Raw genomic sequence first — 99,149 nt, 5'->3', positions numbered from 1 at the left:
TGTTATATGGGTCATTCTATTGAAGAATTTAAAAAATATATTGAAGGCTTATTAGAAGGAAAAATACCTAGCACTAGAGAAGCAGGCTATCAAGTAGCAGAGCAAAGAAGTATCAAGCAAATTGGTTACGAGTTAAAAGAAGTCTACGAAACAGTCTTATCTTAAAAAATTTTGAAGGCAGTTATTGTTAGATGAAATGGAGGTAATGAGAGTGAAAATTGGTTTTTTTACTGATACGTATTTCCCGCAAGTGAGTGGGGTAGCGACTTCTATTAAGACCTTAAAAGATGAATTAGAAAAGCACGGCCATGAAGTGTATATTTTTACGACAACCGATCCTAACGCGACTGATTTTGAAGAAGATGTCATACGAATGCCTAGTGTGCCATTCGTATCTTTTAAAGATCGCCGAGTAGTGGTTCGCGGCATGTGGTACGCCTATTTAATTGCCAAAGAATTGGAATTAGATTTAATTCATACACATACTGAATTTGGTGCGGGTATTTTAGGGAAAATGGTTGGGAAAAAAATGAAAATCCCTGTCATCCATACGTATCATACAATGTATGAAGATTACTTACATTATATTGCTAAAGGAAAAGTTGTCCGTCCATCACATGTTAAATTCTTTTCAAGAGTGTTTACAAATCATACGACAGGTGTTGTTTGTCCCAGTGAACGTGTAATTGAAAAATTACGGGATTATGGAGTAACCGCACCAATGAGAATTATTCCAACAGGGATCGAAATTGATAAGTTCTTACGTCCCGATATTACTGAAGAAATGATCGCTGGAATGCGTCAACAACTAGGTATTGAAGAGCAACAGATTATGTTGTTATCGTTAAGTCGAATTTCTTATGAAAAAAATATTCAAGCAATTATTCAAGGATTACCACAAATTATTGAAAAATTACCACAAACTCGTTTAGTAATAGTTGGAAATGGTCCCTATCTAGAGGATTTAAAAGAATTAGCAGAAGAACTAGAAGTCAGTGAATACGTTCAATTTACGGGTGAAGTGCCAAATGAAGAAGTCGCTATTTATTATAAAGCTGCTGACTATTTTGTCAGCGCCTCAACGTCAGAAACACAAGGCTTAACTTATACAGAAGCGATGGCTGCTGGCGTTCAATGTGTTGCAGAAGGGAACGCCTATTTAAATAATTTATTTGATCATGAAAGCTTAGGCAAAACTTTTAAGACAGACAGTGATTTTGCCCCAACATTGATTGACTATGTACAAGCAAATATTAAAATGGACCAAACTATTTTAGATGAAAAATTATTTGAAATTTCTTCTACAAACTTTGGCAACAAAATGATTGAATTTTATCAAGACACATTGATTTACTTTGATCAACTTCAAATGGAAAAAGAAAATGCGGACTCAATTAAAAAAATTAAAGTAAAATTTACATCTTTAAGAAAATAAACTGCAAAACTTTCCTCCTTCGTTTATACTGAAGGAGGAAAGTTTTTTATTTTAAGAACGGAGGAAGCTACTATGTCTAAAATCGGCTTTATTGGAACGGGTGTCATGGGGAAATCAATTATTCGTAACATGATGAAAAACAATTTATCTGTCAATGTTTACAATCGAACAAAAAGTAAAACAGATGATTTAGTTGCTGAAGGAGCAGTTTGGTATGATACGCCAAAAGCAATTGCGGAAGCGAGTGATATCATTTTTACAATGGTTGGCTTTCCTTCAGATGTTGAAGGCGTGTATTTTAATGAAACAGGGATTTTTCAAGCAGATCTTACAGGTAAAATAGTAGTAGATTTAACCACAAGTACGCCGACCTTGGCTGAAAAGATTGCCAAAAAAGCAGCAGAAGTGGGTGCTCATGCGTTGGATGCGCCAGTTTCTGGTGGTGACTTAGGTGCTAAAAATGGTACTTTAACAATTATGGTTGGTGGCGATCAAGAAAGTTATGAGACCGTCTTACCAATTTTCAAAACATTTGGCAAAACGTTTATGCTACATGGCTCAGCTGGAAAAGGGCAACACACTAAGATGGCGAATCAGTTAATGATTGCAGGCACAATGACCGGGTTGACTGAAATGCTCGTTTATGCAAATGCGACAGGATTAACTTTAGAAAAAGTTCTGGAAACAGTCGGTGGTGGTAGTGCTGCGAACTGGTCATTAAGTAATTATGGACCGCGTATTTTAAAAGAAGATTATACGCCAGGCTTTTTTGTTAAACATTTTATCAAAGATTTAAAGATTGCGTTAGATGAAGCAAAAAAACTTGACCTTCCATTGCCAGCGACGCAAAAAGCGACAGAATTATATGAAAGCCTTGCAGATAAAGGGTTTGAAAATGATGGCACACAGGCCTTAATTAAGCTTTGGTGGACAGATGGCAAGCAACCAACGAATAAAAATTAAAGAACAACAAAAAAATCAAAAAAAATGACGAAAAATCATGCAAGTTAGGCAATGTTTTGTTACAATGGTACAGAACTAGTTTGCAAAAGGAGGCCCACTGATGAAACATTCACAACTTGTGGCGATTATTAAGAGACTGGAAGCAATGATCGAAGCAGCAGATAATGAAGTACAAGTACGCCGCTTTGAACGTGAAGGCGTAGAGAAATGTATTGTAAGTTTTGATAAATCAACAGAAACATTTGAATTAACAGAATCTGATACGCACCAAAGCTATCAATTCGATAACATCGATATTGTAGCAATGGAAATTTACGACTTAATTCAATAATTAATCGTCCTACATTTTAATAAGGGAGTGGAGTAGAAGCACCAAAGCTTCTGGTTCACTCTCTTCTCGTATTATCCAGTCAAGTTGTAGCAATAGCTTAGTGGGAGTTTAAGAATTATATAACAAAAATCACTGGCACTTCTCAATCAGGGGAGTGCCAGTGATGCTTTTTAGTTGCACTTCTTTCCTTTTTCTGTGAAAATAGTTTGGGTATCAAAGTAATTGATCCTTTTTTTAAAAGCCTCGTCCCTTGAAAATGCGCCTTTTTTGAAATATTTGAAGAATATTTCATTAAAAATATAGAAAATTCTCTTGCATTCTTTGCTTATTTACGATATAGTTTGAACATCAAATGTTTTGATAATCAAAGTATATGGATGGTGCACAGAATGGAACCTAATTTAGAAACAGTCAACGATTACTTAGTCAGTGTCTTTAATGACATCTTAACGATTGAAGAATCTGAATTGAAAAAATCACAATTTAATGATTTATCCATTACGGAGATGCACACAATCGAAGCAATTGGTATGTACAAGAAAAAAACGTCTTCAGAAGTAGCCAAGGAACTGTCAATTACCGTCGGAACACTTACTGTAGCGATTAACAACTTAGTTAAAAAAGGCTATGTTGAACGTTTGCGTAGTGAAGATGATCGACGTGTAGTAAAGCTTGGCTTAACTAAAAAAGGAAAATTACTTTTTAGAGTCCATCAGCATTTTCATCGTGAAATGGTTAAAAACATTTTGAAAGGCATGGAGCAAGAAGAAGAACAAGCGCTGTTAAGAGCACTAAAAAATCTTCATGATTTCTTGCAAGAATACAAATAAAAAGTGAGGATCCCCATGAAGAATTATGCACGAATTAGTTGTACAAGCCGTTATGTTCCAGAGAATTGTGTCACGAATCACCAACTGAGTGAAATGATGGATACCTCTGATGAATGGATACATTCGCGAACAGGCATTAGTGAACGTCGCATCGTTACGCAAGAAAATACGTCTGATTTATGTCATCAAGTCGCAAAACAGTTATTGGAAAAATCTGGAAAGCAAGCAAGTGAGATTGACTTTATTTTAGTTGCAACAGTGACACCAGATTTCAATATGCCTTCTGTTGCTTGCCAAGTGCAAGGCGCAATTGGCGCTACTGAGGCTTTTGCTTTTGACATCAGTGCAGCGTGTTCTGGTTTTGTCTATGCCTTAAGCATGGCAGAAAAACTAGTCTTAAGTGGTCGTTATCAAACAGGTCTAGTAATTGGTGGCGAAACATTTTCCAAAATGTTGGATTGGACCGATCGTTCCACAGCGGTGCTTTTCGGTGATGGGGCTGCCGGCGTCTTGATTGAAGCGGCTGAGACACCGCATTTTCTAAATGAAAAATTACAAGCAGATGGACAACGGTGGGCGGCTTTAACTTCAGGCTACACGATCAACGAAAGTCCTTTTTATCAGGGGCATAAGCAGGCGAGTAAGACGTTACAGATGGAAGGACGTAGTATTTTTGATTTTGCGATTAAAGATGTTTCACAAAATATTTTATCACTCGTGACGGACGAAACCGTGGATTATCTTCTACTACATCAAGCAAATGTGCGCATTATCGATAAAATTGCACGTAAGACGAAGATTTCCCGCGAGAAGTTTTTAACGAATATGGATAAATATGGCAATACCTCAGCTGCTAGCATTCCTATTTTGTTGGATGAAGCAGTTGAAAATGGGACCTTAATTTTAGGTTCCCAACAACGCGTGGTGCTAACAGGATTTGGCGGCGGCTTAACATGGGGCTCACTGCTCCTAACGCTGTAAAAAACTGTTCACATATAAATGAAGAAAATGACTATTTTGGAGGAATATACACATGGTATTTGAAAAAATTCAAGCAATTATCGTAGAAGAATTAGGAAAAGATGCTGAAGAGGTACAATTAACTACAAACATTCAAGAAGAATTAGATGCGGATAGCTTAGATTTATTCCAAATCATTAACGAAATCGAAGATGAATTTGATGTGAAAATCGAAACAGAAGATGGCATCCAAACCGTTCAAGATTTAGTAACATATGTAGAAAAACAACAAGCAAACTAATACATGAAAATAGGGGGCTGGGACATTTAATTGCTAAATGACCCAGTCCCTAAAAAAACAAGTAAATAAGCCGGAAAAATCCTTTTTTACTTGAATGAAGTGTACTTATCTTAGAACTAAAGGACGTATAAAATCAATGAATCAACAGTTATGTGAGTTGCTTGGAATCAATTATCCCATTTTTCAAGGCGGTATGGCTTGGGTAGCCGATGCTTCATTAGCAAGTGCCGTGTCAAACGCTGGTGGATTAGGGATTATTGCTGGCGGCAATGCCCCAAAAGAAGTCGTAAAAAAAGAAATTAAAAAAGTTAAAGAATTAACGGAACAACCCTTTGGTGTCAATATTATGTTACTTTCACCTTTTGTCGATGAAATTGTCGATTTGGTTTGTGAAGAACAGGTTCCTGTCGTAACGACAGGTGCAGGCAATCCAGCCAAATACATGGCTCGTTTTAAAGAACATAACATTAAAGTAATCCCAGTAGTTCCTTCAGTTGCTTTAGCAAAAAGAATGGAAAAAATTGGTGCCGATGCTGTCATTTTTGAAGGAATGGAAGCTGGTGGACATATTGGCAAGTTAACCACTATGAGTGGCTTACCGCAAATCGTTGACGCTATGTCAATTCCTGTGATTGCAGCAGGTGGGATTGGTGATGGTCGTGGTATGGCTGCGGCCTTTATGTTGGGTGCTGAAGCAGTCCAGTTAGGTACACGTTTTTTAATTGCCAAAGAATGCAACGTTCATCCAGATTATAAACAGAAAGTTTTAAAGGCACGTGATTTAGATGCAGTAATTACCTGTCAACATTTTGGCCATCCAGTGCGTACTTTAAAAAATAAATTAACCGCTCAATATAATCAATTAGAAAAGCAAGAACTCCAAAAAGAAGTGCCTGATTTAGAAATGTTTGAAAAAATTGGTCAGGGCGCTTTACGCAAAGCTGTCGTTGACGGGGATATGGATTACGGTTCCGTCATGGCGGGACAAATTGCCGGGTTAATAAAAAAAGAAGAAACAGCCCAAGAAATCATTGATTCACTCATGTCTGAATGCAAAGCGATTGTACATAAGATGAATCAGCGTTGGGGCTAAGTGAATAATTTTAACAAAAAATGAGGTGTCGTATGAAAACAGCGATTTTATTTAGTGGACAAGGAGCCCAGTATCAAGGGATGGGTGAAGAATTATATCACCAAGAAGCGATTGTTCGGGAAACCTTCGATGAAGCAAGTCATATCTTAGGTTATGAGATGGCAGAACTTTGTTTTACTGAAAATGAACGTTTAAATGAAACAGAATATACGCAACCTGCTATTTTGACAGTCAGTGTCGCATTTTACCGTCTTTTGCAACAAAAAGGACTAACGCCTGATGTCGTAGCGGGTTTAAGCTTAGGGGAATATAGCGCATTGGTTGCCAGCGGGGCTTTGTGTTTTTCAGAAGCAGTGGCCTTGGTCCAAAAGCGCGGTCAGTACATGACAGACGCAGCACCACAAGGAACTGGCAAAATGGTTGCTGTCATGAATGCTGAGCGTGAAGTAATTGAAAAAGCCTGTCAAGAAGCCAGTGCTTTCGGAATTGTGGCTCCAGCAAATTATAATACACCACAACAAATCGTGATTGGTGGTGAGGTTACTGCTGTTGATCAAGCGATGACACTTCTCAAAGAAGCTGGTGTAAAGCGAATGATTCCGTTAAATGTGAGTGGCCCTTTCCATACGGCGCTGTTACAACCAGCATCAAAAAAATTGGCTCAGGATTTAGCAAAATTGAACTTTCAAACGATGCAAATTCCTGTCATTAGTAATACGACTGCCGAAATTATGCCCCAAGAGGCAATTCAAGCGTTATTGGAAAAGCAAGTCATGTCTGCGGTACGTTTTGAAGACAGTATCGAAACGATGAAGGCTATGAACGTAGGAACGATGATTGAAGTTGGTCCAGGGAAAACATTAACTGGTTTTGTTAAAAAAATTGACAAAACAATTGAAATGCACCGTGTGGAAGATGTTGCAACATTAACAGAAACGTTAACAGCACTTACTGGGAGGTAAAAAATGGAATTAACAGGAAAAAACGTATTTATTACTGGAAGCACTCGTGGGATTGGCAAAGCAGTTGCGTTGGCTTTTGCGAAAGAGGGCGCCAATATTGTTTTAAACGGTCGGAGTGAGATTACGCCAGAACAACGACAAGAAATTGAAGCCTTTGGGGTAAAATGTATTGGCCTTTCTGGAGATATTTCCGATTTTGATGCAGCAGGTGAGATGATTCAAGCAACTGTTGACCAATTAGGCTCGATTGATATTCTGGTGAATAACGCTGGGATTACGAATGATAAATTATTATTACGAATGACAAAAGAGGATTTTAATGCCTGTTTAGATATTAACTTGGTAGGAACTTTTAACATGACCCAACAAGCGGTTAAACGTATGATGAAACAACGAAGTGGTCGAATTATTAATATGGCTAGCGTTTCTGGTTTAATGGGAAATGTTGGTCAAGCAAACTACGCTGCGAGTAAAGCCGGTGTCGTTGGTTTTACTAAATCGGTGGCACGAGAAGTTGCGCCGCGCGGTATTACCTGCAACGCGATTGCACCAGGGTTTATCCAAACAGAAATGACGGATGTTTTATCGGAAAAAGTTAAAACACAAATGAATGCGCAAATTCCCTTACAAACGTTTGGGCAAGTCGAAGATGTCGCAGCTACAGCGATATTCTTAGCTAAAAGTCCCTATATTACTGGGCAAGTCGTGAATGTTGATGGCGGCTTAGTCATGCACGGATAAACGAAAGGAGTCAAAAGGATGAATCGAGTAGTTATTACCGGTTACGGTGTCACCTCGCCGATTGGCAATGAACCTGAGACTTTTTTAGAAAGTTTGAAAACAGGGAAAAATGGTATCGGACCGATTAGTAAATTTGATGTTAGTGAAACAGGTGTCACCTTAGCAGCTGAAGTGAAAGACTTTCCAATGGAAAAATATTTTGTTAAAAAAGATGGCAAACGCATGGATAAGTTTTCGTTATTTGGCATTTATGCGGCCTTAGAAGCAATGGCTATGAGTGGCTTGGATACCAGTCAACTAGATGTGGATCGGTTTGGCGTCATGGTGGGTTCCGGGATTGGTGGTTTAGAAACAATTCAAAATCAAGTAATTCGGATGCACGACAAAGGACCTGAACGTGTGGCACCGTTATTTATTCCAATGGCGATTGGAAACATGGTGGCGGGAAATATCGCTTTACGTGTTGGTGCCAAAGGAATTTGTACTTCAACAGTGACGGCTTGTGCTAGTGCAACTCATTCAATTGGGGAAGCGTTCCGCAATATCAAACATGGCTACTCCGATGTCATTATTGCTGGTGGAGCAGAAGCGCCTATTACAGAAATCGGTATTTCAGGATTTGCTTCCTTGACCGCTTTAACAAAGGCGACTGACCCAGAAAAAGCCTCAATTCCCTTTGATAAAGAACGTAGTGGATTTGTGATGGGAGAAGGTGCGGGTGTCTTTATTTTAGAATCATTAGATCATGCTCTAGAACGAGGCGCAACTATTTTAGGTGAAGTGGTTGGCTATGGTGCTAATTGCGATGCCTATCATATGACATCACCAACACCAGATGGGAGCGGCGCAGCGAAAGCCATGGTACTAGCAATGGAAGAAGCGGGGATTTCTCCAGAAAAAATTGGCTATATTAACGCCCATGGAACAAGCACACAAGCCAATGACAGTGCAGAATCTAAAGCAATTGAATTGGCTTTAGGTGATGCCGCAAAAACGGCGTATGTAAGTAGTACGAAGAGTATGACGGGACATCTCTTAGGCGCCGCTGGTGGAATTGAAGGAATTGCTACCCTAAATGCTTTACAACATCAATTTATTCCGCCAACCATTAATGTGGAAAATCAAGATGAAGCAATTACGGTGAACGTTGTTTTAAACGAAAGCAAAGAGCATAAATTTGATTATGCTTTAAGTAACTCGCTAGGCTTTGGTGGCCACAATGCAGTTATTTGCTTAAAACGCTGGGAGGATTAACATGCAGTTAGAAGAAGTAAAAGCATTATTAACACAATTTGATCAATCAACTTTAACCGAATTCGATTTACGAGAAGGCTCGTTTGAATTATATATGAATAAAAATACAGTTTCTGGACGAAGTGCCGTAGAACCAGTGGCGCAACCACAAGAAACACCAGTAGCCGCTAGTAGTGTGTCAGTGCCTGTTGAAACAGTTTCTGTCGTTGAAGAAACGCCAACCAATACACCGACAGCCAATGAAAAGACAGAAGAAATTACGTCACCTATTGTAGGAATCGTTTATTTACAACCAGCACCAGATAAAGAGAACTTTGTCAAAGTAGGAGACACTGTTAAAACGGGTGACGTTGTGTGTATCGTTGAAGCGATGAAATTAATGAATGAAATTACGGCGACAGTTGACGGTGTGATTACTGAAATATTAGTCAACAATGAAGATGTGGTTGAATTTGGTCAGCCGCTATTCCGAGTTGCTAAAGGAGAATAAAACATGAAATTAACAATTACAGAAATTCAAGAAATTTTACCACATCGCTATCCCTTTTTATTATTAGATAGTGTTGAAGAAGTCATTCCCGGGGAACGCGTTGTAGCGAAAAAGAATGTAACGGTTAATGAGCAAGTTTTTCAAGGTCATTTTCCTGGGAATCCTGTTTTACCAGGAGTTTTAATTATTGAATCGTTGGCTCAAGCAGGCGCCGTGGCATTACTTTCAATGCCTGAATTCAAAGGGAAAACGGCATACTTTGGTGGATTAGATAAAGCAAAATTTAGACAAAAGGTAACACCAGGCGACACATTAATTTTAGAGGTTGAACTTTTAAAAGTCCGCGCTTCTGCTGGAATGGGTAAAGGTGTAGCAAAAGTTAATGGAAAAAAAGTTGCCGAGGCTGAATTAACCTTTATGATTGGATAGGTGAAAAATGTTTTCGAAAGTATTAATCGCAAACCGCGGAGAAATCGCTGTTCGTATTATTCGTGCCTGTCGCGAATTAGGCGTTCAAACAGTTGCTGTTTACTCTGAAGCGGATCAAGAAGCGTTACACACACAGTTAGCAGATGAAGCCATTTGTATTGGACCGGCGAAAGCAACTGATTCTTATTTAAATGTTCAAGCTGTTTTAAGTGCAGCGATTGTTACCAATGCTGAAGCGATTCATCCAGGGTTTGGTTTCTTATCTGAAAATAGTCAATTTGCTTCAATGTGCGAAGAATGTAACATTACTTTTATCGGTCCTAAAGCAGAAACGATTGATGCAATGGGCAATAAAATAAATGCACGTCAACTGATGCAGAAAGCCAAGGTACCTGTTATTCCTGGGAGTGATGGCGTCATTGATTCTGTCGAAGAAGCGTTGACGATTGCTGAAGAAATTGGTTACCCAGTGATGTTAAAGGCAGCTGCTGGTGGTGGCGGAAAAGGAATCCGAAAAGTTCTTTCAAAAGAAGAGTTACCGAAACACTTTACTTCAGCGCAGCAAGAAGCCAAAGCCGCATTTGGTAATGATGATATGTATTTAGAAAAAATTATTTATCCAGCACGTCATATCGAAGTGCAAATTTTAGGTGATCAATATGGGCATGTGATTCACTTAGGGGAACGTGATTGCTCACTACAAAGAAATAATCAAAAAGTGTTAGAAGAATCACCATCGATTGCTATTTCTGAAGAAAAGCGTCAGATGTTAGGCGAAACGGCCGTTCGAGCGGCACAAGCTGTGCATTATGAAAATGCCGGAACCATTGAATTTTTGATGGATCCAGCTGGCGACTTTTATTTCATGGAAATGAATACCCGCATCCAAGTCGAACATCCAGTTACGGAAATGGTAACAGGGATTGATTTAGTCAAAGCGCAATTAGAAATTGCTTCAGGTGAACCTTTAGGCTATACCCAAGAGGATGTTATTATGACTGGGCATGCGATTGAGTGCCGAATTAACGCTGAAAATCCTGCCTTTAATTTTGCTCCTTCACCAGGTAAAATTCAAAATCTCTTGTTGCCTAGTGGTGGAATGGGCTTGCGTGTAGACAGCGCTATGTATTCAGGGTATTCAATTCCACCTTATTATGATTCAATGATTGCGAAAGTCATCGTACATGGTGAAAATCGTTTTGATGCCTTGATGAAAATGCAAAGGGCTTTAAATGAAATTGTAACAGAAGGTATTATTACGAATGCCGAATTCCAATTAGATTTAATTACACATGACAATGTTTTGACAGGTGACTATGACACAAGCTTTTTACAAGAAACATTTCTACCAAATTGGGAGCCAGAAAGCAATCATTAAAGAAAGAACGCCGCAAGAGCTGTGCTCTTGCCGCTAAAATACGAGGAGTAAGCAAATGGCATTATTTAAAAAGAAAAATTACATTCGCATTAATCCAAATCGTGCTGATGCAAATGATGCATCAAAGAAGCCTTCTGTTCCAGATAATATGTGGGCAAAATGCCCTTCTTGTAAGCGAACACTGTATACAAAAGAAATGGGTGCAGAAAAAATCTGTCCGCATTGTGGCTATAGTTTTCGGATTGGTGCATGGGAACGATTAGCGATAACCGTTGATGAAAAAAGTTTCCACAATTGGGACAGTGAATTAGTGACAAAAGATCCACTAAATTTTCCTGGTTATCTTGAAAAAATTGAAAAAATGCAAGAAAAAACTGGGCTAGATGAAGCTGTCTTAACGGGAGAAGCAACAATTGAAGGACAAGCTGTTGCAATTGGAATCATGGACGCTAATTTTATCATGGGCAGTATGGGAACGATTGTTGGTGAAAAAATCACACGCTTGTTTGAGCGGGCGACAGAAAAGCATTTACCAGTGGTGATTTTTACTGCATCTGGTGGTGCCCGTATGCAAGAAGGAATTTTTTCATTGATGCAAATGGCGAAAATTTCGGCCGCTTTGCAACGGCATAACAAAGCAGGCTTGCTGTATCTTACGGTATTGACTGATCCAACGACTGGCGGTGTTACCGCAAGTTTTGCGATGGATGGCGATATTATTTTGGCAGAGCCTCAGAGTTTAATCGGTTTTGCTGGCCGCCGTGTAATTGAACAAACGATTCGTCAAGAGTTGCCAGATGATTTTCAAAAGGCCGAGTTTCTTTTAGAACATGGTTTTGTAGATCAGATTGTGCCAAGAAATCTTTTGCGTCAACGATTGAGCGACTTGTTACGTTTACATTCTTTGGAAGGGTGGCGTTAACATGGAAAAGAAAACAGCCAATGATGTTGTTACCTTGGCAAGAGCCCAAGATCGTTTGACAACTTTAGAATATATAGAAGCCATTTTTGAGGACTTTTTAGAATTTCATGGGGATCGTTACTTTGCCGATGATTTAGCTGTAGTCGGTGGTGTTGCTACTTTGCAAGGGAAACCAGTTACAGTGATAGGTATCCAAAAAGGCCGAAATCTACCAGAAAATATTGAACGTAATTTTGGTTCACCTAATCCTGAAGGGTATCGCAAAGCGTTACGTTTAATGAAACAAGCGGAAAAATTTAATCGTCCAGTCATTACCTTTGTGAACACTGCTGGTGCTTATTGTGGGATTGGTGCCGAAGAGCGGGGAGAAGGGGAAGCCATTGCGCAAAACCTGTTAGAGATGTCTGATTTGAAAGTGCCAATCATTTCAGTCATCATTGGTGAGGGTGGCAGTGGCGGTGCTTTAGCTTTAGCAGTCGCAGATGAAGTTTGGATGTTGGAACACACGATTTATGCGGTTCTTTCGCCAGAAGGTTTCGCCTCTATTTTGTGGAAAGATGGCAGTCGTGCGAAAGAAGCAGCAGAATTGATGAAAATCACAGCGACAGAGCTGAAGGAATTAGCTATTGTAGATAAAGTAATTCCAGAAGTTATGAACGGTCAGCCTCTGGAACAAGCAAAAATTAATCGCATGTTACAAAAAGCGTTTATTTCAAAATTAACTGAATTAGCTAAATTAGATACGGAAACGTTACTAGAAAAAAGATACCAACGTTTTCGCAAATATTAGAAGTTACTACTCATCAACGAACTTTTCAGGGGTTGATGGGTGGCTTTTTTTATTTTTTCTTTTATTTTACTTGTTCTTTTACAAGGAACGACCGTCCTTTATAGAAATTTTCAGTAAAATGCAGTATAATACAATAGGTAGAGGCTGAAGCATAATTGTTTAGTTATGTTTCAGTCTCTTAAAATCGAAGAAACTACATAGTGTCAGTGAGAGGAGTCACGATGTTTTCAAAATATAAACCGACATGGATGATTGATGCGATTTATAAAATTACCCCCGCACAATTAAAAAAACTGGGGATTAAGGCAGTACTAACTGACTTAGATAATACGTTAATTGCTTGGAATAATCCCGATGGAACAGAAGAATTAAAAACTTGGTTATTAGAAATGAAAAATGCAGGAATTACTGTCCTCGTTGTTTCAAACAACAAAGACAGCCGGATTAAACGCGTTGTTGAAAAGTTTGACTTAGATTATGTAGCACGTGCCTTGAAACCAACCGCACGTGGCTTCAAATTAGCAGAAAAAAAATTAGGCTTGAAGCCATCTGAAATGTTAATGGTCGGCGATCAGATTATGACAGATATTCGGGGAGCTAACGCAGCGGGTATACGCAATGTTTTAGTTCAACCGATTGTCGATACAGATGGCTGGAATACTAGAATCAATCGGTTCTTTGAACGGAAAATTATGAAATACTTATCAAAAAAACATCCAGAAATGACATGGAGAGGCGGATTAGAATGACAGAGGCAATTCATTGTATTGGCTGTGGTGCGATTATCCAAACGGAAAATCCTCATGAATTAGGCTATACACCAAAAACAGCTTTCGAAAAAGGAATGGAAACAGGGGAAGTTTATTGCCAACGTTGTTTTCGCTTAAGACATTATAATGACATTCAAGATGTCCAATTAACAGATGATGACTTTTTACGTTTATTGAATGGTTTAGGAACAGAAGATGCACTGATTGTGAACGTAGTGGATATTTTTGACTTTAATGGCTCTCTTATTCCAGGACTACATCGTTTTATCGGAGATAATCCTGTGTTGTTAGTTGGTAATAAAGTGGATATTTTGCCTAAATCATTAAAAAAACCTAAAATGGTTCAATGGATGAGAGAACGGGCCCATGAAGCAGGATTACGCCCTGTTGATGTTTTACTAACAAGTGGCAAGAAACCACAAGAAATGCAAGAGTTATTAGATACAATCGAAAAATATCGTGAAGGCCGAGACGTTTATGTCGTAGGTGTGACCAATGTTGGAAAATCAACATTAATCAATCAAATCATTCAACAAACAGTGGGTGTTCAAGATGTGATTACGACATCACAATTTCCTGGAACAACGCTAGATAAAATTGAAATTCCATTAGACGATGGCCACTTCTTAATCGATACGCCCGGAATTATTCACCGTCAAATGGCACATTATCTAGGTAAAAAAGACTTGAAAATTATTGCACCGCAAAAAGAAATCAAACCGAAAGTTTACCAATTAAATGCTGAACAAACCTTGTTTTTAGGTGGCTTGGCTCGCTTTGATTATGTCCAAGGTGCTAAAAGTTCCTTCATTGCCTACGTTTCCAATGACTTAAATTTACACCGAACAAAAACAGCAACCGCCGATGCTTTTTATGAAAAACATGTTGGTGGCTTATTGCAGCCCCCACGTGCCGATGAAGTCGCTGAGTTTCCTGAATTAGTGCGCTTTGAATTTTCCGTGAAAGAAAAAACGGATATTGTGTTTGCTGGTCTAGGTTGGATTACTGTCACAGAACCTGGTGTAGTCGCTGGTTGGGCGCCTAAAGGTGTCGATGTTTTACGTAGAAAAGCATTAATTTAAATTTTAGAGAGAAGGCAAACAATTTGAAACTTAGAGGAAAACAAAAACGTTATTTACGTAGTCAGGCACACCATTTACAACCTATTTTTCAAGTAGGCAAAGGTGGTTTGAATGACGCAATGATTACACAAATTGATGAAGCGTTGGAAAAACGTGAATTGATTAAAATTACGTTATTACAAAATACAGATGAAGTAGCAGAAGAGGTTGCAGAGGAACTAACAGCAGCCATTCATTGCGATGTGGTACAAATTATTGGTCGCGTGTTGGTCTTATTCAAGCCATCAAGTAAAGAAAAATATCAAAAAATTTCAGCAGCAGTCAAAGAGATTTAATATTGGAGGGATGAACAATGGGAGAAAAAAGACAAGCGCGTCAAGGAGCGGACGTTCTCTTGCAAGAGGAACCGTTACGTTTTCAAACAAGAAAGCAAGTCGGCTTGTTAGGTGGTAATTTTAATCCCGTTCATTTAGCACATCTTGTCATGGCCGATCAAGTTCAAAATCAACTAGGTTTGGACAAAGTTTACTTAATGCCTACGTACTTACCACCACATGTAGACGAAAAGAAAACAATTAGCAGTGAACATCGGTTAGCGATGTTAGAACTAGCGGTGTCTGATAATCCCTGCTTAGATATTGAGCCAATTGAATTAATTCGCAAAGGCAAAAGTTACACGTATGATACGATGAAAGCTTTAAAAGAAGCCAATCCAGATACTGATTATTATTTTATAATTGGTGGAGATATGGTGGAATACTTGCCCAAATGGCATCGGATTGATGACTTACTCCATTTAGTTCAATTTGTCGGCATTCGGCGTCCTAATTATCCAACGGAATCTACCTATCCAATTATTTGGGTCGATGTTCCGCAGATGGCGATTAGTTCCACTTTGATTAGACAAAAAGTCAAAAGTGGTTGCTCAACACGCTATCTTCTTCCAGAGAATGTGATAAACTATATTCAAGAGAAGGGACTGTATCAAGATGAGCTGGATAACAAATTATGATGCTGCACAACGTGAATTATTAATGCAAAAAGTTCAAATGCAAATGAGTGAACGTCGCTTTCGCCATGTGTTAGGAGTCGAGGAAACAGCTGTGGCCTTGGCAGCGAAATATGGTGCCGATGAAGCCAAAGCAAGTATTGCTGCTTTGACGCATGATTACGCCAAAGAACGTCCAAACGATGAATTCGAGTTGATTATTCGCCGAGATGGTTTTGATTTGGCTTTATTAAACTATGGCAATGAAATTTGGCATGGCTTAGTTGGGGCGGATATTGTTCAACGGGAATTAGCCATTGATGACGAAGAAATCTTGCAGGCAATTCGTGTGCATACAACTGGGGCTGCTAAGATGAGCTTGCTAGATAAAATTATTTATGTCGCAGATTACATTGAACCAGGACGTGATTTTCCAGGTGTGAAAGAAGCCCGTGAAATTGCTCTTGTTGACTTAGATGCAGCGGTTGCTTATGAAACGAAACATACCTTGTTACATTTGATTGAACAAGAACATAAAATTTATCCAAAAACGTTAGAGACCTACAATCAATGGGTCGTTAATCAAAAATAAAAGAAGAAAGAATTACTAGGAGGGAACTATCATAGATAGCCAGAAAATTTTAGAAATTGCTGTCAAAGCAGCAGATTCAAAACGAGCAGAAGAAATTGTCGCATTAGACGTAAGAGAGATTTCATTATTAGCAGATTATTTTTTAATTTGCCAAGCCAATAGTGAACGTCAAATCAATGCGATTGTTGATGAAATTAACGAACAAGAAGCCAAAAATCAAGTAGAAGTCAAGCGTGTGGAAGGTAAAGAAGGCGGAAAATGGATTTTAATCGATTTAGGCGATGTTATTGTCCATGTATTCCAATCTTCAGAACGTGCCTTTTACAACTTAGAAAAATTATGGTCAGATGCCCCAATGGTTGATCTAAGCGCTTGGGTCGACTAAAATGGCCTATGAAACGTTTGCTTTCGTCTATGACGAAGTGATGGACGAAAGCCTATACCAAAAATGGTTGGATTTTTCCAATCGTCATCTCCCACAAGGAACCCAACAAATTCTTGAAATGGCTTGTGGTACAGGCGCTTTAGCAGTTGATTTTGCGAAAAGTGGTTATGATGTGACGGCCTTAGACTTATCAGAAGAAATGTTGATGATTGCTAGTGAACGAGCCTTTGAAGAAGAAGTGCCAGTTCAATTTGTTCAGGGAAATATGCTAGATTTATCTGAAGTGGGACAATACCAAGCCATCACTTGTTTTTCTGATTCACTGTGCTATATGGCTAATCGCCAAGAAGTACAACAAGTGTTCGATGAAGTTTATCAAGCGTTAGAAGAGGAAGGAACGTTCATTTTTGATGTTCATTCTACTTACAAAATTGATTCAGTTTTTCCAGAATATAGCTATCATTATCAAACAGAAGAATTTGCTTTTCTATGGGATAGTTACGCTGGTGAAAAAGAACACAGCATCGAACATTTCTTAACATTTTTTGTGAAAGAACAGGAAACAGATGAGCACTTTGTTCGGTATGATGAATTGCATCAAGAACGAACCTATTCGTTAGATAACTATTTACGAATGTTAGAAAGTGCTGGTTTCATGAACGTCAAAGTTTATGCAGACTTTACAGATGAAGCACCAACTGAAACAAGTGAACGCTGGTTCTTTGTTTGTCAAAGAGATTAATAAGATTTGGCTTATGAGCTTGGGACAGCGCTTAAAAACGTTTGTCTCTTTGCTGATAAGTCCATTTTTTTATAACGGAGGTGGCTAGAGTGAAAGCCTGTGGCATTATCGTGGAATATAATCCCTTTCATAATGGACATCGCTATCATGCCCAACAAGCTCGCCAACAAAGCGGAGCTGAAGTAGTAATTGCTATAATGAGTGGGAATTTTTTACAAAGAGGAGAACCAGCTTTACTAGATAAGTGGGCCAGAGCAGAAGAAGCTTTGCAAAATGGTGTGGATTTAGTCATTGAATTGCCGACAGCTTGGTCGGTACAGTCTGCGGATTACTTTGCCAAAGGCGGTATAAAGTTATTGCAGGCGTTGCAATGTGAGAGCTTATGTTTTGGAACAGATAGTACAAGCGCAATTGATTATGCGGCTTTCGGCCAGTTTGTCCAAGAAAATCAATCCTTAATTGATCAAACGTTCCACGCATTGACAGACAAACAATTGAGTTATCCACAAAAAATGACTACTGTTTTTCGTCAAGTATATCCTGAAAGCAGGTTCGATTTTTCTTCGCCTAATCATATTTTGGGGATGAGTTATGCAAAGGAAAATGCCACGTATCCAACCCCGATGACGCTCTACCCAATTGCTAGAAAACAAGCGGGCTTTCATGATGCAACGATTTCTGGGAAAGTTGCTAGCGCCACGGCGATTAGGCAAAGTGTTTTTCAACAAGAAATAACGCAAGTGCTGCCAACGGTTCCTTCTATAACCGCACAACATTTACAAACACAGACAATGATTTCATGGGAAAACTATTGGCCCTTCCTAAAGTATAAAATTGTTCAATCCTCGTTAGAAGAGTTACAAGCCATTTACCAAATGACGGAAGGACTTGAATATCGACTAAAAGATCAAATCCAAGCAGCAGGTTCTTTTCACGAATTAATGGAACGTATGAAAACGAAGCGTTATACTTGGACAAGGTTGCAACGATTAGCAACCTATATATTGTTAAATATGACCAAAGAAGAAGTTGAAACTGTTTGGCAAAACAGTTATCTCCATGTGCTAGGATTTACGCCAAAGGGACAAGCTTATCTAAAAGAAACCAAAGCACAGATTCAATTGCCGGTAATTTCCAAAGTATCTAAAGAAAACCGCGCAATGCTTTCGTTAGATATTCGCGCCAATCAACTATATCAGATGGGAGATTCTTCTTTAAAAGAACAAAATTTTGGTCGGTTTCCCTTACGATTTTCGCCAGATACCTAAAAAATACTTAACAAAAATCAGTTTCCCCAGTATAATAAACAAGGGATAAGATACTAACAACAAATCAGAGAAAGCGAAGTGAGAATATGGGCCGTAAATGGGCAAATATTAAAGAGAAAAAAGCTGCCAAAGACGCAAACAATAGCCGTGTTTATGCAAAATTCGGGATTGAAATTTACGTAGCAGCGAAGTCAGGAGACCCTGATCCTCATGCAAACCAAAAATTACGGTTTGTAATCGAACGCGCCAAAACATACAATGTACCAAAACATATTATTGATCGCGCTATTGAAAAAGCAAAAGGTTCAGCAGATGAACAATATTCTGAATTACGCTATGAAGGATTTGGGCCAAATGGTTCAATGGTCATTGTTGATGCTTTAACGAACAACGTGAACCGAACAGCAGCAGATGTGCGGGCCGCATTTGGTAAAAACGGCGGAAACATGGGTGTCAGCGGTGCTGTTTCCTACATGTTTGATAATACAGGTATCATTGGCTTTGCTGGTGACGATGCGGATGAAATTTTAGAATACTTAATGGAAAAAGACATTGATGTTCGCGATGTTGTTGAAGAAGACGGTCAAATTATCGTTTACACAGAACCAGAAGATTTCCACCATGCACAAGAAGCGTTAAAAGAAAAAGGCATTGAAGAATTCACGGTTACTGAGTTAGAAATGGTTCCACAAAACGAAGTAACATTAGAAGGCGACGATTTAGCGAACTTTGAAAAAATGTTAGACGTTTTAGAAGATTTAGAAGATGTTCAAAAAGTCCATCATAATGTAGATTTACCTGAATAATCCATTTGTTCGTTTATTTGAAGATTTAGAAAGTGAGCCATCGGTCATTTTGACTGATGGCTCACTTTTTTTCATATAATACATAGAAAAAAGAAAGTTGATTGATAGGTCCATGTGACACAAAGCATTCAATGACAGGTTCAACTTTTGTCTGTTCCATAAATATTTGTCTAAACAGTTGAATTAATAGTACAATAGTCTAGTAAGATAGATCATTGAACGGGGTGAATAGGCGTGAAAAAGGGAATGTTCGCGTTTTTTGTCGGGCTAGCGGTTTTATCATTAACTGCTTGTCGGGAACCAAAAGAAAAGAAAGTAACCGCTTCAACGGAGGCATCCTCTAAAGTTGAAGAGACGAATGAAAAAACCAGTGAAACAATTGATAAGACAAACGAACAAGCGAGCCACAGTGTCGAGTCTAACGAATCAGTGAAAAATGAAGAGCCGACAGCTGATGGAAACAATAGTCAGCTAACTGTAGCTGATTTAGATACTACAGCGATTAATGCTGGCGATTTTACTACTTTAGTTGGAACATGGAAAAATGGTAAAGGAGAGAGTTTGATCATTCATCCTGATGGTAGCACAAATACTGGAGGAATGATTACGAAGGATTCACCTACTGATGAGTCGCGACCAATTACAAGCTTAAGTATTAGGTGGGGGCCTACTGGTGCTGCGTTATTATTATATAAAATTGGTGTTGAAAATCCTAACGGCGACCAATCGGATAAGACGAAACCACGATTGTTAATTACTCAAGATAGTGGAAATTATCCTGCGGAAGAGTATTACTATCGTTCTTCTGAAGAGGAAAATCAAGACCAAAATGAAGAGGCAAAAATCATCGATACACAAGAAAAAGCAGAGATATATATTAGAAAGACACTGACCGATGCAGAAAATAATGATACGAACCTTGGATTTTTGGGTATGAATGGAAATGACTTCTTTTTTAGAGCCCAATCGAAACAGATGGTTGCAAATGGAGGGACAGGAACTGTCGGTTTTTACAGAGTATCACCACAAGGAGCAGTCAGAATAACGGATGCACGAGGCAACTAAAGATAGTCTCGTGGCAATCTATTTAATTCCTATAAAAGTAGCAAAATAAGAATGAAATGATCACAAAATCTTCACATTTAGTTTGTAAGATATAAGCATATCAACAAACAACCTTAACAACACAAAACACTTTTTCATTTTTAACTCCTTTCCCGTCCTTACCCAAAGGGCGGGTCTTTTTTTGTGTAAAACGATTCACTCAAGATACCAAAAAGCCAGCTTGTAGTAAGCTGGCTTTTAACTCTTTACATGTTGGCGCTTGTAGACACGAGATAATAATTAAGGTGTTGGAACAGTTGGTGAATAGTTCGTTTTTCGACCATAAAGTTCTTGTGTCGCCGCCGAGATATACGCAGATGAATCTTTTCCTGGGAGGTTATACATTAGATAAATACCATATTGCTCCGCTTTCGTACGTTTAGCATATTGCGCAGCTAGATTTTGATTGACACCAACTTCAACGGCAGAAGCACCTAAACGAGAAGCAGGCATCCCCGCAATTTGTGGCGGATTCCAGGTACTATAATAAGGGTTCCAAGCATAATCAATTAAAGAACTCATTTGAGGATTAGCAGAAGAGTTCGCAGCCGCTGGTCCAATATTATAAAAAGTAATTAATTTATCATTGCCTAAGCGATTTCTTAAGGCTTGAAGTAACCAAATGAACGAAGAATTATTTGGTTGAGGCGTTCCATTTTTTCCGTATTCAGCATACTCATCATCAAAATCAATACCATCTAAATGATACGTATTAACGACTTGTTCTAATTGAGCTGCAAAGGCATCCGCACTTTCGTAAGTTGGGAAGTTAGCAAAGCCAGCGCCTTCATGGTTGCCTAAAATAGACAATAGGACTTTAGTGCCGCGTGCTTGAACTGGACGAATTTGTGTTTCAGCTTCGTTTAAAGTTTGTTGGACCCGTTCATTTAGATATAAGTAAGGTTTTTTATTGACCGTATCATAATTAATATTGGCTGCAAAAATAATCCCCATATCAAAAGCAGGTTGATTGGTTCCAGCTAAAGTATATTTTCCCACATTGTTAAAATCGTGGTTGTTTACTTCTACATACATGACTGTTTTAGGTGTAACAGTTGATGCTGCTTGTACTTCAAATGCAGGTAGTGCAAACAGTAAACCACCGACTAAAAGTATCAAACTTAAAAAAGTTGAAATAATCCCTGTTTTCTTGTTAAAAAAATGAGTGCTCAATTGATGCCCCATAACTTTCTCCTCCTATAAAATAAATATTATTTGTAAGCGCTAACAAAGATATGTTATCATTTTTATAATTTAAACACAAGAAGAAGAGAACAAAAGTGAGCAAATCCACAGAATATAAAAGCGTCCTTCGCAAAATGGTCTTGCGAAGGACGCTCTTTTACCAATCAAAGAGTAAGGCATAGCCTAAAGAAAGCAGCTCTCGACCAAAATTTTTGATATCTTTTGGAAAAGAAGAAGCCGCAGTGATGCCTGAAACATTTGAGATGCCTGCTCGCTTGGCTAAAAGTTGCGAGCGATACATGTGAAAGTCACTAGTAACAATCACTAGCCGTTTAAAAGAAAGGAGTTTTTGTGAATTGACAATATTTTCTTTGGTGCGTGTGGCACGATTTTCTAAGAGAATCTGTTTTTCTGGAACACCCTTATTTAGCAAGTATTGTTTCATAACCGCGGCTTCCGTAGCCGGCTCATCTGCTCCTTGCCCTCCGCTAACAATAACGGGTGTCTCGGGGTGTTGTTTAATATAGGGGATAGCCACATCTAACCGAGCTTGCAAAACACGGCTGGGCAGTGCGGTTTCTTTAGACGTCCCTAAAACACGGGCCCCTAAAATTAAAATAGCATCTGGTTTATCGGTGGGTTGCGTATTTTTGCCAGTAAAAATAAGTAGACCTAAAATCAAAAGAATACAAAAGCCAAAACTGACAATGGATAAACTTGTTATTTTTAACCAATGCATGAAACATCCCTCCTTGTAATGTTAGTGTATACGAAGTACCATAGAAAAAGCGATAGAAAACAAAAGACTTATAAAAAAATCTATGTTTTAATAGAAACTTTTGAAGAGAGGGAGCGAGTGAATGCGTACAGAAGAAGAAATGTTTCAACTTATTATGGATGTAGCAAAACAAGAAGAACACATTCGAGCCGTGGGAATGGTGGGTTCTCGTACGAATGTGAAAGCGCCAAAAGATAGTTTTCAAGATTTCGACATTGTTTATATTGTAGAACCATGTGCTGAGTTTTTTGAAACAGCAACGTGGACAGCAAAATTTGGTCAACCATTAATTATGCAACGTCCCAAGGAAATGACCTTATTTCCCACAGAACCGAAGACGCGGGAAACATTTTTAATGTTATTTGAAGATGGTCAACGTATCGATTTAACGTTGTGTCCTCTCGCAGAAAAAGACAATTGGCATGAAGGCGATTCTTTAGCAATTATCTTGTTAGACAAAGATGAAAATTTGCCACCTTTACCTGTAGCATCTGATAAAAATTATACAGTAACAGCTCCGGATCAGCAGCAATTTAACGATTGTTGCAATGAATTTTGGTGGGTTAGTACGTATGTAGTTAAGGGGATTTGTCGGAATGAACTATTTTACGCTGTCACACATCTCTATGAATATTGTCAGCAGGAACTGTTGCGCTTGCTTTCTTGGCAAGCGGCTTGGCAGGAACCGGAGCCAATTTCTGTTGGGAAACAATTTAAGTATCTGAAAAATTATGTCACTCCTGACACGATGGATCAATTAGCATCGTTGCTGGATTTTTCTAGTAAAGAAGCTTGTTGGAACAGCTTAATAAAGACACAAGCCTTTTTTGACGTCGTCGCTCAGGATTTTGCTAAAATGGCCCAGTTTACGTATCATTTACAAGAAGCAAAAAAAGTCACAGAGTATACAAATTGTTTAAGATTAAAGGATTTACAAGGAAAATAAGCTGAAAACAACGTAAAAATAGTGTATAATTGAAAAAATTAATCTGCGAGAGAAAGGGAACTTTTTTTGATTGTAGATCACCGCAGTTGTTTGTTGCCTAGACTCTAAGAAATAAACCTAAAATTATTGATATAAAGGATGAACAAATGAAAAAAGAAGAAATGCAAGTGCGTAATACACGTCGTCAAAAATCAGGAAAAAATAATAAAAAGAAAGTAATTATTACTTCTTTGGTTGGACTAGCTCTGGTTGCTGGGGGCAGCTATGTTTATTTTCAAAGTCACTTTTTACCAACCACAAAAGTAAATGGAGTTTCCGTAGGCTGGTTAAATGTAAATGCAGCGGAAGAAAAATTAGCGCAAGTTAATCAAACCGAAGAAGTTGTGGTTCAAACGGGGACAAAAGAAGAAAAAATTCAACTTCCTAAAAAATACCAATTGGATCAAAAATTTTTAAAAGACCATTTACACAGTAGCAAGGTGAAGCTACCGTTAAACGAGGCATTCAAAAAAGAACTAGAAGCCAAATTAGCAACTTTGAGTTTTCCAGAGGGGAAACCAAGCAAAAATGCGAGTATCCGTCGAGGCAATGGCACTTTTGAAATTGTTCCCGAAGAACAAGGCACAGTAGTGGACACACAGCGCTTAAATCAGCAGATTATTGCGGATGTTGAAGCGGGAAAAGGCAACTATCAATACAATGCCAAAGATTTTTATAAAGCCCCTGAAATTACAAAAGAGGATCAAACGTTAAAGGCAACATTGACAACGCTCAATAACAAGTTAAATAAAACAATTACAGTTGATATTAATGGTGAAAAAGTAGCCTTTGATAAAACACAAATTCAAAACGTGCTGAATGATGATGGTACAATCAACAAAGAAAAACTAACTACTTGGGTGACACAATTAGAAACAACATATGGTTCTGCTAATCAACCAGTTTTATTTACAGATGTTCACGGCACGACACGTCGTTTTAAAAACAACGGAAGTTATGGCTGGTCGATTGATGGGGCCAAAACACAAGAACTACTAGTAAACGCGCTGAATAGCCAAGAACAAACGAATGCAATCACTGCTCCGTTGGTTGGCGATACCAAAGAAAATAGTAAAATAGCCAATAATTATATTGAAATTGATTTAAAAGATCAAAAAATGTATTGTTTCATTGATGGCAAAAAAATAGTCACCACAGATGTCATTACTGGCAGATATAACAAAGGAACCGCAACAGTACCAGGATTCCATACAATTTTATATCGGACAACCGATGTGAATTTAGAAGGTCAAATGCTTGATGGTTCTCGATACAGTGTGCCAGTAAAATATTGGATGCCGTTATTAAGTCAAGGGGGCGTTGTCACACAAATTGGGATTCATGACTCCGACCATAAATTGGATAAGTACGGCGATAAAGAAGCCTTTAAAACCGATGCTGGTAGTAATGGCTGTATCAATACGCCAGGAACAGAAGTTTCAAAAATCTTTGACGTATCCTATGACGGAATGCCGGTAATTATTTACGGACATATCTATGATGATGCACCAGGTGAATTTGATAAACCTGTGGATTACGGCGAAGAAGTATAAATGATTATTTACAGCATCAAAAGGGCAAATGAGCAGTCTTTTTGGTGCTGTTTTAGTTGAATAGATAATTTATAAATGGACAAGCAAGGAGCAAAACCATGGCAGAAAGAATTTTATTAGTAGATGATGAACAAGAAATAGCTGATTTGCTGGAAGTATATTTAACGAGTGACGGTTATGAAGTAGAAAAATTTTATCGAGGGAAACCTGCTCTGGAATCAATGGCAAATAATCAGTTCGATTTAGCGGTACTTGATGTAATGTTACCAGATATTGATGGCTTTCAAATGGTTAAAAAAGCACGGGAAAAATATTTTTTCCCTATTATTCTTTTAACCGCTAAAATTGAGGACATTGATAAAATTACTGGGCTAACTTTAGGCGCTGATGATTATATTACAAAGCCGTTTAATCCATTGGAAGTAGTCGCACGTATTAAAACACAACTAAGACGTTTTCGTAAATATAATTCACAGGCGAGTCTACAACAAGAAACAGAAGGAACAGAAATAGATATTCATGGTTTGGTGATAAATAAAATACATCATACAAGTAAACTATACGGGGAGGATATATTTTTAACGCCATTAGAATTTTCAATTCTTTGGTATTTAGCAGAACGTCAGGGAGAAGTAGTCCCAGCAGAGATATTGTTTGAAGAAATCTGGGGTGAAAAATATTTGGAAAACAATGGAAATACCGTGATGGCACATATTGGCCGTTTAAGGGAAAAATTAAAAGAACCACCAAGGAAGCCAAAGTTTATTAAAACTGTTTGGGGAGTGGGGTATAAAATTGACTGAAAAGAAAAAAACAGGAAAACAGCAATTTAAAGAACGAATGATTAAACAACTACTAACAAAGTTTTTGTTTTTTAGTTTGGGAATATTGGCGTTATCAGCAGTCTTGTATTTTTTTAGTAATTTTTTGTTTGGATTACGTAGATGGGGCATGGAAGATCCACTCTACCTTTTAGCCAAAGGAATTGAGGAGAACTACGTTTATTTAATTAGCTTAGTAATTCTAGGTGGTTCAGTAATCATTCTTTTTCGGATATGGTTGCAAAGCATCAATCAATTAACAGAAGTATTGGAGGCAACAGGGAAACTCTATCAGAATTCCGAAGAACCGATAGCCTTGTCAGCAAATTTAATGGAGTTTGACAAAGAGTTGAATCAAATCCGTCAAGAAGTTAACTTACGCCAGCAACAAGCGAAGGAAGCTGAGCAAAGAAAGAATGATTTGATTGTTTATTTAGCACATGATTTAAAAACGCCTTTAACATCAGTCATTGGTTATTTAACACTTCTTCATGATGAACTGGAAATTTCGACGCAATTACGAGAAAAATATTTAGCTATTTCATTAGAAAAAGCAGAGCATTTAGAAGAGTTGATTAATGAATTTTTTGAAATAGCTCGATTTAATCTCTCGAATATTGAATTAGAACCGACGAGTGTTCGCTTGGATCGTATGTTAAATCAAGTAAGTTATGAATTTTTACCTATGTTGAAACAAAAACAGTTAACTATTGAAACAGATTTTACTGAGGCTTTGTCTATTCATCTTGATGTCGATAAAATGCAAAGAGTTTTTGATAACTTAGTTCAAAATGCCATTAACTACAGCTATGCAGGAACAACCATCTCTCTTTCCACTAAAGTTGATAATGAAAATCAACGAGTAAATATTTATTTTACAAATCATGGCCCTACTATTCCACCAGAAAAATTAGCCCGAATTTTTGAACAATTTTTCCGATTAGATACTGCCCGTCAAACAAACCGAGGAGGCGCAGGACTAGGTTTAGCGGTTGCTAAAAAAATTGTGGAGCTGCATGGCGGGGTGCTTTCAGCTGAAAGCGAAAATGAAAAAACTACCTTTATGATTTCTTTATCGATTTTGTAAGAAAATCGTTAGAAATTCTTGCGAAAAAAAAGAAGGCTCCTTTTTACTAGCTTGCTATACTAATTTTGTTAAGTAAGTAAAGAGGAGAGAAATAAAAATGAAATTTAAAGTTACAATTGGTGTCGCTATTTTAGGGCTTTTTATTGTGGGAATGGCTGTTAAACAAGTTGCTGAGAAAAAAATAGTTTCAATAGGAAATGAGCAAGCCCTCAGTTTAGAGGAAGAGGAAAAAATGAGTTCTCCTGAAGAAGGCGATCAATCATGGAAATTATTATTAGTAAATCAAACGCATCAGATTCCTGAAGATTATCAAATCCAATTAAAAAAATTACCTAACAAACAGGCAGTGGATAAACGAATTTATCCAGCTTTGAACAGGATGTTTAAAGATGCCAAAAGACAAGGCTTCTATCTTGAAGTCACTTCTAGTTATCGAACAAATGAAGAGCAAAAAGAAATTATGGCAGAAAAAGTACAGGCTTTTCAAGATCAAGGATTCAGCGAACAAGAAGCGATTGAAACAGCTGAAAGTTGGGTAGCAGTGCCGAGAACTAGTGAACATGAAGTAGGTTTAGCAGTGGATATAAATGCGCAAAGTAAGCGATCTACTGACGAAGAAGTCTACGCTTGGTTGGCAAAGAACGCCTATAAATATGGATTTATTCTTCGTTATCCTTCAGACAAAGTGGAAATTACGGGTGTTAGTTATGAACCTTGGCATTATCGATATGTGGGTAAAAAAGCAGCACTAGAGATTCAAAAAGCGAGTCTAACGTTAGAAGAATACTTAGCAGAAAATAATAATTAATTGTTTATCAATAAAGCTATCTTAGCTTTTACTGAACATAGGCTATTTTTTATTGACAAGCGTCATAACCCGCTCTATGATACAAACAGAACAAGCAATTTAAATTGGGGGAACGAAGATGCCATTTGTACATGTAGAATTAATTGAAGGCCGCACAGAAGAACAGTTAACTAATATGGTCAAAGATATTACAGAAGCTGTGTCAAAAAATGCTGGTGCACTAAAAGAGAATATCCATGTGATTGTCAATGAATTGAAAAAAGACCGCTATGCACAAGGCGGCGAATGGAAAAAATAAGTTTTCAGAGAATTTCTGTTGAATCACTTGCTTTTTCTGAAAATAAGTGGTTAAATAAGTGCATAAATGATTGATGAGAAAGACAACTGAACTTGCCCGCGATCTATTAGAGAGGAAAATCTTGGCTGAAAATTTTCCAGATTGGCACAAGGGATGACCACTTTCGAAACCTTTGTTGAAACAAAGGCGGTCGCACCGTTAACACGCTAGAGGAACACAGATTATTTGTGTTCAAAATTAGGTGGAACCACGATATTTTCGTCCTAGTATTCGTTAGAATACTAGGACTTTTTGTTTTTTAACAAGGGGAACAGGTGGCTGTTTCGTTTCATTGTGAAAAACAGGAACACAATGAAACGCTTCAAATCAAAAAAATTAAAAGGAGAGAATTTTATTATGTCTATTCACATTACTTTTCCAGATGGCGCTGTCAAACCGTTTGATTCTGGGGTTACAACATTTGATGTTGCTAAAAGTATTAGCAACAGTTTAGCCAAAAAAGCTTTAGCTGGTAAATTCAATGGTGTTTTAATCGATTTAGATCGTCCTATCGTAGAAGATGGTTCGCTTGAAATCGTGACGCCTGATCATGAAGATGCTTTAGGAATTTTACGTCATTCGTCAGCTCATTTAATGGCTAATGCCTTACGTCGTCTTTTCCCTAACATTAAATTTGGCGTAGGTCCTGCGATTGATTCTGGGTTCTACTATGATACAGATAATGGGGAATCCCCTGTGACAGCGGAAGATTTACCTGCAATTGAAGCCGAAATGATGAAAATTGTGAAGGAAAATAACCCAATCGTTCGTAAAGAAATCTCACGTGCAGAAGCGTTAGAATTATTTGCTGATGATCCTTACAAAGTTGAATTAATTACAGATTTACCAGAAGATGAAATCATCACTGTCTATGATCAAGGCGATTTTGTTGATTTATGTCGTGGTGTTCACGTCCCTTCAACAGGACGGATTCAAGTCTTTAAATTACTTTCAGTAGCTGGTGCTTATTGGCGCGGAAACTCTGACAATCATATGATGCAACGGATTTACGGCACTGCCTTTTTCGATAAAAAAGATTTAAAAGAATTTATCAAAATGCGCGAGGAAGCCAAAGAACGTGACCACCGTAAATTAGGAAAAGAATTAGATTTATTTATGGTTTCACAAGAAGTTGGTTCAGGGTTACCTTTCTGGTTACCAAAAGGCGCAACCATTCGTCGTACAATTGAACGTTATATTGTGGACAAAGAAATTAGCTTAGGTTACCAACATGTGTATACACCAATTATGGCAGATGTGGAATTATACAAAACATCTGGTCACTGGGATCATTACCATGAAGATATGTTCCCACCAATGGATATGGGCGATGGCGAAATGCTGGTATTACGTCCAATGAACTGTCCACACCATATGATGGTTTATAAAAATGACATTCATAGTTACCGCGAATTACCAATTCGAATCGCTGAATTAGGGATGATGCACCGCTATGAAAAATCTGGCGCATTATCAGGGTTACAACGTGTTCGTGAAATGACTTTAAACGATGGCCATACTTTTGTTCGTCCTGACCAAATTAAAGACGAATTTAAACGTACTTTGGAGTTAATGGTGGCAGTCTATGCTGACTTTAACATTACGGATTATCGTTTCCGCTTAAGCTATCGTGATCCAAATAATACAGACAAATATTTTGATGATGATGCGATGTGGGAAAAAGCGCAAGCGATGTTAAAAGCTGCCATGGATGAATTAGAATTAGATTACTTTGAAGCAGAAGGTGAAGCTGCCTTTTACGGTCCGAAGTTAGATGTTCAAGTAAAAACAGCTTTAGGAATGGAAGAAACATTATCAACCATCCAATTAGACTTCTTATTACCAGAACGTTTTGACTTAACTTATGTTGGCGAAGATGGTGAAAATACACATCGCCCAGTTGTTATCCACCGTGGTATCGTCTCAACAATGGAACGATTTGTGGCTTACTTAACAGAAGTTTACAAAGGCGCTTTCCCTACTTGGTTAGCACCAATTCAAGCAACTATTATCCCAGTTTCTGTAGAAGCGCATTCTGAGTATGCTTATGAAATCAAAGAACGTTTACAAGCACAAGGCTTACGTGTTGAAGTCGATGATCGTAACGAAAAAATGGGCTACAAAATTCGGGCCTCTCAAACACAAAAAGTACCTTATCAATTAGTGGTCGGGGACAAAGAAATGGAAGATGCAACGGTGAACGTCCGTCGTTATGGAAGCAAAGAAACTTCTGTCGAAGATTTATCAATTTTCATTGACAGCATGGCTGCTGAAGTTCACAATTACAGCCGTTAAAAAAAGAGAAAAAGTCAAAAGGACTTCTGAATTCAGAAGTCCTTTTGACTTTTTTCAACAACAAAATAATTAAATATTTCCTTAGAGCTAGGAATAATCCTGATTTTTTGACTAATTTTTGTTACAATGAGAATGCGAAACTTTTTAGTGAAGGGACTAGAGGTATGAAGAAAAACTCATTTATAGATAAAATAAAAAAAACAGATGCCGCAGCAAAGAGTCAACGAGGTAGAAAGCCACATATTCCTTTTCGATTGAACTTATTATTTTTTGTGATATTCACTTTATTTGTTTCATTAATTGTCCGTTTAGGGTATTTACAGATTGTAGAAGGAGAAGAGTTTAACAAAAAAATCACTGCCAATTCTTCACTACAAATCACGACACCATCCCCTCGAGGACAAATTTATGATTCACAAGGAAAAGTCTTGGTTTCTAACAAAGCCAATTTAGCAATCACTTACACACGAGGAAAAAATATTGAAGGAAAAGATATTTTACCGATTGCGAATAAAGTCAACGAACTTATTAACGTTCCAGTTGATCCAAACTTAACGGACCGTGATAAAAAAGATTATTGGTTAGCGAATCCTGAAAATTTAAAAGCAGCCCAAGCCCGTTTAACCGATCAAGATAAAGAAGATGAAAAAGGCAACAAAATTACGGACGAAGGCACATTATATGCCAAAGCCGTTGAAAAAGTCACCCCTGAAGAAATTGCGTTTGATGACCGAACCTTACAAGCAGTGACGATTTTTAAACGAATGAATGCCGCGTCACAAATGAACACGGTCTTCATCAAGAATGAAGGGGTAACAGAAGGTGAAATTGCGACAATTGGTGAACACACAGCGGAAATATCTGGTGTTTCAACAGGGACTGATTGGACGCGTGATTATTCTCAAAGTGGTGCATTACGTAGCCTGTTGGGCACCGTTTCAACTGAAAAACAAGGATTGCCAGCCGAAGAAGTCGATGAATATTTGAAAAAAGGCTATGCACGAAATGACCGTGTTGGGACTAGCTATTTAGAAAAACAATATGAAGACGTTCTACAAGGTAAAAAAGCAAAATCAGAAGTCGTTTTAGACAATAACGGAAAGATTGTTTCACAAACCCCAATTTCCAAAGGGGAAAAAGGTTCCAACTTAAAATTAACGATTGATTCAAATTTCCAAAACAAAGTTGATGAAATTTTACAACGAAACTATTCACAAATAGTCAAAACCATTGGACCATACTCAGAAAATGCATATGTCGTTGCTATGAACCCTCAAACAGGTGCTATTTTAGCGATGTCCGGATTTCATCATGATTTAGCAACTGGGGAAGTCACACCTAATCCTTTAGCACCTATTTTGAATTCTGAAGTTCCTGGATCAGTTGTGAAAGCAGGTACTTTAACAGCTGGTTATGAAACAGGCGTCATTAAAGGCAATGACGTTTTAACAGATGAAGCTATTTTACTAGCAGGTAGTAATCCAAAAGCTTCTTGGTGGAATGCTTCTGGTGGAACAACCATGCAATTAACTGCGGAGCAAGCGTTAGAATATTCTTCGAATGCTTATATGATGAAATTAGTCTTTAAAATGATGGGTGTGAATTATTATCCCAATATGATTTTCCCTTATGAAGTAGGAGATGACACTGTCTTTAAAGAATTAAGAAAAGCTTTTGCAGAATATGGTATGGGAACGAAAACTGGAATTGATATACCAGGAGAAACAACAGGAATTCAAAACAAGGACTTTAAGGATTCGTCTTCTGCGCCACAAGGCGGTAATCTTCTTGACCTATCTTTTGGACAATATGATACCTATAGCGCGTTACAATTAGCACAGTACGTTTCCACTGTCGCAAATAATGGCATCCGCGTGCAACCCCATGTGGTAGAAGGAATCTATGGCAATGATGAAAATGGAGCTTTAGGAAAAATTTTAAAAGAAATTGAACCAAAAGTTTTGAATAAGGTGAATATTTCTGAAGACCAGATAGGAATTCTTCAACAAGGTTTCTATAATGTAGTAAATGGAACTAGTCCTTTTACAACTGCACGTGGTTTAAAATCAGACAAGTTTTCGATTGCTGCTAAAACAGGGACCGCCGAAACGCAAGCAACAGATGCTAATGGAGTAAACCATACAACGGTTAATAGTAACTTGGTGGCTTATGCGCCGTACGAAAATCCTGAAATTGCAATTAGCGTTGTTTTACCACACTTAAATGATGAATCTTCCAAACCAAATCAAACGATTGCCAAAGAAGTTTTAGAAGCGTATATGGAAATGTACAAAAAATAAAATTTGTAAAGTAGTTCTACTTTACAAATTTGCCCAAAAGGGTAGTCAAATGACAAAAAAAATGGTATGATATTCAAGTCTAAGAAATCTCTTGGAAAGATCAATTATTAGTAGGAGGGGAAAACATGCGCGTAAACATCACTTTAGAGTGTACTTCTTGTAAAGAACGTAACTACTTAACAAATAAAAATAAACGTAACAATCCTGATCGTTTAGAAAAACAAAAATATTGCCCACGTGAAAGAAAAGTTACTTTACACCGTGAAACTAAATAATTTAGTTAGATAGAGCCTAGAATCCTTGTTGTGTAAGGGTCTAGGCTTTTTATCTATTGATTCATTACATGTTCATTTGTAGATGGAATGTAGAGGGAGGATTACCCAAGTTTGGCTGAAGGGGACGGTCTCGAAAACCGTTAGGCGAGTAACATCGTGCAAGGGTTCGAATCCCTTATCCTCCGTACCGAGAAGCAGTTGAGTTATTAGTTGCAAATAAAACGACAGAGACGTACACTTAAAGTAGAAAAATACTTAAGAAGAGGTGTCTATTATGTCAAACTATGAAGAAAAAGAAGCGCAAGCATTAGCAAAAATTGCAGACATTTTGAATAAATTGGATGCAAGTTTAGAAGAGTTGGACTCGCTAGATGAGGATACAAAAAAACATAGTATGAAGAAATGGATTGTTGAAAAAAAAGCCATTCATGAGATTAAAAAAATTGCACACGAAGCTGGTAAGTATGATAAGTATGATGAAAAAGAATTAGAAAAAGAAATGGATCTGTTGGAAAAGTTTATGTAAAAAAGTGCTAGCTTTTGTTCAACAGTTATTTAATTTTGAGCCTAGAATTAATCGTTTTGATTTTTTCTAGGCTTATTTTTTATGAAGTAAGCAAATCGTATCGGGAGAGGTATTGAATTAAGAAATAAAGCATGTATTGATTCAGAAAAAAAGTTGTAGTAAAATGTTCGTCACAACTTCTTTTCTTATGATTTCATAGAAGGAAAAGTTGGAATAATGAATTGAGAAGAGTCGATTTTTAGGAGATGATTTTAGGTGACTTTTTATCAATTATTGCAGTTAGATCCATTTATTTTAAAACAAAAAATTCATCAAGCGGACACTAAAAAACAGCGGAGATATTTTTGGCGCGCCTTGTTAATAAGGGATATTTTATTAGTTTCGTTTGCGATTTTATGGGTGTCGACGATTACTTTTTTCTTTGGAAAAGCTGTAGCGCCTTTTTCAATTGTATTATTTTGTTTGCTGTTGAGTATCCGTTTCGTCTCATATGGCTACAGGGAAAAACAGGCCTTGCTTAGTTTAGGAATCGTGTTAACAATTCTAGGTGTTAGTCCACTAATTTCACTGATTTCTGTATCATTTTTACAATGGGGTCTTCATTTTATCTGCTTGCTGGCATTGTTTTTCTTAACTGGTAAAAACCCTAAAATGGGTAATCCGGGCTTGTATACGTTCTCCTACTTATATTTAGTTGGCACGGTTCACTATCAATCGTTTCAGCAATTAGAACAAACTTTCTTTGTATTAGTGTTTGCCTATTTACTTTTAGCTTTTGTTTATCATGTGAAACATAAAAAATTGGATCAAGAGATTACTTTTATACAGATGGTTACAGAAAATGGTTTTTTTAATCAAAGAAATATTTGGTTTGGTTATTACGCTTTAGGCATTAGCTTATTACTTTTTATAGGAACGCACCTTCAGATTGACCGCTTTATGTGGGCAACATTTGCTAGTTCGTCATTATTTTCTGGGTATGATACGTTTAAATTGTCTGAACGAGCCAAAGAACGAATAATAGGGGTCGTTATTGGTTCTCTAGTATCGGCTATCTTGTTATTTTATATACCAACGAACCTACTTGGTATTTTAGGAGGACTTTGTTTGGGCTTATGCACATCTTATAAAAGTAAAACGATTTTTAATTGTGTTGGTGCTATCATGGCAGCTTCTATGATATTTGGGCTAGAAACAAGTCTTTACTTAAGAATTTTGTTAAATATGTTGGGGCTAGCTTACGGTTTGCTTTATCATTTTGTCTTTGTAAAAACTATGTCCTATTGCAATCGCAAAGAGTGGCTGAAATTGTCTGAATAAAAGGAGCCTAACATTCTTTCTTGAAAGAATGTTAGGCTCCTTAGACATTTTTGTTTATATTCCATATTATCAAATTATATGCATGCTGTTAATCAATGCCCAACTGCTATATCAAATGTCGCAATTTTTGCTGAGCTAGTAGGTACAAGGTCTAGTTCCACTTCGTCAAACTGATTGCCATCAACTGGTATCCCAAAGTAAATGGTAGATGGTCCAGTTCTACTTTTATAGACTATTATCTATTAGTATACCTAAATTTCTATTTAATTCGTAATGACTGACCAGGATAAAAAACAGAAGTTTCAATGCCTGGATTTAATGCTAATAATTCTTCTAAGGTTAAACCATTTCTTTCGGCTAACTGTCGCCCGCCTTCACCACTTCGTACCGTGTCGTATATAGGTTGGTCTGATTTAGAATTTTGTATTTGTTCACGAGAATCAGAGTTTTGTGGTGGTTGCTGTTCAGATTGTTCAAAAACTTGTTGAGTTTGATTATTTCTTTCAATTAATTGTTCCAACGTAATATTACCTAGATAAGTGTATATTTGTCCATTAACAGTTAAAGTACCATCATTATTTTTCGTTACTGTTCGGGGCGTATTATTCAAAAGAAACGTCATTGTTTGATTACCATTCTCATCCACAGAAAAACTTACATTTTGAAGAGGAACATTCGATTGAGTTATGCTAGTGAGTGTTCCGTCAGCATTTATAAAAAATAAGTTATCACTTTGAGGAATACCCCAACCGCCTATAAAATCAGCTAAGCTAACTTGTGGTAGCGGTTCTTTAGTAGTAGATGAAGAGGTAGATTGGTTTGTTTCAGATGAGACGTTTTGATAATTAGAGTTGGTTTCTTCCGTTTTATCTTTTTGAGTGGAAGAATCAATACTTTTCTTTGTGTAAGGTTTCAAAACTAGTTTTGTTTGGTTATCAGAATTGTTTGTCTTAGTAGGAGTGAAAAGTAGATTTTGCTTTTCTTTTTTTATCTTGTAAGCTACTTCTTTTCCTTCATTTTCCCAACGAATTTGATTGTTTTTTAGATGGTATTTGACTTTGTATTCTATTTTATTTGCAATTTGTTTACCTAATTCTTCGCCTGCTTTTTCCAAATCATTTTTTGCAGTTGATGTGTGTTCATCTGTATTGATTTTGAAAGTAGCGGTATCTTCGCTGAATGATACAATCATTACTACTTCATCAACGTTGGAGTTTACGGCCCACTCGTTTGCCATTAGCTCTTTTGTGGTCACTTTATTTCTGCAAGAAGTAAGGGTCAGTAAGGATAAAAAAACAATCAACCCCAGTAAACTTTTTTTCATTTTTAACTCAATCCTCTTTTCTATTTTACTGTTTTTTTGTATCTTCGAATCTCTCTCAACCCCAGCCAACCACTCGCTGATAACAAGTACCAAAACGGCATAAACTGGATTAGATAGCGAGAGCGGCCGCCTTCAAAGAGCAATAAATACATAATAGCTCCAATGAAAGCTAATTTTAAAATCGCGTAGTTATTTTTTGAATCTTTTAGAGGGATACTGAACAATAGACCTAGTAATGTGAGTAAATAGAAAAAATGCATATAAATTCGTAGATAGTTACTTTTGGGATTTTGCGGATAATACAGTGACCGCAAGTGTTCTTGCCAACGATTTTTAGAAGGTGTTTCTGGGATTAAATCACCGCCATCCCAACCCCAGTCAAAATCACCATTGGCAGTATTATGACGATTTTTTTGAGCCAGAAAACGGAGATAACCGAAGAATCCTTTATTTTTTAAACGGTCTTGAATCATTTTTATGGTATAAGCTTTTTTGGCTTCTTGTGTAGGCAACTGATTTACTGCTTGTGTATCTGCATCATTGTAACCGCCAGTTCCAGTCAAACCCATCATTACAAAAAGTGTCCAAGGTTTGGCTTGTTCTTTATCGATTTCCGTAATCGTTTGTTTTTCCACAAAAAATTGAAAACTATAATATGCGCTAGCGAAACCAGTCAGTAAAAAGAGAGCAACCACGGTTAATTTTACGATAGACTGTTTGTTCCGATTTACTAAAAGAAGTTGCAGCACTTTGATACAACTAAATGCAATAAAAAAGATAATAGACGAAGGTTTCATTAAAAAACACCAAGCTAGGCCAATCCCAATAAACAGTAATAAACAATATTTTACGAAGGGAGGGGAAACTTGGTCAAAAAGGCTATATGCAAAAAAGACTAGGTTGATGAACAATAAGACGGCCGTATCTGTATAAGGCGTGAGTAACCATGGAGACAATCCGAAAGAAAGAAAAAATAAACTGTAAGCAACGAAGGCCGTTAATGGATTAAAGACACGCTTAGAGGCATGATAAAAGAGAAATAAACTGCTATTAATAAACAAGCAATTAACCACTTGCCAACTAAACCAAGTATTGCTCCAGCTCTCTGTTACATCAATGAAACGCAAAAATTTATTCAGGTAATACATCATGAAAAAGAAAAATTCGTTATTGGGGTTTAAAGAAAGTACGATTTTTGAATAATCCTTATTTTCAGTGGTAATACTATGAAAGTTGTCAAAAACATCCCAGCCAATCGGCACAGTAATCTGCGTCAGGAGTAAAAGTTGTAGTAAAAATAAACTGATCAAACTACCAATAATAACCACACGATCATGGGTTTTTATTAAGTGCCAGAGCGCTTGAATCTTAGTGTAAAGAAATTTTTTGTTTTTATAAATAATCAACAATAGAATAATTAATAGAGGAAGTAAAACAAGCAAGTGCTTAGGCTTTTCCCAAAGAATTTTTACCAGAGAATAGGGAGAGTTAATTGCGCCGTAAAAGACAAATAAAATAAAAAAAGTAAAAATATAATTTTCTAGATTCAGAATCCGTTTAAAAGTAGCCATATTTTCTCCTTCCATTTTTTTAGCTAGACTAGCTCTTATTTTATCATAAAGATTTTAAAATAAGAAAAAAGCCCTTCTTTTAAAAGAAAGGCTTAAAACTTTTCCTTACTTCACTTCTTTGTAACGGAAGAAGAAGCGTAAGACGCTATTTTGGCTAGTTGTTGTTAGTTTATCTGTCGGTAAGACTGTTAGTAAGAAGAAAAACAGACTAATCACAAGAGTGAAAAATAAGAAGACGGGACTGCCACCTGTTATCACAGTATCTGTTTGAACATCATATTTCAGTGTTGACATAACAGAGAAAACTTGTGTATAGCTACAGGCAATAGAAAGTAGATATAAAACAAGCACGCCCCAACCTGTCATCCCAGCATCACGATACCGACGGACACACATTGCCCACGTTGGTAATAATAAAGCTAACCATAAAACAAGTGCAAAAAGCATCAACGGTAATAAGTTCCCAAAATCATAGGTTTCAAAATATTCAGCTGCTAAAATTGCTGACACGGCTTTGCCGACAATGGCAATATAAAAAATAAGTGCTAAAATGCTTAATACCAATGTCATCCACCAATAACCAGCACGTGTGGTCCGACCTTTAAAATCAACATATCCACGAAAATAATCTTTAAAAGCTTGTCCAAATGTTACTTTGCCTTTTTCCTCAATTTTAACCATAAAAACACCCCTTTGTATTTAATAAAATGATTATAACGGAAAGTAATAAAATAGGAAAATGCGAATTCGCATATTTTGTGATTTTTTTGATAAATCATATAAAGAGCAGGTTTTATCAAAAAACGGTAAAATAAGAGAAGATATTTTATAATGGAGGAATCATGAATGAAAATCAGTATTAGACATCGCTACATAGCAAAAATTCCAGCATTAGAAGTGACAACAGAAGAGCAAAAAAACGAAGCATTACCTTTAATTGTTTACTATCATGGTTGGCAATCAGCTAAAGAATTATCTTTAACACAAGCAAGAAAATTAGCACACGAGGGGTTTCGGGTCATTTTACCAGATGCCATGAACCATGGAGAAAGAAAAACAGGACCTATTTCCACGATTCCTTCGATTACATTTTGGAGTAGCATTCAATATAATTTAATTGAATTTCCAGTAATTATCCATCATTTTCATAAATTAGGGTTGATTAAAGAAAATTGGATTGGCGTAGGTGGTGTATCCATGGGCGGTATTACTACTAGCGCTCTTATGACCCAACATCCTGAGATTCAAGCTGCTGCTTGCTTAATGGGAACACCCTATCCGGCGCGCTATATTCAGCGAGTGATTCAACGGGCGAAAGAATTTGCTATTTTTGTACCTAAAGACTTGCCACTGTTGCTAAGTTGGGTACATCAATACGATTTATCACAAACGCCAGAAAGACTACAAGAACGACCGATGCTGTTTTGGCATGGAACGGAAGATGAAAAAATTCCCTATGAAGACATGGCTGATTTTGAACAATTAGTGTCTGGGAAAACGTATGCGAGAAATACGCAATTTATAACGGAAATCGGTGAGCGGCATTTAGTGAAAGGAGAAACAATGGATTTGGTTGCTGACTTTTTTAAAGAAGCGTCAAAAACGTTAGAAAAATAACGGGATTTTTCAAAGAGAAAAGGGGAATCAGCTTGTTTTTTAAGAACACTTTCTATAAACTTAACAGAAAAGGGGTTGAAGGTGTACATGGAGAAAAACAAGTTGAGAAAAGTGGGCTTAACTGCCCTAGAATGGCTAAAACAACATCCAGAAATTAAACAACATAAAGAATCAAGTCTCTATGAACAGTTGTTTGCTAGTCAGCAATGGCAACAAGCACAAACAATCGGAATGATTCGGTCGTTACCGCTAGAATTATCAACACAGCCAATTTTCGAGCGGGCCATGCAAGAGAGCAAGCAAGTGGCGGTGCCGCGAACATTTAAAGGAGGCAAAATGCACTTTTATCAAGTCTTTCCAGAGACGGTTTATGACACCAGTGCATTTGGCGTGGAAGAACCTCCGTTAACAGCGGCAGAAATAACAGCTACAGCGATTGATTTATTGATTGTGCCAGGGATTGTTTTCAATCGTGCTGGCTATCGAATAGGCTTCGGCGGTGGTTTTTATGATCGTTATTTGGAACATTTTTCGGGCCATTCATGTAGTTTAGTTTTTAGTGAACAACTTCATGAGCAATGGCAACCAGAAGCGTTTGATCAGCCAATCGAACAATTATTTATACAATAGGAGGAATGGAATGAATTATCAAACAGAAATGAAATTGAAACGGCTAAAAAATCAGCCGTTCATTACGTATGCCCTTTTAGGTATTTCAATCATTGTTTTCCTTGGATTGGAATTAACTGGAGGATCAGAAAATATTTTAAACTTAGTTAATTGGGGGGCAATGGTTCGTCCACTGGTAGCTCAAAATCATGAATACTGGCGGTTTATCACGCCAATGTTTCTTCACATTGGGTTTATGCATATTATTTTGAATATGGTTACTCTTTATTATATCGGCGCACAGGTTGAGGCAATTTATGGGCATTGGCGCTATTTGGGCATTTATTTATTGAGTGGGATTGCTGGAAATATCGCCAGTTTTGCCTTTGGGACACCCAACAGTGTCTCAGCGGGTGCTAGTACAGCGCTTTTTGGTTTGTTTGGCGCATTTGTTATTTTAGGACGCCATTTTAGAGACAATCCAGCGATTATGTATATGGTGCAACGCTATTCAATGTTTATTGTGATTAATTTGTTATTTAACTTGTTTAGTAGCTCTGTAGATATGATGGGTCATGTTGGCGGTCTAATCGGTGGACTATTAGTAGCGACGGCTTTTGCTGTTCCAAATCGTGAAGAAGCATTTAATAAGCACGAGCGAATTATGGCCACGTTAATTTTTATTTTTCTTGTCGTAATTTGTCTGTTATTGGGTTTTAAAAAATACGGTTTACCTGTATAATAAGGAAGTGTTTTCGTATGGAAACGTTATATGATGTACAACAACTTTTTAAACAGTTTGGGATGTATATTTATGTCGGTGCACGGATTTATGATATTGAGTTAATGATGATTGAATTAAAAAAATTGTATGAAGGTCAATTGGTAGACCGAGATACGTATTTACAGGCCCGGCATATTTTGCAAAGAGAGCATCGAATAGAAGAATCTAGAGGGAAGCAGAAAGGAATCGACTAAATGGATAAGAAGATTATTGGGATTGATTTAGGTGGAACGACCATCAAATTTGCTATTTTAACAACCGATGGCGTTGTTCAACAAAAATGGAGTATTGAAACGAATATTTTAGAAGATGGCAAGCACATTGTGCCATCAATTATTGAAAGTATTCGTCACCGTATAGATCTTTATAATATGAAAAAAGAAGATTTTGTGGGAATTGGTATGGGAACACCAGGAAGTGTCGACATTGAAAAAGGAACTGTTGTAGGTGCCTATAATTTAAACTGGACGACTGTACAGCCTGTCAAAGAACAAATCGAATCTGCTTTAGGAATTCCGTTTGCATTAGATAATGATGCCAATGTTGCCGCTTTAGGTGAGCGTTGGAAGGGCGCGGGGGAAAACAATCCCGACGTGATTTTTATTACTTTAGGAACAGGTGTTGGCGGAGGCATTGTTGCAGCGGGAGAATTGCTCCACGGTGTTGCTGGCTGTGCTGGTGAAGTTGGGCATGTGACGGTTGATCCTAACGGCTTTGACTGTACCTGTGGGAAACGTGGCTGTTTAGAAACTGTTTCTAGTGCCACTGGTGTCGTTCGTGTTGCACGTCATTTATCAGAAGAGTTTGCAGGTGACTCTGAACTGAAACAAGCGATTGATGATGGACAGGATGTTTCAAGTAAAGACGTTTTTGAATTTGCCGAAAAAGGCGATCATTTTGCTTTAATGGTTGTGGATCGTGTTTGTTTCTATTTAGGCTTAGCCACAGGAAACTTAGGTAACACGTTAAATCCAGATAGCGTGGTTATCGGTGGAGGTGTTTCTGCAGCAGGAGAATTTTTACGTAGTCGTGTCGAAAAATATTTCCAAGAATTTACCTTCCCGCAAGTTCGAAATAGTACAAAAATCAAATTAGCAGAGCTAGGTAATGAGGCCGGCGTCATTGGTGCCGCTTCACTAGCATTACAATTTTCAAAAGAGAAATAGAGAGGGCTTTTTAGAATGAGTATTTTATGGGTAATCAATGGCATTTTGCTAGTTATTGTACTAGCGATGGTATTCAATGAATTATATTTGAAAATTATGGTGAAACGTTCAGCAAAAATGCTGACGGAAGAAGAATTTAAAGAAACAATGCGTAAAGCACAAGTGATTGACGTTCGTGAGAAAGATACATTTGATGCTGGGCATATTTTAGGGGCGCGCAGCATGCCATACAGCATGTTAAAAACAACAATTGGTTCTCTTCGTAAGGATCAACCTGTTTATCTTTATGATCAGAAGAAAGCTTTAAGTATCCGAGCAGCTAATTTATTACGCAAAAATGGCTATACTGATATTTATATTTTAAAAGGCGGCTATGATGGCTGGACTGGGAAAGTGAAAAAGAGAAATAGTTAATAACAAAAAGAGTTGGTCTTCATTGAGACCAACTCTTTTTGTATAGGAAAGTTTAATAGAGATGCTGCTTTTTGTCAGTCCTCACTTTTTGAGCTACAATAAAGAGAAGAGGTGAAGGCAGATGATTCAAATCAAGCGAGCATATGAAGCACCGACAGAGCAAGATGGCTACCGTGTTTTAGTTGACCGTATTTGGCCACGAGGAAAATCCAAGGAATCTGAAAAGTTAGATGAATGGCTCAAAGAAGTGGCCCCAAGTACAGAGCTACGGAAATGGTTTAATCATGAAGTAAATAAATATCCCGAGTTTAAACAAAAATACCAAGAAGAATTGAAACATGAGCCAACTGCCACAGCGTTTAAGCAGTTACAGACGATTGTAAAAAATCAGCCAGTAGTCACGCTGGTCTATGGGGCGAAAGATACAGTGCATAATCAAGCGGTTGTCTTAAAAGAATTATTAGAAAAATAGAGTAGGTGATTGGATGAAAATTGCAATTGTAGGTGCTGGACCCAGAGGCTTATCAGCTGCAGAACGAGTCATTGAATGGGCTCGTAAAACGGAAATAAATGTTCAGCTCACATTGTTTGATCCATACGGTCCAGGTGGGAAAATTTGGCGAGCAGAGCAACCTAATTATTTATTAATGAACACGTTGATTAGTCAAGTCACTTTATTTACAGATGAATCTTTTAGTGGCGAAGGACCAATTGTCAAGGGCCCCACTCTCTATGAATGGACCCAAACAGAAGCTGCGCAGTACATTCAACAGCAACAACCCTATAATTATCTTGAGTTGTTGAAAGAATGTCATCGCCTTGGACCGAATGATCACTGCTCGAGGGCTTTTTATGGCATGTATCAAAAATGGTTTTATACGTATTTAGCCACGCGATGTAACGAACAAACATCGCTGACGTTTTTTAAAGAGCCAGTAACTGCTGTGCGGGCAGGAGAGGATAACTATTATGTGTATACTCAATCCATTGAGTTTACGGCAGACAAAGTAATTTTAGCTTTGGGTCACCAAGAAAATGAATTAACGACTGTTGAACAAGAGCTTGCGGACTACGCCAAGGAGCATCGTTTGTTTTATTCTTCTCCTAAAAATGCGGCGGATGCTTTATTGGCACTTGCCAATATACCTGCAAAACAACCCGTTGTGTTAAAAGGCTTAGGTTTGGCATTTTTTGACTATTTATCTGCCTTGACGATTGGCCGCGGGGGTGTTTTTTCTCGTCAAAATGGCCGCTCACGTTATGAACCTTCTGGAAGAGAGCCTATTATTATTGCTGGTTCTGGTCGCGGTTTTCCTTCTCATCCTCGAGGGATTAATCAAAAAGGTTACGGGGAAACCTATCAGCCTGTTTTTTTAACCGAAACCTATTTAGCTGAATGTCGTAAAAAAGGACAGGTTACAGGTGCAGAGTTTTTTGGGTATTTAAAAAAAGAAGTGGAATATGTGTATTACACTTGCTTAATCGAAGAAAAATATCCGCATCTTTCTAAAGAGGCCTTTCAACAGCTGTTTATTCAAACCAAGGGAGCGCCGGAAAGCTTAGCCCACTTTGAAAAACAAGATTGGTTTGATTGGCAAGCGTTAGAACATCCTGAAACAAAGAAAACCACTCATGAAAGTTTTCGTTCGTTTTTACTAGAGTATTTAAAATGGGATATTCAAGAAGCAGAGAAAGGCAATCTTAGCGGTCCTTTGACCACTGCTTTAGACAGTTTAAAAGATTTAAGAGATCAGATTCGCTTTGTCTTGGATGAAGGGTTATTAACGAATGACGAGAGTCAGAAGTGGTTGTGGCACTGGTTTACCCCGTTGAATACCTTTTTGTCAGTGGGACCTTCTGTTGAAAGAACAGAAGAGCTACAGGCGTTAGTTGAACTGGGATTAGTCACGATTCTGGGGCCAGAAATGCGTGTCGAAATGAAAGCGGGTCAATTTATTACTTATGCTAATTTGTTTCCGGAAAATCGGTATAATAGTCACTTTTTAATTGAAGCGCGCATTCCCAAAGTCAATAATGAAAAAAGTTTGAATCCTTTAACGAGGCAGTTGTTAGCCGATAAGCTAGCTACGCTCCATCAACTGGCATTAGCCGATGGTCAAATAGTCAAAACAGGTGCACTCTTGATTGTGCCTGCCACGAATCAAGTCATCACAAAAGATGGACAGGTGGCGACAGGCCTTTTTAGTTGTGGTATTCCAACAGAAGGTATTCATTGGTTAACAGCCGCTGCAGCTCGTCCTGGTGTGGATCCTTGGAATATGCGCGATATGGATCGGATTGCTGCCACTATTTTTAATAGTTAAGAAAAATAGTCAGCTCCTTTGGTAAAAAAGAAAGCATAACAAGTGGTCATCCATCAAAGCGATGGATGACCACTTGTTATGCTTAAGAGAATCAACCGAGCCAGAAGCGCTTCTGTTGATTTCTTGGCGTTAGATTTTTTATCTCAACGTCACAGCTATTTTTTAACGTGCAATACGTTTACGCATCGCTTTTTTACGGTTTTCTTCAATCATATCTTCTTTTTCTTCAATTGGATCAATGACTGTTTTTTTAATAGTTGTAGCCACACCGGCTAAAGCAGCAACTGTGATAGCAGTACCGACTAACATACCTGATACAAATTTTTTCATCGTTCATTCCTTCTTTCAAATTGTATTTGTTTCTATTATGACGGAAAAAAGCAAAAAAATCCAATAGTTACAATGATTTTTCATAAACTCTACGACTAATTTAGAGATTTGTTAAAATTTACCAAGTCTTTTCTGTATTTTTATAGGAAAAATGAATAAGGAGAAATGGCCAAATTAAATCCTGTTTACAAAATGAAATAATTCAGAAGTAGACCTTATTTAATGGTACAATAGAAAAAGAAATTAGAGAGTAAAAGGAGCGTATTTATGTCTATTTTAGTATTAGGTGGCGCAGGCTACATCGGCTCACATGCCGTCGATCAATTAATTTCAAAAGGATATGCCGTTGTGGTTGTTGATAATTTATTAACGGGACATCGTTCAGCAGTTCATGAACAAGCGACTTTCTATGAAGGCGATATTCGTGATAAAGCTTTTTTACGTAGTGTCTTTGAAAAAGAATCAATTGAAGGGGTGTTGCACTTTGCGGCCAATTCTTTAGTAGGAGAATCCGTGGAGCAACCGTTAATGTATTTCAATAACAATGTTCACGGCACTCAAATTGCCTTGGAAGTCATGCAAGAATTCGGAGTGAAACACATTGTTTTTTCTTCCACAGCGGCCACTTATGGCGAACCAAAAGCAATGCCTATTACAGAAGAAACCCCAACGAATCCTAAAAACCCGTATGGGGAAAGTAAATTAATGATGGAAAAAATCATGAAATGGTGCGACAACGCTTATGGAATGAAATATGTTGCTTTGCGTTATTTTAATGTTGCGGGAGCAAAAAAAGATGCCTCAATTGGTGAGGATCACACGCCAGAAACGCATATTGTGCCAATTATTTTACAAGTGGCATTAGGCCAACGAGCAGAGCTAAGTATTTTTGGGGATGATTATGATACACCAGATGGCACGTGCATTCGAGATTATGTTTATATTGAAGACTTGATTGCAGCACATATTTTGGCTTTAGAATATTTGAAAAATGGCGGCGAAAGTGACGTCTTTAACCTGGGAAGCAACAACGGCTATTCTGTTAAAGAAATGTTAGATGCTGCTCGCGAAGTGACAGGCCAAGAAATTCCTGCGACAATCGCGCCACGCCGAGCAGGGGATCCTAGTACGTTAATTGCTTCTAGTGAAAAAGCCAAACGAGTTTTAGGCTGGCAACCAGAAGTAACTGAGGTCAAGGACATTATCGCCACCGCTTGGCAATGGCACCAAGCTCATCCACATGGATATCAAGAAAAGTAATAGGAGGAATGAAGCGATGACCACGAGTCAAATGATTGCCGATTTTACCACACTTGCTATTCAAGCAGGTGGTTGGATGGAATTGGATCGCTTATATCTTCAGAATCGTTTATTATCAATGATTGGTGAACAAGAATTAGGCGAAGTAGACATACGGCCTGTGGCAACACCCGCCGCTGATTTGGCGGAACAATTGTGTCAAATTGCGAGTGCCAATCAACTTGTAAAAACAGAGCAACAAAAAGAACAGTTCATGGTGCAATTGATGGATTTGTTGACACCGCCACCTTCTGTGGTTAATGCTTTTTTTGCGCAACATTATGCCAAAGAGCCACAAGAGGCTACCGAGTATTTTTACCAACTTTGTCAAAAAAACGGTACGGTCATTGAACAGGAAGAACCTGTTGTTTTTTCAACAGTCTATGGTGATTTTTTAGCAAATAAGGTCCACGGTGAGGCGTCAAAAGCAACGCTCTCTGCACAAAGCTATCCCCGCTGTGAATGGTGCATGGCAACAGAAGGCTACCAGGGAAGTCAGCAATTTCCTGCGACTACGAACCATCGAGTGATTCGAATGAACTTAGATGGCGAAAGCTGGGGGTTTTCCTTTGTAAAACAGGCACAATATCAGCAACAAGGTGTGATTGCGTTTGAAAAACATCAGGCAGCGAAACGTTCAATTAAGACTTTTCAGCAATTGTTGAAAATTGTTGAGGTCTTTCCTCATTATTTTGCTGGGATTGATGCTGACTTTGAACAAGATGAGCATGTCTATTATCAAACGGGTTTGCAACAATTTCCATTAGCCGAAGCGAGCATTTCAGAATATGTTGAGTTAGCTAACTATCCTTTAATCAACGCAGGAATGGTGAATTGGCCAGTTGCGACATTTCGCCTAGAGGGACCGAATGCGTCAGAAGTTGCCCAAGCCGCAAATGATATTTTTGAGCAATGGCAAATGCTAAAACTGCCAACGGATGAGATACAAATCGTTGCCCGACGAAAAGAACTTTTATATGTCATGGACTTAATTTTTAGTCGACCTCAAGCAAAGCCTTCGTTAACGTTAGCAGAAGTCCAAGGTTTAACGACTTGGAACAACCAGAAAACGCAGGCACTTGAAACTGTCGCTTCAGCGTATCAACAGCGATTAAAAGAAGCCAGTGCGTTTGCAGAAACAAGTGAAGGAAAAGCGGCTTTTTTAGCAATGGTTGCGCCAGTGACTCATTAAAAGAAAAAAGATGCCGAATGACTAAAAATCACGTATAATAGATAAGAATGAAAAATAAGGGAGGGTAAAAAATGGCTTATCAAGCACTTTATCGGGTCTGGCGTTCACAACGTTTCGATGACGTAGTAGGACAAAAAGCAATTACTCAGACACTGAAAAATGCGATAGTGCAAAAGAAAACATCTCATGCCTATTTATTTACTGGCCCTCGTGGTACAGGTAAAACCAGTGCCGCAAAAATTTTCGCTAAAGCGATTAACTGTAAACATAGTCAAGATGGTGAACCTTGTAATGTTTGTGAAACCTGTGTAGCCATTACGGAAGGTCGTTTAAATGATGTCATTGAAATTGATGCGGCGAGTAATAATGGCGTGGAAGAAATCCGTGATATTCGTGATAAAGCAAAGTATGCACCGACACAAGCCGAGTACAAAGTTTATATTATTGATGAAGTTCATATGCTATCAACAGGCGCGTTCAATGCACTTTTAAAAACCTTGGAAGAACCGCCACAAAATGTTATTTTTATCTTAGCAACGACTGAACCACACAAGATTCCGTTAACGATTATCTCACGGACGCAACGCTTTGATTTTAAGCGAATTAGTACGCAAGATATCGTCGATCATATGGCCCATATCATGCAGGAAATGGCTCTCGATTATGAGGAACAAGCCCTTTATGTGATTGGACGTGCTGCGGAAGGTGGGATGCGAGATGCCTTGAGTATCTTGGATCAAACGATTTCATTTAGTGATGAAAAAGTAACACTGGAAGATGCAATGCAAGTGACAGGCAGCCTAACCTATGAAATGATGGATCATTATATTCAGTGTTGTGTCGCCGGTGATGTTGAACGAGCATTAGAAGGCTTGGAAAGTATTTTAGGCGAAGGCAAAGAAGCGCGTCGTTTCTTAGAAGATTTGTTATTATATTGTCGAGATTTGCTGATGTATCAGCAAGCACCGAAGTTATTAGCAGAAAAAGCAGGAACTTTGACAGAAGCATTTAAGGAACTAGCTACACAAACACCTGCTGAAAAAATCTACCAACTAATCCAAATTTTAAGTGACACACAAAATGAGATCCGCTTTACCAACAATGCGAATATCTATCTGGAAGTAGCCACTGTCAAATTAGCTAAAACGGTGCAACCCAATAAACACAACACGCCAGAAACAGCTAATCAAGATGGTAGTGCAGAGGGAAATCCAGAATTAGCAGATTTACAAAATCAAATCGGGCAACTGAAGAAAGAACTGGCTGAATTAAAGAAACACGGTGTAGCTGTCAAAGAAGCAGATGCGCCACGTCAACAAGCACGACCACAAGCGCCAAAAAGTTCGTTCCGCGTACCCACAGAACGGGTATATCAAGTCCTAAACGAAGCGACTAGAACACATTTAATGAATGTGAAAAATGTCTGGGAAGACTTACTGCAAACATTATCTGTGACTCAACGAGCGATGCTCAAAGCTAGTGAACCTGTCGCAGCGAGTCCTAAGGGCATCGTGGTGGCATTTGACTATGAGATTGTTTGTGCTCGTGCAACAGACGATGAAGAGATGCAGTTAGCTTTCAATAATAATTTAAGCCGTTTGATGGACTATACACCAGAGATGGTCTGCATTACTAGAGAAAGCTGGCCAAAACTAAGACAAAGTTTTATTAACCAAAATCAGGGCAGTTTGAATCATTCTGAACCTGAAAATGAAATGGCTCGTCTAGCGGACGAACCGCCTGTAACAAATGAACATTCACAAGAAAATCCAGTAGTAGATGAAGCAATCGCTATGTTTGGTGAAGAGCTTGTCGAAGTACTAGATGATTAATATGAAGGAGTCGAGGAATTATGATGCGAGGAATGGGCAACATGCAAGGCATGATGAAACAAGTACAAAAAATGCAAAAAGAAATGGCCAAAGCGCAAGAAGCGCTAAATGAAAAAGAATTTATCGGTGAAGCCACCAATCAACTTGTGACAGCGACATTTACTGGTGATCGCACAATGAAAGATTTGATCATTAAAGAAGACGTGGTTGATCCTGAAGACGTTGATATGCTACAAGATTTAGTCATTATGGCTGTTAACGATGCGTTAGTAAAAATTGAAAAAGAAACCGAAGCAACTTTAGGTAAATACACCAAAGGAATGCCAGGATTCTAAATAATAAGACCAACGAAAGTATGAAAAACGTCATGCCCAAAAAATCGAACTTTTTGGGCATGACGTTTTTTCTATTTTTGAGGGAAAACTCTTTGGCAATTTTAGTAGTCGCTTCCAAAAAACTATGCTATACTAAAGCCAATTGAAGAGAAACATTTGGGGTGCTATTAGCTGAGATTATACCCATGGAACCTGAAACAGTTAGGACTGGCGCAGGGAAATGTCTTGAAATTTTGACCGATTATTGCACCCAACTACGTTTATTTGTGGTTGGGTTTTTCTGTCTTTTTCAGTCGCGCCTCCTTTTGCTTCTCGCAGAAAGGAGTTTTTTTACGTGGAAAAAAATCGAATCCACAGAGTTACGTTACTGGCTTTAATGATTGCGATGGACGTTGTATTATCGCCGTTAATGCGAATTGAGGGAATGGCCCCTATGTCCAGTGTCATGAACATTATTGCCGGAGTTTTATTAGGTCCTCTTTACGGAACGCTCATGGCACTTGTCTGCGGCTTAATCCGTATGACATTCTTAGGTATTCCGCCATTAGCGTTAACAGGTGCCGTTTTTGGCGCGTTTTTTGCTGGTTTATTTTATCAATGGGGACAAAAATTAGGCTGGTCGATGCTAGGGGAAATTTTTGGGACAGGCATCATTGGCTCGTTATTGTCCTATCCTGTAATGGTTTGGTTTACTGGCAGTAAGCAGAATTTTTATTGGTTCATTTATACACCACGATTTATTGGTGCCACACTGATTGGTTCAGTGATTGCTTGGCTTGTCTTAGCAAAACTGAAAGAAACTCGGGTATTTAAACAAACACAGGAATTATTTTTAGGAGGGTACTTTTATGAAAACAAGCGTTAAGTTTGAAACGATTTTTCCACTAACAACGGCACCATTAATTCAGTGCATTACGAATGAAATTACGTGTGAGTCTATGGCGAATGCATTACTTTATATTGATGCTAAACCCATTATGGCAGATGATCCCCGGGAATTTCCGCAGTTGTTTCAGCAAACCAGTGCCTTGGTTTTGAATTTAGGCCATTTATCACAAGAACGAGAGCAAAGCTTGTTAGCAGCTAGTGATTATGCTCGGCAAGTGAATAAACCGACCGTAGTCGATTTAGTCGGTTATGGCGCCAGTGATATTCGAAATGAAGTCGGGGAAAAGCTGGTGCACAATCAGCCAACCGTTGTGAAAGGGAATCTTTCAGAAATGCGAACTTTTTGCCAGTTGGTGAGTCATGGCCGAGGAGTGGATGGCAGCCCTTTGGATCAAAGTGAAGAAGCAATTGAGGAACTGATTCAGGCTTTACGTCAACAAACGCAAAAGTTTCCCCAGACGGTATTTTTAGCAACAGGGATTCAAGATGTCTTGGTTAGCCAAGAGCAAGTGATTGTCTTACAAAATGGCGTTCCTGAGTTGGATTGTTTCACTGGCACGGGCGATTTAGTCGGCGCATTAGTTGCCGCTTTATTAGGTGAAGGCAACGCGCCAATGACTGCGGCAGTAGCCGCAGTGAGCTATTTTAATCTTTGCGGAGAAAAAGCCAAGACTAAGAGCCAAGGGCTGGCCGATTTTCGCCAAAATACGTTAAATCAGTTATCTCTTTTAATGAAGGAGAAGGATTGGTTTGAGGCGGTGAAAGGACGAGTGCTATGAGAGAACAATTGAAAGTTTATTTGGTGACAGGACGGTATGATTTTAGTGATACTGAATTTTTAAAACGAATTGAAACTGCTTGTCGCAGTGGAGTGACATTGGTCCAACTGCGCGAAAAGGAAGTGTCAACACGGCGCTTTTACGAATTAGCAGTGAAAGTTAAAGCGATAACAGATGCGTATCAGATTCCGTTGATTATTAATGATCGTGTCGATATTTGCTTGGCAGTGGATGCGGCAGGTGTGCATATAGGGGATGATGAATTACCGGTTGCTCTTGTGCGAAAACTGGTTGGGTCCACAAAAATCGTAGGTGTTTCAGCCAAAACGGTGGCACGAGGAGTTGAAGCGGAAAACGAGGGCGCCGATTATTTAGGCGTGGGCGCAATTTTCCCCACAACGACTAAGGACAGTCCGTTAACTTCTTTGCAGACACTTTCTGAAATTGCCGCAGCAGTCACGATTCCTGTTGTAGCGATTGGTGGAATCAAAGAAGAGAATATAGAACAACTTATGGGAACGGGAGTGGCTGGTGTTTCACTGGTCAGTGAAATTATGCTGGCTGAACAGATAACCGAGAAAGTTCAAGGGTTGATGCGTGTAACGGAGCGAATGTTGGAGGCGAGAAAATGACCGAATATAATTTGACCCCACAAGTAGTCACGATTGCTGGTTCTGATTCTGGTGGGGGAGCTGGCATGCAAGCAGATTTAAAAACATTTCAAGCGCGGCAGGCATTTGGCTTAAATATTGTCATTGCATTGACGGCACAAAATACGTATGGCGTGCAAGATAGCTTACCGATTCCTAGTTCATTTATTGATGCACAATTTCAATCACTGGCGGCTGATTTTAAAATTGGGGCAGCGAAGACGGGGATGTTAGCAGATAGTGAGCGTGTCGAAGCTGTTGTTCGCAATTTGCAGAAAGTTGATTTTGGTCCGTTGATTGTCGATCCTGTAATGGTGGCTAAAGGTGGACATCATTTGTTAGAAGCCGAGGCAGTTCAAACGATTAAAGAGCAACTGTTGCCATTAGCAACGGTCGTGACACCTAATTTACCAGAAGCGGAAGTTTTACTAGAGACGACCATCAAGACAGAACAAGAAATGCAGACCGCAGCAAAAAAATTACAGCAATTGGGCACAAAAAATATTATTATGAAAGGCGGACATAGCACAAATCAACAAGCGGCTGATTATGTGTTAATGGAAGACGGTTCGAGCTTTTGGCTAAGTGCACCACGAATTGTAACGAAAAATACTCATGGAACAGGAGATACTTTTTCAGCGTGTATCGCAGCCGAATTAGCAAAAGGCACGCCGTTAGAAGCGGCGATTGTGATTGGCAAACAGTTTATACAAGGGGCCATTAGCCAAGCAATCTCTGTTGGACATGGTCACGGACCTACTAATCATTGGGCCCAATTAACGCAAGATATTCAAGTTATTAAAGCATAAGAAGAGCCTGGGGAAAAATCTAAAATGATTTTTCCCCAGGCTTTAAATAGCTTAAAGTTCCCTCTTAATATAGTTTATAAACGTTTTGTTCACTAATCTTCACATTTTAAATAAATTTCTTGGCCTTGTTCTTGCAAATGAGCCACGTGGGATTCTCCCCAATTACATAAGTTATCTAAGACAGCAGAGAGGCTTTGACCATAATCGCTTAAATAATATTCGACTTTTGGTGGAACTTGGTTGTAAACTTTCCGCTCGATAATGTTGTCTTCTTCGAGTTCCCGTAATTGTTGTGTCAGCATTTTTTGACTAATGCCAGTAATGCCGCGTTTTAAATCGCTGGGGCGCATGGCACCGTGCCGTAAATTACACAGAATAATTGGCTTCCATTTGCCACCAATAACATCCATCGTTGCTTCGACACCAATCGCATATGTACGAGTTTCCAAAAAACATTCCTCCTTAATAGATTGATAATAAACAAAAGTTACTAAAAGGTACCTATGATACAAAAAAGTAGGTACTTATCAAAAATTCAATCTTAGTATATAGTAATTTTTGTTGAAATTCAAATGTTTTTTAGGAGGAAGAGAATGGAAAAGAAAATTTCACCAAATTTAACGCTCTTTGCATTAGCTATCAATGCTTTCGCAATCGGTTCAACAGAATTTATAAGTGTGGGTTTATTACCAATGATTGTTAAAAGTTTTCATATTAGTCTTTCCCAAGCAGGTTTGACTGTTTCTTTGTACGCTTTAGGTGTGACGATTGGGGCGCCGTTATTAACAATTTTGACAGGAAAATGGAATCGTCGCTCATTAATGCTGGGGATTATGCTTCTTTTCATTAGTGGGAATTTAATTGCTGCGTTTGCGCCAACGTTTATTATTTTATTGGTAGGGCGGATACTTTCTGCATTGGCGCATGGCATTTTCATGTCTGTTTCGACTGTCATCGCCGCAGATGTTGTGCCGCCATCACGTCGTGCCAGCGCCATTGCTATTATGTTTACGGGCTTAACGGTTGCAACAGTGACTGGTGTACCTTTAGGGACGTTTATTGGGCAACAAACAGCTTGGCATATGTCCTTTCTTTTTATAGCCAGTATTGGCTTGGTGGGACTGATTGCTAGTTATTTTTTAGTTCCCAAAAATTTACCGATACCAGGGAAGGTTGACTTAAAAGGAATCACGCGGATTTTTACGAACAAACCCCTCGTTTTCTCTTTTCTAATTACTGCTTTTGGTTATGGTGGAACGTTTGCTGCATATACGTACTTGTCACCGTTATTGGAAAATTTAGGCTTTTCAGCCAACGCGGTAGTGATTATTTTAGTTATTTATGGCGTAATGGTCGCAATTGGCAATACAGTAGGTGGTCACTGGGCAAATAAAAAACCCTTAGATTCGTTAGTAAAAATGTTTAGCTTATTAATTCTGTCCTTAGTCTTTTTATTTATTACTGTTTTAATGGATAACAGTCTTCTAGGCTTATTAGCAAGTTTGATGTTGGGTCTATTTGCCTTTATGAATGTACCTGGTTTACAACTATATGTTGTAGAATTAGCGGAAAAGTATGTTCCAGAAGATATCACTTTGGCCTCAGCTTTTAATATTGCAGCCTTTAATATTGGGATTACCGTTGGCTCAATGACAGGTGGGGTGGTCACAGATCATTTATCAGTAACATATACACCGATTTTTGGTGGTTTTATCGTGCTAATTGCTGTCTTGTTCGTACTTTATATTCGGAAGCAAGAAGCATAAAAAAACAACTATCTTTAGAAAACTAAAAAAAGCAGCTGGTCACTATGGAACTGACCAGCTGCTTTTTTTTAAGCTTTTTTGCGGAAATAATTCCAGCAAGCAATTAAAACAATTACTAATAAGGTTAACAAGAAAATCAGAGAAATGAGGGAGCCCATCGTTGTCCCCTGAGCAAAATTATCTGCGTGGTCTTGAGCGATATTAATAATCGTCGCTACGATGGCCGTCGCAATAGCGCCAGAAAATTGTTGAAGTGTATTAAATAACGTATTGCCGTCGCCAAAATCTTTCTCCTCTAACAAGCTCATACCAGTCGTCATCATATTACTGTATGCAAAACCTAGACCAATCATATAGGTAACATGTCCAGCGACGAATCCTAATAAAACAGGCATCTCTAGTAAAATTGTTAAAGCTAGCCAACCGATTGTCGCCAAACTTAAGCCAAATAATATAGGTTTTTTAGCGCCGTATTGATCCAACACTCGTCCAGAAAGTGGTGCCAAAATGGCCCCGACTGTAGCACCTGGCAGCATGACTAGCCCAGCTACAAACGCATTTTTTCCAAGGACGATTTGAACAAAGTTTGGTAAGACAAAGGAAATACCTAACAATAAGAATTGACAAACTAAAAAGCCACATAAAAATAAAACGAAGGCGGGATTTTTTAAAATTGTCAAACGAACTAGTGGCTGTTCAGCGGTCGTTGCTCGTTTATAAAAAATAACAAAGCCAATAACGGCTGCCAGAAGTGAAAGCCAGCCAAACAATGTGCCAATTTTACTTAAAAACATCAACAAACCACTAAATAACAGGGCAATACCAATTAAACTAACCAAATCAAGAGTGGTGGTTTTTTTAACAGGTATTTCTGGAATAGCCGATAATCCCATAAACAAAGAAAGTAGTAAAATAGGAATTAAGAATAAAAAGATGGCGTGCCAAGACAGGGAAGATGTTAAGATTCCACCATACGTTGGACCAATGGCTGGAGCAATTGAAGTGGTCAATGTGCCTACCCCCATCATCGTTCCCCGTTTTTCCAGCGGGGTAAAGTTCAAAATAATATGAAACATCAGTGGCAAAGCAATCCCAGTGCTAGCCCCTTGGAAGAGTCGGCCTAATAACAAGATACTGAAAGATGGCGAATAGACATCAATCGCTAAACCAATCAAAAAGAAAAGATTCGCAACGATAAATAAGCGTCTTAGCGAATAGGTTTTTAATAAATAATTGGATAAGGGCACCATGATAGAAATAACTAATAAATAAATCGTTGTCACCCACTGCACGGTACCGGTGGAAACACCAAATTCCTTTGTTAATGTCGGAAAGGTTACATTCATTGCTGTTTCAATTAATACGCCAGCAAAAGACATAATTCCTGTCGCTAAAACGGCAGGGAATAATCGTACGTTTTTTTGTTCCATTTAATCACCTCTATAGTTTTCATTTTTTCGTAAAAAAATAGAAGCAGTTTCTATAAGAATAGAAACCGCCTCTCTCTCGACACGCAATTTGCGTGTTATCTGTACGATTTGTTTACATGTTGCATTGTAAACACTTTTTAGGCAATCGTCAAGCAGAAAATAATTAACGTTGCATGAAGAAACTAATAATTGCAAAAATAGCAATGTGAGCTGGATAGAAAATATAAAAGAAATTCCGCATGCCACGGCCTTTTTCACCATTATAAAGAATAATTGGAATCGCTGCTAAAATCATCATCCATTGGTGGTTCGCCCCGAATAGTTCTTGGAAATTATAGCTGGCTGCTGAAATCAACGCAACAACGCCAATCGCTGAAATTTGTAACCACTTTTTGCCATGGAATAAATAAAAAGCCACAGCCAAGAGAACAAATAAAAACCCGCCTTCTGTCATCATTAGTGATGGCACAATCAGATTGAAAAGTTGGAAACCAATTAAGATAGCAGGGTTGCTTAATATGTCTGGAGAACTAAAAACGACGAAAGGTAGAGCACTGATTAATAAAGGCACAATAAACCAAAGAAGCCCTTTACCAATTTGTTTTTGTTTAAAATAGTCCATAGACTGCATGTAGACCGTACCTAAAAATAACGTCCCAAAAATATTATTGATAATTAAGCCACCTGTTGAAAAATACGCATTTAAAATGCCGTTCAGAATCCCCATAATCCAGAAGCCTAACAACAACCGGAACATGTATTTTCGCCGATTGCTTGTGTGAATGAAGCCTTCAGAACTTTCAAATAAGAAAATAGGTGCAGCAATTCGTCCAATCCATCCGAACCAACCAGGCACGCCTAAAAAACTAAAAAATTGCAATAGATGGTCAAAGACCATTGAAATAACCCCAATGACTTTCAAATGAAAGCCAGTTAATGTTTTACCCATAGTATAAACGCCTCTCTTTCATAAAGAACAATATAACAAAGTTCAGAAAAACCAACCATTTATTTGCCTAACAGTTATCTTACAAAATTGTTTGATTTCTTCAGCTTTTGATGAAAGAAAAAAGTGCCAAGACTAGTTTTTATAATTATTCTATGCTATAGTAAAAGTACATTTTAATAAAAAACATTTGGGGTGCTGTTATGGCTGAGATGATACCCATTGAACCTGATGCAGTTAGTACTGTCGCAGGGAAATGCCGATTTACTTTGATTTTTCACGCACTCATTCTGTCCTAGGATGAGTGTGTTTTCTTTTATCAGGGTTTATTTAAGTCACTCCTTTTGCTTTTTGTTAAGAGAAAGGAGTTTTTTTATTGAAAAAATGGTCATTGCAACAAGTCGTCTTACTCGCTTTTTTAGCCTTTTTGTTTGGCGGTGTTTTTATGGGGGCAGGGTTCCTCTATGCGTTATTGAATGCTGCGCTGTTACCATTAGGACTGAGTCCATTTGCCAATGAGCTTTTATTTGGAATGTGGACCATGGTGGCACCAATTGCAGCGATGCTGATTCCACGAGCGGGAAGTGCTGTTTTGGCGGAAGTTTTAGCCGCTTTGGCAGAAATGCTTTATGGTTCGTATTTCGGACCTAGTGTATTAATTTCTGGTGTGATTCAAGGCCTAGGTAGTGAAAGTGGCTTTTTTGTGACACGCTACAAACGGTACGATACACTAACGTTATTTTATAGTGCGATTGGGACGACTATTTTTAGTTATGTGTATGAATACTTTAAGTTTGGTTATGGCAATTACGGTCTGGGGATGAACATTGCTTTAATTAGCGTTCGGTTCGTTTCCATTTGTTTCTTTGGTATTTTCTTAACGAAAGTTATTTTACGAATGTATCAGTCTGCGCAAGGGTTAGCTGTGAAGGCAAAATGAATAGTATCCAATTAAAAGCTGTGTCCTTTTCACGAGAACAACCCTTGTTTGAAAAGACAAATTTAGCAATTCCTCAAGGAACGTTTTCCTTATTAATTGGCGATAGTGGTAGTGGAAAATCAACGCTCTTACGATTGATTGCCGGATTTGCTCCGCTTGATTACCAAGGAGAAATTTTGATTGAAGGAATGGAACGCCGACAATTATCAACTCGTGAAAAGGCGCAAAAAATTGGCATGCTGTTTCAAAATCCCAGTCAACAATTTACAATGAAAACCTTGGAACGAGAACTGATTTTTGCTTTAGAAAATCTAGGAATCCCGCCTGAAGAAATGAATCGAAAAATCCAAACAGCGCTTCAACTTGTTCAGACTCAAACCTTATTCACACGAGAATTAGCGACGTTATCTGGTGGTGAAAAACAAAAAGCGGCGTTGACAGTTCTGCTAGCAATGAACCCAGATATTCTTTTATTAGATGAACCTTTTGCAAGTATTGATCCAACCTCTCGAAAACAATTTATTCAAATTTTAGCAAGACTCCATCAAGCAGGCAAAACGATTTTGGTGTGCGACCACGATTTCAGCGATTACGCTGATGTTGTGGACCAAGTCGTCACGTTGAAAAATGGCCAGTTTGAAAAGCAACCGTTGACGTTTATCAAAACAAAACCGCAGACATTTCAACTCACAAATTCTGCGGTAAAACAACCAATGCTCCAATTGAAAAAAATTCATTTGTCTCAGGGAAAACGAGTACTACTTGAAGAAAAAGAAGCGCTTTTTTTTAAAGGAATTACCACGTTGACGGGGCCAAATGGGGCGGGGAAATCCACCTTATTAAAAGCCATCGTTCAGAGACAAAAATATCAAGGAAAAATGTTCTTGGCAGGCCGCCGCTTGCGGGCTTCAAAAAAATTGTATCAACACATGACATTAGCGGTGCAACAAGCCAATCGTCAGTTTGTCACGTTGACTTTACGAGAAGAGCTTTTGTTTGGTCAGAACATGACAGCAGAAAAAAGAAGAAAACAAGAGGAAGCCTTAACTTTTTTAGGTTTAAAAGAAAAACTAGAGCACAGTGTTTTTCAACTAAGTGAAGGGCAAAAAAAGATGGTGCAATTAATTAGTTTGCTGAGCTTAGATTTGGACTGTTTACTTTTAGATGAACCTTTTGCTGGATTAGATGAGCGAGCATGCAATTATTTTGTTGAATGGATCAAAGAAAAAAGTGCGCAACAAGATTTTCTAATCGTCACGCATCGGCTAGAACCTCTCTCTGGCGTGAGCAATTACCGAATAGAATTGCTGCAGCAACAACTGATTATCTGGCAGGAGGGAACCACATGCAAATAAAGCAAACAAATGCAGCAATTTATGCTTCTTTGATTCTTATTTTGACCTTTGAATTATCTTTTTCTCAGTCAATTTTGGCAAATTTGGCGGTTTTTATGGGTTGTGTCATTTTTTTAATAGGCCAGCGAAAATCCCGCTTACTGCTTTGGTTATTTTTCTTGCCACTTTTACCAGCAATCGGGACGTTTTGGTCTATTTATTTGCATGGTACGAGTAGTCAACAAGCCTGGCTTTTGTTTAGTCGAACGTATGCCTTTGCCGGTTTAGGACTAGCTTTTGCTGTAGGCGTTGATTTTGAAGAATTATTGTTGTTATTGGAACAAAAGGGGCTAGCACCAAACTTTGTTTATGGAATTTTAGTGGTGGTTAACGCCTTACCGGAAGTGAAAAGAGAAATTAATGATTTAAAAGAAGCAAGCCTACTCCGTGGCAAAACGTTTCATTTTTGGTCGCCGATGCTTTATGTTAAAACACTGCTCGTTGCTGTTTCCTGGCGAGATAAATATACGGAAGCAATGTCTGCCCATGGCTATGAAGAAGGAGCCACCAGAAGTTGAAAAGAGCATTTTGTGTCAGCAAAAGTCAGTCTGGGGCTTGCTATTTTGATCATCATTTTTACCAATTTGTTTATTTTTCTAACGTAAAGGAGAAACCTATGACATTTACAGAACAAGCCAAAGAACAAGCGCAAGCTTCTTGGCAAGGAAGTTTACAGCATCCTTTTATCACAGAATTACATGAAGGAACCTTGAGTCCAACGATTTTTCGCTACTATTTAATTCAAGATCATTACTATTTAAAACACTTTAGTCAACTTTATCGCTTGATTGCGGCACAAACGCAACAACCTCGATTGAAAAAATTACTCTTAACAAATGCGGAAAATCTCGCGTTGGGCGAATTAGCTATTCGTGAAACTTTTTTTGAAGAACTAGCGATTACGGAAGAAGAAGTTGCAGAGACACCGATTGCACCAACCGCTTATCACTATGTTTCTCATATGTATCGCCAACTTATTGAAGGAACGCCTAAGACGGCCGCAGCAAGTATGTTGCCTTGTTCTTGGCTCTATCAAGAAATTGGTGCACAGTTAGTCAAACAACACTCACCAGAGCCACTGTACCAACGTTGGATTGAAACCTATGCTGGGGAGGAAGCGTACCAACACGTCCAAGAGGAACGCCAACTGTTAGACCAATTATATGAAGAAAGTTCACCACAAGAACAAGCAGCTATGATCACCGCTTTTGTTATCAGCAGTGAGATGGAATACGCTTTTTGGGAAATGGCCTATACACACGAAACCTGGATTGGTTAATGCAAAAACAAGTCGTTTAGTGCTCGTAACTAACGACTTGTTTTTGCATTAGAACGCAGTAATTGTCAGTTGCTTTTTTGACAGGGCGTGATAAGATATTCAGTGACGCAAAATCTGTTATAACTCGTTTAGTAATAACAGAAACGCCTTGCTAAGAAAGGACTGTAGAAGCCTCATGAATTATCCAGAACCGATTGCAAAATTGATTGAAAGTTATATGAAATTACCAGGAATTGGTCAAAAAACAGCGACACGGCTTGCTTTTTATACAATTGATATGAAAGAAGAAGATGCTAATGCTTTTGCAAAAGCGCTAATTAGTGTCAAGAGAGATCTCCATTTCTGTAGTATTTGCGGAAATATTACTGAAGAAGATCCTTGTGAAATTTGCCAAGATAAAAATCGTGACCGTAGTATTATTTTAGTAGTGGAAGAACCAAAAGACGTTATGGCAATGGAAAAAATGCGTGAATATCAAGGTTTGTATCACGTACTCCACGGGGTGCTTTCACCGATGGAAGGAACAGGACCAGAAGATATTAATATTGCCTCTTTGATCAAACGATTGCACGATGATGAAGTGAAAGAGGTCATTATAGCAACCAACGCTACCACTGAAGGAGAAGCGACGGCGATGTATTTATCACGGCTCATTAAACCAGCTGGAATCACCGTTACTCGTTTGGCACACGGCTTGTCTGTCGGCAGCGATATTGAATATGCAGACGAAATAACCTTGCTAAAAGCAGTCGAAGGACGTCGAGAAATTTAAAAGAAACATCGTTGGAAAAAGAGGTTGAAATCGAAGTAGGTCGTTTCTGTGAGAAAATGTCGCAGTTCAAGCTTTTCCGTACTTCTTTTTCAGTTTCTTTTTTTCAGCGGATGTATCACTTTAAATAGGACATAAGGATTTCAATTAGACTGATAGAGCAAGATGAAGTATAATAGATACAAGTAAAAATTGATTGGAGTTTTCGCACGTGCAGGGTATTTTTATCACATTTGAAGGTCCAGATGGCGCTGGCAAAACCAGTGTTTTGAAGGGAGTTTCTGAAAGATTAGCTAAAGAGTCAAAACGAAAAATTGTCACCACAAGAGAACCAGGCGGCATACCGATTGCCGAAAAGATTCGAACAGTTATTTTAGATCCAAGAAATGACAGAATGGATGAGCGAACAGAAGCTTTACTTTACGCAGCTGCTCGTCGTCAACATTTAGTGGAAAAAATCTTGCCAGCTTTGGAAGCGGGTCATTTAGTCCTATGTGATCGTTTTGTTGACAGCTCATTAGCCTACCAAGGCGCTGGGCGTAGAATTGGGATTGCCCCCATTGCTTCAATTAATGCGTTTGCGACAGAAGGTGTCTCACCAGATTTTACAATTTATTTAGACGTTGACTCAGATACTGGCTTACGGCGGATTCAAGAAAATCGAACACAGCAAATTGATCGCTTAGATTCAGAAGGATTAGAATTTCATCAACGTGTTCGTCATGAATATTTGAAATTAGCAGAAGAAAATCCACAACGGATCAAAAAGATTGATGCACGGATGAGTTTAGAACTTGTAGTAGAAGCAACGTATCAGGCGATTATTGGACGTTATCCAGAAAACTTTTAATTATAGGAAGGTGTAGACCATGAAGATTATTTTAGCCATTGTACAAGACAAAGATAGTAACCGATTAGCCAACGAATTTATTGATGCCAATATTCGTGCTACAAAATTATCCTCAACAGGTGGATTCTTAAAAGCGGGAAACAGCACATTTATTATTGGGATTGATGATGAACGTGTCGACGAAACATTAGCTTTAATTAAAGAAACATGTCAATCAAGAAAACAATATGTTTCAACACCTGTGACTTTAGATATCACAATGGATGGCCAAATTCCTTATCCTGTGGAAGTTGAAGTAGGCGGCGCTACTTGCTTCGTCTTACCAGTTGAAGGATTCCATCAATATTAAGATGAATGAAGCACAACAGCTACAGCAAATGCAACCTTTGCTGTACAAGCAACTCCAAAAAAGTTTTGAGCATGGTCGTCTTGCCCATGCTTATCTTTTTGAAGGAGATACAGGAACTGGAAAACAAGAATTTGGCTTATGGATGGCGAAACATGTCTTTTGTACGAATTTAGTAAATCAACAGCCTTGTAACGAATGCCATAATTGTGTGCGGATTAATGAAAATGAACATCCAGATGTTTTAAGAATTGCGCCAGATGGGCAAACCATCAAAGTGAACCAAATCCGTGAATTAAAAGCGGAGTTTTCTAAAAGTGGGGTCGAGACTGCTAAAAAAGTTTTCTTAATTCAAGAAGCAGATAAAATGAGTACCGGCGCAGCCAATAGTCTCTTAAAATTTTTAGAAGAACCAGAAGGACAAATTTTAGCTATTTTAGAAACCACTTCGCTTTCTCGAATTTTACCAACGATTCAATCACGATGCCAAACCTTACATTTTCAACCATTAGTCAAAAAAACATTAATTGATCGCTTAATCAAACAGGGGATTGGTGAAAAGACTGCAACCCTTTTAGCTGAGCTGACAAATAGTTTTGAGAAAGCAGTTGAAATCTCTCAAGATGAATGGTTTAATGAAGCTAGGGAAATCATTTTGCAATGGTTTAATTATCTAAAAAGTAATGATTTACAGGCATTTATCTACGTTCAGAAGAAAATGGTCAAAGTATTTAAGGAAAAAGAACAACAAGCGCTTAGCTTTGACTTGCTCATGGTTTATTACCGTCAATTATTGGAAGAAAGTGTTGCGACACAGCAAGCCAAAAAAGTAACGGAAGAGCAGGCGGAACGGTTGGCGCTAATTTTGAAAGCACGCCAAAAATGGACTGCCAATGTTAGTTGGCAAAATGTTTGTGAACAATTAGTTATCCAAATGATTCACCCTAAATCATAAAGGAAAAAAGTGCCAAGTGGCATTCAGTTTCATAATATAGTAGGAACTTAGTTGTTTCAGCAAGTTCCTTAACCGATTGAAGCGACGTTCACTTGAACTAGATTAGGAGGAATAAAATGGTAGAAGTAGTAGGAGTTCGCTTCCGTGAAGCCGGTCATATCTATTATTTTGCTCCTGGAAAATCTGAGTATATTTATAATGAGAAAGTACTCGTTGAATCTCAACAGTCAAAACAATTAGCTACTGTTGCTATTCCTAAAAAAACAGTCGATTCAGACGATTTACCAGAGGACCTAAAACCCATTTTAAATAAAGCAACAGCCAATGATTTAGAAAAAGAACAAAAAAATTTGGCTGATGCAGAAGCTGCCAAAAGCATTGCCAATGAAAAAATTCGAGCTCATGACTTAAAAATGAAATTAGTGCGAGTAGAATATACCTTCGATCGTAGCAAAATGATTTTTTACTTTACGGCAGATGGGCGAATTGATTTTCGTGAATTAGTCAAAGACTTAGCGGCTATTTTCCGGACGCGAATTGAGTTACGTCAAATTGGTGTCCGAGATGAAGCGAAAATATTAGGTGGCATTGGCCCTTGTGGCAGACAACTATGTTGCTCAACATTTCTAGGAGATTTTATGCCAGTTTCAATCAAAATGGCTAAAGATCAAGGGTTATCTTTAAATCCTGTCAAAATTTCGGGATTATGTGGCCGCTTAATGTGTTGTTTGAAATATGAAAACGACGAATATGAAGCCGCTAAAAAAGAATTACCAGATTATGGAAAAGAAGTAATAACACCAGATGGCAAAGGCAAAGTCGTCGGGTTGAATCTATTAAGTCGGATTGTCAAAGTTCGTCTGCATGGTCGTGAAATCGCAGCGGATTATGATTACGAAGAAATCAAAGAAGCTACTGCGAAAGTTGCTGCTGAAAAAGGTGATCAAAATGGATAAACGTTCGCTCTATGATGGATTAAATTCGTTGGAAACTGATTTAGACAGTTCAGTGACACAATTAAGAGAAATTAAAGCAGCACTCCATGAGTTGGTAGAAAAAAATACCACGTTGGAAATCGAAAACCAACGCTTACGAGAGCATCTCCAAGAACTGAATAAGTTAGCAGGAAATACAACTGAAACTGAAAAACAAGAGCTATCAAAATCACGTATGAATTTGGAAAAACTTTATGAAGAGGGCTTCCATGTCTGCAATATTTTATATGGTTCAAGACGTGAAAATGATGAAGAATGTGCCTTTTGTCTTGATGTTATTTATGGGGAACGTACGCGTTAAGTCTAGTGGACACTGCAAATAAAAAGGAAAGGTTTGGTTTGACAGTCAATCGATTGTCAAATCAAACCTTTATCTATTTATAGAACGAAAAAGGAAAATGAGGGATGCGCTATGCAAAAACAGAAAAGTTTTGATAAGCAAACAACAAAAGGAAAATTGTATCTTGTCCCAACACCGATCGGCAATTTAGAAGATATGAGTATTCGTTGTTTAAACATATTGAAAGAAGCAACGGTGATTGCTAGTGAGGACACAAGAAACACACAAAAATTGCTAAATCATTTTGAGATTACAACACCACAAATTAGTTTACACGAACATAATTACAAAGAGCGAATTCCTCAACTGATTACACGATTGCTGAGTGGTGAAACGATTGCCCAAGTTAGCGATGCAGGTATGCCTTCAATTAGTGATCCTGGTCATGAATTGGTTACAGCATGTCTTGAAGAAGAACTGGCAGTGATTGCCTTGCCAGGACCTACGGCAGGAATGACCGCCTTGATTGCCTCGGGTCTTTTACCACAGCCATTTACGTTTTATGGTTTTTTACCAAGAAAGAAAAAAGAACAGAAAGACGTGTTATCAGCATTAAAAGAAGAACGGCCGACACAGATTTTTTATGAGTCCCCCTATCGGATTGCTAAAACGGTAGCAACGTTTGCTGAAGTCTATGGTCAAGAACGCCCCGCTGTGATTTGTCGAGAATTAACGAAACTTCATGAAGAGTATTTGCGTGGTACCTTAGGTGAACTAACAGAATATTTAGCAGAAAATACGCTAAAAGGCGAGTGTTGTTTATTAGTTAGCGGATTTACTGGTGAGAAAGAGACAATAGCAGCAATGCCAGCTATTTCCCTCAAGGAACATGTGCAAGTTTTAATGGAGGAAGAGGGACGGAGTTCCAAAGAGGCAATCAAAGAAGTGGCCAAATTGAGAAATGTAAAAAAACAAGAAGTATATAAAGAATATCATTCCATTTAAAAAAGGAGAGAAACATGAGTAATTTATTGCGAGCAGAAGGCGTGTCTTATCAAGTAAATGGTCGTAGCATTCTTTCTGATATTGATTTGTCATTTGAAACAGGCAGCAATACAACAATTGTTGGTCCTTCAGGTAGCGGGAAAAGTACATTTTTAAAAATTTTATCTTCATTATTAAGTCCTACAGAAGGCGAAATTTTTTATCAAGAAGCGCCAATTACTACAATGCCAATCGAAACATACCGCCAAAAGGTTTCTTATTGTTTTCAGCAGCCAACTTTATTTGGTGAAACCGTGTATGATAATTTATTATTTCCATTTACCGTCAGACAAGAAGCGTTTAATCAGGAAAAAGTCGTGGCATTGCTCCAACAAGTGAAATTGCCCGCTGCTTATCTTGAAAAGAAAATAGCTGAACTCTCTGGTGGTGAGCGACAACGGGTTGCTTTGCTACGAAACATTATTTTTGTACCAGATGTTTTATTATTAGACGAAGTTACAACGGGATTAGATGAAGAAAGCAAACAGATTGTCAATCAATTGTTAAACCAATTAAACAAAGAGCAAGGAGTCACGCTGGTTCGTGTCACGCATGATACCGAAGAAATTCAGCAAGCACAGCAAGTGATTCGTATTGTAGCAGGAAAGGTGGCGCCGACAGATGGATTTAGCAGTTAATAATTTATCCTTATTTTTTTCAGCCATGCTAGTGGTGGTCGCATTAATTATTAGTACTAAAGAAAAATTAGGTTTTACCAAAGATATTATTATTAGTGTGATTCGAGCAGTCATTCAATTAGTCGCAGTCGGCTATTTATTAAAATATGTTTTTCAAGTCAATAACCTGATTTTAACGCTCATCATGGTTTTGGTGATTGTTTCCAACGCAGCCTTTAATGCAAAAAAACGCAGCCAGCAATTACAAAAGGGCTTTTTGATTTCTTTCATTGCAATTGGTTGTAGTACAGGAATTACCATTGGTATTTTGATTTTTTCTGGTTCTATTAAATTTATTCCTTCTCAAATCATTCCTATCAGTGGGATGATTGCCAGCAATTCGATGGTGGCAATTGGTTTATGCTATCGCAATTTAGATACTCTTTTTCAAAACCAACGGCAAGCGGTAATGGAGAAACTAGCATTAGGTGCAACTATCAAACTCGCCTCTTTACCAATCATCCAACAAAGTGTGAAAACCGGGATGGCGCCGACGATTGATTCTGCCAAAACTGTCGGAATTGTTAGTTTGCCTGGGATGATGTCAGGCTTGATTTTTGCGGGCGTTGATCCGGTCCATGCGATAAAATATCAGATTATGGTGACTTTTATGTTGCTATCAGCAACAAGTATTGGTTCAGTGATTGCAACTTATCTTGCCTATAAAGGCTACTATAATCAACAAAAACAATTGGTTGTTTAATTAAAAAGCTGGAAATCTGTGTTTATAACTTCACGGATTTTCAGCTTTTTCTGGTTGAAATAAAGAAGTTTCAATTTGAAAAAGAACGGACGTTCGTATATAATGGAGGGAGGAGGCGAATCAAAATGATGAGCGAATTACGTTTTCCCTTAAAAAAAGATACGTCGAGAAAAATTATACATATAGATATGGACGCGTTTTTTGCTTCAGTTGAAGAACGAGATCATCCAGAGTTAGTAGGACATCCGTTAGTTATTGCGCGCCATCCAAGTGATACTGGGGGCAAAGGAGTGGTGACCACAGCGAATTATATTGCTCGACAGTACGGTATTCACTCGGCTATGAGTGCTCAAAAGGCGTATGAACTATGTCCAAGTGCCATTTTTAAGCCAGGTAATTATCAGAAATATAGTGAAATTTCTCAAGAAATCCGTGAAATTTTTCGCCGCTATACAGATGTGATTGAACCAGTATCTATTGACGAAGCGTATTTAGATGTAACTGAAAATAAGGTCAACAGTAAGTCGGCTATTAAAATTGCGAAAATGATCCAATATGATATTTGGCATGAATTGCAGTTAACTTGCTCGGCAGGTGTTAGTTACAATAAGTTTTTAGCCAAGTTAGCATCAGATTTTCAGAAACCAAAGGGCCTGACGGTTGTCTTACCAGAAGAGGCCGAAGATTTTTTGAAAGCATTACCGATTGAAGATTTCCACGGAATCGGCAAAAAAACAGTGCCCAAAATGCATGAACTAGGGATTTTTACTGGAGCAGATTTATACAAGCAAGATGAGATGACGTTGATTCGGTTATTCGGTAAAATGGGTTATTCATTGTATCGTAAAGTCCGCGGTATCCATGATGCGCCAGTTCAAGTGACTAGAGATCGTAAGTCGGTAGGCAAGGAACATACTTACGGCACCCCTTTAACGACGGAAGAGCAGGTTACGGCTCAATTGAGACAATTAGCAGCAGGTGTTGAGCGTGCATTGCAACGAGTGCAAAAACATGGCAAAACAGTAGTCCTGAAAGTTCGTTATACTGACTATACGACGATTACGAAACGTGTGACATTACCTGAATATATTTCTAAAAAAGAAGAACTTTTCTATCAAGCGAATTTAATTTGGGAAGATATTTTAGGTTTAGAACAAGGAATCCGTTTATTAGGCATTACTTTAACGAATTTAGATCCACTAGCGTATGAAAACATTGTTTTACCTTTATGGGAAAAAAGTTAGCCCTTTAGACACATCCTCAAGAGATGGCTAAAGGGCTAACTTTTTTAAATTGATTTTTTGATTTGTTCATAAGACGTTTCGGCGTCATGACATTTTTCCCAAATAACAGCTTTGCCAGCAGCAAGTGATTTGGGTACATCAATAATCCGTTGATTACTACTGCCACGAAATTGTAAATTTAAATTACGTTTTGCCAGTTCAAAGCGCCCATCAACTAAAATGTCAATTGAATGGAGTAGTTCAAGCTTATCAGGCGTTTCTAAAAGTAGTTCTTCAAAGGTATACCCAGACCAAGACCAGATATCTTTGGCTGAGCCAAATGTTTCCCGCACACGTTTGACTACACTAAGACAAACATCTGTATTCAGAAAAGGTTCACCACCCAAAAGAGTCAAACCTTGGACATAGTCATGGGACAAATCTTCAATAATTTGATTCATTAAAGATTCTGTAAACGGCGTACCGTAATTGAAATTTTGGACAGCTTTGTTAAAACAACCTTCACAAGCAAAGAGACAGCCACTCACGTATAAACTATTGCGTACACCTTCGCCATCAACAAAGTTGAACGCTTTGTAATCGGCAATCTTTTTTTGGCTGTAGTCTTCGGTTTTCCATTCTTGTGGTTTCGGATTACGCATCAGCAAAACTTCTTTCTATAGAATAATCGAGTTTAATTTTTTAAATGTTTCACACGAGAGGAAATTTCTTTGTGCCGACCGTGTACCATTGGGCGAGCTTGTGGGTTACCTAAATAACCACAAGTCCGTTTAACGACATCACAAGTCTTAGGATCATGATTGCCACATTCTGGACATTCAAAGCCACGTTCAGTTGGATGGAAGTCCCCTTCAAAACCACAGGCATAACAATGATCAATTGGCGTATTGGTTCCTAAATAGCCAACTTTGTCATAAGCGTAATCCCAGACAGCTTCAAGTGCTTTGGGATTTTGCTGTAACATGGGGTATTCACAGTAGTGGATAAAACCACCAGAACAGTATTTTGGATAATCCTTTTCAAAATCAAGTTTTTCAAAAGGCGTTGGATTTTTGCGTACATCATAATGGAAACTATTTGTGTAATATTCTTTATCTGTAATATTTTCGACGATGCCAAATTTTTCAGTATCTAAACGGCAAAAACGGTCAGTCAAGCTTTCGCTCGGTGTAGAGTAGACACTAAAATGATAGCCGTATTCGTTGCCCCAGTTGTCGGCATTTTTTTTCAGTTCTTTTAAAATATCCAGTGTAAAGTTTTTGGCCTCTTGATTGTCCTCCCAAGCACCGCCGTAAAAGGCAGAAGCCACTTCATACAAGCCAATATAGCCAAGCGAAACCGTGGCACGTTTGTTTTTAAACAGTTCATCTACGGCATCCTGTGTAGCTAAACGTTTTCCAAATGCACCATACATGTATAAAATCGGTGCATTCGCTGGTTTAGCTTCTTTAACACGTTCAACCCGATAAACCAAAGCATCTTTAACGATCGCTAAACGTTCATTTAAAATTTGCCAGAACTTTTCTTGGCTTCCTTGCGCTTCTAAAGCGATTCTTGGTAAGTTCAAGGTCACAACGCCTAAATTCATTCGGCCAACATTTACTTCTTCACCTTGTTCGTCTTTCCAGCCTTGTAAAAAGGAACGACAGCCCATTGGTACCTTAAAACTACCTGTTAGTTCAACGATTTTATCATAGTTTAAAACATCAGGATACATGCGTTTCGTTGCGCATTCCAGTGCCAGTTGTTTAATATCGTAGTTTGGATCAGTAGGTTGCGCATTGACGCCGCGTTTAATTGTGAAAATCAGTTTTGGGAAAATAGCTGTTCGTTTTTCAATCCCTAAACCATTAATTCGGATTTGTAAAATCGCCCGTTGAATTTCTCGCTCAAACCAGTTGGTACCTAAACCAAATCCCAGAGAAGTAAAAGGGGTTTGTCCATTGGAAGTAAATAAAGTATTAATTTCATACTCAAGACTTTGCATGGCATCAAAAATATCTTTTTTCGTTTTCTTCTGAGCGAATGCTTTTTGGCGTTCTTCTCCTTCAATCCATTCTTGCGCATCTGCTAAATGTTTTTCATAATTACGTTCTGCAAAAGGCGCTAATAATTCATCAATCCGATCGGCAGAGCATCCACCATATTGACTGGAAGCTACATTGGCAATAATTTGAGAAATTTGTGCAGTGGCCGTTTGAATTGATTTTGGTGATTCGACATCAGCGTTCCCAATTTTAAAGCCATTGTTTAGCATGCCTTTAAAATCAATTAAACAGCAGTTTGTCATGGGAGTATATGGATGATAATCTAAATCGTGGTAATGAATGTCGCCTTTTTGATGGGCATTAGCCACGTGTGAAGGCAACATCTTTAAACCAATTGATTTTCCAACAATCCCAGCGGTTAGATCACGTTGCGTATTAAAAACGTCACTGTCTTTGTTGGCATTTTCGTTCACGACAGTCTGATCTTTATTAATTAATTTGCCGATAGATACATTAATATCAGTCGCTTTACTACGCTCAAAATCACGTTGGGTTCTGTAATGAATGTATTCTTCGGCTAAGGCATATTCGTTGTTGGATAGCAGAGTATGTTCCACAATATTTTGAATTTCATAAATTTTTACGTTATTGGTAAAACGTTCGGCAATTTCTCGATTGACATCGGCAACAATCGATTGGACTTTTTGATGTGTCAAAGGAGTGACTTGGTCATGTATTTTTTGTTCAGCTTTGATCAAAGCGTCGTATATTTTTTGATCATCGAAAGTCACTAAACGACCATCTCGTTTGACGACTTTAATTGTTGAGAGATTAACATCCTCGGCTTTTTCATCAGTAATCTTCATCATTTTATCCAGCTCCTTATATCTCGTTAGTAACTATCCTAATACAAAGGTCGGCTAAATTCAATCGATATATTGCGTATTTTTAGTAAAATATCACTAGACAAACACTATATATTGTGCTTGTGTTGTTTTGAAAAAATATGAAAACAAATGAAGAAAAGGATTGAGCAAATTTTTTTGCGTGAAAAAAATTCTTTGTCCAAATTAAAAAACAGCAAAGAGTTTTTTGCCAAATTGCTAAAAGCAACACTAAAAAATAACAATTATTAAATAATAATTGTTTGCGGATTTATTCACGAAATGCCAATTATTCTTTGACTACCGAACGATATTGTAAGATAAAACGATGTTCATTCAGATTTTTTCTTGGTAAAATAAGAGTAATAACAAAACGTTGGAGCGAGAAAAATGAAAAAAATTGTAGAAGTAAACCATGTCAGCAAGACATATGGTCGTTTAAATAATAAAACAGAAGTATTAGATAATATTTCGTTTACCGTTGATGAAGGCGAATTTGTGGGGATTATGGGTCCCAGCGGTGCTGGGAAATCAACACTGTTGAATGTCTTATCCTCGATTATTTTGCCAACCGCAGGAATCGTGCGCATCGCCGGACAAGATATTTTAAAAATGCGAGATAATCAATTAAGTGATTTTCGGAGAAACGAAATGGGGTTTATTTTTCAATCGTTTAACCTAATTGATACGTTAAATGTGAAGGACAATATTCTGTTGCCTTTAGCTGTAGAAAAAGTTTCATTAGAAGAAATGGATAAACGTTTGTTACATGTGACTTCGATTTTGGGGATTCAGGAGCTTTTATCTGCTTATCCACCAGAGATATCTGTGGGACAAAAACAACGGGTAGCAGCTGCTCGTGCTTTGATTACGAACCCTAAAATTATTTTTGCAGATGAACCAACTGGCTCGCTGGATTCAAAATCAGCAACAGAATTGTTGAAATATTTAGCTGAAATTAATCTACATGATGATGCCACAATTTTGATGGTGACACATGACCCGTACACGGCCAGTTTTTGCAATCGCATCTTATTCATTAAAGACGGTGCGATTTTCTCAGAAGTTGTTCGTCAAGGATCACGTAAGGAATTTTTTAATCGTGTGATAGATATGCAAGCAACGATTGGTGGAGGCGGGCGCGCAAATGATTTTTAAACTATCATTAAAAAATTTAAAAGCTCATGTACCTAATTATCTGGTTTATTACATTAGTATGACTTTTGCAGCGGTCGTTTATTATTGTTTTCGTGCGATTGCATACAACCAGCCTCTTGTCGCAGGTGCAGGCCGTGATATCGAAATTAAGCGATCTTTAGGACTTGGTAGTACCTTAGTCACGATTATTATTTTGGGCTTTATGTTGGCAGCAAATCGTTTTTTTATAGGAAAACGTAGCCAAGAAATTGGATTGTATCGATTAATTGGCTTGAGAAAGAGCCAAGTTTCACTAATTTTTTTAGTGGAAAATTTAGTTTTAGGCTTTGTTTCACTAATTAATGGGATTATTCTAGGAGTGATTTTTACCAAGTTGTTTTCAATGATTTTAGCCAAAGTTATGTTTTTAGAAGTGCCCAGTTTCTTCTATATTTCTTGGCGTTCCGTTATTGAAACCGGTGTAGCTTTTGCATTTATGATTTTGATTGTCTGCTTAAGAAGTATTTGGATGATTTATCGTTATCCATTGTCGCAGCTTATGCACCAAGAAAAAATTGGTCAAATTAATTATAGTCGTTTAACGAAACGGCGGCAGTTTCTAGGTATTTTAGGTCCTATTTGTTTACTGGCTGGTTATTTTATTGCGTTTGATTTTCGGAATTTAGCGACAGGTATTGTGTATAAACAATTAAATGAATCATTGGATATCTCGATTCCAATGATTATTACGTTGACGCCTTTTATCATTTTGGGTCTATGTGTGGTGGGAACGTATTTATTTTTCCGTTATACCATGTATTTTATCATTCGCTTATTTAATCATAGAAAAAAATGGTATTACCAAGATTTACGAATGATTACTTTAGGCAATGCCAAACGCTACTTATTTAAAAGTAGCAAAACACTCACTGGTTTGACCTTATTAATTGCGACAGCCTTGAGTGGGATCGGCGTGATGGTTTTTGTGTATACGATTAGTATGCACACGGTCAACAGTGATGGTCCCGTGGACTTTTTAGTTTCACAGGAAAGCTATCCTAAATTGAAGAAAGTTCTCGATGAAGCGAAGGACACCAAAATAAAAAATGAAGTGATACTTTCTTATAAAATTACTGGAATTGAACGCAGTTTGCGAATTGGTCAAGCGCAAGAGGAACAAGAAACGATTGAAGCAGTTAATGTTTTATCCTTCTCCAACTACCGCAACTATCAAAAAATTAATCCTTATTTAAACGATTTACATTTAAAAAATGACCAAAGTGTTATCTATATGGATAGCTTTACCAATATTTTAAGTGGTATGTCTCGTTATGAATCGAAACTGCAATTTGTTGAAGGAGAGAAGGCACAACTGCAACAAGTGCTGCCTAACTATCTAGGCAATTTTTTATTGCAATATTCCTTACCAACGATTGTCGTTTCCGATGCCCTTTATCAGAAAGTGACAAAAAATTCCATTCAGTATCAGATTAACGCCGTAAATGTTGACACGAAAAGCCGTGAAAAACTTTATGAAGCCGTAAATAAACAGATTGCCACAGAATGGCAAGCGCCAATTTTGTATAAGTATGAAAAAAATAACCAGCAGTTGAGTGGTTTTGCCAAACAAATGCCTAACGAAGAGGTAAAGAATACGCAAGATGATGTCACAGAAACTTGGCGGCTAAATATGAATGATCGCTACGCCTCTTTACGCTATGAACGAAAAATTAACGGCTTGACTTTATATGTCTCCATGTTTGTGGCAATTTTAGCGTTGTTTATTACGGGCAGTATTTTGATGTTACGACAACTGTTTTCAGCTGTAAGTGAGCGTCAAGATTACGTGACTTTAAAACGGATGGGTGTTTCTAGTAAAGCGATAACTAAGCAAATTTATCGACAGAATAGTTTGATTTTCTTTCCGCCGATGGTCATTGGGATTTTGCATACCACCTTTGCCATTTATTTGTTAAGCCAATTTATTAAGAGTCCAGGATATTTGTTAGTATATCTTTCTTGTGGAATCTTAATAATTGTTTATCTAATTTTTTATATTTTAACGTCTGCCATTTATGCGCGGATGATTCGACACATCCATTTTTAAAAAACTGTAAAAGCCGTTGTGAAGCGGTTTTTACAGTTTCTTTATGCGAAAAAATTATGAGAGTTCCCTTTATGAAAATCATGAAAATTTAAGAAGTGACGAAATTGTTAGTTTTTTTATTAAATTGTAAGAAATTTCAATGGACTTTGCTGAAATATAGCATAAAATAATGGATAGCGATTAACCTTAGGAGGTGAATGATAATGAAAACAACTTTTCAGAAAATTCTCAATAACGAAAGTCTTAAATTCATCGGTAAAACGTTATTTTATTCTTTCATTGTCATTGCATTAATTTATCTTTATCATTACAAGAATATCAATGGAGGAACCTTCATTTATAACGAGTTTTAAGGAGGCGGCTATATATGGAAAAAGTAATTAATATGATTCAAACGATTGATGAATGGGCACGTAAAGAACCCCAACGTCCTGTTTATTTAACCGAAGAAAAAGTCTCTACGTATGGAGAGTTAAAAGAAAAGTCAGACAATCTAGCCGCTTATTTAGCTGAGCTGAAAACGGACAAGTCAGCGATTGTCGTATACGGAGAATTAGATTTTGAAATGATTGTGAGTTTTCTAGGCGCATCGAAAGCTGGTTTTAGCTATATCCCCATTGATGCACATACACCAAAAGAACGCATTGAACTAATTCTAAACGTAGCCAAACCAACCGCAGTGATTGCTGTGCATGAATGGCCTGAATTAGCCACCGAAGTGCCAGTAATTACGGCGGAAGAATTAACAGAAATGATGATGCATGCACCCCGATATGCGCCTGCGTTGACGCCTGTCACAGGAGCAAGTAATTACTATATCATTTTCACTTCAGGGACAACTGGCGTACCAAAGGGTGTGCAAATCAGCCATGATAATTTAGTTAGCTTTACGAATTGGTTGTTGCAAGATTTTGGTTTAGAAGAAGGGGCCCGCTTTTTAGCACAGGCACCTTATTCGTTTGATTTATCGGTGATGTCTATTTATCCCGCATTGGCGTTAGGTGGCTCATTAACTCCGTTACCCAATGAAATCATTAACGATTTTAAACAATTATTTACGCGTTTGCCACAATTAACAATCGACGTCTGGGTTTCAACACCGTCCTTTATTGAATTGTGTCTAATGGAACCAAGCTTTGATGGTGAACATTTACCAGCACTGCGCACGTTTTTATTCTGTGGAGAAGAATTACCAAAACCAACGGCTGAAAAATTAGCCGCTCGTTTCCCAACTGCGCATATTTATAATACGTATGGGCCGACAGAAGCGACTGTAGCGATTAGTGCCATTGAAATCACTCAAGAAGTTTTAAAAAGTGTCCAACGTTTACCAATCGGGTATGTGAAAGAGGATACGCAAATTTATATTATGGAAGGCATGTCAAAATTACCTGCAGGTGAAATTGGTGAAATCGTCATTGCTGGACCAAGTGTTTCCAAAGGCTATCTAAATAATCCTGCGAAAACAGCTGAAGCTTTTTTCCAATTAGATGGCGTACCAGCTTATCGCACAGGCGATGCTGGAAAGTTAGTCGATAACCTATTGCAGTATGAGGGACGCTTAGATTTTCAAATTAAATTGCATGGCTACCGCATTGAGTTAGAAGAAGTGGATCATCACTTAACGAATGTTTCCTACGTGAAACAAGCAGTCGTTGTGCCGAAATATCAAGGAAATAAAGTCCAACAATTAATTGCCTATGTCGTTCCGCAAGCACATGAATTTTCAAGTGATTTTCAATTAACTAAGGCAATTAAACAAGAATTAGCCACGTTGACAATGGACTATATGATTCCGCAAAAATTTGTATATGTTGAACAATTACCTTTGACAAGTAATGGCAAAATTGATCGGAAAGGGTTGATGAATGAGGTGAATGCCACATGATGAATTTTCCTCATATGATTCCCTATAATGCACCGTATTACTTTGTTCTGCTAATTGCGGCCTTGTTGCCGATGATTTTAACTTTAGCCATTAAAGGGACACGTTGGCCTTGGTACCAAACACTCGTGACACTGGTCTTTCTATATATCAGTTTTGGTGGCGAATTTTGGCAACAAGGAGTCGCTCTGATTGTATATGTTATTTATCAAACGTTACTAACGTGGGGCTATGCGGCTTATCGAAAAAATAAAAATGCAGGTTGGGTCTTTTATCTGGCTGTCTTTTTAGCTATATTACCGCTTGTTTGGGTGAAAGTTTCTCCCTTCATGACAGGCAAAACAACCTTACTTGGCTTTTTAGGGATTTCTTATTTAACCTTTAAAGCGGTCCAAGTGGTCATGGATTTACGGGATGGCGTAATGAAAGAATATCATCCGTTTCGTTACATTCAGTTTCTCTTGTTTTTCCCGACTATTTCTTCAGGACCCATCGATCGTTATCGGCGCTTTGAAAAAGATTTGAAAAACCCGCCGAGTGCGGAGAAATATTTAGACTTTTTAGAAAAAGGAATTTTTTATTTATTTCTAGGATTTTTATATAAGTTTATTATCAGTCATTATCTTGGTGGTGTCTTTTTACCACATGTGGAAAAAATGGCCTTGGCACAAGGTGGTTTATCTTGGTGGACAGTCGGCTATATGTATAATTACAGTTTGTATCTATTCTTTGATTTCGCAGGCTATAGTTTACTGGCCGTTGGCACAAGTTATTTAATGGGCTATGATACACCAATGAACTTTAACAAACCGTTCCTAAGTTGGAATATTAAAGAATTCTGGAATCGTTGGCACATGACCTTATCTTTTTGGTTCCGTGATTACATTTACATGCGCTTAATGTTTTTCTTAATGAAAAAGAAAGTCTTTAAAAGTCGGATTGTGACTTCTAATATTGGTTACTTTGCGTTGTTCTTAATCATGGGCATTTGGCATGGATTAACGTGGTTCTACATCGCTTATGGGCTCTACCATGCAACACTAATTTGTGTAACAGATGCTTGGCTACGTTTTAAGAAAAAACATAAAGACAAGATACCATCAAACAAATTTACACATGCATTTGCAGTCTTTTTAACTTTCCAAGCGGTTTGTGTTAGCTTCCTGATTTTCTCAGGATTTTTAGACAAACTATGGTTTAAATAAACAAAAATAAAAATATAAAGGGGCAATTTACAATGAACATTCAAGAAACAGTATTAAACATTTTAGAAGATATTACAGGAACAGACGAAGTTGTGAACAATCAAGACATTCAATTATTTGAAGAAGGATTATTGGACTCTTTAGCAACGGTTCAATTATTAGTAGAAATTGAAGGACAATTAGGAATCCAAGTTCCTGTATCAGACTTTGACCGTGAAGTATGGGGAACACCAAAACAAATCATTCAACAAGTGGAAGCTTTACAATAATGTCTAGAAAAAAACGACTAATCAGAATCTTAGGTCCAGTGCTTTGTTCAGCGGTCTTGGTTGCAGTGTTCTTTTTTGCACCGTTCAGAATCAATTTAACTTCCGAAAAAACGTTGAAGGAAGCATCAACGTCAATGGCACCGAACGTTTTAAAAGGCAATGTGATTAAAAACAAAGCAGTGGCTTCTGGTAAATATGTTCCTTTTTTTGGCTCTTCTGAATTAAGTCGATTTAGTGCTTTCCACCCTAGTGTGCTCTCTGAAAAGTATCAACGGAACTACCGACCGTTTTTACTAGGAGAAGCGGGCACACAGTCATTAACCCAAGCAATGGTCATTCATTCGATGGGCGATGCGATTGCCAATAAGAAAGCGGTCTTTATTTTATCTCCGCAATGGTTTGTCAAAAAGGGTGTACCTAATGATAGTTTTGGTGCACACTATTCACAATTACAAACCTATCAATGGTTAGCTAATTTAACCGAATTAACCAGCGGTGACCAATATCTAGCACAACGTTTGACCAAATTTCCAGTTGTTCAAAAAGACAAAGTCTTAATGGAAACTTTGGCAAATCTGCAGGCAGGGCAACTTCCCCAACGCTCTCAACGAGATTATTTTATAATGAATCTCCGTTTCTTGAATCGTGAAGATGAATTGTTTAGCCAAATTGGCATGGTTAGCAGAGAACCAATTGTTGAAAAAGATATGAAACAATTACCTTCTACGTATAATTTTAATGAATTAGATCAGCTAGCTGGAAAAATTGCGGCAAAAGCCATTAATAATAATAAATTTGAAATTAGTAACGGTTTTTATCGCCAACGGATTAAACCAGTTTTACCGAAATTAGCTCATTCACAAAAGAAATGGGATTACCGTTTTTCTCCAGAATATGGTGATTTCCAAGCTGCGTTAGAACAGTTAGCAGAAAAAAATGTCGATGTTTTATTTGTAATCCCACCTGTTAACAAACGTTGGTCGGACTATACGGGCTTGTCACAAGATATGTTGCAACAAGTAGCACGCAAGCTGAAATATCAACTTCAAGAGCAAGGCTTTACTAACATTGCTGACTTCTCAACATGTAGTAATGAACGCTACTTTATGGCGGACACGATTCATTTAGGTTGGCGTGGTTGGCTCGCTGTTGATCGTCAAGTAGATGAATTTATGAAACAACCTGCGCCTAAAAAGTTAGCGTATCAAATTGATGATCGTTTTTATCAGACAGATTGGCAACAACAAAATCCATTGGTCTTACCTCAATTTTAAGAAGGCAAGATGGATCAAGTACCAATTATCTGAAGCGGACTAGAAACGCTTCGTAACAATGAAAATAGCCTGTACCTGCCGTTGAATAACGAGCGTGCAGGCTGTTTTTTCGTTTATTTTTAGTGGAGAACGTTGCTCAATTTATTTTTTGTAAGTATTTTTTTAGTTCGTGGTATAATGGATAAAATTGGTTTTTGAGGGGAGTTATTTTTATGGATGCAAAAGAAGAAAAAATGTTAATTGATTTAACAAGTGCTAAAGGGATTGCTGGGAATGAAGACGAAGTACGTTCGTTATTTAAAAAGTATGCAGCACCGTATGCGGATAAATTTTTATATGATGGCCTTGGCAGTATTATTGCAAAAAATGTTGGTGATAAAGAAGGACCAAAAGTCTACATTTCTGGGCATATGGATGAAGTCGGTTTCATGGTTACCCAAATCACAGAAAAAGGCTTTTTAAAATTTCAAACCGTTGGCGGTTGGTGGGGGCAAGTGATGTTGGCCCAACAAGTTCAGATTAAAACCACGACTGGTAAGGTTTACCATGGTGTCATTGGGTCTAAACCACCGCATGTGTTAACAGCGGAAGTTCGTAACAAACCCTATGAGATTGCAGATATGTTTATTGATATTGGTGCAAGTAGCGATCAACAAGTTGCAGAATGGGGGATTCATCCAGGGGATATGGTGACACCATATATTGACTATCGTCGCATGAATGATACAAAATTTTTATTGGCAAAAGCGTGGGATAACCGAATTGGTACGGCCGTTTCATTAAAAGTTTTAGAAAATTTAGCGACAGAAGGGCACCCCAATATTTTATTTGCAGGCAGTGATGTGCAAGAAGAAGTCGGGCTACGCGGTGCGCAAACAAGTACACATCTTGTGAATCCAGACATAGCGTTTGCTTTAGACACAGGAACAGCTGGTGACACACCAGGAATGACACCTAAAGAAGCCGACTCTATTTTAGGTGAAGGGCCACAAATTTTGATTTATGATGCATCAATGATTCCGCATAAAAAATTACGTGATTTTGTTATTCAAGTGGCGGAAGAAAATAACATTCCCTTCCAATATACAGTGATTACAGGGGGAGGTACGGATGCTGGCCGCATGCATTTAACGCGCAACGGGATTCCATCATTAGCCATCACGGTGCCTGTTAGATATCTGCATTCACATACCTCAGTTATTCATGAAGATGATTATTTCAACACAGTCAAATTAGTCACAGAAGTGGTGAAACGTCTAGATAAAGAAACAGTCGCTAAATTGACTAGTTATTAGTTTCAGAAAGGATGGAATGAATGAAAAGTTTAGTAACAAATTCGCAACATCGTGCCAATGCTCGCAGAGCTCTTGATGGGCAATGGGGGATCATGGCTTGGTTAACTTTCTTAGGAGTGGTTTTACAGAGCTTCTTAACATCGATTGTGCAAAATTTATTTTCTGGTGAAAATCAAGTTTTTCAAAGTAGTTTTGCCGCAGTATTACTGCAAATTTTTGTTTTATTCGCGTTAAGTTATGCGCTATATTACGCAGCCTTGAAGGTGTTGCGTGGTGAAAAGGTGCGGGTCAATATTTTAATGAGTGTTTTTCAAGGAAAATATTATGGTCCGCTATTTGTGGTCAACCTACTTCAAAAAGTACTTGAACGTGTAATTGGTTTGTTATTTTTGTTACCAATTTTATTTGGGGCAGGGACAACCTTGTATTTCAAATTGATGTTTAATACAGTTACACCAGAGGAAATCCAAGCCTTTTTCTTAAATGATTTTTCCTTTTTCCTAGCATTTGGCGTTGCCACTATCTTGATCTTTTTAATTGGTTTATTTGTGAGTGGCGTTTTTCAATTTGCTGTGTGGCTACGTTTTGATAATCCAGAACTGCCAATTATGATGGCATTGAAACAGGCGTTATATTTAATGAAAAATCGTTTTTGGCAATATTTATGTTTACAATTTTCTTTTATTGGTTGGTATATTGTGGGCTTTTTAGCTATTGGTATCGGTCTACTATGGGTGATTCCTTATAACTATGTAGCGTTAGCTAGTTTTTATCAAACTGCCTTAGAAGAAAAAGGTTTAGCCGAAGAATAAAATAGAAGCTTGAATCCTTTGTTATCTCGACAAAGGATTCAGGTTTTTTCTTTGGTCTTTTTGTGAAAATTTAAGCGTTTTAACCTCGTTTTTCCGTTATTTTATGGTAACATGGAAGTATCGTATTGAAGGAGGTTGTCCACACATGAAATTGACTGTCTTAGGCTGTTTAGGTGCTTATCCATACAAAGGAGAAGGAACGAGTTCCTATTTGTTAGAATCTGAAGGCTTTCATTTGCTTATTGATGCAGGCAGTACGACATTAGTGCGTTTAGAAAACTATCTAGATCCATTGAAATTAGATGCTGTCATTCTGTCGCATTACCATCATGACCATATCGCAGATTTAGGTGTTTTACAATATTATCGTCAGCTTTATCCAACGCTGGAACCGACGCCTATTTTGCCAATATATGGCCATACACAAGATCAAATGCATTTCAAAGAACTAACGCTTCCTAACGTTTCCGAAGGGAAAGAGTATTTTGAAGCAGAAGAGTTGGCAGTAGGACCATTTTTAATTACTTTCATGGAAACGATTCATCCTGTCACTTGTTACGCGATGCGGATTGTTGAAAAAGCGACTGGCAAAGTCTTTGTCTTTACAGGAGACTCTGGTTACTTAGCAAGTTTTGAAGACTTTGCAAAAGACGCCGATTTATTCTTAGCGGATACGTACTTATTTGAAGGTAATGAACGACATCATGCACATTTTACGTCAAGAGAAGCGGGTGAAATTGCCAAAGCAGCACAAGTCAAACAATTGATGTTGACCCATTTACCACAGCATGGGTCATTGGAACAACTACGGGAAGAAGCGCAAAACTATGCTGGAACGGAAATTCCAGTGACATTAGCCCAACCAGATTTAACAGTTGAGATTTAAAAAAGTAACTATACCAAGGGAGAGAACCGATTGTGATTTTTGTACCGAATGAAAATAATGACCCACGAGTGAACTTAGCAATTGAAACATATTTGTTAACAGAAATGCCTTTAGATGAGCCCATTCTTTTATTTTACATTAACGAGCCGTCAATCATTATTGGCCGTAACCAAAATACAATTGAAGAAATTAACAAAGAATATGTAGATGAGCACGGCATTCATGTTGTTCGTCGCTTAAGTGGCGGCGGCGCCGTTTATCATGATCATGGTAATTTGAATTTTAGTTTTATTATGCCAGATGACGGCAACTCTTTCCGTGATTTTGCGAAAGTTACCCAACCAATTATTCAAGCATTGCACGACTTAGGCGTTGAAGGTGCCGAATTAAAAGGGCGCAATGACCTAGTGATTAATGATATGAAGTTTTCAGGAAATGCGATGTACGCTACCAACGGCCGCATGTTTGCACATGGAACCTTAATGTTTGATAGTGATATTGATGAAGTTGTAAATACATTGAAAGTACGGAAAGATAAAATCGAATCTAAAGGTATCAAGTCTGTTCGTTCACGGGTAACAAACATTAAACCATTTTTATCTGAAGATAAACAAGAGATGACAACGGAAGAATTCCGCCAAGAAATTCTTTTGAAAATTTTCGGCGTAGATTCGATCGACCAAGTTAAAACGTATGAATTAACTGATCAAGACTGGGCGGCTATTAACAAAATTTCAGAGCAATACTATCGCAATTGGGATTGGAATTATGGAAAATCACCTGCATTTAACTTAGAACGTCGTCATCGTTTCCCAATTGGTTCAATTGAAATGAAAATGAATGTGGCGGATGGTGCCATTCAAGAAATTAAAATCTTTGGGGACTTCTTTGGGCTTGGTGAAATTAAAGATGTTGAAGATATTTTAACCGGCGTGAAATATGATAAAGCTTCTTTAGAAGAAGCCATTGATCAAATTGACGTTAAAAAATACTTTGGCAATATCGAAAAAGAAGATTTGCTTGGGTTAATTTATTAAAAAAAAAAGACAGCCGTTTCAAACGGTTGTCTTTTTTCTAGCTAAAAATAATTTTTAGCTTTTAGAAAGGTAGTGCTATGTGCAAAATCGTCGAAACGATTTTTATCAGGGAGCTATCAAATAGCTCGCCTGCATATGTACTTGAACCAAGTCAAGTCCGGGAATTTGGTTATGTGCTTCACTATAAATCACTATCTGTAAAGAGTATACAAGATTTCCTTTCTTTTGTGATATCAAATTTTTACAGACAAAGTAGTAAAATTTGACGTTTCTTATTTTGGCAAGGTTATAGGCTTGTTTTGGGGCTTGAAATAGCAAGAATTAATAGTGATTTAAGGGAAAATATTAACATATGTAGAAGTATTTTTATAAGAAATAACGAGAAAAAATCAATAGGTATGTTCTTGAGGGCTACTTTTTGACGTTTTCTGAATAAAACTTAATAAAAAATAGCAGAAACAAAGAAAAAATGTGCTTACAAGAAGTAATCCGCACTTAGCTAGGAAGTTAAGAATGTGCATGTTATTTTCAAACAAATACTAAGAATCCTATTTCAATCCTTTACAGAGGAACAAGGACTTCGTATAATAAAGGGACGAAAAGGAGCGAAAGTGATGAGAAACGAAATGATGCATCGACCAGTCGTTAAACCAGAATTGGTTGAGTATATGCGTACAAAACAAAAGAAACTTCCCGGAGAATTAGGTGCAGTGGAGGCGGAAGCCAATGAAGCAGGGGTGCCGATTATTCCGCACGAAACAGTAGTTTTTCTACAATTTTTGCTAGGACAACTAAAGCCTAAAAATATTTTAGAAATCGGGGCAGCAATTGGTTTTTCTTCAAGCTTGATGGCCCAATTTGTTGGTGAAGATGGTCACGTGACCACGATTGATCGTTTTGACGTAATGATAAAAAAAGCGAAGAAAACCTACCAACGCCTAGACTTAGAAGAAAAGGTCACTCTTTTAGAAGGACAAGCAGCTGAGATTCTACCAACGTTGGAAGGACCTTATGACTTTATTTTTATGGATAGTGCCAAATCAAAATACATTGAATTTTTACCTGAATGTTTACGGTTGCTACCAGTTGGCGGCGTTTTGATGGTGGATGATGTATTTCAAGCTGGGACAATTTTAGACCCTGCTGAGGAAGTACCGAAAAAAAATCGAGCGATTCATCGTAAATTAAACCAATTTTTAGATGTAGTCATGGCGCACCCTGATTTAACTTCTACTTTAGTTCCTCTTGGTGATGGAGTTATTTTAATTACCAAAGAGAAAGAAACGATTATTTTAGATAGTTAAAGAATGTCTTCACAAAAAGAAAGCGAATCATTAAAAAGCAAGTTCTTTTAATGATTCGCTTTCTTTTTTATGTTATTTAAAAAGTTATCTCGCTATTTCTAATTGAGAATGATAATCGTAAAATTCTCAATAGGACAGTATTATGCGTTAATAAAACTTTGTTTGTTTATAATTATTCTATTGACGGAATAATTATAAACTGTTATCCTTAAAGAGTAAAAAAACAGAGGAGGAACGACAATGAATTTAATTAATCAAAAACTTTTTGACTTTGAATGTGATGCCTATCACGATGGTGAATTTACACGAGTATCAACAGAAGATATTTTAGGAAAATGGAGTATTTTCTTCTTTTATCCAGCTGATTTTTCTTTCGTGTGTCCTACGGAATTAGGGGATATGCAAGAGCATTATGCGCATTTACAGGAATTAAATTGTGAGGTTTACTCTGTTTCAGAAGATAGTCATTATGTGCATAAAGCATGGGCTGACGCTACAGAAACGATTGGAAAAATTAAATATCCAATGTTAGCCGATCCTAACGGTCAACTTGCTCGTTTCTTTGGCGTTTTAGATGAAGCTTCTGGAATGGCTTACCGTGCTTCATTTATTGTGAGTCCAGAAGGGGACATCAAATCTTATGAAATCAACGACATGGGTATTGGTCGTAATGCTGAAGAACTTGTTCGTAAATTAGAAGCTTCTCAATTTGTAGCAGAACATGGTGATAAAGTTTGTCCAGCCAATTGGCAACCAGGAGAAGAAACAATTGCACCAAGCTTAGATTTAGTTGGTAAAATTTAAATTCGCTTTGTAAATAGAGGTCAAAGAGTTGGATAAAACAGAGAAAATGTTTTGTTCAGCTCTTTTTCTGAAACACAGAAGAAAGAGGAGAAGCAAGTGACAGAAGAAATCTACGATTTGATTATTATTGGTGGCGGATCAGCTGCTTTATCTGCAGGTATCTATGCAGGTCGCGCAATGATGGATACCTTAATTATTGAAAAAGACAAAATTGGCGGACAGGTAACGACGACTTCTGAAATTGTGAACTATCCAGCGATTCGTCACACAACAGGTCCAGAACTAATGGAAGAAATGCGCATTCAAGCACAAGACTTCGGTGTAGCTTTTACAAACGACGAGATTATTGATGTTGATTTTAGTCAAACGATAAAAACTGTTCAATCAGCGAGTCAAACCTATCAAGCATATGCAGTATTGATTGCGACAGGGGCCTCTGCTCGTAAAATTGGTTTCCCTGGTGAAAGTGAATTTACAGGACGCGGCGTGGCCTATTGTTCTACTTGTGATGGGGAGTTTTTCCAAGGCCTAGATATTTTTGTGATTGGTGGCGGTTATGCAGCAGCGGAAGAGGCCGTTTATTTGACACGTTACGGTAAATCAGTAACGATGATTATCCGAGAACCCGATTTTACATGTGCAAAATTAACTGCGGAGGCGGCCAAAAATCACCCGAAAATTAAGATTGTTTATAACACAGAAGTGAAAGAAATTACGGGAGATGATTTTGTCCGGAAAGCTGTGTTTGTCAATAACCAGACGGGAGAAGAAACGGTTTATGAAGCGCCAAAAGACAGTACATTTGGTCTGTTTGTTTTTGCTGGAAATAAACCAAGTACAGAAATTTTTGAAGGGAAAATTACCTTAGACCGTGGGTATGTGCCAACAACTGAAAATATGGAAACCAATATTCCCGGAGTTTATGCAGCAGGAGATTTACGAATAAAAGAATTACGTCAAATTGTGACGGCGGTTGCAGACGGTGCAATTGCCGCCACTCATGCGCAACGTTACGTGACAGAACAAAAAACACAGGCGGGCCAACCGATTGTAACGAAGCGAATGACTGAACGATTAGCTAATCAATCTGCCCCTGAAACAAACAGTCAGCAACCAAAAGAAAAACAGCCAGCGAAAGTTACTGGTAAGCATCATTGGTTCCCAGAAAGTATGCGCCAACAATTAAGCGGTATTTTCGCTAAACTAACCAAAAAAGTGACATTGCTTCAGTTTTTGGATGCAAGTGATGAAAAATCATTGGAACTTCAGTCATTCTTAACAGAATTTGCAAGTCTGGATCAGAAGATTACTTTAGAAACGATTTTGAAAGATACTGAGCCAGCCAAAGAATTGCTGTATGGGATTGAAAAAATGCCTAGCGTTGTGCTCTTAGATACGGCAGGAAACTATACAGGAATTAAATTTAGTGGTATTCCTAGTGGCCATGAAGTAAACTCGTTGGTTTTGGCGGTTTATAATGTCGGCAGCGAGGGGCAGCCGTTAGAAGCAAGTCTGCAAAAGAACATACTTGCATTGCCAAAAAGAAAAATAGAAATCTTTGTTTCACTAACATGTCATTTCTGTCCCGATGTCGTGGCGGCTTGCCAACATATTGCATCAATTAATCCTCATGTGGAAGCAGAAATGGTGGACATTAGTCTATTTCCAGAGTTGAAAAAAGAAAAGAAAATTATGAGCGTTCCAGCAATGCTAATTGATGGCGAACAAATGATTTTTGGTTCAAAAACAATGACCGAAATTATTGAAGCCTTGGCTTAAAAGAGGCGGAAAAATAAAGACCTAAGTCATTCAAAAAAGTGAGAAATACGTCGAGATGATGTATTTCTCACTTTTTTCGCATAGTTAGTCAAGTACCTTTTTTGATTAGGCGATTGAGTTTCCTAAAAAGAATTAAAAAGACACAACAGCAAATGAACAACAGGCTTCCTGTTAGTGGTAAAAAGACATCTTGCATGTAGCTATCGATATGCATTAAACCAGGTACCTCGCTGAAAAAATCATGGATAAACTGTTGAATGAGCTTATTAGCTAGAAAAGCAGCTAAAGGCAAAACAAAAATCAAATAATAGAGGGGGTGTAAGGCATAGCTAATTAAAATTTGTAATTTTGTCGTACCTAAAAGAGCTAAGATCAGTAAGTCGTTTTTTTGCTCTAAAAAAGTTAGGAAGAAAGTTCGGCAAATATAACTAATCAGGAAGAAAAAGAGTGTTCCAGCGCTGATTCCAGCCAAACCTCTGAAAATTTTCAAGGGAGGAATCACTGCATAATTATCAAGAAGAATCATTTGTGAAAGCCATCGAGAAAACAACAAAGTCAATAATAGAGCAGAAAAAGTCAGAAAACTAATAATAAAGATAAGAATCAACGTACTAAATTGGTTTTTTGAGCGCCACGCATTTTTGAGAGAGTCTGTGAATAAGTAAAGAATCGAATACATCATCGCGTCCTTTCTGAAAAATTTTTGTTTTAGCGGAAAAGTTATGTAAAAGAAAAGACGTTATCTCCTGCCAACTAGCCACTGAAAGAGATAACGCCTTCGCTGGAAACAAGAACTGGATTATTTCACCAATACTAATTTTTTTAAAGGTTCAACCCCAAATCGTTGTTCTTGCTGTAAAAGAATTTCGGCACAAGCTCGGCTATCTTCTAAAGCATCATGATGATTATTTAAAGTGATATTGAGGTTTTCACAAACGGTATTTAATTTATGATTAGGAAATTCAGGAAACAGTTTGCGACTCGTTTTGACTGTACATAAAGAAAGGTAATTAGGTTGTTCTAAGCCATAGTAATCTAAACAGCCAGCCAAAACACTACAATCGAAACTTGCATTGTGAGCGACCACTAACCGATTTGGTTGAAAACAATGCTGAATTTGTTGCCATACTTCAGGGAATTTGGGCGCATTGACAACATCTGATTCATGAATGCCGTGAATTTGCGTATTTCGCCAGAAAAAAGGTGTTTCTGGTTTGATTAACGTGTAAAATTCATCCACAATCCGACTATTTTCTACTTTAACAATTGCAATGGAACAGGCACTATGTTTATCATAACTAGCTGTTTCAAAGTCAAAAGCGTAAAAGTTCATTAAAAAAAACTCCTTTCAACGCGTTGAGTAACACTTAAAAATCAAGTACAACTTCCACTGGACAATGATCACTACCAAGAATATCTGTATGGATTTTAGCACTGACTAAACGTTCATTCAAGGATTCTGACACAACGAAATAGTCAATCCGCCAACCTGCGTTATTTTTTCGTGCGTTAAAGCGATAACTCCACCATGAGTAAATGCCTTCAGCTTCTGGATAAAAATAACGGAATGTATCAGTGAAGCCACTGTCTAACAACTCAGTAAATTTTTGCCGTTCTTCAGACGTGAATCCCGCATTTTTTTGATTGGTTTTCCAATTTTTTAAATCAATCTTTTGATGAGCTACGTTTAAATCACCACAAAGAATTACGGGTTTTTCTTGATTTAATTCGTTTAAATAGGCACGAAACGCATCTTCCCATGTCATTCGATAAGCTAAACGCTTTAGTTCAGCTTGTGAGTTTGGTGTGTAGCAAGTGACCATGAAAAATTCTGGATATTCTAAAGTGATCACGCGGCCTTCTTGATCGTGAGCCTCGATACCTAAGCCATAGCGAACACTTAACGCTTCTTCTTTAGCGAAAATTGCTGTGCCAGAATAGCCTTTTTTTTCGGCGTAATTCCAATACTGATGATAGCCAGGAAGTTCTAAATCAATTTGCCCAGCTTGTAATTTTGTTTCTTGTAAACAGAAAAAATCTGCATCTAATTCATTAAAAACATCCATAAAATTCTTTTTAACAACCGCTCGTAAGCCGTTGACATTCCAAGAAATACATTTCATTGTTGAAACTCCTTTCAAATAAGAAATGCTTTTGCTCGTTTCAGTGCAAACCAGAACCAAAGAAAAGGTCGCTTGGTGCTTTCTTCTATTCTAATACTTTTTAAAGAAGTTTTAAATACTTGAAAAGAAAAAGAGAAAATGACTGATTTTTGGAAAGAAGTAGTCTATGATAAAATAGTAAAAAGAGCAGAAATGAGGACAAACGAATGAAAATTGGAGTCATTGGTTTAGGAAACATTGCACAAAAAGCGTATTTGCCAACTTATAGTGAATGCCGCCACTTGGCAGAGTTTGTATTAGCAACTAGAAACCCAGAAACACGACAAAAAATCGCTGATCAGTATGGCTTTACAGAAACCGTTGGGACCATAGAAGAATTGATTGAAGCAAAGATTGATGCTTGTTTTGTCCATGTAGCCACAAAAGTGCATGGCGCAGTTGTTCGCCAATTATTACAGGCTGGTATTCACGTCTTTGTGGACAAACCTTTAAGTGAAGAGCTTGCTGAAGTCAAAGAATTACAAGCATTAGCAGCAGCCAAAAATCTGCGCCTGATGGTTGGCTTCAATCGTCGTTTTGCCCCTTATACGGAAGTATTGAAAAATATTCCTGAAAAACAAACAATTTTTATTAAAAAGAACCGCATCAATACAACGAGAGAAACAAGTTTTATGATGTATGATTTATTTTTACATGTCGTTGATACCGCCGTTTATTTAGCGGAAGGACCGCTCCACGTGGTGCAATCAAAATTAGTGGAAGAAAACGGTCATTTAAAACGAGCAATTTTACAATTAGAAACCGAACAGACAACGATTGTTTGTTCCATGGATTTACACTCTGGGGCCAATACAGAAACTTTTGAAGTCACCAGCCCCACAGGTACTTATCGCTTGGAAAATTTAACGCATTTGACCATCCAAACAGAAGAAGAATACCAAGTAAAAGAGATGGGGGATTGGACGCCGACATTGGAAAAAAGAGGTTTTTACCAAATGGTTACTGCTTTCATTCAGGCCATTCAAAAACCGCAAGAGCAAGAGTTAAAGCAAGAAAAAGTCTATGAAAGTCATGCGTTATGTGAAGAAATGCTGCGCCAACAACAACGGCATGTTCTTTAAAGAGGACTAGCAACTTTCTTTCTATCATGCTAGAATAAGACAGATATTTTGAAAAGAAAGGACTAACTTTCGTGAACACTAAAGCTATGTTAGAAACATTAAACGAAATTACTTTATTAGTAGATGAACCATTAAAAAACGTAACCTTTACCAAAACAGGCGGCCCAGCTGATGTGTTGGCCTTACCCAAAACAAAAAAAGAAGTCGAAGAGATCGTGGCGTATTGCCGAGAACAAGGACTTTCATGGTTAGTATTAGGCAATGCTAGCAACTTGATTGTTCGTGATGGCGGTATTCGCGATGTCGTGATTATGCTAACAGAAATGAAAGAAATCAAAGTAGCCGGTACCACCATGATTGTGGATGCTGGTGCCAAGCTGATTGATACAACCTACGAAGCCTTAGCAGCTGATTTAACTGGTTTTGAATTTGCTTGTGGCATTCCAGGAAGTGTCGGTGGTGCTGTTTATATGAATGCTGGAGCATACGGCGGGGAAATTAAAGATGTTTTCCAGTCTGCAGAAGTGCTGTTGGCAGATGGAACTATCCAAACAATGACGAAAGAAGACCTGAATTTCCGTTATCGTCATAGTGAAATTCAAGAATTACATTGTATTGTCTTGCAAGCAACGTTTGCTTTAGAAAAAGGAAACCATGCAGAAATTAAAGCCCAAATGGATGAATTAACGGAACTTCGTGAACTGAAGCAACCGCTAGAGTATCCCTCTTGTGGCAGTGTCTTTAAACGCCCTGTTGGTCATTTTACAGGGAAATTAATTCAAGACGCTGGCTTACAAGGCTTAAAATGGGGCGGTGCTCAAATTTCCGAAAAGCATGCGGGATTTATTGTTAACATCGATCATGCAACCGCCACGGATTATGTGGAATTAATTGCACATATCCAAGAAGTGATTAAAGAAAAATTTGATGTTGAATTGCAAACGGAAGTTCGAATTATTGGTGAAGAAGTCTAGAAGTACTTCATTAGTTGCCCAAAGAGGACGGGACAGAAGTGTTTAACTCCAAGAACCAAGTAGGTACGATGATGTCATCTGTTCATGTCTCACAGTTAAACATCACAACTCTTAGAGCTGTAGCTCTTTTGAAGGCTGTACTGTGACGAGACGTATGTCGATTTCAACACCTTAGAAGTTGTTGAAATCGGAGCAACGCATAGTGTTGGTTCTGTTCCCGTCGTTTATCAGGTTTTGAGCCTGGAGCAAAAATCCACAGTGATTTTTGTCCCAGGCTCTTTTGATTTTTAAAAGTGTTCTTGTGAATGGAGATAATTATGGGATTGAAAAGGTAGCAAAAGTCCTAAGTAAATCGCCAATAATAATACCCGCACAATTGGAACGATTTGGATTGTTGCTTCTCGAATGATTTCCAAAGTAAGTTCATCATAAGACGTACCTATTATATGCGATAAACAATTTATTTTGGAGTGAGATGCCAAGAGCTAAGTATGACAAGCTGGTTGACAGATGTTTTTCAGGTCTGTTCCCTACTGCACAGACCATTACTTCTTTTTTAGGTTACTATTAAGTTTTCTAATTCAACAACTTTAAAGTTTTTGCGCTCTAAATATTCGATAGAAAATTATACTTATTAAATAAAGATTATTTGTTTTAAGGGATAAAACAATTGGTTTTTGATTTGATAATAACGAGAAAAAACTTATTTTTTTAAAATGAATGTGATACAATGAACTTATATACTTGTTGTATATATAAGATTGATAGAAGAAGATGTTTATTATGAAAAAATTGATTTGTTTAGCAACCCTGATTTTATTTGGCACGGTAATAGTTCCTAGTGTAACAGTTCTGGCAGAGGATACTTCAAGTGTAAGCAGCGATGGAATTACTGAAGGAGAAACTTTTTCTTCAAATGAATCAGCTCCTGTTTTCGATACTTTTGTTGAAAAGAGTACGGAGGTTATTAATATAAGCTCGTATGAAGATACAGGTTCCGGCGAAGAAGTTAAAACAGTTATTGGGGAAGAAGACGTTGTTCTGGCTACAAAAATTAATGATACCGAAAATAATCAAACTATATCAGTCGTTAATACAGGAGAAAATATTATTGTACAAAAAAGCATTTTATTAGAAGATGGAACGTACCAGGTTGAAACAGAGACGTCACCAATTATTGGTAGTTTTGATAGTGAAAAAGAAAAAATACAAGATTATAATCCTTTGCAAAGAATCTATAATGGTCCGTGGACTTATACACATTTGGCAGTAGGTAGAAATGTTTTTGCAACAATTGTTGATATGGGATTAGGTTCTTGGATAGGTTACTTTGCTTCTCTTTTTAGAATTTCGAGAGCTGCTGCTGATTTCGTTTTCGGATATATGGGTGCTCGTGGAATTTCTGCTGGAGAAAGGTTGGCAAAAGTTTTTGATAGTAATGGAAATGGTTGGGTAGCGCTCTATAAGCGAGGAGTTTATCGTTACAAAGGTGCCCCTTTGATTGGTTATCAGCATCGTACTTTTTAAATTTTTAGGAAAAGAAGTGATTAAATGCAACGATTGTTTTTTTATTGGATTAATTACACATTACTAATTCTATTTATAGTGATGGTTATTCTAGGAGTTGTTCAGTTAGCTGTTAAAAAAGAATCAGAAATCACTTTTTATACAACTTTTTTTGGCATCATTTTTGGTATATCTTTTATGAGTGCGTATTACGCCAATAAAAAGAGTAATAGGATGTTCTTTTGGCTAACAACTTTTCTGTTGATGTATGTTCCTAAAAAAATAGTAGATTATCTAAATGTACCTTTGTTAAAGATTTCGGTAGCAAACTATTTTATAGTGCTGTTCGGCATACTGATACTAATTTTTTCCCAAAAATATATTAAAAAACAAACGTAAAAAGAAATGGAGCAGATTGTGTATTGTCATCTGTTCCATTTCTTTTTATTTGTATCAAGATAAGTGAGTCATCTCTTTTACTCGTCTTCTAAATTTTCCAATTCTACAACTTTAAAGTTTTTCCGCTCTAAATGTTCTACAATGGCTGTACACGTTTCGGCAGTTGTGCCGGCTGGCAAAGTAATAAGTGTGCGACGAACAAATTCTTCACTATCAACATCCAATGTAATACAGCTGGCGATGCTGCTATATTTGGCAATGATTTTTGAAATGGCTGCTAAGTCGCCTTGTTGACCAACTGAAGCAATCGTTAAAACATAGCTCCCTTGTTTTACATTCCAAGATTGCGCTAAAATATTTAATAAGGTGCTGTGTGTTAAAATACCATAAAAATAATTATTTTCATCTAAAACAGCAATGTAAGGTAGTTCTTTAATAGTAAAAAATACCTTGAAAAATGAAGTGTTGACATAAATAAATTTTGTGGCATTTTTTAACAAATAGGTAACAGGTAAACTCATATCGCCACCGTTTGCTTTGTGGCGGTAAATATGCATTTTATAGATATTTCCTCGGAAAATTTTTCCAGATTCGTCTAAAATTGGGACACAACGGTAACCTGAGTCTTCTAAAATAGAAAGAGCTTCTTCTAGAGTACAAGATTCATTGACGGTTGTTAAATTATCTTTTTTAATAACTACAGATTTTAATAACATAAACAGGCCTCCTAAGGGTTCATTTTTAATAAATTTATCATATCATAACTTAGCAGAAAACAATAGCTGAGACCTCAGAATAAAAGCAATTTTGTTAAAATAAATAGAAAATAAAGAAAAATCAGATATTTTATAAAAGAAATCAAGCACGTATTCGCGATAATGGTAAAAAATTACGTAAGAATCGGCACAGCGCTTCTTTAAAAAGTAAATTAAACTTTGACAACTTTTTCGAATAATGGTACTGTTAAGAAGTAAATTTGTGAATAGAGGAGGTCGAAGAACATGGCAACAAAGAAAGCAGCTCTTGCTTGTTCCGTTTGTGGCTCTCGCAACTATTCTAAATCCGTTAGTGAAGGTAAACGTGGCGAACGCTTAGAAATCAATAAATTCTGTAAATATTGTAATCAATACACGTTACATAAAGAAACGAAATAGATTTAGAGGAGGGTATCAACATGAAATTTTTCCGCAGCGTTGCTGATGAGATGAAGCAAGTAACTTGGCCAACAAAAAAACAATTGCGTAAAGATACATTAGTTGTAATTGAAACATCTATTTTATTTGCAGCATTGTTCTTTATCATGGATACTGTTATCCAAACGGCATTTGGCTGGATTTTAAAATAATTAATTCTAGTATTTCCCGACGAGGGGTGCTATAATAGTATTCGAGAAAAAGCTTCGGGAAACTGAGCTTTTTTTATTTGCTCGAAAAAAATAAACTAAAACATTTAAAGGAGCCGAATCAGTAATGGAAACTTTTGAAAGAAATTGGTACGTATTGCACACCTATTCAGGCTATGAAAATAAAGTAAAAGCAAACATTGAATCACGTGCACAAAGCATGGGGATGGGCGATTATATTTTTCGTGTCGTTGTACCAGAAGAAACAGAAAAAGAAGTCAAAAATGGTAAAGAAAAAGAAATCGTTCATAAAACTTTCCCTGGTTATGTGTTAGTGGAAATGATTATGACCGATGATTCTTGGTATATTGTTCGTAACACGCCAGGCGTAACTGGTTTTGTAGGCTCACATGGTGCCGGTAGTAAACCCGCTCCTTTATTACAAGAAGAAATTAACCACATTTTACGTTCAATTGGCATGAGCACCCGTCAATCAGACTTAGAAGTAGCGCTAGGCGATACAGTGAAAATTATCGAAGGTGCCTTTTCTGGTCTTGAAGGTGTTGTGACAGAAATCGATGAAGAAAAACAAAAATTAAAAGTAAACATCGATATGTTTGGTCGTGAAACAAGTACAGAATTAGACTTTGAACAAGTCGATAACATTGATTAATAAACGAGCTGACAAACTATTGTTCAGCTGATTGATACAGATTGTAGGGTCTGGAAAAGCAGTCAACTGACTTCTTTTCCAAGCCCTTTTTTAGTTCATCGCAGAAAGGAATGAAAAAAATGAAACAGGCCAAAAAATATCGTTATTTTTCTTTGCTAATGGGTCTTGTTCTATTATTAAGTGCTTGCCAAATTGGAGCAACCACGAAGAATGACAACCAAGCCCCCACAAAAGAAGCAACCGTTGAGTTAAACCGCACAACAACACCAACGCTCTTTTTTCATGGTTACGCGGGAACTAAAAATTCGTTTGGCTCGTTACTGCATCGCTTGGAGAAACAAGGTGCCACAACTCAAGAATTAGTGCTACTCGTTAAACCTGATGGGACCGTGGTTAAAGAGCGAGGAGCTTTAAGTGGCAAAGCGACGAATCCCAGTGTTCAAGTTCTATTTGAAGATAATAAAAACAATGAATGGAATCAAACAGAATGGATAAAAAACACATTACTCTATTTACAAAAAAATTATCAAGTGAACAAAGCCAATATTGTCGGGCACTCTATGGGTGGTGTTAGTGGTTTACGTTATTTAGGAACCTATGGGCAAGACACATCGTTACCTAAAATTGAAAAATTTGTCAGCATTGGAGCACCTTTCAATGATTTTATTGATACGAGTCAACAGCAAACCATCGAAACGGAACTAGAAAACGGCCCCACAGAAAAAAGTAGCCGCTATTTGGATTATCAAGAGATGATCAATGTTGTTCCAGAAAAACTGCCCATTTTATTAATTGGTGGTCAATTAAGTGCAACAGATTTAAGTGATGGAACGGTACCGTTATCTAGTGCCTTAGCAGTCAACGCCTTGCTAAGACAGCGAGGAACTCAAGTCACTAGCCAGATTATTAAAGGAGAAAATGCACAACATAGCCAATTACATGAAAATCCTGAAGTAGATCAATTGCTAATCGAGTTTCTATGGCCGAGTAAAAAATAGCAAAAAGGCACATGTTCCATAAAAAATGGAACATGTGCCTTTTTCTATACTTTGGCTAGCGAAATAGCTTTTTTCAGCTATAATAAATAAAATTATTTATTTTTAGGAGATATTGGAATGGAATCCTCATGATTTAAATAAGCACAAATCAAGGCTTCAAAGGTGATTAATGTTTGGCCAAAAAACATTTGTGGCTGAGCGACACTTGTTGAAAACGGGCTGTAAGAGTCAGTTGAAAAAACGAGATCTGCCAGTCGACCAAGAGTTGAATTTTTGGCGCCAACAAAAGAAATGATAGGATGTTTTTTCTCTTTCGCAAGCAGAGCTGTTTCTTTTAAGTATTTTTCTTCACCAGAATGTGAAAGGATGATAAAAAGAAAATTCTGATTATTTTGACTATTTATCGAATGAGTATGGGCTGTTGTGATACTGGGGATGCCATGAAAATTGAAAACTTCACTAATGTAAGCCGCCAAATGTCGTGAAAAGTCATGACCTAAAATAACAAATAAATGATTCTTGTGTTTGGCAAGCAGTCGACAAAACTCGTTGGTTGTTTCAAATGAAGGTGCTGTTTCATAAGGGATTGGCTGAGAAAAATGGGCTTCTTTTAATTTGTAAATAAGTTCATTATAACCTGATAAATTTAATTTTTTGGCTAAACGAATGATGGAACTAGGCGAAGAAAAGCAGTGTTTGGCAACTTCTCGAATACTCAAATCGGCCGCGTTCGTACTTTGTTGATCCAAATAATACAAAATCTGACTTTCTGTTTTTGTTAAATGATACGTTTCTTTTAAGTAATCTAAGTTCATGAGCAAACCTCCTTTATCAGATTATAAATAATTTTGTGGGAAAAAGGTATCAAAAAATAAAAAATGAGGTGTTTTTATGAAAAGGGCAACAAAGCAAAGGCTGTCTTTGGCAGCAATCATGGTTCTACTTCTCTCGGGCTGTGGAAGTGTTGGGAAAGAAACCAAAAAGCAAGAACAACAGGTATTACGGGTCGGGATTGATTCGGAATTATCAACGGCAGACGTGTCGTTGGCAATGGATAATACAGCAGCAGATGTAATGAGCCAAGTAGGGGAGGGACTTTTCTCCTTTGACGAAAAAGGAGAAGCTAAACCAGCATTGGCAACTGAAAAAGTACAGCCCTCCAATGATGGTTTAATCTATACTTTTACGATTCGAAAAGATGCAAAATGGAGTAACGGCGAGCCAATCACAGCCAATGATTTTGAATATTCTTGGAAGCGCACAGTGGACCCAAAAACAGCTTCCCCGCAAGCGTATTATTTTGAAGGGCTAAAAAATTATCGTGCTATTGTTGACGGTGGCAAATCTAAAGAAGAGTTAGGGGTAACAGCCATTGATGACCATACCTTGGAAGTAGAGCTAAGCTATCCTATGAGTTATTTTCAACAATTATTGGCGGTGCCAGCTTTTTATCCTTTAAATGAAGCATTTGTCGAAAAAACGGGCAAAAACTATGGTACATCAGCTGAGTCAACACTTTACAATGGCGCCTTCACATTAGAAGGTTGGGATGGCACGAATAATACTTGGTCCTATGTGAAGAATAAAAATTATTGGGATCAAGCGAATGTTTCGCTAGATAAGGTGGATGTCCAAGTAGTTAAAGAAGTCAATACTGGGAAAAATCTTTTCGAAGGGAAAGAATTAGATGTTGTAAAAATTTCTGGAGAAATTGTTGCACAAGAACAAGGCAATGCAGCTTTGAAAATTCGTGAAATTCCTGGAACGTATTATATCCAATTAAATACGCAAAAAGATCTTTTGGCAAATAAGAATGCACGTCGAGCAATAGCATTATCATTAAATTCTGAACGTTTAGCTAAAAATGTTTTAAATGATGGCTCAAAAAAAGCACTTGGCTTCGTGCCAACAGGTTTCACTAATCAAGAAACGCAAAAAGATTTTGCAGAGGAATTAGGAGATTTAAATCCTAGTGAACCAGAAAAAGCGAAAGAGTTATGGCAAACGGCTAAAAAAGAATTAGGAATTGAAAAAGCGGAGCTAACGATTTTAAGTTCGGATACAGAAAATGCTAAAAAAATCAGTGAGTATGTTCAAGGAGCTTTAGCAGATAATTTAGAAAATTTAACAGTCAATGTTTCGCCAGTTCCTTTTAATAATCGTTTAGAAAAAAGTCGCAGCGGAGATTTCGACATTGTGGTTGGTGGCTGGACGCCAGTATATGCTGATCCAATCGATTTCTTAAACCTATTGCAATCAAAAAATTCCAATAATTTTGGTAAATGGTCTAATAAGACCTTCGATCAGTTGCTTCAAGAAGCAAACGTAACTTATGCAAATAAATATGAAGAACGTTGGAAAACATTACAAAAAGCGGATCAATTGGTTGCGGAAGAAGCACCCCTAGTTCCTCTTTATCAATTAACAGAAGCACGCTTAGTGGACGATTCTGTCCAAAATTTAGTCTATGGCCCATTAGGTTCAGGCTATTACAAATCAGTCTCTATCGGTGACAAGTAAAGGTTGGGAAAAAATGAAAAAAAGTCAAGCTGTTCAATTAATTCAGGAACTTTCAAATGCTAATGGTGTTTCAGGCTTTGAAACAGAAGTCGTTAGAATCCTTCAACACGCAACTGCGGATTTTACTATTCAACGGCTAGATGCCATTAAAAATTTATATCTTGAGAAGAAAAATAATCTAAGTGAAGGTCCAGTTGTGCTTTTTGATGCTCATAGTGACGAAGTGGGTTTTATGATTCAAGCAATTAAAGAAAACGGCTTGTTGCGCTTTCTTCCGTTAGGTGGTTGGGTTCCTAATACGATTTCTGCACAAAAAGTTCGGATTCGTAACCGGGAAGGTACCTATCTGCCAGGCGTAGTTACTAGTCGGCCCCCTCATTTTATGACACCAGAGGAACGA

Annotated in this window: 106 protein-coding genes, 1 tRNA gene, 1 pseudogene and 2 riboswitches (2 of these 110 running past the window's edge); of the genes and pseudogenes, 92 read left to right on the top strand and 16 right to left on the bottom strand. The window is 37.7% G+C overall.

Annotated features, from left to right (window positions below):
• The 26 genes from bgsA to IGJ04_RS06525 all read left to right on the top strand — a co-directional run.
• Positions 1-165, top strand: partial view of a cell wall glycolipid biosynthesis glucosyltransferase BgsA gene (bgsA, locus tag IGJ04_RS06650; protein WP_002356269.1) — the 3' end only. Its footprint begins 840 nt before the window's first position; 165 of the gene's 1,005 nt are visible here — the last part of the coding sequence; its start codon lies beyond the left edge, outside the window; its stop codon occupies positions 163-165.
• Positions 166-211: 46 nt separating this feature from the next.
• On the top strand, positions 212-1,435 hold the full coding sequence (gene bgsB, locus IGJ04_RS06645; RefSeq protein WP_438840057.1) for a cell wall glycolipid biosynthesis glucosyltransferase BgsB: 1,224 nt from the start codon (positions 212-214) through the stop codon (positions 1,433-1,435).
• 72 nt (positions 1,436-1,507) lie between these two features.
• Positions 1,508-2,398 carry an NAD(P)-dependent oxidoreductase gene (locus IGJ04_RS06640; RefSeq protein ID WP_002359377.1) on the top strand — a complete coding sequence of 297 codons (891 nt, stop codon included), beginning with the start codon at positions 1,508-1,510 and terminating at the stop codon, positions 2,396-2,398.
• Positions 2,399-2,498: 100 nt separating this feature from the next.
• Positions 2,499-2,729 (top strand): YkuJ family protein, encoded by a 231-nt coding sequence (locus tag IGJ04_RS06635; RefSeq protein ID WP_002379802.1) that lies wholly within the window; start codon positions 2,499-2,501, stop codon positions 2,727-2,729.
• A 389-nt stretch (positions 2,730-3,118) separates the two neighbouring features.
• On the top strand, positions 3,119-3,559 hold the full coding sequence (fabT, locus tag IGJ04_RS06630; protein ID WP_002362455.1) for a fatty acid biosynthesis transcriptional regulator FabT: 441 nt from the start codon (positions 3,119-3,121) through the stop codon (positions 3,557-3,559).
• 15 nt (positions 3,560-3,574) lie between these two features.
• A complete protein-coding gene (locus IGJ04_RS06625; protein ID WP_002365153.1) occupies positions 3,575-4,540 on the top strand; it encodes a beta-ketoacyl-ACP synthase III in 966 nt (321 codons plus the stop codon).
• Positions 4,541-4,592: 52 nt separating this feature from the next.
• Positions 4,593-4,820 (top strand): acyl carrier protein, encoded by a 228-nt coding sequence (locus tag IGJ04_RS06620; RefSeq protein WP_002356278.1) that lies wholly within the window; start codon positions 4,593-4,595, stop codon positions 4,818-4,820.
• Between the two features lie 136 nt (positions 4,821-4,956).
• Positions 4,957-5,913 carry an enoyl-[acyl-carrier-protein] reductase FabK gene (gene fabK, locus IGJ04_RS06615; RefSeq protein WP_025193940.1) on the top strand — a complete coding sequence of 319 codons (957 nt, stop codon included), beginning with the start codon at positions 4,957-4,959 and terminating at the stop codon, positions 5,911-5,913.
• Positions 5,914-5,945: 32 nt separating this feature from the next.
• A complete protein-coding gene (gene fabD, locus IGJ04_RS06610) occupies positions 5,946-6,875 on the top strand; it encodes an ACP S-malonyltransferase (protein WP_438840056.1) in 930 nt (309 codons plus the stop codon).
• Between the two features lie 3 nt (positions 6,876-6,878).
• A complete protein-coding gene (gene fabG / locus IGJ04_RS06605) occupies positions 6,879-7,616 on the top strand; it encodes a 3-oxoacyl-[acyl-carrier-protein] reductase (RefSeq protein ID WP_002356283.1) in 738 nt (245 codons plus the stop codon).
• Between the two features lie 18 nt (positions 7,617-7,634).
• Positions 7,635-8,870: a beta-ketoacyl-ACP synthase II gene (gene fabF / locus IGJ04_RS06600; RefSeq protein ID WP_002356284.1), complete on the top strand. Its 1,236-nt coding sequence runs from the start codon at positions 7,635-7,637 to the stop codon at positions 8,868-8,870.
• A gap of 1 nt (position 8,871) precedes the next feature.
• A complete protein-coding gene (gene accB, locus IGJ04_RS06595) occupies positions 8,872-9,360 on the top strand; it encodes an acetyl-CoA carboxylase biotin carboxyl carrier protein (protein WP_085443051.1) in 489 nt (162 codons plus the stop codon).
• A 3-nt stretch (positions 9,361-9,363) separates the two neighbouring features.
• The gene (gene fabZ, locus IGJ04_RS06590; protein WP_002356286.1) at positions 9,364-9,789 is read left to right on the top strand and encodes a 3-hydroxyacyl-ACP dehydratase FabZ; all 426 of its coding nucleotides are present in this window, start codon (positions 9,364-9,366) and stop codon (positions 9,787-9,789) included.
• A gap of 7 nt (positions 9,790-9,796) precedes the next feature.
• Positions 9,797-11,167, top strand: coding sequence for an acetyl-CoA carboxylase biotin carboxylase subunit (locus tag IGJ04_RS06585; protein ID WP_002359385.1), 1,371 nt, complete (start codon positions 9,797-9,799; stop codon positions 11,165-11,167).
• A 55-nt stretch (positions 11,168-11,222) separates the two neighbouring features.
• Positions 11,223-12,089, top strand: coding sequence for an acetyl-CoA carboxylase, carboxyltransferase subunit beta (gene accD / locus IGJ04_RS06580; RefSeq protein WP_002356293.1), 867 nt, complete (start codon positions 11,223-11,225; stop codon positions 12,087-12,089).
• 1 nt (position 12,090) lies between these two features.
• Complete coding sequence (locus IGJ04_RS06575; protein WP_002367302.1) at positions 12,091-12,879, top strand: acetyl-CoA carboxylase carboxyl transferase subunit alpha; 789 nt, start codon at positions 12,091-12,093, stop codon at positions 12,877-12,879.
• 221 nt (positions 12,880-13,100) lie between these two features.
• On the top strand, positions 13,101-13,628 hold the full coding sequence (locus IGJ04_RS06570) for a YqeG family HAD IIIA-type phosphatase (protein ID WP_002356296.1): 528 nt from the start codon (positions 13,101-13,103) through the stop codon (positions 13,626-13,628).
• Positions 13,625-14,731 (top strand): ribosome biogenesis GTPase YqeH, encoded by a 1,107-nt coding sequence (gene yqeH / locus IGJ04_RS06565; protein ID WP_438840055.1) that lies wholly within the window; start codon positions 13,625-13,627, stop codon positions 14,729-14,731. The genes IGJ04_RS06570 and yqeH overlap by 4 nt, the downstream gene beginning before the upstream one ends.
• A gap of 23 nt (positions 14,732-14,754) precedes the next feature.
• Entirely contained in the window at positions 14,755-15,066 is a 312-nt protein-coding gene (gene yhbY, locus IGJ04_RS06560) for a ribosome assembly RNA-binding protein YhbY (protein ID WP_002356298.1), read from the top strand.
• Positions 15,067-15,083: 17 nt separating this feature from the next.
• Positions 15,084-15,743, top strand: a complete 660-nt coding sequence (locus IGJ04_RS06555) for a nicotinate-nucleotide adenylyltransferase (protein ID WP_002379799.1) — start codon at positions 15,084-15,086, stop codon at positions 15,741-15,743.
• Complete coding sequence (yqeK, locus tag IGJ04_RS06550; protein ID WP_002356300.1) at positions 15,721-16,311, top strand: bis(5'-nucleosyl)-tetraphosphatase (symmetrical) YqeK; 591 nt, start codon at positions 15,721-15,723, stop codon at positions 16,309-16,311. The genes IGJ04_RS06555 and yqeK overlap by 23 nt, the downstream gene beginning before the upstream one ends.
• Positions 16,312-16,357: 46 nt before the next feature.
• Positions 16,358-16,696, top strand: coding sequence for a ribosome silencing factor (gene rsfS, locus IGJ04_RS06545; RefSeq protein ID WP_033072556.1), 339 nt, complete (start codon positions 16,358-16,360; stop codon positions 16,694-16,696).
• A 1-nt stretch (position 16,697) separates the two neighbouring features.
• The gene (locus IGJ04_RS06540) at positions 16,698-17,438 is read left to right on the top strand and encodes a class I SAM-dependent DNA methyltransferase (RefSeq protein ID WP_002356302.1); all 741 of its coding nucleotides are present in this window, start codon (positions 16,698-16,700) and stop codon (positions 17,436-17,438) included.
• Positions 17,439-17,518: 80 nt separating this feature from the next.
• The gene (locus IGJ04_RS06535) at positions 17,519-18,706 is read left to right on the top strand and encodes a nucleotidyltransferase (RefSeq protein WP_002373904.1); all 1,188 of its coding nucleotides are present in this window, start codon (positions 17,519-17,521) and stop codon (positions 18,704-18,706) included.
• Positions 18,707-18,792: 86 nt separating this feature from the next.
• Positions 18,793-19,512 (top strand): YebC/PmpR family DNA-binding transcriptional regulator, encoded by a 720-nt coding sequence (locus IGJ04_RS06530; RefSeq protein ID WP_002356305.1) that lies wholly within the window; start codon positions 18,793-18,795, stop codon positions 19,510-19,512.
• Positions 19,513-19,746: 234 nt separating this feature from the next.
• On the top strand, positions 19,747-20,577 hold the full coding sequence (locus IGJ04_RS06525; RefSeq protein WP_002359390.1) for a DUF6287 domain-containing protein: 831 nt from the start codon (positions 19,747-19,749) through the stop codon (positions 20,575-20,577).
• A 279-nt stretch (positions 20,578-20,856) separates the two neighbouring features.
• Here the strand turns inward: IGJ04_RS06525 and IGJ04_RS06520 are convergent, their stop codons facing one another.
• On the bottom strand, positions 20,857-21,801 hold the full coding sequence (locus tag IGJ04_RS06520; protein WP_002382461.1) for an endo-beta-N-acetylglucosaminidase: 945 nt from the start codon (positions 21,799-21,801) through the stop codon (positions 20,857-20,859).
• A gap of 157 nt (positions 21,802-21,958) precedes the next feature.
• A complete protein-coding gene (locus IGJ04_RS06515; RefSeq protein ID WP_002359392.1) occupies positions 21,959-22,540 on the bottom strand; it encodes a YdcF family protein in 582 nt (193 codons plus the stop codon).
• A 121-nt stretch (positions 22,541-22,661) separates the two neighbouring features.
• Between IGJ04_RS06515 and IGJ04_RS06510 the strand changes: the two genes are divergently transcribed.
• The 12 genes from IGJ04_RS06510 to IGJ04_RS06455 all read left to right on the top strand — a co-directional run bounded on the left by IGJ04_RS06510 (position 22,662) and on the right by IGJ04_RS06455 (position 34,886).
• Positions 22,662-23,525, top strand: coding sequence for an aminoglycoside 6-adenylyltransferase (locus IGJ04_RS06510; protein WP_010707129.1), 864 nt, complete (start codon positions 22,662-22,664; stop codon positions 23,523-23,525).
• A gap of 146 nt (positions 23,526-23,671) precedes the next feature.
• The gene (locus tag IGJ04_RS06505; protein ID WP_010707130.1) at positions 23,672-25,117 is read left to right on the top strand and encodes a L,D-transpeptidase family protein; all 1,446 of its coding nucleotides are present in this window, start codon (positions 23,672-23,674) and stop codon (positions 25,115-25,117) included.
• Positions 25,118-25,215: 98 nt separating this feature from the next.
• On the top strand, positions 25,216-25,920 hold the full coding sequence (gene vanR, locus IGJ04_RS06500) for a VanR-ABDEGLN family response regulator transcription factor (protein ID WP_002356311.1): 705 nt from the start codon (positions 25,216-25,218) through the stop codon (positions 25,918-25,920).
• Positions 25,913-27,025, top strand: coding sequence for a sensor histidine kinase (locus tag IGJ04_RS06495; RefSeq protein WP_010707131.1), 1,113 nt, complete (start codon positions 25,913-25,915; stop codon positions 27,023-27,025). Before vanR ends, IGJ04_RS06495 begins: the two co-directional genes overlap by 8 nt.
• 97 nt (positions 27,026-27,122) lie before the next feature.
• Positions 27,123-27,833 carry a M15 family metallopeptidase gene (locus tag IGJ04_RS06490; protein WP_002356314.1) on the top strand — a complete coding sequence of 237 codons (711 nt, stop codon included), beginning with the start codon at positions 27,123-27,125 and terminating at the stop codon, positions 27,831-27,833.
• A gap of 118 nt (positions 27,834-27,951) precedes the next feature.
• Complete coding sequence (locus IGJ04_RS06485) at positions 27,952-28,131, top strand: 2-hydroxymuconate tautomerase (protein WP_438840054.1); 180 nt, start codon at positions 27,952-27,954, stop codon at positions 28,129-28,131.
• A 396-nt stretch (positions 28,132-28,527) separates the two neighbouring features.
• Positions 28,528-30,465 (top strand): threonine--tRNA ligase, encoded by a 1,938-nt coding sequence (gene thrS, locus IGJ04_RS06480; protein ID WP_002359397.1) that lies wholly within the window; start codon positions 28,528-28,530, stop codon positions 30,463-30,465.
• 164 nt (positions 30,466-30,629) lie between these two features.
• Positions 30,630-32,765, top strand: coding sequence for a peptidoglycan D,D-transpeptidase FtsI family protein (locus IGJ04_RS06475; RefSeq protein ID WP_002359399.1), 2,136 nt, complete (start codon positions 30,630-30,632; stop codon positions 32,763-32,765).
• A 125-nt stretch (positions 32,766-32,890) separates the two neighbouring features.
• The gene (gene rpmG / locus IGJ04_RS06470) at positions 32,891-33,040 is read left to right on the top strand and encodes a 50S ribosomal protein L33 (protein ID WP_002356321.1); all 150 of its coding nucleotides are present in this window, start codon (positions 32,891-32,893) and stop codon (positions 33,038-33,040) included.
• A 95-nt stretch (positions 33,041-33,135) separates the two neighbouring features.
• A tRNA-Ser gene (locus IGJ04_RS06465) sits at positions 33,136-33,225 on the top strand.
• Between the two features lie 89 nt (positions 33,226-33,314).
• Positions 33,315-33,566: a hypothetical protein gene (locus IGJ04_RS06460; protein ID WP_010713122.1), complete on the top strand. Its 252-nt coding sequence runs from the start codon at positions 33,315-33,317 to the stop codon at positions 33,564-33,566.
• Between the two features lie 255 nt (positions 33,567-33,821).
• Entirely contained in the window at positions 33,822-34,886 is a 1,065-nt protein-coding gene (locus IGJ04_RS06455; RefSeq protein WP_002362350.1) for an FUSC family protein, read from the top strand.
• 259 nt (positions 34,887-35,145) lie between these two features.
• On the opposite strand, the gene IGJ04_RS06450 is transcribed toward IGJ04_RS06455, so the two are convergent.
• From IGJ04_RS06450 to IGJ04_RS06440, 3 genes are all read right to left on the bottom strand, one after another.
• Positions 35,146-36,279: a DUF4950 domain-containing protein gene (locus tag IGJ04_RS06450; protein ID WP_438840053.1), complete on the bottom strand. Its 1,134-nt coding sequence runs from the start codon at positions 36,277-36,279 to the stop codon at positions 35,146-35,148.
• On the bottom strand, positions 36,231-37,796 hold the full coding sequence (locus IGJ04_RS06445; protein ID WP_438840052.1) for a hypothetical protein: 1,566 nt from the start codon (positions 37,794-37,796) through the stop codon (positions 36,231-36,233). The genes IGJ04_RS06450 and IGJ04_RS06445 overlap by 49 nt, the downstream gene beginning before the upstream one ends.
• A 90-nt stretch (positions 37,797-37,886) precedes the next feature.
• A complete protein-coding gene (locus tag IGJ04_RS06440; RefSeq protein ID WP_002356327.1) occupies positions 37,887-38,462 on the bottom strand; it encodes a DUF805 domain-containing protein in 576 nt (191 codons plus the stop codon).
• A gap of 165 nt (positions 38,463-38,627) precedes the next feature.
• Between IGJ04_RS06440 and IGJ04_RS06435 the strand changes: the two genes are divergently transcribed.
• The 8 genes from IGJ04_RS06435 (at position 38,628) to IGJ04_RS06400 (ending at position 44,695) form a co-directional block, all read left to right on the top strand.
• Positions 38,628-39,398 (top strand): alpha/beta fold hydrolase, encoded by a 771-nt coding sequence (locus tag IGJ04_RS06435; protein ID WP_010707173.1) that lies wholly within the window; start codon positions 38,628-38,630, stop codon positions 39,396-39,398.
• 87 nt (positions 39,399-39,485) lie between these two features.
• Positions 39,486-40,028 (top strand): 5-formyltetrahydrofolate cyclo-ligase, encoded by a 543-nt coding sequence (locus IGJ04_RS06430; RefSeq protein WP_002384041.1) that lies wholly within the window; start codon positions 39,486-39,488, stop codon positions 40,026-40,028.
• Between the two features lie 10 nt (positions 40,029-40,038).
• A complete protein-coding gene (locus tag IGJ04_RS06425; RefSeq protein ID WP_002362481.1) occupies positions 40,039-40,749 on the top strand; it encodes a rhomboid family intramembrane serine protease in 711 nt (236 codons plus the stop codon).
• A 17-nt stretch (positions 40,750-40,766) separates the two neighbouring features.
• The gene (locus IGJ04_RS06420) at positions 40,767-40,985 is read left to right on the top strand and encodes a YqgQ family protein (protein WP_002356332.1); all 219 of its coding nucleotides are present in this window, start codon (positions 40,767-40,769) and stop codon (positions 40,983-40,985) included.
• Entirely contained in the window at positions 40,986-41,957 is a 972-nt protein-coding gene (locus IGJ04_RS06415) for an ROK family glucokinase (RefSeq protein ID WP_002356333.1), read from the top strand.
• 15 nt (positions 41,958-41,972) lie between these two features.
• Positions 41,973-42,371, top strand: coding sequence for a rhodanese-like domain-containing protein (locus IGJ04_RS06410; protein ID WP_002356334.1), 399 nt, complete (start codon positions 41,973-41,975; stop codon positions 42,369-42,371).
• Positions 42,372-42,492: 121 nt separating this feature from the next.
• Positions 42,493-42,843, top strand: a complete 351-nt coding sequence (locus IGJ04_RS06405; protein WP_002365077.1) for a DUF488 domain-containing protein — start codon at positions 42,493-42,495, stop codon at positions 42,841-42,843.
• 13 nt (positions 42,844-42,856) lie between these two features.
• Positions 42,857-44,695, top strand: coding sequence for an FAD/NAD(P)-binding protein (locus IGJ04_RS06400; protein WP_438840051.1), 1,839 nt, complete (start codon positions 42,857-42,859; stop codon positions 44,693-44,695).
• A 162-nt stretch (positions 44,696-44,857) separates the two neighbouring features.
• On the opposite strand, the gene IGJ04_RS06395 is transcribed toward IGJ04_RS06400, so the two are convergent.
• The gene (locus IGJ04_RS06395) at positions 44,858-45,025 is read right to left on the bottom strand and encodes a DUF3042 family protein (RefSeq protein WP_002356337.1); all 168 of its coding nucleotides are present in this window, start codon (positions 45,023-45,025) and stop codon (positions 44,858-44,860) included.
• A 267-nt stretch (positions 45,026-45,292) separates the two neighbouring features.
• On the opposite strand from IGJ04_RS06395, the gene galE reads away from it, so the two are divergent.
• From galE to thiD, 8 genes are all read left to right on the top strand, one after another.
• On the top strand, positions 45,293-46,285 hold the full coding sequence (galE, locus tag IGJ04_RS06390) for a UDP-glucose 4-epimerase GalE (protein ID WP_002378649.1): 993 nt from the start codon (positions 45,293-45,295) through the stop codon (positions 46,283-46,285).
• Positions 46,266-47,516: a UDP-glucose--hexose-1-phosphate uridylyltransferase gene (locus IGJ04_RS06385; protein WP_161975140.1), complete on the top strand. Its 1,251-nt coding sequence runs from the start codon at positions 46,266-46,268 to the stop codon at positions 47,514-47,516. The genes galE and IGJ04_RS06385 overlap by 20 nt, the downstream gene beginning before the upstream one ends.
• A 71-nt stretch (positions 47,517-47,587) precedes the next feature.
• On the top strand, positions 47,588-49,348 hold the full coding sequence (gene dnaX / locus IGJ04_RS06380) for a DNA polymerase III subunit gamma/tau (RefSeq protein WP_085443139.1): 1,761 nt from the start codon (positions 47,588-47,590) through the stop codon (positions 49,346-49,348).
• Between the two features lie 20 nt (positions 49,349-49,368).
• Positions 49,369-49,683, top strand: a complete 315-nt coding sequence (locus IGJ04_RS06375) for a YbaB/EbfC family nucleoid-associated protein (RefSeq protein ID WP_002384048.1) — start codon at positions 49,369-49,371, stop codon at positions 49,681-49,683.
• Between the two features lie 147 nt (positions 49,684-49,830).
• A riboswitch (TPP riboswitch) is annotated at positions 49,831-49,919 on the top strand.
• Between the two features lie 140 nt (positions 49,920-50,059).
• A complete protein-coding gene (gene thiW / locus IGJ04_RS06370) occupies positions 50,060-50,548 on the top strand; it encodes an energy coupling factor transporter S component ThiW (protein ID WP_025190581.1) in 489 nt (162 codons plus the stop codon).
• The gene (locus IGJ04_RS06365) at positions 50,532-51,350 is read left to right on the top strand and encodes a hydroxyethylthiazole kinase (RefSeq protein WP_002397896.1); all 819 of its coding nucleotides are present in this window, start codon (positions 50,532-50,534) and stop codon (positions 51,348-51,350) included. The genes thiW and IGJ04_RS06365 overlap by 17 nt, the downstream gene beginning before the upstream one ends.
• A complete protein-coding gene (gene thiE, locus IGJ04_RS06360; RefSeq protein ID WP_010707177.1) occupies positions 51,347-51,982 on the top strand; it encodes a thiamine phosphate synthase in 636 nt (211 codons plus the stop codon). Before IGJ04_RS06365 ends, thiE begins: the two co-directional genes overlap by 4 nt.
• Entirely contained in the window at positions 51,979-52,809 is an 831-nt protein-coding gene (gene thiD / locus IGJ04_RS06355) for a bifunctional hydroxymethylpyrimidine kinase/phosphomethylpyrimidine kinase (RefSeq protein ID WP_002362487.1), read from the top strand. Before thiE ends, thiD begins: the two co-directional genes overlap by 4 nt.
• 92 nt (positions 52,810-52,901) lie before the next feature.
• Here the strand turns inward: thiD and IGJ04_RS06350 are convergent, their stop codons facing one another.
• Entirely contained in the window at positions 52,902-53,258 is a 357-nt protein-coding gene (locus tag IGJ04_RS06350) for a winged helix-turn-helix transcriptional regulator (protein ID WP_002356348.1), read from the bottom strand.
• A 144-nt stretch (positions 53,259-53,402) separates the two neighbouring features.
• Between IGJ04_RS06350 and IGJ04_RS06345 the strand changes: the two genes are divergently transcribed.
• Entirely contained in the window at positions 53,403-54,575 is a 1,173-nt protein-coding gene (locus IGJ04_RS06345; protein WP_016618086.1) for an MFS transporter, read from the top strand.
• A 68-nt stretch (positions 54,576-54,643) separates the two neighbouring features.
• Here IGJ04_RS06345 and IGJ04_RS06340 read toward each other — a convergent pair whose 3' ends face one another.
• Both IGJ04_RS06340 and IGJ04_RS06335 read right to left on the bottom strand, forming a co-directional pair.
• Positions 54,644-56,005 carry an MFS transporter gene (locus tag IGJ04_RS06340; RefSeq protein WP_002382490.1) on the bottom strand — a complete coding sequence of 454 codons (1,362 nt, stop codon included), beginning with the start codon at positions 56,003-56,005 and terminating at the stop codon, positions 54,644-54,646.
• A 163-nt stretch (positions 56,006-56,168) separates the two neighbouring features.
• Positions 56,169-56,954, bottom strand: coding sequence for a TraX family protein (locus IGJ04_RS06335; RefSeq protein ID WP_002382491.1), 786 nt, complete (start codon positions 56,952-56,954; stop codon positions 56,169-56,171).
• Between the two features lie 178 nt (positions 56,955-57,132).
• A riboswitch (TPP riboswitch) is annotated at positions 57,133-57,223 on the top strand.
• Between the two features lie 104 nt (positions 57,224-57,327).
• Here IGJ04_RS06335 and IGJ04_RS06330 point away from each other — a divergent pair.
• The 14 genes and pseudogenes from IGJ04_RS06330 to dinB all read left to right on the top strand — a co-directional run bounded on the left by IGJ04_RS06330 (position 57,328) and on the right by dinB (position 68,427).
• Positions 57,328-57,891 carry an ECF transporter S component gene (locus tag IGJ04_RS06330; protein WP_002359429.1) on the top strand — a complete coding sequence of 188 codons (564 nt, stop codon included), beginning with the start codon at positions 57,328-57,330 and terminating at the stop codon, positions 57,889-57,891.
• The gene (locus tag IGJ04_RS06325; protein ID WP_438840050.1) at positions 57,888-59,246 is read left to right on the top strand and encodes an ABC transporter ATP-binding protein; all 1,359 of its coding nucleotides are present in this window, start codon (positions 57,888-57,890) and stop codon (positions 59,244-59,246) included. Before IGJ04_RS06330 ends, IGJ04_RS06325 begins: the two co-directional genes overlap by 4 nt.
• Positions 59,237-59,890 (top strand): annotated as a pseudogene (locus IGJ04_RS06320) (CbiQ family ECF transporter T component). The gene IGJ04_RS06325 and the pseudogene IGJ04_RS06320 overlap by 10 nt, the downstream one beginning before the upstream one ends.
• A gap of 11 nt (positions 59,891-59,901) precedes the next feature.
• Positions 59,902-60,564, top strand: coding sequence for a thiaminase II (gene tenA, locus IGJ04_RS06315; protein WP_438840049.1), 663 nt, complete (start codon positions 59,902-59,904; stop codon positions 60,562-60,564).
• Positions 60,565-60,739: 175 nt separating this feature from the next.
• Entirely contained in the window at positions 60,740-61,336 is a 597-nt protein-coding gene (recR, locus tag IGJ04_RS06310) for a recombination mediator RecR (RefSeq protein ID WP_002356363.1), read from the top strand.
• A 208-nt stretch (positions 61,337-61,544) separates the two neighbouring features.
• A complete protein-coding gene (tmk, locus tag IGJ04_RS06305; RefSeq protein ID WP_438840048.1) occupies positions 61,545-62,183 on the top strand; it encodes a dTMP kinase in 639 nt (212 codons plus the stop codon).
• 19 nt (positions 62,184-62,202) lie between these two features.
• Positions 62,203-62,532, top strand: coding sequence for a cyclic-di-AMP receptor (locus tag IGJ04_RS06300; RefSeq protein ID WP_002356367.1), 330 nt, complete (start codon positions 62,203-62,205; stop codon positions 62,530-62,532).
• Position 62,533: 1 nt separating this feature from the next.
• Positions 62,534-63,484 (top strand): DNA polymerase III subunit delta', encoded by a 951-nt coding sequence (holB, locus tag IGJ04_RS06295; RefSeq protein ID WP_002384059.1) that lies wholly within the window; start codon positions 62,534-62,536, stop codon positions 63,482-63,484.
• A 116-nt stretch (positions 63,485-63,600) separates the two neighbouring features.
• Positions 63,601-64,440 carry a PSP1 domain-containing protein gene (locus IGJ04_RS06290; RefSeq protein WP_002356371.1) on the top strand — a complete coding sequence of 280 codons (840 nt, stop codon included), beginning with the start codon at positions 63,601-63,603 and terminating at the stop codon, positions 64,438-64,440.
• The gene (locus IGJ04_RS06285; protein WP_002356372.1) at positions 64,433-64,780 is read left to right on the top strand and encodes a DNA replication initiation control protein YabA; all 348 of its coding nucleotides are present in this window, start codon (positions 64,433-64,435) and stop codon (positions 64,778-64,780) included. The genes IGJ04_RS06290 and IGJ04_RS06285 overlap by 8 nt, the downstream gene beginning before the upstream one ends.
• Before the next feature lie 111 nt (positions 64,781-64,891).
• Positions 64,892-65,764, top strand: a complete 873-nt coding sequence (rsmI, locus tag IGJ04_RS06280; protein WP_002356373.1) for a 16S rRNA (cytidine(1402)-2'-O)-methyltransferase — start codon at positions 64,892-64,894, stop codon at positions 65,762-65,764.
• Positions 65,765-65,778: 14 nt separating this feature from the next.
• Entirely contained in the window at positions 65,779-66,441 is a 663-nt protein-coding gene (locus tag IGJ04_RS06275) for an ABC transporter ATP-binding protein (protein ID WP_002356375.1), read from the top strand.
• A complete protein-coding gene (locus tag IGJ04_RS06270; RefSeq protein ID WP_002356377.1) occupies positions 66,425-67,183 on the top strand; it encodes an ABC transporter permease in 759 nt (252 codons plus the stop codon). The genes IGJ04_RS06275 and IGJ04_RS06270 overlap by 17 nt, the downstream gene beginning before the upstream one ends.
• Positions 67,184-67,311: 128 nt before the next feature.
• Complete coding sequence (gene dinB / locus IGJ04_RS06265; protein WP_023894966.1) at positions 67,312-68,427, top strand: DNA polymerase IV; 1,116 nt, start codon at positions 67,312-67,314, stop codon at positions 68,425-68,427.
• Positions 68,428-68,471: 44 nt separating this feature from the next.
• Here dinB and nrdG read toward each other — a convergent pair whose 3' ends face one another.
• Positions 68,472-69,068, bottom strand: coding sequence for an anaerobic ribonucleoside-triphosphate reductase activating protein (gene nrdG, locus IGJ04_RS06260; RefSeq protein WP_002356379.1), 597 nt, complete (start codon positions 69,066-69,068; stop codon positions 68,472-68,474).
• Positions 69,069-69,100: 32 nt separating this feature from the next.
• Positions 69,101-71,284 (bottom strand): anaerobic ribonucleoside-triphosphate reductase, encoded by a 2,184-nt coding sequence (gene nrdD / locus IGJ04_RS06255; RefSeq protein WP_002382497.1) that lies wholly within the window; start codon positions 71,282-71,284, stop codon positions 69,101-69,103.
• Positions 71,285-71,689: 405 nt separating this feature from the next.
• On the opposite strand from nrdD, the gene IGJ04_RS06250 reads away from it, so the two are divergent.
• The 14 genes from IGJ04_RS06250 (at position 71,690) to IGJ04_RS06185 (ending at position 87,093) form a co-directional block, all read left to right on the top strand.
• Positions 71,690-72,457 carry an ABC transporter ATP-binding protein gene (locus IGJ04_RS06250; RefSeq protein ID WP_002356382.1) on the top strand — a complete coding sequence of 256 codons (768 nt, stop codon included), beginning with the start codon at positions 71,690-71,692 and terminating at the stop codon, positions 72,455-72,457.
• A complete protein-coding gene (locus IGJ04_RS06245; protein ID WP_438840047.1) occupies positions 72,447-74,543 on the top strand; it encodes an FtsX-like permease family protein in 2,097 nt (698 codons plus the stop codon). The genes IGJ04_RS06250 and IGJ04_RS06245 overlap by 11 nt, the downstream gene beginning before the upstream one ends.
• A gap of 203 nt (positions 74,544-74,746) precedes the next feature.
• Complete coding sequence (locus IGJ04_RS06240; RefSeq protein ID WP_002356384.1) at positions 74,747-74,896, top strand: teichoic acid D-Ala incorporation-associated protein DltX; 150 nt, start codon at positions 74,747-74,749, stop codon at positions 74,894-74,896.
• 14 nt (positions 74,897-74,910) lie between these two features.
• On the top strand, positions 74,911-76,431 hold the full coding sequence (gene dltA / locus IGJ04_RS06235) for a D-alanine--poly(phosphoribitol) ligase subunit DltA (RefSeq protein ID WP_010713131.1): 1,521 nt from the start codon (positions 74,911-74,913) through the stop codon (positions 76,429-76,431).
• Complete coding sequence (dltB, locus tag IGJ04_RS06230) at positions 76,428-77,633, top strand: D-alanyl-lipoteichoic acid biosynthesis protein DltB (RefSeq protein WP_002382500.1); 1,206 nt, start codon at positions 76,428-76,430, stop codon at positions 77,631-77,633. The genes dltA and dltB overlap by 4 nt, the downstream gene beginning before the upstream one ends.
• A 32-nt stretch (positions 77,634-77,665) precedes the next feature.
• On the top strand, positions 77,666-77,902 hold the full coding sequence (gene dltC / locus IGJ04_RS06225; RefSeq protein ID WP_002356389.1) for a D-alanine--poly(phosphoribitol) ligase subunit DltC: 237 nt from the start codon (positions 77,666-77,668) through the stop codon (positions 77,900-77,902).
• Complete coding sequence (dltD, locus tag IGJ04_RS06220; protein ID WP_192189362.1) at positions 77,902-79,176, top strand: D-alanyl-lipoteichoic acid biosynthesis protein DltD; 1,275 nt, start codon at positions 77,902-77,904, stop codon at positions 79,174-79,176. The genes dltC and dltD overlap by 1 nt, the downstream gene beginning before the upstream one ends.
• A gap of 212 nt (positions 79,177-79,388) precedes the next feature.
• Positions 79,389-80,471 (top strand): M42 family metallopeptidase, encoded by a 1,083-nt coding sequence (locus IGJ04_RS06215; protein WP_002372326.1) that lies wholly within the window; start codon positions 79,389-79,391, stop codon positions 80,469-80,471.
• 20 nt (positions 80,472-80,491) lie between these two features.
• Positions 80,492-81,283: a DUF975 family protein gene (locus IGJ04_RS06210; protein ID WP_002365061.1), complete on the top strand. Its 792-nt coding sequence runs from the start codon at positions 80,492-80,494 to the stop codon at positions 81,281-81,283.
• A gap of 145 nt (positions 81,284-81,428) precedes the next feature.
• Complete coding sequence (locus tag IGJ04_RS06205) at positions 81,429-82,169, top strand: MBL fold metallo-hydrolase (protein ID WP_002356393.1); 741 nt, start codon at positions 81,429-81,431, stop codon at positions 82,167-82,169.
• Between the two features lie 32 nt (positions 82,170-82,201).
• Positions 82,202-83,206, top strand: coding sequence for a lipoate--protein ligase (locus tag IGJ04_RS06200; protein WP_002356394.1), 1,005 nt, complete (start codon positions 82,202-82,204; stop codon positions 83,204-83,206).
• A gap of 614 nt (positions 83,207-83,820) precedes the next feature.
• Positions 83,821-84,510, top strand: a complete 690-nt coding sequence (locus IGJ04_RS06195) for an O-methyltransferase (protein WP_002381418.1) — start codon at positions 83,821-83,823, stop codon at positions 84,508-84,510.
• Positions 84,511-84,750: 240 nt separating this feature from the next.
• Entirely contained in the window at positions 84,751-85,314 is a 564-nt protein-coding gene (ahpC, locus tag IGJ04_RS06190; protein ID WP_002367212.1) for an alkyl hydroperoxide reductase subunit C, read from the top strand.
• A gap of 96 nt (positions 85,315-85,410) precedes the next feature.
• Positions 85,411-87,093 (top strand): FAD-dependent oxidoreductase, encoded by a 1,683-nt coding sequence (locus IGJ04_RS06185; protein WP_010707184.1) that lies wholly within the window; start codon positions 85,411-85,413, stop codon positions 87,091-87,093.
• An 88-nt stretch (positions 87,094-87,181) separates the two neighbouring features.
• Here the strand turns inward: IGJ04_RS06185 and IGJ04_RS06180 are convergent, their stop codons facing one another.
• The 3 genes from IGJ04_RS06180 to IGJ04_RS06170 all read right to left on the bottom strand — a co-directional run bounded on the left by IGJ04_RS06180 (position 87,182) and on the right by IGJ04_RS06170 (position 89,216).
• Positions 87,182-87,772 carry a hypothetical protein gene (locus IGJ04_RS06180; protein ID WP_010707185.1) on the bottom strand — a complete coding sequence of 197 codons (591 nt, stop codon included), beginning with the start codon at positions 87,770-87,772 and terminating at the stop codon, positions 87,182-87,184.
• Positions 87,773-87,892: 120 nt separating this feature from the next.
• Positions 87,893-88,426, bottom strand: coding sequence for a 3'-5' exonuclease (locus IGJ04_RS06175; RefSeq protein ID WP_002356400.1), 534 nt, complete (start codon positions 88,424-88,426; stop codon positions 87,893-87,895).
• Positions 88,427-88,460: 34 nt separating this feature from the next.
• On the bottom strand, positions 88,461-89,216 hold the full coding sequence (locus tag IGJ04_RS06170; RefSeq protein ID WP_010824848.1) for an exodeoxyribonuclease III: 756 nt from the start codon (positions 89,214-89,216) through the stop codon (positions 88,461-88,463).
• A 206-nt stretch (positions 89,217-89,422) separates the two neighbouring features.
• Between IGJ04_RS06170 and IGJ04_RS06165 the strand changes: the two genes are divergently transcribed.
• The 3 genes from IGJ04_RS06165 (at position 89,423) to IGJ04_RS06155 (ending at position 92,838) form a co-directional block, all read left to right on the top strand.
• The gene (locus IGJ04_RS06165) at positions 89,423-90,337 is read left to right on the top strand and encodes a Gfo/Idh/MocA family protein (RefSeq protein WP_002359452.1); all 915 of its coding nucleotides are present in this window, start codon (positions 89,423-89,425) and stop codon (positions 90,335-90,337) included.
• A gap of 86 nt (positions 90,338-90,423) precedes the next feature.
• Positions 90,424-91,311 carry a UDP-N-acetylmuramate dehydrogenase gene (gene murB / locus IGJ04_RS06160; protein ID WP_002387193.1) on the top strand — a complete coding sequence of 296 codons (888 nt, stop codon included), beginning with the start codon at positions 90,424-90,426 and terminating at the stop codon, positions 91,309-91,311.
• A 783-nt stretch (positions 91,312-92,094) separates the two neighbouring features.
• Positions 92,095-92,838, top strand: coding sequence for a hypothetical protein (locus IGJ04_RS06155; RefSeq protein ID WP_010707187.1), 744 nt, complete (start codon positions 92,095-92,097; stop codon positions 92,836-92,838).
• A 455-nt stretch (positions 92,839-93,293) separates the two neighbouring features.
• On the opposite strand, the gene cbpA is transcribed toward IGJ04_RS06155, so the two are convergent.
• Entirely contained in the window at positions 93,294-93,932 is a 639-nt protein-coding gene (gene cbpA, locus IGJ04_RS06150) for a cyclic di-AMP binding protein CbpA (RefSeq protein WP_002365057.1), read from the bottom strand.
• A gap of 285 nt (positions 93,933-94,217) precedes the next feature.
• Between cbpA and rpmG (IGJ04_RS06145) the strand changes: the two genes are divergently transcribed.
• From rpmG (IGJ04_RS06145) to IGJ04_RS06130, 4 genes are all read left to right on the top strand, one after another.
• The gene (gene rpmG / locus IGJ04_RS06145) at positions 94,218-94,370 is read left to right on the top strand and encodes a 50S ribosomal protein L33 (protein WP_002356408.1); all 153 of its coding nucleotides are present in this window, start codon (positions 94,218-94,220) and stop codon (positions 94,368-94,370) included.
• Between the two features lie 20 nt (positions 94,371-94,390).
• Complete coding sequence (secE, locus tag IGJ04_RS06140; RefSeq protein WP_002356409.1) at positions 94,391-94,561, top strand: preprotein translocase subunit SecE; 171 nt, start codon at positions 94,391-94,393, stop codon at positions 94,559-94,561.
• A gap of 124 nt (positions 94,562-94,685) precedes the next feature.
• Positions 94,686-95,231, top strand: coding sequence for a transcription termination/antitermination protein NusG (gene nusG, locus IGJ04_RS06135; RefSeq protein WP_002384070.1), 546 nt, complete (start codon positions 94,686-94,688; stop codon positions 95,229-95,231).
• 110 nt (positions 95,232-95,341) lie between these two features.
• Positions 95,342-96,229: an alpha/beta hydrolase gene (locus tag IGJ04_RS06130; protein ID WP_025188790.1), complete on the top strand. Its 888-nt coding sequence runs from the start codon at positions 95,342-95,344 to the stop codon at positions 96,227-96,229.
• Between the two features lie 92 nt (positions 96,230-96,321).
• Here the strand turns inward: IGJ04_RS06130 and IGJ04_RS06125 are convergent, their stop codons facing one another.
• Positions 96,322-97,044, bottom strand: coding sequence for a MurR/RpiR family transcriptional regulator (locus IGJ04_RS06125; protein ID WP_010707190.1), 723 nt, complete (start codon positions 97,042-97,044; stop codon positions 96,322-96,324).
• 76 nt (positions 97,045-97,120) lie between these two features.
• Here IGJ04_RS06125 and IGJ04_RS06120 point away from each other — a divergent pair, with 76 nt between their 5' ends.
• On the top strand, positions 97,121-98,749 hold the full coding sequence (locus IGJ04_RS06120; RefSeq protein ID WP_010707191.1) for a peptide ABC transporter substrate-binding protein: 1,629 nt from the start codon (positions 97,121-97,123) through the stop codon (positions 98,747-98,749).
• Positions 98,750-98,762: 13 nt separating this feature from the next.
• Positions 98,763-99,149, top strand: partial view of a M42 family metallopeptidase gene (locus IGJ04_RS06115; protein WP_002356417.1) — the 5' end (the start) only. The gene runs 717 nt beyond the window's last position; the window shows 387 of its 1,104 coding nt (coding positions 1-387); its start codon is at positions 98,763-98,765; the stop codon falls past the right edge of the window.

It is taken from the genome of Enterococcus sp. AZ050 (genome assembly GCF_051715085.1).
Lineage (GTDB): Bacteria > Bacillota > Bacilli > Lactobacillales > Enterococcaceae > Enterococcus > Enterococcus faecalis.
Note: the sequence above shows the minus strand (reverse complement) of the source record. Positions and strands in the feature narration are given on the sequence as shown.

Coding starts and splice junctions, on each gene's coding strand:
- IGJ04_RS06510 (WP_010707129.1), top strand. CDS start 22,662: ATGCGTACAGAAGAAGAAATGTTTCAACTTATTATGGATGTAGCAAAA.
- nrdG (WP_002356379.1), bottom strand. CDS start 69,068: ATGCGTAATCCGAAACCACAAGAATGGAAAACCGAAGACTACAGCCAA.
- IGJ04_RS06620 (WP_002356278.1), top strand. CDS start 4,593: ATGGTATTTGAAAAAATTCAAGCAATTATCGTAGAAGAATTAGGAAAA.
- IGJ04_RS06165 (WP_002359452.1), top strand. CDS start 89,423: ATGAAAATTGGAGTCATTGGTTTAGGAAACATTGCACAAAAAGCGTAT.
- dinB (WP_023894966.1), top strand. CDS start 67,312: ATGAGCGAATTACGTTTTCCCTTAAAAAAAGATACGTCGAGAAAAATT.
- thiW (WP_025190581.1), top strand. CDS start 50,060: ATGATTGCGATGGACGTTGTATTATCGCCGTTAATGCGAATTGAGGGA.
- fabG (WP_002356283.1), top strand. CDS start 6,879: ATGGAATTAACAGGAAAAAACGTATTTATTACTGGAAGCACTCGTGGG.
- IGJ04_RS06515 (WP_002359392.1), bottom strand. CDS start 22,540: ATGCATTGGTTAAAAATAACAAGTTTATCCATTGTCAGTTTTGGCTTT.
- IGJ04_RS06520 (WP_002382461.1), bottom strand. CDS start 21,801: ATGGGGCATCAATTGAGCACTCATTTTTTTAACAAGAAAACAGGGATT.
- IGJ04_RS06540 (WP_002356302.1), top strand. CDS start 16,698: ATGGCCTATGAAACGTTTGCTTTCGTCTATGACGAAGTGATGGACGAA.
- nusG (WP_002384070.1), top strand. CDS start 94,686: ATGGAAACTTTTGAAAGAAATTGGTACGTATTGCACACCTATTCAGGC.
- IGJ04_RS06640 (WP_002359377.1), top strand. CDS start 1,508: ATGTCTAAAATCGGCTTTATTGGAACGGGTGTCATGGGGAAATCAATT.
- IGJ04_RS06440 (WP_002356327.1), bottom strand. CDS start 38,462: ATGGTTAAAATTGAGGAAAAAGGCAAAGTAACATTTGGACAAGCTTTT.
- IGJ04_RS06205 (WP_002356393.1), top strand. CDS start 81,429: ATGAAATTGACTGTCTTAGGCTGTTTAGGTGCTTATCCATACAAAGGA.
- IGJ04_RS06405 (WP_002365077.1), top strand. CDS start 42,493: ATGATTCAAATCAAGCGAGCATATGAAGCACCGACAGAGCAAGATGGC.
- IGJ04_RS06530 (WP_002356305.1), top strand. CDS start 18,793: ATGGGCCGTAAATGGGCAAATATTAAAGAGAAAAAAGCTGCCAAAGAC.
- rpmG (WP_002356408.1), top strand. CDS start 94,218: ATGGCAACAAAGAAAGCAGCTCTTGCTTGTTCCGTTTGTGGCTCTCGC.
- dltC (WP_002356389.1), top strand. CDS start 77,666: ATGAACATTCAAGAAACAGTATTAAACATTTTAGAAGATATTACAGGA.
- thiE (WP_010707177.1), top strand. CDS start 51,347: ATGAGAGAACAATTGAAAGTTTATTTGGTGACAGGACGGTATGATTTT.
- vanR (WP_002356311.1), top strand. CDS start 25,216: ATGGCAGAAAGAATTTTATTAGTAGATGATGAACAAGAAATAGCTGAT.
- IGJ04_RS06170 (WP_010824848.1), bottom strand. CDS start 89,216: ATGAAATGTATTTCTTGGAATGTCAACGGCTTACGAGCGGTTGTTAAA.
- IGJ04_RS06420 (WP_002356332.1), top strand. CDS start 40,767: ATGGAAACGTTATATGATGTACAACAACTTTTTAAACAGTTTGGGATG.
- IGJ04_RS06410 (WP_002356334.1), top strand. CDS start 41,973: ATGAGTATTTTATGGGTAATCAATGGCATTTTGCTAGTTATTGTACTA.
- IGJ04_RS06125 (WP_010707190.1), bottom strand. CDS start 97,044: ATGAACTTAGATTACTTAAAAGAAACGTATCATTTAACAAAAACAGAA.
- holB (WP_002384059.1), top strand. CDS start 62,534: ATGAATGAAGCACAACAGCTACAGCAAATGCAACCTTTGCTGTACAAG.
- IGJ04_RS06325 (WP_438840050.1), top strand. CDS start 57,888: ATGAATAGTATCCAATTAAAAGCTGTGTCCTTTTCACGAGAACAACCC.
- ahpC (WP_002367212.1), top strand. CDS start 84,751: ATGAATTTAATTAATCAAAAACTTTTTGACTTTGAATGTGATGCCTAT.
- IGJ04_RS06490 (WP_002356314.1), top strand. CDS start 27,123: ATGAAATTTAAAGTTACAATTGGTGTCGCTATTTTAGGGCTTTTTATT.
- IGJ04_RS06415 (WP_002356333.1), top strand. CDS start 40,986: ATGGATAAGAAGATTATTGGGATTGATTTAGGTGGAACGACCATCAAA.
- recR (WP_002356363.1), top strand. CDS start 60,740: ATGAATTATCCAGAACCGATTGCAAAATTGATTGAAAGTTATATGAAA.
- cbpA (WP_002365057.1), bottom strand. CDS start 93,932: ATGTTATTAAAATCTGTAGTTATTAAAAAAGATAATTTAACAACCGTC.
- accD (WP_002356293.1), top strand. CDS start 11,223: ATGGCATTATTTAAAAAGAAAAATTACATTCGCATTAATCCAAATCGT.
- IGJ04_RS06585 (WP_002359385.1), top strand. CDS start 9,797: ATGTTTTCGAAAGTATTAATCGCAAACCGCGGAGAAATCGCTGTTCGT.
- yqeH (WP_438840055.1), top strand. CDS start 13,625: ATGACAGAGGCAATTCATTGTATTGGCTGTGGTGCGATTATCCAAACG.
- IGJ04_RS06345 (WP_016618086.1), top strand. CDS start 53,403: ATGGAAAAGAAAATTTCACCAAATTTAACGCTCTTTGCATTAGCTATC.
- tenA (WP_438840049.1), top strand. CDS start 59,902: ATGACATTTACAGAACAAGCCAAAGAACAAGCGCAAGCTTCTTGGCAA.
- IGJ04_RS06570 (WP_002356296.1), top strand. CDS start 13,101: ATGTTTTCAAAATATAAACCGACATGGATGATTGATGCGATTTATAAA.
- IGJ04_RS06625 (WP_002365153.1), top strand. CDS start 3,575: ATGAAGAATTATGCACGAATTAGTTGTACAAGCCGTTATGTTCCAGAG.
- IGJ04_RS06445 (WP_438840052.1), bottom strand. CDS start 37,796: ATGGAAGGAGAAAATATGGCTACTTTTAAACGGATTCTGAATCTAGAA.
- dnaX (WP_085443139.1), top strand. CDS start 47,588: ATGGCTTATCAAGCACTTTATCGGGTCTGGCGTTCACAACGTTTCGAT.
- IGJ04_RS06120 (WP_010707191.1), top strand. CDS start 97,121: ATGAAAAGGGCAACAAAGCAAAGGCTGTCTTTGGCAGCAATCATGGTT.
- secE (WP_002356409.1), top strand. CDS start 94,391: ATGAAATTTTTCCGCAGCGTTGCTGATGAGATGAAGCAAGTAACTTGG.
- IGJ04_RS06435 (WP_010707173.1), top strand. CDS start 38,628: ATGAAAATCAGTATTAGACATCGCTACATAGCAAAAATTCCAGCATTA.
- IGJ04_RS06475 (WP_002359399.1), top strand. CDS start 30,630: ATGAAGAAAAACTCATTTATAGATAAAATAAAAAAAACAGATGCCGCA.
- IGJ04_RS06400 (WP_438840051.1), top strand. CDS start 42,857: ATGAAAATTGCAATTGTAGGTGCTGGACCCAGAGGCTTATCAGCTGCA.
- IGJ04_RS06505 (WP_010707130.1), top strand. CDS start 23,672: ATGAAAAAAGAAGAAATGCAAGTGCGTAATACACGTCGTCAAAAATCA.
- IGJ04_RS06300 (WP_002356367.1), top strand. CDS start 62,203: ATGAAGATTATTTTAGCCATTGTACAAGACAAAGATAGTAACCGATTA.
- IGJ04_RS06335 (WP_002382491.1), bottom strand. CDS start 56,954: ATGGGTAAAACATTAACTGGCTTTCATTTGAAAGTCATTGGGGTTATT.
- thiD (WP_002362487.1), top strand. CDS start 51,979: ATGACCGAATATAATTTGACCCCACAAGTAGTCACGATTGCTGGTTCT.
- IGJ04_RS06210 (WP_002365061.1), top strand. CDS start 80,492: ATGAAAAGTTTAGTAACAAATTCGCAACATCGTGCCAATGCTCGCAGA.
- IGJ04_RS06215 (WP_002372326.1), top strand. CDS start 79,389: ATGGATGCAAAAGAAGAAAAAATGTTAATTGATTTAACAAGTGCTAAA.
- nrdD (WP_002382497.1), bottom strand. CDS start 71,284: ATGATGAAGATTACTGATGAAAAAGCCGAGGATGTTAATCTCTCAACA.
- IGJ04_RS06555 (WP_002379799.1), top strand. CDS start 15,084: ATGGGAGAAAAAAGACAAGCGCGTCAAGGAGCGGACGTTCTCTTGCAA.
- IGJ04_RS06375 (WP_002384048.1), top strand. CDS start 49,369: ATGATGCGAGGAATGGGCAACATGCAAGGCATGATGAAACAAGTACAA.
- murB (WP_002387193.1), top strand. CDS start 90,424: ATGTTAGAAACATTAAACGAAATTACTTTATTAGTAGATGAACCATTA.
- accB (WP_085443051.1), top strand. CDS start 8,872: ATGCAGTTAGAAGAAGTAAAAGCATTATTAACACAATTTGATCAATCA.
- fabZ (WP_002356286.1), top strand. CDS start 9,364: ATGAAATTAACAATTACAGAAATTCAAGAAATTTTACCACATCGCTAT.
- IGJ04_RS06155 (WP_010707187.1), top strand. CDS start 92,095: ATGAAAAAATTGATTTGTTTAGCAACCCTGATTTTATTTGGCACGGTA.
- IGJ04_RS06275 (WP_002356375.1), top strand. CDS start 65,779: ATGAGTAATTTATTGCGAGCAGAAGGCGTGTCTTATCAAGTAAATGGT.
- IGJ04_RS06385 (WP_161975140.1), top strand. CDS start 46,266: ATGGATATCAAGAAAAGTAATAGGAGGAATGAAGCGATGACCACGAGT.
- IGJ04_RS06245 (WP_438840047.1), top strand. CDS start 72,447: ATGATTTTTAAACTATCATTAAAAAATTTAAAAGCTCATGTACCTAAT.
- fabD (WP_438840056.1), top strand. CDS start 5,946: ATGAAAACAGCGATTTTATTTAGTGGACAAGGAGCCCAGTATCAAGGG.
- IGJ04_RS06340 (WP_002382490.1), bottom strand. CDS start 56,005: ATGGAACAAAAAAACGTACGATTATTCCCTGCCGTTTTAGCGACAGGA.
- rsmI (WP_002356373.1), top strand. CDS start 64,892: ATGCAAAAACAGAAAAGTTTTGATAAGCAAACAACAAAAGGAAAATTG.
- IGJ04_RS06575 (WP_002367302.1), top strand. CDS start 12,091: ATGGAAAAGAAAACAGCCAATGATGTTGTTACCTTGGCAAGAGCCCAA.
- IGJ04_RS06430 (WP_002384041.1), top strand. CDS start 39,486: ATGGAGAAAAACAAGTTGAGAAAAGTGGGCTTAACTGCCCTAGAATGG.
- dltB (WP_002382500.1), top strand. CDS start 76,428: ATGATGAATTTTCCTCATATGATTCCCTATAATGCACCGTATTACTTT.
- IGJ04_RS06485 (WP_438840054.1), top strand. CDS start 27,952: ATGCCATTTGTACATGTAGAATTAATTGAAGGCCGCACAGAAGAACAG.
- galE (WP_002378649.1), top strand. CDS start 45,293: ATGTCTATTTTAGTATTAGGTGGCGCAGGCTACATCGGCTCACATGCC.
- IGJ04_RS06460 (WP_010713122.1), top strand. CDS start 33,315: ATGTCAAACTATGAAGAAAAAGAAGCGCAAGCATTAGCAAAAATTGCA.
- rpmG (WP_002356321.1), top strand. CDS start 32,891: ATGCGCGTAAACATCACTTTAGAGTGTACTTCTTGTAAAGAACGTAAC.
- fabT (WP_002362455.1), top strand. CDS start 3,119: ATGGAACCTAATTTAGAAACAGTCAACGATTACTTAGTCAGTGTCTTT.
- IGJ04_RS06290 (WP_002356371.1), top strand. CDS start 63,601: ATGGTAGAAGTAGTAGGAGTTCGCTTCCGTGAAGCCGGTCATATCTAT.
- IGJ04_RS06130 (WP_025188790.1), top strand. CDS start 95,342: ATGAAAAAAATGAAACAGGCCAAAAAATATCGTTATTTTTCTTTGCTA.
- IGJ04_RS06175 (WP_002356400.1), bottom strand. CDS start 88,426: ATGAACTTTTACGCTTTTGACTTTGAAACAGCTAGTTATGATAAACAT.
- fabK (WP_025193940.1), top strand. CDS start 4,957: ATGAATCAACAGTTATGTGAGTTGCTTGGAATCAATTATCCCATTTTT.
- IGJ04_RS06395 (WP_002356337.1), bottom strand. CDS start 45,025: ATGAAAAAATTTGTATCAGGTATGTTAGTCGGTACTGCTATCACAGTT.
- yqeK (WP_002356300.1), top strand. CDS start 15,721: ATGAGCTGGATAACAAATTATGATGCTGCACAACGTGAATTATTAATG.
- IGJ04_RS06180 (WP_010707185.1), bottom strand. CDS start 87,772: ATGTATTCGATTCTTTACTTATTCACAGACTCTCTCAAAAATGCGTGG.
- dltD (WP_192189362.1), top strand. CDS start 77,902: ATGTCTAGAAAAAAACGACTAATCAGAATCTTAGGTCCAGTGCTTTGT.
- IGJ04_RS06240 (WP_002356384.1), top strand. CDS start 74,747: ATGAAAACAACTTTTCAGAAAATTCTCAATAACGAAAGTCTTAAATTC.
- IGJ04_RS06425 (WP_002362481.1), top strand. CDS start 40,039: ATGAATTATCAAACAGAAATGAAATTGAAACGGCTAAAAAATCAGCCG.
- thrS (WP_002359397.1), top strand. CDS start 28,528: ATGTCTATTCACATTACTTTTCCAGATGGCGCTGTCAAACCGTTTGAT.
- IGJ04_RS06270 (WP_002356377.1), top strand. CDS start 66,425: ATGGATTTAGCAGTTAATAATTTATCCTTATTTTTTTCAGCCATGCTA.
- fabF (WP_002356284.1), top strand. CDS start 7,635: ATGAATCGAGTAGTTATTACCGGTTACGGTGTCACCTCGCCGATTGGC.
- IGJ04_RS06195 (WP_002381418.1), top strand. CDS start 83,821: ATGAGAAACGAAATGATGCATCGACCAGTCGTTAAACCAGAATTGGTT.
- IGJ04_RS06365 (WP_002397896.1), top strand. CDS start 50,532: ATGAAAACAAGCGTTAAGTTTGAAACGATTTTTCCACTAACAACGGCA.
- IGJ04_RS06250 (WP_002356382.1), top strand. CDS start 71,690: ATGAAAAAAATTGTAGAAGTAAACCATGTCAGCAAGACATATGGTCGT.
- IGJ04_RS06635 (WP_002379802.1), top strand. CDS start 2,499: ATGAAACATTCACAACTTGTGGCGATTATTAAGAGACTGGAAGCAATG.
- IGJ04_RS06285 (WP_002356372.1), top strand. CDS start 64,433: ATGGATAAACGTTCGCTCTATGATGGATTAAATTCGTTGGAAACTGAT.
- dltA (WP_010713131.1), top strand. CDS start 74,911: ATGGAAAAAGTAATTAATATGATTCAAACGATTGATGAATGGGCACGT.